The organism is Pseudomonas fluorescens (assembly GCF_000802965.1).
Taxonomy (GTDB): Bacteria; Pseudomonadota; Gammaproteobacteria; order Pseudomonadales; family Pseudomonadaceae; genus Aquipseudomonas; species Aquipseudomonas fluorescens_A.
This window is the reverse complement of sequence record NZ_JSAK01000018.1, coordinates 57,672-173,014: the sequence shown is the minus strand read 5'-3', so window position 1 is coordinate 173,014 and position 115,343 is coordinate 57,672. Positions and strand designations below refer to the sequence as shown.

Sequence of the window (115,343 nt, the reverse complement as noted above, 5' to 3'; positions counted from 1 at the left end):
ATCTGCGGGATGAAGACGATGAGGAATTGCTGACGGCTGTTAAACGCCTAGGCAAGCAGCATCGAGTACTGGTGGCGAGTCTGCGTGAAGACGTGCTCGACAATCTGTACGAAACGCCCGTGCAGACCTTGCCCGAGGCTCTGGCCTATTGCGGTACGGTGAGCTACCTGAATGCACGGGCTGAACTCCATGAACGATTGAGCGCGCATGGCGTGCCGGTGCTGGATGCGCGGCCCGGGGAGCTGGGCACGCAACTGGTGACGCAGTACTTGAGCTGGAAACGTAGTGGTGGTGCGTAGGATCAAAAGATCGCAGCCTGCAGCAGCTCCTACAGATACACCGCGATCTTTTGCGTTTCAGGCCGAAGCCGGCAATGTCTGAAAACTGAAGTATTGCTTCAGCGCCTCCACCAGTTGCCCATACTCCGGAGGCGCCCGTTGCAGGCTGAACCCGGCGTCATAGTGGTGAGGGGTTGCGTCTTCATGGCACCACAGGCAACACGCCCGCAAATCGATGATCTGCTGACACCCGTCACTGGCGGGGATTTTCAGACGCAACTCGAAATCGGCACCGATCATCATCGGCAACTGACTGATAAGCATCAGGCCGTCTTCGGAAACGTTGCCCAGATAGCCGATGGGTTTGTCGGTGATGCTGTTGAACACTTTCAGAAAATACGGCAGTTGATGCCGCTCGATCCGGCGGTCGGTAAACATGCTGAATTCGCTACGCTAGGCCCTTAAGCAGGACCGCACTAATGCTTCGGAACGGGCCTGCCTGTTGCTATTGAAAAGGGCATTGGCGCGCTCTCCCCGATCCTGGTGCGACAGTCCATGAACCGCTGCCGCTTACTTCTGCCGATCACAGGTGTTACCTCGGTTAAAGGCAAGGGCTCTAAAACCGGTTTATTCGACTATAGCTCACCGCCGCCGGTCGGCCAGCTGTCAGATGACGGCTGACATCAGAACTGCGTCGGACGCACGGCCGCCGCGCTGCGCAGCGGGTAGTGGCCCAGGCTCTGCAAGGTTTCGAGGCGGGCGCGGGCGCGGTAGGCGTATTCGCTTTGCGGATACGCGGCGAGGATGAACTGGTAAGTCTGCGCCGCATCGACGAACATTTTCTGACGTTCCAGGCACAGGCCGCGCATCATCGACACTTCCGGCCACACGTAAGGCCGCGCCCGACTTTCGCGCTCGACCTTGGACAGCTCGAGCGATACCTGCTCGCAATTGCCCCGGTCATAGGCTTTGTAGGCGTTATTCAAATGATGGTTCATCGACCAACGGGTGCAGCCCGTGACGCTGAGGAAAAGGGCGGCAATGAGCACGAATCGCATGGGGAATCTCCTGTCTTGATCGCTGTATCGACCCGTCGGCGGAAATCTTCAGGCTGTGTGGCGCAAAGTTGTAAGGTTCAATAAAGAAAGCAATAAGTAGTGCATTCGAACAATGACTACAACTTCGGACCATAGTAGCCTCACTCAGCGCTTGAACTCAGGAGTCTTTGCATGTCCGTCCGTCGTACCAAAATCGTCGCTACCCTAGGCCCGGCCAGTAACTCGCCGGAAGTTCTCGAACAGCTGATTCTGGCTGGCCTGGACGTCGCCCGCCTGAACTTCTCCCACGGCACCCCCGACGAGCACAAGGCTCGCGCGAAGCTGGTGCGTGACCTGGCTGCCAAGCACGGTCGCTTCGTCGCCCTGCTGGGTGACCTGCAAGGCCCGAAAATCCGTATCGCCAAATTCGCCAACAAGAAGATCGAGCTGAAGATCGGTGATCAATTCACCTTCTCCACCAGCCATCCTCTGACTGAAGGCAACCAGCAAGTGGTCGGCATCGACTACCCGGACCTGGTCAAGGACTGCGGCGTGGGCGACGAGCTGCTGCTCGATGACGGCCGCGTGGTGATGCGCGTCGACACCGCCACTGCTACCGAACTGAATTGCACCGTGACCATCGGCGGTCCGCTGTCCGACCACAAAGGCATCAACCGTCGCGGTGGCGGCCTGACCGCTCCGGCCCTGACTGAAAAAGACAAGGCCGACATCAAGCTCGCTGCGGAAATGGAAGTCGACTACCTCGCCGTGTCCTTCCCGCGTGACGCCGCCGACATGGAATACGCCCGTCAACTGCGCGACGAAGCCGGCGGCACTGCTTGGCTGGTAGCGAAGATCGAACGCGCCGAAGCCGTGGCCGATGACGATACACTCGATGGCCTGATCAAGGCGTCCGACGCCGTGATGGTGGCCCGTGGTGACCTGGGTGTGGAAATCGGTGACGCCGAGCTGGTGGGCATTCAGAAGAAAATCATTCTGCACGCACGCCGCCACAACAAGGCTGTGATCGTCGCGACCCAGATGATGGAGTCGATGATCCAGAACCCGATGCCGACCCGTGCCGAAGTGTCCGACGTGGCCAACGCCGTGCTCGACTACACCGACGCCGTGATGCTCTCGGCTGAATCGGCAGCTGGCCTGTACCCGCTGGAAGCAGTGCAAGCAATGGCGCGCATCTGCGTCGGCGCTGAAAAGCACCCGACCAGCAAGACTTCCAGCCACCGCATCGGCAAGGAATTCACCCGCTGCGACGAAAGCATTGCGCTGGCGACCATGTACACCGCCAACCACTTCCCGGGCGTGAAAGCGATCATCGCGTTGACCGAAAGCGGCTACACCCCGCTGATCATGTCACGCATCCGTTCCTCGGTGCCGATCTACGCGTTCACCCCGCACCGCGAAGCCCAGGCCCGCGCGGCGATGTTCCGTGGCGTGTACACCATCCCGTTCGATCCGGCTTCGCTGGCTCCGAACGAAGTCAGCCAGAAAGCGATCGACGAGCTGGTCAAGCGCGGCGTCGTGGAAAAAGGCGACTGGGTCATCCTGACCAAGGGCGACAGCTACCACACCACCGGCGGCACCAACGGCATGAAAATCCTGCACGTTGGCGACCCGATGGTCTGAGTGACCGGTTGCTGAAAAACAAAAGCCCCGCCATGTGAATGGCGGGGCTTTTTGCTTCAATGATTTGATGCAGTGAAAGTAACATCGGGGGATGGTTTCGATTTGTCATCGTCAGTCACATGCACTGCATGGAAGGTATGCTTTTTCGGCACCAGACTTCGAGCTGGCCGCCCTTTCCACAAACCATCACTACCGATTGTGCACTCAGTCAAACTCGACAATCCGTAAATCATCACTTTGGCACCCGGCGTGCATTTGATTTCGATGTCCGGATCTACAGTAGTTGTAGCTCCATCTCGAGGTTTCAAAATTGTTGGAATTTCTAACTCGCTCATTTGATAACACTCCTTGGCACGTAAAAATTAGCGAGTACAAAACTTAAGTCTTTACCCTTGCTGAGAACTAGCTGATAGAAATGACAGTTCCGACTAACGGTAGACTGGGCTCCTACCGTCGAGTTACATCAATGAATGAGTGACAGAGCGTTGAAAAACAAAAGCCCCGCCATGTGAATGACGGGGCTTTTTTGTTTTCAGGACCATGAAGATCAAAAGATCGCAGCCTGCGGCAGCTCCTACATGGACCGCGTGCCTCTGTAGGAGCTGCCGCAGGCTGCGATCTTTTCCGGGCTCAATGCCTGTTGATAAATCCTGCCAACGCCGCCATCGCTTCCGGCGAACGTAGACGCTGGGTGAACAACGCTCCCTCCTCTTCTATTACCTTGCGCAACAATTCGCGATCCGGCGCTTTCATTAATTGCTTGCTGACGCGCACCGCTTCCGGTGGCAGCGATTCGAAGCGCAGCGCCATTTCCTTCGCCCTTGCCAGCGTCTCTTCACCAGAGCCCAACGCTTCGCTCGCAATCCCCCACGCGGCCGCCTGTTCACCGTTGAAACCCTCTCCCAGCAGCAATAACTCCGCCGCTTTGGCCTGCCCGAGCAGGCGCGGCAAAATCAGGCTGGAACCGAACTCTGGGCACAACCCGAGGTTGACGAACGGCATGCGCAAGCGTGCGTCACGGCTGACATAGACCAAATCGCAATGCAGCAACATCGTCGTGCCAATGCCCACCGCTGCGCCTGTCACGGCGGCGATTACCGGTTTGCGGCATTCGAGCAAGTTGAGCATGAAGTGGAACACCGGACTGTCGAGGTTGCTCGGCGGTTGCTGGATGAAGTCGGCGATGTCGTTGCCGGCGGTAAAGCACTCACTGGAGCCCGTGATCAGCACCGCATTGATTTCCGGGTCTGTATCGGCCTGTTTCAGCGCTTCGGCCAGGTGACTGTACATGGCGCGGGTCAGGGCGTTTTTCTTGTCGGGACGATTGAGGCGCAGGGTCAGCAGGCCGCGTTCGCGTTCCAGCAGGATGGCTTCGGTCATGGTGTGTCTCAGCGGAGCGAGGCAGATGATTTCATTGTGGCGAGCGAACTTGCTCGCGCTGGGTTGCGCAGCGGCCCCAAAAAACAGTGAGCGCTACGCACTCAAGCGCGAGCAAGCTCCCTCGCCACAACAGTAGTTTCAGCACTCAACCGCGGGGCAGGAATACGTCGGCCAGCAGTTGATTGCGCGGCAATCCCGCCAGATACAGCCGCCGGGCAAAGGCGTCGACGCTGTCAGGCGCTCCGCAGAGTAAGGCCAGGGTTTGCCGGGAAACAAGCCGCAGTTGCGCCAAAGCCGCTGGCACCTCGGCCGCTGTCCACAGCTCGATGCTCAGGTTCGCACGGGTGGCGGCCATGGCTAGCAGGGGTTTGGCCAGATAATGCTCATCGGCATCATGAGCCAGGTGAATGACGCGGATGGCGCCTTGGTGATCCTGGCGCAACGCTTCACGCAGCACGCCAAACAACGGCCCCAACCCGGTACCGGAGGCCATCAGCCACAGCGGTCGGTTGTGCCAGTCCGGGTCGTAATGCAACGCCCCGCCACGCAGTTCACCGAGGCGGATCGGATCGCCAATCTTCAGTTGTCGCGCGGCGTCGCTGAACTGCCCTGGCTGGCGACAATCGAGATGAAACTCCAGGAAGCGATCGTCTTCCGGCAGGCTGGCGAGGGAATACGGCCGCGCTGTGTTGCCCGCCCACAACACCAGATGCTGGCCGGCGCTGTAGCGCAACGGCCGCTGCGGGGTCAGGCGCAGGCGCAAGACGCTCGCGCTGAGCCAATCAATGGCGGTCACTTCGGCAGGTCGACCGTCCTGTAGCGGATCGAAGGTGTGCACCTGCAAGTCTTCGACCACCTGACACTGACACGCCAGCCGCCAGCCTTGCTGGCGCTGCTCCGCACTCAAGGCATCGGGCCGGCTGTCGCTGGGCAGACCTTGCACACATTGCACCAGACACGCATGGCAACTGCCGGCGCGACAGCTGTAGGGCACCGCCACGCCGTTCTGATTCAGCGCGTCGAGCAAATTGCTGCCCTGCGCCACCGACCATTGGCGGTCGCCGACACGCAACTCAGGCATCGACGTTTTCCCACGCCGCCGCGCAACGGTTACGTCCGTCACGCTTGGCGCGATAGAGCGCCTGGTCGGCTCGTTGCAAGGCATCGTCGAGGTCATCGCCAAGCTCCAGCAAGGTCATGCCGGCGGAGAGGCTGAGGTTGCGCACGTTGAGGCCGATCAACTCGACGTCAGTAAACGCGATACGCAAACGCTCACAGCAGGAAGTCAGGCTCTCGGCATCGCAGTCGGGCAACAGCACCACAAACTCTTCGCCGCCATAGCGGGCCAGAACGTCACCCTCGCGCAGACAGGCCGAGGCGACGCCCGCAAAGGCTTGCAGCACCTGATCACCGGCCGCATGGCCGTGCATGTCGTTGATCCGTTTGAAGTGATCGAGATCGATCAGCGCCAGGCCATGCACGACGCCAGCGTCCATGGCGTTCAGCTCACGGGAGGCCAGGCGCAGGAAATGTCGGCGATTGAATAACCCGGTCAATTCGTCGGTGGCGACCAAATCTTCGAGCTGACGCATCATCCCGCGCAGCGTGTCCTGATGCGCTTGCAAGGCAAAACGCCGCTGACGCATGCGGTGACGCGAGGCCTGGACGTAACCGGCGTAGAGCACCAGCCAGATCAGGAGGATCAACAGCACGCACACTTGCAACGCCGCCAATGCCGGATTGGGCAACTGAAAGTGGTAGCCCTCCCACAGCGTGATCGCACTGAAACTGAAGAACACCAGCAAGGCGCAACGCAGAAATGCCCGTCGGGACAGGTGAAACAGCCCGAACAGCAGAATCAACAGGTAAAAAACCAGGAAAGCCCCGCGAGCATCTTCCAGATGCGCGATCAGCCAGGTTTGCCAGCCCAGCCCCAGCAACACTTGAACTTCGGTCAGGCTGGGGTCGGTGAAGCGCAGGTTATAGCCGGAATAAAAAACCGCGAACAACGCTGCCTGGCTGATGACCACCAGGGCACTGCCGATGGCGACGCCGGGAAGTGAGTCTTGATAATGACCGGTAAAAAACGCCAGCCACAGCAACAGCAACGCCAAGGCATAGGTGCCGGCCGCGAGGGCAAAACGTTTGAGCAACAGTCGCTGGATGGCGTTATGGGTCAATCGTTGACTCACCGAATGAAAGAGACTGACAGAGCGTCCTACTCTACAGGCCGTGCGCCACTTTAGTGGCGTGGCCGATAAATGACCATCCAATTTTCAGAGTAGATACCTCACACCACAACCATGTTCCTGTGTTGCGATAATCCTGTGGCGAGGGAGCTTGCTCCCGCTGGGCCGCGAAGCAGCCTTCCTGCATTCTTTCAGGAGAAACGTGTCGTCTGAATTACGCCTGCTGCGCAGCCGAGCGGGAGCAAGCTCCCCCGCCACAAATGTCATGCGTTTCGACTTGCCGCTTGCCACTGTCCGATATGCGACCAACGTTTGACTAGCGGCGCGTGTGCCCTTCAGCGAGGCGCGGTATACTGCCGCGCCTTTTTAGCGTCGCGCCAGCAGCCCCGGCGTGCCTTGAAAGGTGCTTGCAACCGACCGATGCACCCAAGCTGCAAGCACCTTATTGAATGTTCCCGTCTTTTAGAGGAGCGCGACTCATGACCGTGATCAAGCAAGACGACCTGATTCAGAGCGTTGCCGACGCCCTGCAGTTCATTTCTTATTACCACCCCGTGGATTTCATCCAGGCGATGCACGAGGCCTACCTGCGCGAAGAATCGCCGGCAGCCCGCGACTCCATTGCTCAGATTTTGATCAACTCGCGCATGTGCGCCACCGGCCACCGTCCGATCTGCCAGGACACCGGCATCGTCACCGTGTTTGTCCGCGTGGGCATGGACGTGCGTTGGGATGGCGCCACCATGGGCCTGGACGACATGATCAACGAAGGCGTTCGTCGCGCCTACAACCTGCCGGAAAACGTCCTGCGCGCTTCGATCCTCGCCGACCCGGCGGGCGCTCGCAAGAACACCAAGGACAACACCCCGGCCGTTATCCACTACTCCATCGTTCCGGGTAACACCGTGGAAGTGGACGTGGCGGCCAAGGGCGGCGGTTCCGAGAACAAGTCGAAAATGGCCATGCTCAACCCATCCGACTCGATCGTTGACTGGGTGCTGAAGACCGTTCCGACCATGGGCGCCGGCTGGTGCCCACCGGGCATGCTCGGCATTGGCATCGGCGGCACCGCCGAGAAAGCCGCGGTCATGGCCAAGGAAGTGTTGATGGAATCCATCGACATTCACGAGTTGAAGGCTCGTGGCCCGCAGAACCGCCTCGAAGAAATGCGCCTGGAGCTGTTCGAGAAGGTCAACCAGTTGGGCATCGGCGCCCAGGGCCTCGGTGGCCTGACCACCGTGCTTGACGTGAAGATCATGGATTACCCGACTCACGCCGCTTCGTTGCCGGTGTGCATGATCCCGAACTGCGCCGCCACCCGTCACGCTCACTTCGTGCTCGACGGTTCCGGCCCTGCCTCGCTGGAAGCACCGCCGCTGGACGCCTACCCGGAAATCGTCTGGGAAGCAGGTCCGTCGGCCCGCCGCGTCAACCTCGACACCCTGACTCCGGAAGAAGTGCAGAGCTGGAAGCCGGGCGAAACCGTCCTGCTCAACGGCAAAATGCTCACCGGTCGCGATGCTGCGCACAAGCGCATGGTCGAGATGCTGAACAAGGGTGAAACCCTGCCGGTAGACCTGAAAGGTCGCTTCATCTATTACGTCGGACCGGTTGATCCGGTGCGCGAAGAAGTGGTTGGCCCTGCCGGCCCGACCACCGCGACGCGGATGGACAAGTTCACCCGTCAAATCCTCGAGCAAACCGGCCTGCTGGGCATGATCGGCAAATCCGAGCGCGGTCCGACCGCGATCGAAGCGATCAAGGACCACAAAGCCGTGTACCTGATGGCAGTGGGCGGCGCGGCTTACCTGGTGGCACAAGCCATCAAGAAATCCCGCGTTGTCGCTTTCGCCGAACTGGGGATGGAAGCCATCTACGAGTTCGACGTGAAAGACATGCCTGTGACGGTTGCCGTCGACAGCAATGGCGAGTCGGTACACATCACCGGTCCTGCCATCTGGCAGAAAAAGATCAGTGAAAGCCTGGCGGTGGAAGTGCAGTAAGCGCTTCGACTGACCGAAAAAAGGCGACTGGGGTTTAGCCTCCGTCGCCTTTTTTATTGCCCACTCGTTCCCACTGTAGGAGCTGCCGCAGGCTGCGATCTTTTGACTTTGATTTTAAAAAAGCAAAATCAAAAGATCGCAGCCTGCGGCAGCTCCTACACGCGGACACATTGCTTTTATGGGATGGCACGGGAGCCCATGTTATGGTGCGCCCCCTCCGTACACATGTGTAATGCCCAGCATGTTTGAGTCATCTCGCCCTCTGCGCCTGGCGCTGTATACCGTGTTGATTATCGCCGGCGCCGCCATCGCAGCCACCCTGGCCATGCGCCACACTGTGCGCCAGTCCATGGTCGAGGACGCCGCCCGTGCCAATCAGCAATTGGCCTTGTACGCCACCTCCCTGCATACCCTGATCGAACGCTATCGCGCCCTGCCCTCGGTTCTGGCGCTGGACCCGCAATTGCGCGACGCGCTCAAAGGCCCGGTGAGTCCCGAGCAACAGGAACTGCTGAACCGAAAACTGGAGCAGATCAACGGCGCCGCCGAATCCTCGACCCTTGAACTGCTTGATCGTACCGGCCTGGCCGTGGCGGCGAGCAACTGGCGTTTGCCCAGCAGTTATGTCGGTCACAACTATGGTTTCCGCCCCTACTTCAGCCAGACCCGTACCCAGGGTACCGGGCGCTTTTATGCCGTGGGGGTGACCAGCGGGATTCCGGGTTACTTCCTGTCCAGCGCCGTCACCAATGATGACGGGCAGTTTCTCGGCGCCATGGTGGTGAAGCTGGAGTTTCCAGAGCTGGAGCGCGAATGGAGCCAGGGTAACGACACGCTGCTGGTCAGCGATGCTCGCGGGATCATCTTCATCGCCAACCAGCCGGGCTGGCGCTATCGCCAATTGAAACCGCTGACTGAAAGCGATCACGCCGAACTCAAAGCCACTCGCCAATACGACAAACAACCGCTGACGCTGCTTGATTATCAATCCCTGCGACGCTTCGACGAAAACAGTGAACTGGCGCGGGTCGATGGCCCGGATGGCAAGGCCGACTACCTCTGGGAATCCCTGCCGTTGAGTGCCGAAGGCTGGACATTGCATCTGTTGCGCCGTCCCCACGTCGCCTTCGAAGACAGCCGTAACGCAGCGCTCGCGGCGGCGGGTTTGTGGCTGACGCTGGTGTTTTTGCTGCTCTTTCTCAGCCAGCGCTGGCGGTTGGCCAAACTGCGCCAGCGCAGTCGCGAGGAACTTGAGCAACTGGTGGAAGAACGCACCCGGGATCTGCGCACCGCCCAGGAAGGTCTGGTGCAATCGGCCAAACTCGCCGCCCTTGGGCAAATGTCCGCCGCCCTCGCCCACGAGATCAATCAGCCCTTGACCGCCCAACGCATGCAATTGGCGACCTTGCGCCTGCTGCTCGATCACGGCCGCGTCGACGACGCCTACAAGGCGCTCAAACCGGTGGATGACATGCTGACGCGCATGGCCGCCCTCACCGGCCACCTGAAAACCTTCGCCCGCAAAAGCCCCAGCGGCTTGCGCGAACGCCTGGATCTGGCGGCGGTGGTTGACCAGTCGCTGCACCTGCTCGACACGCGGTTACGCGACGAACAGGTCAGCACGGTGCTGCACCTGACGCGTCCGGCCTGGGTGCGTGGCGATGCAATTCGCCTGGAACAGGTGCTGATCAACCTGCTGCGCAACGCCCTCGATGCCATGCAGGACAAACCCTGCAAACGCCTGGAAGTTCGCCTCGAAGCCGAAGAATTATTGTGGCGCCTGAGCGTCATCGATAACGGCGGCGGCATTGCTGAAGAAAACCTTTCCAAAGTGTTCGATCCATTTTTCACCACCAAACCCGTGGGCGATGGTCTGGGCATCGGACTGGCCGTTTCTTTCGCTATCGTTCACGAATCGGGCGGTCGCCTGACGGCCGATAATCACGACAGCGGCGCGGTGTTCTCCCTGACCCTGCCCATCGATCTGGAGGCCCACGGCTCATGCTGAATTCAGTGATGGTGGTCGACGACGAAAGCAGCATTCGCAGCGCCGTTGAACAATGGTTGAGCCTGTCGGGTTTCGAGGTGCAGTTGTTCAGTCGTGCCGATGAGTGCCTGGCGCAGTTGCCGAATCATTATGCGGGAGTGATTCTCAGCGATGTGCGCATGCCCGGCATGACCGGTCTGGAACTGCTGGCCGAGGTACAGCGCCGCGACGCCGACCTGCCGGTGATCCTGCTGACCGGCCACGGCGACGTGCCCATGGCGGTGGATGCCATGCGCGATGGCGCCTACGACTTTCTGGAAAAACCGTTCAGCCCTGAGACCCTGCTCGGCAGCCTGCGCCGAGCGCTGGACAAACGTCGGCTAGTGCTGGAAAACCGCGCCCTGCACGAACAGGCGGACAACCGCGCCAAACTCGATGCGACGCTGCTGGGCGTATCCCGTGGCTTGCAGACTTTGCGTCGGCAAGTGCTGGATCTGGCCGCGTTGCCGGTCAATGTGCTGATTCGTGGTGAAACCGGCAGCGGCAAGGAACTGGTCGCCCGTTGCCTGCACGACTTCGGCCCTCGGGCCGATAAACCCTTCGTCGCACTGAACTGCGCGGCGATCCCCGAGCAACTGTTTGAAGCCGAGTTGTTCGGCCACGAAAGCGGCGCGTTCACCGGTGCTCAAGGAAAGCGTATCGGCAAGCTCGAATACGCCGATGGCGGCACGCTGTTCCTCGATGAAATCGAAAGCATGCCGCTGGCGCAGCAGGTGAAACTGCTGCGGGTATTGCAGGAGCAAAAGCTTGAGCGCCTGGGTTCGAACCAAAGCATTCGCGTGGACTTGCGGATCATCGCCGCGACCAAACCGGACTTGCTCGACGAAGCGCGAGCCGGGCGTTTTCGCGAGGATCTGGCGTATCGGTTGAACGTCGCCGAGTTGCGTTTGCCACCGTTGCGCGAGCGTCGCGAAGACATTCCGTTGTTGTTCGAGTCATTTGCCCGCAGCGCCGCCGAGCGTCTGGGCCGCGCCTTCCCGCCGTTAAGCGGCCCGCAGCTGAGCCATCTGCTGAGTCACGACTGGCCAGGTAATGTACGTGAATTGGCGAACGTCGCGGAACGTCAGGTACTGGGGCTTGGCGAGCCGGAACCACTGGGCGTCGAGCCGGGCCAATCGCTGGCGGCGCAGCAGGAAGCCTTTGAAGCGCAATGCCTGCGCGCGGCGTTGACGCGGCACAAGGGCGATGTGAAAGCGGTGCTGGAAGAGTTGCAACTGCCGCGCCGGACGTTCAACGAAAAGATGCAGCGGCATGGACTTTCGCGCGAAATGTTTCTCTGACCTGTAGGAGCTGGCTTGCCAGCGATGAACGATAACGCGGTCTACCAGAGACACCGCGCTGCCTGGATCGCTGGCAAGCCAGCTCCTACAGGTTACGGGTCGTGCGCGAAAATCCGCCTGACACACTGCACGCAATAAGCGGATTTCCGCTCATGCTTTCGGCTTGCCCCCTCTAAACCGGCCCTCTACCCGTTGGCACACCTCCTGCTATAGCCCCCGCAGGCTGCGTTTATTCGCGCTCCATAAAAAATAATTAGACGAAGGATCCTTCAATGGATAACTCCAATACCCTGCCCCGTGGGTCGGTTGCCTCGCCGACAAAAGTACGCACCACCTCCAGCCGTATCAAATCGATCTTCAGCGGTTCCGTTGGCAACATGGTCGAGTGGTATGACTGGTACGTCTACGCCGCTTTCTCCCTGTATTTCGCCAAGACCTTTTTCCCCAAAGGCGACACCACTGCACAACTGCTGAACACCGCCGCAATCTTCGCCGTGGGCTTCCTGATGCGTCCGATCGGGGGCTGGCTGATGGGCCTGTACGCCGACAAAGTCGGGCGTAAAAAGGCTCTGATGGCCTCGGTGTACCTGATGTGCTTCGGCTCGCTGCTGATCGCCCTGAGCCCAAGCTACGAAACCATCGGCATCGGCGCACCGATCCTGCTGGTGTTCGCCCGCTTGCTGCAAGGCCTGTCGGTCGGTGGCGAGTACGGCACTTCCGCCACTTACCTCAGCGAGATGGCCACCAAGGAACGCCGTGGCTTCTTCTCCAGCTTCCAGTACGTGACGCTGATCTCCGGTCAGCTCATAGCGTTGGGTGTGCTGATCGTCCTGCAGAACCTGCTGACCACCGAAGAGCTGTACGCCTGGGGCTGGCGCATCCCGTTCGCCATCGGCGCGCTGTGTGCCGTAGTTGCGTTGTACCTGCGTCGCGGCATGGAAGAAACCGAGTCGTTCACCAAGAAGGAAAAGGCCAAGGAAAGCGCGATGCGCACCTTGATGCGTCATCCTAAGGAACTGATGACCGTGGTCGGCCTGACCATGGGCGGTACGCTGGCGTTCTACACCTACACCACCTACATGCAGAAATACCTGGTGAACACCGTCGGCATGAGCATCTCCGACTCCACCACCATTTCTGCCGCCACGCTGTTCCTGTTCATGTGCCTGCAACCGATCATCGGCGGGCTCTCGGATAAAATCGGTCGCCGGCCGATCCTGATTGCCTTCGGTGTTCTGGGGACGCTGTTCACCGTGCCGATCCTCACCACCCTGCACACCATCACCACCTGGTGGGGCGCGTTCTTCCTGATCATGGCGGCACTGATCATCGTCAGCGGCTACACCTCGATCAACGCCGTGGTAAAAGCCGAACTGTTCCCGACCGAAATCCGCGCCCTGGGCGTCGGCCTGCCGTACGCACTGACCGTATCGATCTTCGGCGGCACCGCTGAATACATCGCGCTGTGGTTCAAGAGCATCGGCATGGAAACCGGTTACTACTGGTACGTCACCGCATGCATTGCCGTGTCGTTGCTGGTGTACATCACCATGAAAGACACCCGCAAGCATTCGCGGATCCTCACGGACTAAGTCCAGAGGCGATACAACAAAAGGGGCAGATCGTCGGGATCTGCCCCTTTTTTTCGTTTGGCTCGGCGCCGAATGAAAAATCCTTCACTCCCGCGCAAGGCCGATTAATCACGAGTTAATGCTCGCCTCCCATCCTGAACCTGCCTTATCGATTAACTGTGATGCGCTCACTCAGACCTTGAAAGTGAAAACGTCTGACGGCCTTAATATCAAGTTAATCGATTGTTACTAGCATTTATTTGCGCTTTTTAATCAGTTTAATTGGCGTAGCATGAAACCCATGCCCAAGACACACAACGCCAAAGAACCTGGAGAAATGAAGATGAAAACCAAACTGTTCCTCGCCCTGGCCCTGTCCGTACTGGCTGCCAACTCTTTCGCCGCCGACGGTTTCGACCGCACTGGCTCCGCTGTTGCAGCAGACGGCTATGACCGTACCGGTTCCGCTACCGTCGCGGCTGATGGCTTCGACCGCACCGGTTCCGCCACCGTCGCTGAAGATGGCTACGACCGCACCGGTTCCGCCACTTTCGCTGAAGATGGTTACGACCGCACTGGCGGCGCCACCGTCGCCGAAGATGGCTACGATCGCACCGGCGGCGCTTCCGTCAGCTGATCCACAAATGCGGGACCACAGCCCGGCTTCGGCCGGGCTTAATCATTTCTGGAGCACCACAATTCCCCAAACATTGCACAGACCCTGTGGGAGCGGGCTTGCCCGCGATGGCGATGTAACAGTCGACATTGATGTTGAATTTAATGCCCTCATCGCGGGCAAGCCCGCTCCCACATTCTTCGTGTGCCGGACTGGAAATAAGATGCTGCCCCTAGCACTATGTCCACCTCCCGCGAGTGCCAGGAATTCCCGCCATGCCCGACGACATCCACTATTACGAACCCGCCAACGGCCACGGCCTGCCCCACGATCCGTTCAACGCGATCGTCGGTCCGCGTCCCATCGGCTGGATCTCTTCACAGGATGCCAACGGCCATTTGAACCTGGCGCCTTACAGTTTCTTCAACGCCTTCAACTACATTCCGCCGATCATTGGTTTTTCCAGCATCGGGCGCAAAGACAGCCTGAATAACATCGAGCAGACCGGCGAATTCGCCTGGAACCTCGCCACTCGCCCACTGGCCGAGCAGATGAATCAGAGCTGCGCCATGGTCGCGCCGCAGGTGAACGAATTCGAGTTATCCGGGCTGACCCCGGTTGCCTCGAAAATCATTCAGGTGCCGCGAGTCGCCGAAAGCCCGGTGTCCTTCGAGTGCAAGGTCACGCAGATCATTCAGTTGCAGCGGGCGGACGGGAATGTGGTGCCGAGTTGGCTGATCCTCGGCGAAGTGGTCGCCGTGCATATCGCCAAGTGGCTGTTGAAAGATGGGGTGTACGACACCGCCGCGGCAGAACCGATTCTGCGCGGCGGTGGGCCGGCGGATTATTTTCAGCTGGGGCCTGAAGCATTGTTCAAGATGTACCGCCCAGGGGCGGTGAAGTAATTACCAGATCAGGTCGCCGTCTTCGCTGACACCCTTTAGGTGAGTCAGCTGCAGGGCGGCGGCTTCGTCCGCTTCTTTGGCGGTCTTGAAGATCTGTTCTTCCAGCAGTTTGTTGAAGCGAGGCGCACCCGAGCCGCCGATGGCTTTGGTGGCGATTGCCGCGTAATACCCGCCTTCACGGGGGACTACGGCCGATACCGCTTCGAAGGTTTCAAAGGCTTTGCGTGCCATGTCGCGCATCCTGGCTAGTTGAGAATGCCGCCATTAAACCCTCAACCGGCCAGTTTGTGTACCGCCGCCCCGGACTGGCTGAGCGCCTGCGCTGCCGAGACATCCTTGAAGGTATGGAAATCGAGGCTGTTGACCACCAATTCCTGGACCAGCTCGGCAAAAATTTCCATGGACGGGGTACTGAAGTACGCGGTCATGGCCTGCTGGTTGACCCAGAAACCGGACACCAGCCACAGCTCTGGATCGCATTGCGAATGCTGCAAGGCAAAGTTCAGGCAACCCGGCGCGGCGCGGGACGGCTCGATCAGCGCACTCAGGCGCACACCGAGTTCTTGCGAGCGCCCGGCGCGCGCTCGGACGAAGGCCATATGACTGACGGGGATCTGCTTGGACATGTTCAACCCTCCCGGGGAGTCGCGTGGCAGCCTGGGACGGGCTGCGACAGGATCAAAGGTTAAGGGCCACTGCGCTTGGGCCGTTAGTCGATTCCTGCCGCTGTGTTGCACGATTCTGCGAGAGTGCTTTCGCCACCTGTAACAATGTGTGAAATGTGTGCCCTGTAGGAGCTGCCGCAGGCTGCGATCTTTTGATCTTGAAACAAAATCAAAAGATCGCAGCCTGCGGCAGCTCCTACGGGGTTCGTTGCTGGCCGGGGCACTGAGCATGTGCAGGGATAGAAGCCACCCTGTGCAGAATCAGGCAAGCATGAGGCAGGATGTGTCTACCGCTTCGACTTGCACAAACATATGCTCTGCCCCATCACTCCTGTTTTTCCGAGGATGCCTCGCATGTCGTCATTCGATCACTTTCAAGCTCCGCTGGATGCCGACATGGAAAAGCAGCGCGCGGAATTGGCGGCGATCATTCGTCGCAACACCGCCGAGGATGGCAGTTATGCCACCGCAGTCGGTTCGCTATTCATGTCACGCCACAGCCAGAACCACGAGTTCGCCCCGGTGCTCGCGCAACCGGCGTTGTGCATCATGGCCCAGGGCCGCAAGGAAGTTCGGCTGGCCGACGAGTTCTTCAATTACGACCCGCTTAATTACCTGGTGGTGTCAGTCTCGATGCCGCTCAGTGGGCGGGTGGTGGATGTCTCGCCCGAAGAACCGATCCTGGCCGTGCGGCTGGATATCGACCCGGCGGAAATCACCGCTTTGATCGCCGATGCCGGTCCTCTCGGCGTGCCTACCCGACCAACAGGGCGCGGGCTGTATGTCGAACGCCTCGACAGCGCCATGCTCGATGCGGTGCTGCGCCTGGCGCGATTGCTCGATACACCGAAAGACATCGCCATGCTCGCGCCGCTGATTCGTCGGGAAATTCTCTATCGCCTGCTGCGCAGCAAACAGGGTCATCGGCTGTACGAAATCGCCATCGCCAACAGTCAGAGCCATCGCATCAGCCAGGCGATCAAATGGCTCAACGGTAACTTCGAGCAGCCACTGCGCATCGATGACCTGGCGAAGGAAGTGAACCTGAGCGTGTCGACCTTGCATCACCGTTTCAAGGCGATGACGGCGATGAGTCCATTGCAGTATCAGAAGCAATTGCGCCTGCAAGAGGCGCGGCGCCTGATGCTGGCGGAAGGGTTGGAGGCTTCGGCGGCGGGGTATCGGGTCGGGTATGAAAGTCCTTCGCAATTCAGCCGGGAGTACAGCCGGTTGTTCGGGGCGCCGCCGTTAAGGGATTTGGCGCGGTTGCGGTTGTCGGTGTAATCGAGCACTTGGTGTGTGGCTGATGGCCTCATCGCTGGCAAGCCAGCTCCCACATTGAGTCGGTGTACACCAGCACTTGGTGTGTGGCTGATGGCCTCATCGCTGGCAAGCCAGCTCCCACATTGGGTCGGTGTACACCAGCATTTGGTGTGTGGCTGATGGCCTCATCGCTGGCAAGCCAGCTCCCACATTGGGTCGGTGTACACCAGCATTTGGTGTGTGGCTGATGGCCTCATCGCTGGCAAGCCAGCTCCCACAGGTCTGTGAGCGCCACAGATCACTGTGGGAGCTGGCTTGCCAGCGATGGGGCCAGCAAAGCCAACATCAAATCCGGATCAGGCCCCCAGAACCCGACAAGCCTCCACTGGCAACGTCACCGACACCGGATGCCCAATGCTCAAGCCAATGCCCTGACACGGCGTGCTCAACGCCGTAAACGACACCCCGGAACACTCCACCGTGGTCTCAATCGTCGCGCCGATATCCCGCACGAACGTCACCTTGCCCAACAACCGATTCCCCGCCGACGCCTGTGGTGCCGACAGTTGCAGGTCCTCGGGGCGAATCAGCATCTTCACTTTTTCCCCGACCACAATGCTGCTGCAAATCGGCACTTGCAGCGCATCGCCGCCCGGCAGGCTGACCTTGCCGTTGCCCAGCGCCGTGGCCGGGAAGATGTTGCCCGAGCCGATGAAGTCCGCGACGAATTCATTGGCCGGGTGCCGATAGATTTCAATCGGCGTGCCCACCTGCTGCACCTTGTGCTCACCCAATACGACGACGATATCAGCCATGGTCATGGCTTCACGCTGATCGTGGGTCACCATGATGGTGGTGATGTTCAAGCGCTGTTGCAGCTGACGGATTTCCACCTGCATCGACTCACGCAGCTTGGCGTCCAGCGCCGACAGTGGTTCGTCGAGCAAAAGTATTTTCGGGTGCGAAGCAATCGCCCGGGCAATCGCCACGCGCTGACGCTGGCCGCCCGAGAGCTTGGCCACCGGGCGATCAATCATCGGTTGCAGTTGAATCAGCTCCAGCAATTCCACCACCCGCGCCTGCTGATCAGCCTTGCTCACGCCACGCAATTTCAGCGGATAAGCAATGTTCTCCCCCACCGTCATGTGCGGGAACAGCGCCAGCGACTGAAACACCATGCCGAAATTACGCAGATGCGCCGGGGTGTGGCCGATGTCCTCGCCGTCCAGGCGAATCTCGCCGCCGCTCAGGGTTTCCAGGCCCGCGATCATCCGCAACAACGTGGTTTTGCCGCAGCCCGACGGGCCGAGGAAACACACCAGTTTGCCCTCGGGCAAATGCAGGTTCACATCTTTTACCGCGCAGGCCGAGCCGTAATGTTTCTCGACGTTTTCCAGAATCAGACCAGACATAAGAATCACCTCAAGAAATCAGAACGAAACGCCACCTTCACCGACCAGCTTCTCCAGCGCCCAAATCAGGACGAAGTCGATCAGCACGATCAGCACGGCAAACGAAAATACGGTTGGGTCGAGCGAAGACACGGTGCGGCTGTACATCCAGATCGGCACGGTCATGACGTCGATGGTGTAGAGAAAGTAGGTCACGGTGAATTCGTTGAACGAGACGATGAACGCCAGCAGCATCCCCGCCAGAATCCCCGACTTCATCAACGGCACCACCACATCGACGATCGCCCGTAGCGGTGAAGCGCCGAGCATTTGCGCGGCCTCTTCGACTTCGCTGCCGATGGAGAGCATGGCCGCCGTGCAGTTCTTCACCACGAACGGCAACGCCAGGATCACGTGGGCAATTACCAGTCGCGAGGTGGTCATCTGGAAAGGCAGGCTGTCGAACACCAGCAGCAACGCCAGACCCAATACCACCATCGGAAACACCAATGGCAGCGACATCAATTGCAGCGCTACGGCTTTGCCACGGAACTCGCACCGGGTCAGCGCGTAAGCCGCCGGCACCGCGATCAACGTGGCAAAAACCATGGTCAGGCACGCCACCATCAGGCTGGTGGTCATGGCTTTGCCCAGGCTCAGCACGTCGCTGGAATCCGGCGAAACGAAGGTGTGCCAGGCGGCTTTGTACCATTGCAGGCTGTAGCTGCTCGGCGGGAAGTCCAGATTCGACGCGCCGCTGAAGGACATCACGATCATGGTCAGGATCGGCAGCACCGCCAGCAACAGGATGAAGCCCGAAAGGATGCCGGCGAACTTGCCGGTGTCACCCGGCAACAGCGAGTGGCGCTTCTTGGTCAGGGTACTCATTGCGAAGCCTCCAGCATGCGCCGACGACGGCCGGTTATGTATTCGGACAAGGTCATGATCGCGAGCGTGGTGACGATCAACACCACACCGGCGGCGGACGCAGCCGGCCAGTTCATCAGCGGGGCGATCTGGTCATGCACCATTACCGCCAGCATCGGCACGCGACGGCCGCCAAGCAGCAACGGCACCACGAAGCTGCTGGCGTTGTAGGCGAACACCAACGTCGCGCCAGTGATGATCCCCGGCAGACTCATCGGCAACACCACTTGGCGGAACACCTGCAAGCGACTGGCGCCGAGGGTGGCGGCGGCTTCTTCGTAGGTGCGGGCAACGCCGCGCATGGCGCTGGCAATGGGCAGCACGGCTAGCGGGAACGCGGTTTGCACCAGCCCCATCAACACGCCGTTCTGGTTGTACAGCAGCATGATCGGACGCTTGATCAGACCCAAGCCCATCAGCGCCTGATTGAGCATCCCGCCCGGGCCGAGAATCACCAGCCAGCCGTAGCTTTGCAGCAGCAGGTTGACCAGCAACGGCAACAGCACCGCCGCGAGGAAAATCCGCCGCACAAACGGCGAAGTCAGGCGCGACATGGTGTAGGCCACCGGGATCGCCAGGATCACCGCGATCACCGCGCTGATCAGCGCCAGGCGCAGGGTCAGCAGCAGGGATTTGAGGTAATAGGGTTCCAGTAATTGCGCGTAGCTGGCCAGGCTGAACCCGGTCCATTCCGCGCCTTTGGTGCCGACACTCATGCGCAGGACCAGCAAACTGGCGGCGATCAACACGCCGAGAAACAGCATCGACGGCGTGAGGAAAAACCAGGCACGTGCGGTCGGCGAAACACCCCGAATCGGGCGCGACTCAGCGGCGCTGACCGAATGGGTCAAAGGTTGGTGTTCCATAGCAAAGGGTCTCGTCAATGGAAGATCTAAAGCTGTAAACCCTCCCCCTGTAGGAGCTGCCGAAGGCTGCGATCTTTTGATCTTGATCTTTAAAAACAAGATCAAAAGATCGCAGCCTTCGGCAGCTCCTACAGGGGGTGTGGGTCAGGAAGAAAAGATTTCCGTGTAGCGACGAATCCATTGGTCATGCACGGTGGCCAGGAAGGCGTTGTCGTGCATGATCGCCTTCTCGGCAATCTGTTCCGGCGTGAGAATGTACGGGCTCTTGCGCGCTTCGGCGGAGATGATCGCCTTGGCGTTGACGGGGCCGTTGTAGATGTCTTCAGCCATCTTGCCCTGCACCAGCGGGTCCAGAGAGTGGTTGATGAAGGCGTAGGCCAGGTCGGTGTCGCCCGGACGATTCTTCGGCATCACCGACAGCATCAGGTCGGTGTAGAAACCTTCCTTCATGCCGAAGGTGGCGCCCAGACCGTAGGCCGGATCGCGGATCTGTTTCGGGAAGAAGGCCGGCGCGTACAAACCGCCCATGTCCAGGGAGCCGGTGCGGAACAGCTCGGCGATCTGGTTCGGGTTTTCGCCCAGAGTGACGACGCGATCTTTCAGCTCGGCGAGTTTCTTGAAGCCCGGTTCGATGTTGTGCTCGTCACCACCGGCCAGCTTGGCGGCGATGATGATCAGGTCCATGGCCTCGGTCCAGTTCGGCGGCGGCAGGAAGATGTTCGGCGACAGGTCGGCGTCCCACAGGGCGGCGTAGCTGTTCGGCGCTTCCTTGATGGTGCGGGTGCTGTAGACCAGGCTGTTGCACCAGAGCAGGTAACCGATGCCATGACCGTTGGCGCCGGTACGGTATTTCTCAGGCACATCGACGATGTTGGGAATGCGGTTGAGGTCGGGTTTCTCCAGCAGGTTGGCGGCGGCCAGACCTTCGGCGCCGACGCCTGCCAGGGTGATGATGTCGTATTGCGGACGATCACCGCCGGCCTTGAGTTTGGCGACCATTTCCGAAGTGCTGCCGGTGCGGTCAGCGATGACCTTGCAACCGTACTTGTCTTCGAACGTCGCGGCGATGTTGCGCAGTGCAGCCAGGCCGGTGTCATCGGACCAGGTCAGCAGTCGCAGGGTCTTGCCCTGAAAGCGCGTGTCGCTGGCATTGGCCTTGACGAACGGCAGGCTCATGGCCGCCGCGGCAACCGAGGCTACGCCTACGGTCTTGATGAATTGACGTCTGTTCAGATCATGCTCGCCCATTACGGACTCCCTTTGTTTTTGTAGGTATAAGGCAGGTCGAAACTGTTGCATCCGCGCGGTTGGATCAGCGTTAGCTCTCGTATTTTCGGGGGCTTGGCTGAACCAGTGAGTTCATCCTGAGGTCGTGCAAAACACCTGACTATCGATAAAAACTCATCGAAGCCATGACGCTAACGCATGCCTCATCGCGAGGCATGCGCTCACCTTTTTCGTGCCGTCAGACAGCCCGAATCACGTGTTTGATTTCCTGGAAAGCCTGCAAGCCCCACGGCCCCAATTCGCGGCCGATGCTGCTCTGTTTGTAACCACCCCAGGCGGTTTGCGGGAAGATCACCTGCGGCGCGTTGATCCACACAAGCCCCGCCTGCAAAGCGTTGGCGACGCGATCCGCCGCTTCGGCATTGCGCGTCACCACACTGGCCACCAGACCGAACTGGCTGTCGTTAGCCAGGGCGATCGCCTCCGCTTCAGAGGCAAAACGGCGTACGCAAATCACCGGGCCGAAAATCTCTTCGCACCACAGCGCACTGTCGAGGGGCACGTCGGTGAAAACGGTCGGCTGCAAAAAATATCCGCGGGGCAGATTCGCCGGACGATTACCGCCGCACACCAGTTTGGCGCCGGCACTCAAACCACGGTCGATGTGGCCGAGCACGCGCTGGTATTGCGCCTGATTGACCAGCGCACCCATTTCCACGTTCGGGTCAAACGGGTCGGCCACGCGAATCGCTTCGGCGCGAGCCTTCACGCGACTGAGGAAGTCATCGGCCAGTTCATCGGCAACCAGCACGCGGCTGGTGGCGGAACACATCTGCCCGGCGTTGAAGAAACCGCCGCCGCAAGCCACTTCCACCGCCAGCTCAATATCGGCATCCGCCAGAACCAGCAACGAGGATTTGCCGCCCAGTTCCAGGCTCACGCCTTTGACGGTTTCCGCCGCGCGTTGCATGACCTGCACACCCACCGCGTTGCTGCCGGTGAAGGAAATCTTGGCGATGCGCGGGTCCGCCGAGAGCGGCGCGCCGACTGCCAGGCCGGTGCCGCAGACCAGGTTGAACACGCCGTTGGGCAAACCGGCCTCGGCAATGATCGCCGCCAGTTCCAGCTCCGGTAGAGGCGTCACTTCAGAAGGCTTGAGCACCACGCAGCAACCGGCAGCCAGGGCCGGGGCGAGTTTCCAAGCGGTGGTGACCATCGGGAAATTCCACGGCACGATCAGGCCGACCACACCGCACGGTTCGCGGCGCAGGCGCGCGCTGAAATCATCGGACGGCAACTCGACATGGCTGTCCTGTTTCGCGTCCAGGCCTTCAGCCAGACCGGCGTAATACTCGAACGTGGCGATCACGTCGTCGACGTCGATGGCCGCTTCGAACAGTGGCTTGCCGTTGTTGCTCGACTGCAAATGCATCAGTTGTTCGCGACCGGCCTGCACGCCCGCAGCGATCTTGCGCAGAATTGCGCCGCGCTCGGCACCGCTGGTTTTCGACCAGTCAGTGAAGGCCTTGGTCGCCGCACTGACGGCTTGATCAACCGCTCGCTCATCACCGCCCACTACGGTGGTCAGCAGCGCTTCGGTGGCCGGGTTGATCACGCGCAGGTGTTCGTTGCCCGCCGACCATTGGCCGTTGATGTAGAGGCCATCGAGTGTCGTTGGAAAGCTCATTTCGACACCGCCTGAGTCCACAGGGTCTGATCGATTTCAATCAGGGTCGGGCCTTGGCGATCCGAGGCGACACGCAATGCACCGCGCAGTTGATCGACATCGCTGACCGCTTCGGCGGCGCAGCCCAAGGCTTTGGCCACACCGATGAAGTCCGGGGTGTAGATGTCCACGCCGACCGGCTCTATGGCGCGGTTGACCATGTATTTCTTGATCTCTTCGTAGCCCTGGTTATTCCACAGCAGCACGATCACCGGCGTGCGCGCTTCAACCGCGCTGGCCAGTTCCGGCAGGGTGAATTGCAGACCGCCATCGCCGATCAGGCACACCACCGGAGGACGCGCACCGCTCTCGACGCTGCCACCGAGCCAGGCACCAATCGCGGCTGGCAAGGCGTAGCCGAGGGTGCCGTAACCGGTGGACGAGTTGAACCAGCGACGCGGGCGCTCCGGGTTGAAAGTCAGGTTGCCGGTGTACACCGGTTGGGTCGAATCACCGACGAACACCGCGTTCGGCAATTCGTGCAGCACGGTTTCCAGGAAGCGGGTCTGGGCCAGGGTTGGCACGTCCCAGTTCGCGGCCAGTTCTTCACGCAAACGGGCGGCACGCACCTGGCCCCAATCGTTGCGGCGTTCGGCCAGGGATTTGTGCGAAAGGGCACTGAGCAAGGCTTGCGCAGCGTTTCGCGAATCGGACACCAGCGCCACGTGCGGCGGGTAGTTGCGCACGGTTTGATCCGGGTCGATGTCAACGCGCAGCAGCTTGCCCGGAATCTCGAAACCACCGGCGAAGGTGACGTCGTAATCGGTCTCGGCCAGTTCAGTACCGATGGCCAACACCACATCGGCTTCGGCGACCAGTGCGCGGGTGGCGACCAGGCTTTGGGTCGAACCGATCAGCAGCGGGTGAGCGGATTCGAGCATGCCTTTGGCGTTGATGGTCAGCGCCACCGGAGCATCCAGCAACTCGGCCAGTTCGGTCAGCTCGGCGGCGGCATCGATCGCACCGCCACCGGCGAGAATCAGCGGACGCTTGGCGCCGGCCAGCAACTCAGTCATGCGCGACACGGCAGTCGGCGAAGCACCGGCGCGGTCGATGTTGACCGGGACGCTGCTGAGCAGGTCATCGGCTTCTTCAACCAGCACGTCCAGCGGAATTTCGATGTGTACCGGGCGGGGACGACCGGCCTGGAACAGCGCGAACGCACGGGCCAGCACACCCGGCAATTCCGAGGCCGACATCAGGGTGTGCGAAAACGCCGCCACGCCGCCGACCAGTGCACTCTGGTTCGGCAGCTCATGCAGCTTGCCGCGTCCGCCGCCCAATTGGTTGCGAGTCTGCACGCTGGAGATCACCAGCATCGGGATCGAGTCGGCGTAGGCCTGGCCCATCGCCGTGGTGATGTTGGTCATGCCTGGGCCGGTGATGATGAAGCACACGCCCGGTTTGCCACTGGTGCGAGCGTAGCCGTCGGCCATGAAACCGGCGCCTTGTTCGTGACGCGGCGTGACGTGGTTGATGCTCGAACGGGCCAGCCCGCGATACAGCTCCACGGTGTGAACCCCGGGAATGCCGAACACCTGCTCGACCTCGTAATCTTCGAGTAACTTGACCAATACTTCGCCGCACGTCGCCATGTCTTTGCCCTTCTTGTTCGTTTGAGACGCCGGGCCTGCGCTGTGTTTATGATGAGCTGGCAGGTCCAGGGATGGCCTCATTGGAACGGGCGACACATAGCCTCAACAATGGATAAAAAGTCATACTAGCCATGTCCTCACGTCATACCTTGGATCTCAATGAAACGACTGCCTCCCCTGCCGGCGCTGCACACTTTTCTGATTACCGCGCAGTGCTGCAACTTCACCCGGGCCGCCGAGCAACTGCACATCACTCAGGGCGCCGTGAGCCGGCAGATCGCCGGGCTGGAAGATCATTTGGGTTATGAACTGTTCATTCGCCAGGCCCGTGGCCTGGATCTCACCGCCGAGGGACGCGATTGGCTGCCGCGGGTGCAGCAGATTTTCGGCCTGATCGACGAGGCCGTGGAGCAGATCGGCGAGAAACGCGAAACCCTGCAACTCAAGGCCCCGACGTGCGTCATGCGTTGGCTGTTGCCACGGTTGTTGCAGTGGCAAAAAGAACGCCCGGACGTGCCGGTGGAGCTGACCACCACGGTCAAGCACGGCGTGGATTTTCATCGCGAACAGTTCGATGCGGCGGTGATGTACGGTGCGCCGCCGGACGGGTCATTGGTCTCACAAAAGCTGTTCGATGAGCTGCTGACGCCGGTGTGTTCCAGGCCGATGCTCGAAAGTTCGGTGCCGCTGCAATCGCCGCAAGATCTGGAGCAGCACATGCTGCTGCACCCGACCCGGGACGAGCGGGACTGGAAAGCCTGGCTGGCCACGGCGGATGTTCGCTTGAGCAATGTGAGCAAGGGTCAGCATTTCGAAACGCTGGATCTGGCGATGTCGATGGCGTCCCAGGGGACGGGTGTGGCGATTGGGGATTGGTCGTTGATTGGCGACGATCTGAGTGCCGGGCGGCTGGTCATGCCGTTTGAATTGAAGGTGAAAACCGGGTTGGCGTATTACCTGGTGTTCCCGGAAAAACCCGGGCCTTCGGCGAAGTTGCGTGAGTTGATGAAGTGGTTGGTGGAGCAGGCGCAGAGTCGCTGAAACCTTGAAAAGCATCGCCAGCAAGCCGGCTCCTACAAAGATTTTCATCGTGACGACGATCCTGTGGGAGCTGGCTTGCCAGCGATGATTTGCGTTACGACATCAATATCCGACTGTGAATCGTTGGCGAGAATGCTGTGGTGACTCGACTTCATCGAGCATCGCGAGGGCGTAATCGGCAAACGTAATCCAGCTACGCCCTTCGCTACTCACCAGTAAATCATCTTTGCCGACGCGAAATTTCTCAGTGCGCTCGCCTTCGACAAACTCCGCCGATGGCGACAGAAAAGTCCAGTCCAAGTCCTGCTCCTGACGCAGGTGTTCAAGAAACTCAGCACCGGCACCCGCTTCTGCCTTGTACTCCTCCGGAAAGCCTTTGCTGTCGATCACCCGCGTGCCATCCGGCAACAACAGCGACCCGGCACCGCCCACCACCAGCAAGCGATTGACCCCGGCCTTCTTCACCGGCCCGATGACAGCGCTGGCGGGCAGCGTCGAGAAATGCGCGGCGCTGATCACCACATCATGACCCTCGATTGCTGCTTGCAACGCAACGGCATCGAGGGCATCGACGTTCTGGCTGACCACACCGTTACGCTGGCCGATCTTCGACGTATCACGAGCGATGGCAGTGACGCTGTGTCCGCGACGCAGGGCTTCTTCCAGCAGTTGGCTACCGGCACGACCGGTAGCACCGATGATTGCGATTTTGCTCATGACGTTCTCCAGTTGGATGGGTTGAATCTGTAACGGCAAAGTTGCTTTTGTGGCGAGGGAGCTTGCTCCCGCTGGAGTGCGAAGCGCTCCCCTGCACGGTGTCAGGCAAGCCGCACTTGCAGGTTTTGCGACTGCTTCGCAGCCGAGCGGGAGCAAGCTCCCTCGCCACAGGTAATTCGGTGGTCAGGAAGACTCATTCGCCCCACTTCATCTCGCCCTTGGCGACTTTGGCGCTCAGTTCCAAAGAGCTTTCTTCACCCAGCGTCGGGAAGCGTTTTTTCATTGCGGCGATCAGTGCAGCGGAATCCTTGGCCTGGGCGGTTTCTTCATCGAAGGCCTTGATGTAACCAGCGGTGAATTTCACCGGCGCCAAGGTCCAGGCGCTCTCGCCAAGGTAATGCCCCGGCACGATGGTGTTCGGTTTCAGGGTTTCGATCGAGTGCAGCGTCGCCAACCAATCGGCATGGGATTGCGGGGTCTGGGTGTCGGCCATCCACACGTGAATGTTTTCTGCCACCACCACGCCACCGACCACGGCCTTGATCGATGGTATCCACACGAAGCTGCGATCCGGTTGTTTACCCTCGAGACCGATCACCTGCAATTTCTGCCCTTCGAGCATCAGGCTGTCGCCCTTGAGCACGTCCGGCACGATGGTTTTGGCCGGAATATCCGCACCCATTTTCGGGCCCCAAAACGCCAGTTTGCCGTCGACGGTTTGCTTGATGTGATCGACGGTCGGCTGCGAGGCCAGCACTTTGGCCTTGGGGAACGCAGCGGTCAGGGTGTCGAGGCCGAAGTAGTAATCCGGGTCGCCATGGCTGATGTAGATGGTGGTCAGTTGCTTGCCGCTGGCGCGGATTTTTTCCACCACCTGTACGGCCTGGGATTTGCCGAATTGGGCATCTACCAGAATCGCCTCTTTTTCGCCGCTGACCAGCACCGACGTCACCGGAAATATCGCTTTGTCGCCGGGATTGTAGACATCCAGGGTCAATGTCGACGCGGTGGCGTGGGCGGCGAAACCGAGGGCGGTGGTCGCCAGCAAAACGCGCTTGAGAGTGGTGAAACCGATCATCTATTGCTCCTTGGTTGAAATATGTTTTTCGTAGGAGCCGGCTTGCTGGCGATGGCCTTTAACGAAAACCCATGCCTACCGGGAAAACTCGGTGCCTGCGACACCATCGCCGGCAAGCCGGCTCCTACAGAAGATGGAGCAGAGCTTAGTTGCCTCGATCAGTACAAAAAATGCGATGCTTGAACATAGTTTGTTTCTGAAATCGGGCAGATCATGGATCGTCTACAAGCAATGCGCGTGTTCGTCACAGTGGTGGACCTCGGCAGTCAGTCGGCCGCCGCCGATCATCTGGAACTGTCGCGACCAGTGGTTTCACGGTATCTGGCGGAACTGGAAGACTGGGTCGGCGCGCGACTGATGCACCGCACCACTCGCAAGTTGAGCCTCACCGCCGCGGGCAGCGAAACCCTGCCGCGCTGTCGGCAAATGCTCGATTTATCCACCGATATGCAAGCGGCTGTCAGCGAACCGGATGACGCACCCCGCGGCCAGCTGCGGATCAGCGTCAGCACCTCGTTCGGCCAGGCGCAACTGGCCGATGCCGTGGCGGCGTACGTCAAGCGCTACCCCGGCGTCAGCATCGACCTGCAGATGCTCGACCGCACGGTGAACCTGGTGGATGAACGCATCGACCTGGCGATTCGCACCAGCAATGACCTGGACCCCAATTTGATCGCCCGTCGACTGACGGTCTGCCGTTCGGTGATCTGCGCCTCCCCCGACTACCTGCGCGAGCACCCGACGCCGCAACAGGTCGAGGACTTGAGCCAGCACAATTGCCTGACCCACTCCTACTTCGGCAAAAGCCTGTGGCATTTCCAACAGGACGGCGTACAGGTTTCGGTGCCGGTGCAGGGCAACATCAGCGCCAATGAAGCCAGCACGCTGTTGCGAGCGGCGTTGGCCGGTGCCGGCGTGGCGATGCTGCCGACGTATCAGGCGGGCGTGCACATCCACAGCGGCGAGTTGATCCGCCTGCTGCCGCAAGCCGAACCGCGACAGATGCACGTGTACGCGGTGTACGCCTCGCGCAAGCACATGCCGGCGGCGCTGCGCAGTCTGCTGGATTTTTTGGTGGTGAGATTTCCGCAAGAACCGGAGTGGGATATCGGCCTGTAACACCGCCCCGTGTAGGAGCTGGCTTGCCAGCGATCGCGGATTGTCAGTCAGAATCAATGTTGAATGTGACAACGCCATCGCTAGCAAGCCAGCTCCTACAAGGGTTCATCAGTGTTTTGAATACCGCGTTATCGCTGGCAACTCACCCGCGCTGACCTATGCTCAAGGTAGTACCGCAAGGTATTCGTTCAGAGGTCAACGCCATGAACATCAAAACAAGAAGGTACCTCGCCATTTTCATCACCTGCGCGGTGACGCTCGGGTTGTATGGCGCGGCGGCGTGGCGTGTGGAGCAGTTGCGAAACCTGCCCCGTGAGTACGCCAGCTGCAACTTCGAGCGTTGCATTCCGCACAACGCGACCCTCAACGCCCTCCGCTGACGAAGGGGTCAGGCCTGGCTGTCCTGATCGGCCTTCAGGCGATCGCGAAAGGCTTTGGGCGAGATGCCCACCCGGCGCCGGAACAGGCGCGTGAAGTTGGTCGGATCCGAGAAACCCAACACATCCGACATTTCGTAAATGGTCATGCTGGTATAGGTCAGCAGGCGCTTGGCCTCCAGCAACTGACGCTCGTGCATGATCTGCAACGCCGGTTGCCCCGCCAGCTCGCGGCAGGTGCCGTTGAGGTGGGACACGGAAATCCCCAGTCGATGGGCCAGGTCCTCGACCTTGACGTGCTGGCGATACGTCTCTTCCACCAGTTGAATGAAGCCGTTGAGGTATTCCCGCGCTCGCTGCGGTCGCTGACTGGCGGCGCGACGTTGAATCACCTGGCGACTGACCCACACCATGATCACGCTGACCAACGAATGCATGAGCATTTCCCGCGCGGGTTGGTGGCCGGTGTACTCGGTTTGCAGGGCGGAAAACAGACTATTGAGGTACTCGCTGTCCTTGTCCGCTGGATAGCTTTCGGCCTGGGCCAAGGCGTTCACCGAGTTGCCCAATTGCGCCTGAAGATGGGCGACCAGCGGCGCGGCCAGGGTCACGACAAACCCTTCGACATCCTCTGAAAATCGATAACCATGCACCGATAATGGCGGTAAAACCAGAATGGCGGGTTCAGTCAGTTGCGTGCGTTTGCCTTCGATTTCAAGCTCTGCCTGTCCTTTGAATACGAAGAGCAACTGACATAAATCGGCGTGGCGATGCGGTTTGATTTCCCACTGATGTTCGCGACTGCGTTTGGAAATGGTTTCACAGTGCAGCAAGTCCGGGGTCGGCCAATCCAGGCTTTCACCGTAGAGCTTGAACACCGGAATCGAAGGCAGGTCAGGCTTGTTCATCACTTCAATCCAGGTCTCGGAGTAGATGACGGGCGATAATCGCACCGATTGGCAAAATGTACAGGTATCGGCTCAGTTTTCACCTTCAATTGACAGACCCGCAAGTGAAAAATGCAAGCACTCGATCCATAAAAATCATTCACCGGCCCTGGTCGCGTGAAGCTTGCGAGTCATAAAAACAATGAAAACGCTGAAAACCCAAGTTGCCATTATTGGTGCCGGTCCCTCCGGTCTGCTGCTCGGCCAGCTGCTGCACAACGCCGGTATCGACACCCTCATTCTCGAACGCCAGACTCCGGACTATGTGCTCGGACGCATCCGTGCCGGTGTACTCGAACAAGGCATGGTAGAGCTGTTGCGCCAGGCCGGCGTCGGTCAGCGCATGGACGCCGAAGGGTTGGTCCACGGCGGCTTCGAACTGGCCCTCGACGGACGCCAGGTACACATCGATCTGCAAGCCCTCACCGGCGGCAAAACCGTGATGATCTACGGCCAGACTGAAGTGACCCGCGACCTGATGGCCGCTCGTCAGGTCGCCGGTGCACAGACGATTTACCAGGCCAGTGATGTCGTGCCCCACGGAATGAAAACCGATGAACCGTTTGTCACCTTTGAAAAGGACGGCGAGCTGTATCGCCTCGATTGCGATTACATCGCCGGTTGCGACGGATTCCATGGCGTCGCCCGACAATCGATTCCCGCCGAGAGCCTGAAAATCTTCGAACGGGTCTATCCGTTCGGCTGGCTGGGGATTCTCGCCGACACCCCGCCCGTCCACGAAGAGCTGGTCTACGCCCGCCATGAGCGCGGTTTCGCCCTGTGCAGCATGCGTTCAGAAACACGCACCCGCTATTACGTGCAAGTACCGGCAGACGAAAAGGTCGAGAACTGGTCCGATCAGCGTTTCTGGGACGAACTAAAATCCCGTCTGCCGCAAGCGTTGGCGGACAAACTGGTAACCGGGCCTTCCATCGAAAAAAGCATCGCGCCGCTGCGCAGTTTCGTGGTCGAGCCGATGCAGTACGGACGGATGTTCCTGGTCGGCGACGCCGCGCACATTGTCCCGCCCACTGGCGCCAAGGGGCTGAACCTGGCGGCCAGCGACGTCAGTACGCTGTTCAATATCCTGCTCAAGGTTTACCGCGAAAATCGCGTCGATTTGCTGGAGAAATACTCCGAAATCTGCCTGCGTCGGGTGTGGAAAGCCGAGCGGTTTTCCTGGTGGATGACCTCGATGCTGCACCGTTTCGACGATCACGATGCCTTCAGCCAGCGTATCGCCGAGTCGGAACTGGATTACTTTGTCGACTCCGAGGCCGGCAGAAAAACCATTGCGGAAAATTACGTCGGCCTTCCTTATGAGGCTATCGAATAGCTTCCTACCGACTTACACTGGCGAGCATCCCCGCTCGCCCATGCCGCTTGCGGGTCAATCACTGCCCGCAGGTTTTCCCGTGACCAATCTCAACCAGCCTGAACCGCCCAAACCGGCCATCCGCAGCGTGCTGATCGCCCTGATGCTGGCGATTTTTCTCGGCGCGCTGGACCAGACTATTGTCGCCGTATCGATGCCGGCCATTTCCGCACAATTCAAGGACGTCAGCCTGCTGGCCTGGGTGATTTCCGGCTACATGGTGGCGATGACGGTCGCGGTGCCGATCTACGGCAAGTTGGGTGACCTGTACGGTCGGCGCAAGTTGATGCTGTTCGGCATGGGTCTGTTCACCCTGGCCTCAGTGTTCTGCGGCATGGCCCAGAGCATGGAGCAACTGGTGCTGGCGCGGATTCTCCAGGGCATCGGTGCGGGCGGGATGATCTCGGTGAGCCAGGCAATCATCGGCGACATCGTGCCGCCACGGGAGCGCGGTCGTTATCAAGGTTACTTCAGCAGCATGTACGCAGTGGCCAGCGTGGCCGGCCCGGTGCTCGGCGGTTACATGACCGAATACTTGTCCTGGCGCTGGGTGTTCCTGATCAACCTGCCGCTGGGCCTCGGCGCCTGGCTGGTGGCTAATCGCACCTTGGTCGGCCTGCCGATTCCGCAACGCAAACCGGTCATTGATTACCTTGGCACTGTGCTGATGATTATCGGCTTGACAGCCTTGCTGCTGGGGATCACCCAGGTGGGCCAGGGTCATTCGTGGCGCAGCGCTGAAGTGTTGGGTTTGCTCGGCTGTGCGGTGGTAGTGCTGGGGTTGTTCCTCTTTCACGAGCGGCGGGCGCGGGAGCCGTTGCTGCCGATGCATTTGTTCGCCAATCGCAATGCGATCCTGTGCTGGTGCACGATTTTCTTCACCAGTTTCCAGGCCATCTCGTTGATCGTGCTGATGCCGCTGCGCTTCCAGAGCGTGACCGGCGCCGGTGCTGACAGCGCCGCCCTGCACCTTTTGCCACTGGCCATGGGATTGCCGATTGGTGCGTATTTCGCTGGCCGTCGCACCTCTGTAACGGGTCGCTACAAACCAATGATCCTGACCGGCGCCCTGCTCATGCCGCTCTCGATTCTCGGCATGGCGTTCAGTCCGCCCCAGGCTTTTTTGCTGAGCAGTTTGTTCATGTTGCTGAGCGGCATCGCCGCAGGCATGCAGTTCCCGACGTCACTGGTAGGCACGCAGAACTCCGTGGAACAACGCGACATTGGCGTCGCCACCAGCACCACCAACCTGTTTCGCTCGTTGGGCGGTGCGGTGGGCGTGGCGTTGATGTCGGCGCTGCTGCTGGCGTTGTTGCAGGATTCCAGCTTCGCTCATCTGGCCGGTTCGGCGCTGATTGCCGAGGGGCATTCGGGGAATGTGCTGCTGGACGGTCTCAACGCCGCGCCGGGGGATGCGCAGAACGCCTTGCGTGCTGAATTGCTGGTGACGTTCCAGCATTTGTTGATGGTGAGTGCGGCGGTGTCGCTGTTGGGATTGGCGGCCGCGATTGCCATGCCGAACATGTTGTTGCGCGGGCGCGAAGACAAGGTTCGGTAGAGAGATCGAGTCGTCTGCCATCGCGGGCAAGCCCGTTCCCACAAATACTGATGTCGTTCACAAAATCTGTGGTCAACCTCAAACCTGTGGGAGCGGGCTTGCCCGCGATGGCGTCCTCATTGAAACCGTACACTCATGGGCTGTAATACCCCACAGCCACCAGAAAATGCCCGACTTTCTTCAAGTAGGCATGTTTGTTCTCGACCTTACCGGTCACCGGGTTTTTCCAGCGATATTCATACTCGCCATAATCCTGTTTAGCGATCAATGCCAGCATCGGCTCACCCACCGGTTTGCCTTCCGGGTCGACGATCTTGCTGAAGTCGGTGTTGATCAACCGCAGATTGGTGCCGTGGGCGACGTAACGCTGGGTGTTGAGGTCGACGACAAACACATACAGGTCATCCTGCAAGTAGCCGCCCTTGAGGGAATTGATCGCCGACAGCGTGCCCTTTTCATCCTTGGCCAGGTCCGTCGCCGCTTTGTTCAGCAAAGCCATGGCCTGTTCCGCCGACGCCCGTGGCAGGTAGTAACCGACCGCCAGAATCCGCTGACCGACACGCTGGTAATACACGTGCTTGCGCTCGACCTTGCCGTCGGACCAGTTCTGCCAGCGGTACTCCGCCTGCTGAATGCCATTGCCCTCCGGCACTTTCAGGGCGTCCTTGAAAGTTTTCTGCAAATCCGGCCCGAGTACTTCGGACACATCACGGCCAATCAGCGCCGCGGACGGCCCACCACTGGCGAGCATCACGCCTTTGGTGTCGAGTACAAAAACATAACGGTCCTTGTCGACAAATTCGCCCTGGCGGCTGAACGCTGCAAAGGCTTTGTCGCCATTCTCGTGATAGTAAGCCAGGGCTTTTTCCAGCAAGGCGATGGCGGCCTGACTGTCAGCCTTGTTGGTATCAGCGGCTTGAGCCTGGACAAGGCACAGCAACAGCATGCCGCCCAGAAAGGCCAATTTACGTAGAACCCCCATAGTGCGTCCCTCGTTCTCTTAGATGTTTCAAGAGCGTAGACGGATTGGGGATATGTACGAATATTCAGCAAAGCATAGAGAGATCGCTTTTGTGGCGAAGGAGCTTGCTCCCGCTCGACTGCGCAGCAGTCGCAAATCAGGCACCGCATTTATTTGATAAACCGCGGTGCCTGATTTGGGGCTGGCTTCTCCACCCAGCGGGAGCAAGCTCCTTCGCCACAGAGTGCCTGCGCAGCTACTGACGGGCGCGCAGCTGCTGTTGCAGGTTCTGGATCTGCGCTTGCAGGGAATTGATGGTGCGGGTTACCTGACTACGGAACGCATCGAATTCCGCCGTGTTAGTCGTACCTTGCGCAGGGCGATTGTCCTGCTCGCTTTTGAGTACGACGATCTCCTGCTCCAGACGATCGATGGCAGCACTCGGGTTGCCTTGTTTCTTCAATGCGGTGATGTCGGCGCCGAGGCTTTTCAGCTGTGCGTCGAATTTTTCGGTGTCGGTCGTGGCACTTTTCAGCGCGGCGACGTCACCGATCAAGACTTTGACCTGAGCCTGCAACTGAGTGTTGACGCTTTGGTGCTCGGTGCTTTGGGTAGTTATCTGCGCCAGACGCTTGTCGAGATCGGTGGTTTGCGCGGTCATCTGCGCCAGGCGCTTGTCCAGCTCCGAGGTTTGACCCGCAACGCCTTGCTGCTGCTGGCTCTGATCCTGGAGCTTGCTTTCCAGCTGCTTGATTTGCTGCTTCAGCGCTTCGCTATCCGAAGTGACGTTGGTCTGGCTGGCGACCACCTTGCCGGAAATGTCCTGCAAGCGCCCCGCCGCTTCCTCACTGATCCGCGCGAAACTTTCCTGGGTCGCCACCAGTTGCTGCTCCATCAGCGAAATCTGCTGAAAGCTCCACCAGGCCAGACCGGCGAAGGCAAAGAACAAGGCACCGACCAGCGCCCACAGCGGCCCAGTGCTTGGGCCTTTGACATTCACCACCGGCGCCGGCCGCGAATGCACGGAGGTGCGAGTGGTCGCCGGAAAAACATCGTCGTCGAGGACGTCGGCACGCAGGCTCGGTACATCATCGAAGTCGTCGCGGGCATCGTTACGCATGGACATTGAGTCAACCTTTGTGAATCGCGGTGATGGCTTGATGCGGCGAGTATAACCCCCACTGCCGCACCGATTGACCTTCAACCCCGGACTGGGTTCATTGCGGGGCCTTTCAGCGAATGTCCTGGGCCTTCCACCAGCCGCAGAACTCATCGAGGGCCGTCCACAGGCTGACCTTCGGGTCGTAGTCCAGATAATGCCGGGCGCGGCTGATGTCCAGGGTGAAATTTTTGTTCATGACCTGCATACCCAGGCGCGAGAGGGTCGGCTCCGGGCGGCCCGGCCACAACTTGCACACGCCCTCGTTGAGCGCAGCGACGCTGTAGGCCAAGCCGTAGGAACGGTAGCGCGTAACCTGTGGGACTTCCATTTTGCGCATGACGTAATTGACCACGTCCCACAATGGAATTGGCGTGCCGTTGCTGATGTTGTAGGCCTTGCCCAAGGCTGAACCGCTGGCCAGCAAACTGCTGAGCAAGGCTTCGTTCAGATTTTGCACGCTGGTGAAATCGACTTTGTTCAGGCCGTTGCCAACGATTGCCAAACGCCCCTTGCGCTGCATTTTCAGCAGACGCGGGAAGATGCTCATGTCACCGGCCCCGGTGACGAAACGCGGACGCAAGGCCAGGGTTTCGAGTCCGAACTCCTGGGCACCGAAGACTTTTTGCTCGGCCAGGTATTTGGTGGCGGCGTAGGGGTGCTTGAAGCGTTTGGGCACTTGTTCTTCGGTCAGCCCCAGGTGATCGCGGCCGTCGAAGTAAATCGACGGCGATGACAAATGCACCAAGCGCCGGACACGCTGTTTCAGGCAGGCTTCGACCACGTTTTCGGTGACCTGGACGTTGCCCTGAAGAAAATCCTGATAGCGCCCCCAAACGCCGACCGCACCGGCGCAATGCACCACGGCCTCGACGTCGGAACACAGTTCACGGGCGAGTTCCGGGTCGCTCAAGTCGCCTTGGACGAACTCGGCACCGCGTCGCACCAGATGTTCCACACCCTCGGCCCGGCGACCGTTGACCCGCACATCAAGGCCCTGCTCCAGAGCGAAACGCGCAAAGCGTCCGCCGATGAAGCCGCTTGCGCCGGTGACCAGAATCTTCATGTATTGCTCCGAATATTTCGTTTTGCGTAGTGCGAGAGGTCTTGACGCTGCCCGTCAGTCCAACGGCACCAACCATTGCTTCGACGCGCGTACCAACTGATCAGTGAGTAGCCCCAACAATTGACCGCCATTGCGCCAATGATGCCAGTACAGCGGCACGTCGATCGGTTTATCTGGCAAAAGCTCAAGCAAAACACCGCGTTCCAGTTGTTCGCGAACCTGAAGTTCAGGCACCAGCCCCCAGCCCAGCCCGGCTTCGGTGAGCCGGATAAAACCTTCAGACGACGGGCATAAATGGTGTTCGAATCCGCCATCGACGCCGAGCGACGCCAGGTATCGATGCTGTAGGAAATCATCCGGGCCAAACACCAGCGCCGGGGTGCGGGCCAACTGATCGGCGCGCACACCCTGGGGAAAATGCCGGGCAATGAACGCCGGACTGGCCAACGCGCGGTAACGCATCGCGCCGAGCAACACGCTGCGCGCGCCAGCGACGGGCCGCTCGTTGGCGCACAGGCAAGCCGCCACTTCACCTGCGCGCATGCGTTTGAGGCCGACGGTCTGGTCTTCAACCACCAGATCCATCAGCAGATGTTGTTCGGCGCAAAAATCCCCCACGGCCTGCGCCCACCACGTGGCCAGGCTATCGGCATTCAGGGCGATTCGCAGACGCTCCGGCAGGCCTTCTTCGTCCAGCGCCGGCACCAGTGTCTGCAAGTCACGCTCCAGCAAGCGCACTTGCTGCACGTGGTTGAGCAACCGCCGGCCGATCTCGGTCGGAGACGGCGGCGTGCCCCGCACCAACACCGGTTGGCCGACCCGTGCTTCGAGCAATTTGATGCGCTGGGAAATCGCCGATTGCGACAAACCCAACACCTGCGCAGCCCGTTCGAAGCCGGCCTGCTCGACCACCGCTGCAAGGGCAGAAAGCAATTTATAGTCGAACATCAGTTTTCCTAATGAGCGATCAGCAAGATTGGTTTTTCTTATACAACCTGGCACGGGAGAATGACCAGCAAGAACTCTTGAACAAGGAACATCACATGGCTGGCGAAACTTCATTGGCAACGCTGCTGCGCAGCATGAGCCCGCAACTCAACGCCGGCGAATACGTGTTCTGCACCTTGCGCGACGGACAGTTGCCTGCGGGTCTGGAAATCATCGGCAGCTTTCGCGAGCAGGAAGGTCTGACCGTGATTCTCGAACGCTCCCACGCCGAGCGGGCCGGATTCAGCTTCGACTACGTCGCGGCCTGGATCACCTTGAACGTGCACTCGGCCCTCGAAGCCGTTGGCTTGACTGCCGCGTTCGCCACGGCACTGGGCCAGGCGGGCATCAGTTGCAACGTGATCGCCGGCTATTACCACGACCATTTATTCGTCGGCCAGGCCGATGCCGAACGCGCCATGCAAGTGCTGCGCGATCTGGCAGCCAATGCGGAGTAACGACCATGTGGCAAAGCTATTTGAACGGCCTGTTGGTGGCCTTCGGACTGATCATGGCGATCGGCACCCAGAACGCCTTCGTGCTGGCCCAGAGCCTGCGACGTGAACACCACTTGCCGGTGGCGGCGCTCTGCGTGGCCTGCGATGCATTATTAGTTGCCGCCGGAGTATTCGGCCTGGCGACAGTGCTGGCACAAAACCCGACGTTGCTGGCTATCGCCCGCTGGGGTGGTGCGGCGTTTCTGCTGTGGTATGGCAGCCAGGCGTTGCGCCGGGCCTGCTCGAAACAGAGCCTGCAACAGGGCGAAAACCAGACAGTACGCTCACTGCGAGCGGTGATGCTCAGCGCGTTAGCGGTAACCCTGCTCAATCCGCATGTCTATCTGGACACCGTTTTGCTGATCGGCTCCCTCGGTGCCCAACAGACCGAGCCTGGCGCTTATGTGGTGGGCGCGGCGAGCGCTTCCTTGTTGTGGTTTTTCACCCTTGCGCTCGGGGCGGCGTGGTTGGCGCCATGGTTGGCTCGACCCAGCACCTGGCGAATTCTCGACCTGCTGGTGGCCGTGATGATGTTTGCCGTAGCACTGCAGTTGATCACCGCCGGTTGATTTATTCCAAACAGCTCTGGAACCTCTATTCCACACAGTTGTTGCGTGGTTATGCCGCACCCCCGGTGCTATGATCCGACACCTGCGCCGCAAAGAGTACAAACTCCCCGGCGCTAGTCTGGCCGCCCGTGATCGGCCTTGCGCTCACCGCACCTGACCTGATTAGGAGATCCACCATGGCTTTCGAATTGCCGCCACTGCCTTACGCACACGATGCACTGCAGCCGCACATTTCCAAGGAAACTCTGGAATTTCACCACGACAAGCACCACAACACCTACGTCGTGAACCTGAACAACCTGGTGCCAGGCACCGAGTTCGAAGGCAAGACTCTGGAAGAAATCGTCAAGTCTTCCTCGGGCGGTATCTTCAACAACGCCGCTCAGGTCTGGAACCACACTTTCTACTGGAACTGCCTGGCACCAAACGCCGGCGGTCAACCAACCGGCGCTCTGGCTGACGCGATCAACGCAGCCTTCGGTTCGTTCGACAAGTTCAAGGAAGAGTTCAGCAAGACTTCCATCGGCACCTTCGGTTCCGGCTGGGGCTGGCTGGTGAAAAAGGCTGACGGTTCCCTGGCCCTGGCCAGCACCATCGGCGCCGGCAACCCGCTGACCAACGGCGACACCCCGCTGCTGACCTGCGACGTCTGGGAGCACGCTTACTACATCGACTACCGCAACCTGCGTCCGAAGTACGTCGAAGCGTTCTGGAACCTGGTCAACTGGAAATTCGTCGCTGAGCAGTTCGAAGGCAAAACCTTCACCGCTTAAGCTCGATGCCAGTCAAAAAACCCGGCTTATTAGCCGGGTTTTTTTATGGTCCACCGGAACACACAGATAACGCAAAACCCGTAGGAGCCGGCTTGCTGGCGATGCACTCAAGCACGCGGCGTCTACTCAGACCACACGCGTTATGGTTTACGGCCATCGCCAGCAAGCCGGCTCCTACAGGGGAGCGCGAATAGGCAATTTCCCACGATGAAACCATCCGCCAACCCCTTGCCCCAGCGCCACAGCCGTCTAACATCAACAAAAAGGAAAATTTCTCCACATTCCCGCTCAAGTTGAAGGACTCGACAACCGACACAGTACTAATAGGGAACGGCCCACAACTGCATATCCGCCAAGCTACAGGCGAAATCTCACATGGAAGATTGTCCCTTTGACTGCCATCACGGGATTGCCAATACTCATGGCAACTTGATGCTACCCGCACGGAACAAGGAATAACCCTTTGAAGCTGGAACTCAAGAACAGCTTGTCGGTGAAGTTGCTCCGGGTCGTGCTCCTGTCGGCATTGATCGTTGGCGTGGTCTTGAGCTGCGCGCAGATCGTCTTCGATGCCTATAAAACACGCCAGGCCGTGGCCAACGATGCCGAACGCATCCTCGACATGTTCCGCGACCCCTCGACCCAGGCCGTCTACAGCCTGGACCGGGAGATGGGCATGCAGGTGATCGAAGGCCTGTTTCAGGACGATGCCGTGCGTCAGGCCTCCATTGGTCATCCCAATGAAGCCATGCTTGCGCAAAAATCCCGCGAGTTGCAGCACTCCAGCAGTCGCTGGCTGACCGACCTGATCCTGGGCAAGGAACGCACCTTCACCACCCAATTGGTGGGTCGTGGCCCGTACAGCGAGTATTACGGCGACCTGAGCATCACCCTGGATACCGCTACTTACGGGCAAGGCTTCATCGTCAGTTCGGTGATCATCTTCATTTCCGGTGTCTTGCGTGCGTTGGCCATGGGGTTAGTGCTCTATCTGGTCTACCACTGGCTGCTGACCAAACCGCTGTCGCGGATCATTGAGCACCTGACCGAAATCAACCCGGACCGCCCCAGCGAACACAAGATTCCGCTGTTGAAAGGACACGAGAAAAACGAACTGGGGATCTGGATCAACACCGCCAACCAGTTGCTGGAGTCCATCGAACGCAACACCCACCTGCGCCACGAGGCGGAAAACAGCCTTTTGCGCATGGCCCAATACGATTTCCTCACTGGCCTGCCGAATCGCCAGCAATTGCAAACGCAGCTGGACAAAATCCTCGTCGACGCCGGCAAGCTACAACGGCGGGTCGCGGTGCTGTGTGTCGGCCTCGATGACTTCAAGGGCATCAACGAACAGTTCAGCTACCAGACCGGCGACCAGTTGTTGCTGGCCTTGGCCGATCGACTTCGGGCACACAGTGGACGCCTCGGCGCCCTCGCCCGCCTCGGTGGTGACCAGTTCGCCCTGGTTCAGGCCGATATCGAACAACCCTATGAAGCCGCAGAACTGGCGCAAAGCATTCTCGATGACCTGGAAGCGGCGTTTGCCCTCGACCATCAGGAAATCCGCCTGCGCGCCACCATCGGCATCACCCTGTTTCCCGAGGATGGCGACAGCACTGAAAAGCTGCTGCAAAAAGCCGAGCAGACCATGACCCTGGCCAAGACTCGCTCGCGCAACCGCTATCAGTTCTATATCGCCAGCGTCGACACTGAAATGCGCCGCCGTCGCGAACTGGAAAAAGACCTGCGTGATGCCCTGACCCGCGACCAGTTCTACCTCGTTTATCAACCGCAGATCAGCTACCGCGATCACCGGGTGGTGGGCGTCGAGGCATTGATTCGCTGGCAACATCCGGAGCACGGCCTGGTGCCGCCGGACCTGTTCATACCGCTGGCCGAGCAGAACGGCACCATCATTGCCATTGGCGAGTGGGTGCTGGATCAGGCATGCAAGCAACTGCGGGACTGGCATGACCAGGGCTTCTCCGACCTGCGGATGGCCGTGAACCTGTCCACCGTGCAATTGCACCACGCCGAATTGCCACGGGTGGTCAACAACCTGCTGCAGATGTATCGCCTGCCGCCGCGCAGCCTGGAGCTGGAAGTCACCGAGACCGGCCTGATGGAAGACATCAGCACCGCCGCCCAGCACTTGCTCAGCTTGCGTCGCTCCGGCGCGTTGATCGCGATTGATGACTTCGGTACTGGCTACTCGTCCCTGAGCTATTTGAAAAGCCTGCCGCTGGACAAGATCAAGATCGACAAGAGCTTCGTCCAGGACCTGCTTGATGATGACGACGATGCGACCATCGTCCGCGCCATCATCCAACTCGGCAAGAGCCTGGGCATGCAGGTGATTGCAGAAGGCGTGGAAACGGCCGAGCAGGAGGCTTACATCATCTCTGAGGGCTGTCATGAAGGTCAGGGCTACTTCTACAGCAAACCCCTGCCGACGCGCGAGCTGAGCGCTTACCTGAGGCAGGCCCAGCGCAGTAACGCGGCTATCCTGTAAAAAGATCTGCAACACCTCTTCCCTGAATAAGAAATATTTCCAAGCACAACCCTTTACACATAATGCGAAAGATTTGCATTATGTCGCAGTTTTGCGCGCTGGACGCGTCATACCACCCCCTCTCGAAGCAGGATGTTCGCCATGATTCGTATGCCTCTGGCTACCGCCAGTCTGTTGGCCATCGCAATTTCCCTCGCCGGTTGCGGTGAAGGCAAAGACAAAGAAAAAGCTGCCGCTCCTGCGCCGGCTGCCAGCACCGCTGCTGCCCCGGCTGCTCCAGCCGCTGCACCTGCCGCTGCCGCCAAAGTCGACGAAGCCGCTGCCAAAGCCGTTGTCGCGCACTACGCCGACATCGTATTCGCTGTTTACAGCGATGCCGAATCCACCGCGAAAACCCTGCAAACCGCCGTTGACGCCTTCCTCGCCAAGCCGAACGCCGACACCCTGAAAGCCGCCAAGGCTGCCTGGATTGCCGCTCGCGTTCCTTACCTGCAGAGCGAAGTGTTCCGCTTCGGCAACACCATCATCGACGACTGGGAAGGTCAGGTGAACGCCTGGCCACTGGACGAAGGCCTGATCGATTACGTCGACAAATCCTACGAGCACGCGCTGGGCAACCCGGGCGCCACCGCAAACATCATCGCCAACACTCAGGTTCAGGTCGGCGAAGACAAGGTCGACGTGAAAGACATCACCCCGGAAAAACTCGCCAGCCTGAACGAGCTGGGCGGTTCCGAGGCCAACGTCGCCACTGGCTACCACGCCATCGAATTCCTGCTCTGGGGCCAGGACCTGAACGGCACCGGCCCTGGCGCTGGCAACCGTCCGCCTTCGGACTACCTGGAAGGCAAAGGCGCCACCGGCGGTCACAACGATCGTCGCCGCGCTTACCTGAAATCCGTGACGCAACTGCTGGTCAGCGACCTGGAAGAAATGGTCGGTAACTGGAAGCCGAACGTGGCCGACAACTACCGCGCCACCCTGGAAGCCGAACCGGCTGAAAGCGGCCTGCGCAAAATGCTGTTCGGCATGGGCAGCCTGTCCCTGGGCGAACTGGCGGGCGAGCGCATGAAGGTTTCCCTGGAAGCCAACTCCCCGGAAGACGAACACGACTGCTTCAGCGACAACACCCACAACTCGCAGTTCTACGATGCCAAAGGCGTTCGTAACGTGTACCTGGGCGAATACACCCGCGTCGACGGCACCAAAATGACCGGCGCCAGCCTGTCGTCCCTGGTCGCCAAAGTAGACCCGGCTGCCGACACCGCACTGAAAGCCGACCTGGCTGCTACCGAAGCCAAGATGCAGGTCATCGTTGACCACGCCAACAAGGGTGAGCACTACGACCAACTGATCGCCGCCGGTAACGCCGCTGGCAACCAGATCGTTCGCGACGCCATCGCTTCCCTGGTCAAGCAGACCGGTTCGATCGAGGCTGCCGCTGGCAAACTGGGTATCGCCGACCTGAACCCGGACAACGCTGATCACGAATTCTGATCAACGCTGGCCGAGTGAAAAAAGGCGACCTTCGGGTCGCCTTTTTTCATATCGGTCGTTTGCGATGATGCTCATGGCCTCATCGCTGGCAAGCCAGCTCCCACAGGTTAGGTGGCGCTCGCAAAGTCTGAGCGCTCCAGCAATTCTTGTGGGAGCTGGCTTGCCAGCGATGGCGGCGCCGCGGTCTAAGTGAAAACCCTGTCCCACATCAAGCAAACGATAATTCCTCTTATTCAAAACCCCCTGCCCTGTTAGACTTTGCGCCCTTGTTTTGCTCGTCTTGCAGGATGTCTGATGCCCCCGCTGCCTCTTCGCTTGTCCGCACTGTTTCTGGCCCTGGGCCTGAGTGCCTGCGATGACGCCCCGCGTTTCACCAAGGCCGAACCCGGTGAAGCCCGTTCCGGGGGCAGTGCGACCGTGCGCAAGACCGATCAGAACGCGTTCTCCCTGCCCTCCGCCAACCTGCCGCCATCACGGCGCGTGGACTTCAGCGTCGGCAACAGTTTTTTCCGCAACCCCTGGGTGATCGCCCCGTCGACCACCACCGCCCGCGATGGCCTGGGCCCGCTGTTCAACACCAACGCCTGCCAGAACTGCCACATCAAGGACGGCCGCGGTCATCCGCCCACGCCTGATGCGGCAAACGCCGTGTCGATGCTGGTGCGCCTGTCGATCCCCGATGCGCCGGCCTACGCCAAGGTCATCGAGCAACTGGGTGTGGTGCCGGAGCCGGTCTACGGCGGGCAGTTCCAGGACATGGCCGTCCCCGGCGTGGTCCCGGAAGGCAAAGTGCGGGTCGATTACACGCCAGTACCGGTTCGCTTCAAGGACGGCACCGAAGTCGAGTTGCGCAAACCGACACTGAACATCACCCAACTGGGTTACGGACCGATGCACCCCGACACCCGGTTCTCGGCGCGCATTGCACCGCCGATGATTGGCCTCGGCTTGCTCGAAGCCATTCCCGAAGAAGCGATCCTGGCCAACGCCGACGCTCAGGCCAAAGAAAAAAACGGCATCGCCGGTCGCCCGAACCGGGTCTGGGATGACGCGCAGCAGAAAACCGTCCTCGGGCGATTTGGCTGGAAGGCCGGGCAACCGAACCTCAATCAACAAAATGTGCACGCGTTTTCCGGTGACATGGGGCTCACGACCAGCCTCAGACCCATCGATGACTGCACCGACGCGCAAACGGCCTGCAAAACGGCACCGAACGGCAACGGCCCGGATGGCGAGCCGGAAGTCAGCGACAACATTCTGCGCCTGGTGCTGTTCTACAGCCGTAACCTCGCCGTTCCGGCCCGTCGCGATGTCAACGCACCGCAAGTGCTGGCCGGCAAAAACCTGTTTTATCAGACCGGCTGTCAGTCCTGTCACACACCCAAATACACCACCGCCGCCAACGCCGCCGAACCTGAACTGGCCAATCAAGTGATTCGCCCTTACAGCGATCTGCTGCTGCACGACATGGGCGACGGTCTGGCGGACAACCGCACTGAATTCCAGGCCAGCGGCCGCGACTGGCGCACCCCGCCGTTGTGGGGCATCGGCCTGACGGAAGCGGTCAGTGGCCACACTCAGTTTTTGCATGACGGCCGCGCCCGCAACTTGCTCGAAGCCGTGCTCTGGCATGGCGGCGAGGCAAAAGCGGCGCAGCAACAGGTTTTGTCTTTCAATGCCGAGCAGCGCGCCGCGTTGCTGGCGTTTTTGAATTCCCTTTAATACGCACTCTTCCAGCGGGAGCCCGACATGTTCCGTCCCAAATTGTTGTTTACCAGCCTTGCCGCGCTTGCCCTGGGTGCCTGTTCGCCACAGGACCCGCAAGCAGTCACTTCGGCGGCCATCGCCAAGTCCGTGATTCTACCGACCTATACACGCTGGGTTGAAGCCGACCGCCAGTTGGCTGTCAGCGCCCTCGCCTACTGCGAAGGCAAGGAAAACCTCGAGACCGCCCGCGCCGATTTCCTGCACGCACAAAAAGCCTGGGCCGAGCTGCAACCGCTGCTGATTGGCCCGCTGGCCGAGGGCAACCGTGCCTGGCAGGTTCAATTCTGGCCGGACAAGAAAAACCTGGTCGGGCGTCAGGTCGAGCAACTGGTCACCGCGCAACCGCAGATCGACGCCGCCGCCCTGGCCAAATCCAGCGTTGTGGTGCAAGGCTTGTCCGCCTACGAATACATCCTTTTCGACAGCAAGCCTGATGTGGCCAACGCTGAACAGAAAGCCAAGTACTGCCCGCTGCTGATCGCCATTGGCGAGCGTCAGAAACAACTGGCCGAAGAGATTCTGAAAAGCTGGAACAACACCGACGGCATGCTCGCGCAGATGAGCAAGTTCCCGAACCAGCGCTATGCCGACTCCCACGAAGCCATCGCCGATGTGCTGCGTGTGCAAGTTACCGCCCTCGACAGCCTGAAGAAAAAACTCGGCACGCCAATGGGCCGCCAGAGCAAGGGCGTGCCGCAACCGTTCCAGGCCGATGCATGGCGCAGCCAGTCGTCCCTGACCGGCCTCGAAGCCAGCCTCGCCGCCGCCAAAACCGTGTGGGAAGGGGTCGATAACAAAGGCATTCGTGGCCTGTTGCCGAGCGAGCAGAAACCGTTGGCCGACAAGATCGACGCCGCCTATGCCGCGTCTCTGAAACTGTTCGCCAGCAACCAGCGCTCGCTGACCGAAATGCTCAACGACGATGCCGGTCGCCAACAACTCAACGATCTCTATGACAGCCTCAACGTCGTCCATCGCCTGCACGAAGGCGAACTGGCCAAGGCGCTGGGCATCCAACTGGGCTTCAACGCCAACGACGGTGACTGATGAGGACGAGTGCCATGCTGCGACGTCAGGCTCTGACTTTAGGTAGCTTGCTGCTGGGAGCAGTGACACTGGGCGGCTGGACGCTGTTCAAGCAAAAGGACAGAAGCCCGCTGCTGCTCTCGGCGCGGGACGATACCGATGGCAGGCACTACGCCGTCGGTTATCGGCTGGATGGCACCCAGGTGTTCGCCACCGAGGTCGGCCAGCGCTGCCACGACATCATTAACCACCCGTCGCTGCCGATTGCGCTGTTTGTGGCCCGGCGTCCGGGCACCGAGAGCTACCTGATCGACCTGCGTAACGGTACGTTGCTGCAAACCGTGGCGTCGCAACCGAACCGGCATTTCTACGGTCACGCGGTGATTCACCACAGCGGCGACTGGCTGTACGCCACCGAGAACGACACCTCCGATCCGGGTCGCGGCCTGCTGGGTGTGTATAAGTTCGAAGGCGAGCGGCTGGTGCACAGCGGCGAGATCTCCACCCACGGCATCGGCCCGCACCAGGTGTCGTGGATGCCCGATGGCGAAACCCTGGTGGTGGCCAACGGCGGGATTCGTACCGAGGCCGAAAGCCGGGTCGAGATGAACCTCAACGCCATGGAGCCGAGTCTGGTCTTGATGCAGCGCGACGGCACCCTGCTGAGCAAGGAAACCCTCGCCCAACAGATGAACAGCGTGCGCCACCTGGGGATTGCCAGCGACGGCACCATCGTCGCCGGCCAGCAGTTCATGGGCGCGGCTCACGAGCACTCGGAATTGCTGGCGATCAAGCGTCCGGGGCAACCGTTCGTGGCGTTCCCGGTGCCGGAGCATCAATTGCAGGCCATGGGGCATTACACCGCGAGCGTCGCGGTACACAGTGACTTGCGCCTGGTTGCGTTGACCGCGCCACGGGGCAACCGCTTTTTCATCTGGGACCTGGACAGCGGCGAAGTGCGCCTGGATGCGCCACTTCCCGATTGCGCCGGGGTCGGTGCGGTGGCCGACGGTTTTGTCGTGACTTCGGGCCAGGGTCGCTGCCGCTACTACGATTGCCGCCAGACAAACCTGGTTGCGAAACCGCTGGATCTGCCTGCGGGGCTCTGGGACAACCATCTGCATTTGATGGCGTAAGTTACGCTGAAAAGATCGCAGCCTTCGGCAGCTCCTACAGGTGTACACCCATTCCCTGTAGGAGCTGCCGAAGGCTGCGATCTTTTTCGGTCACCAGTACTCCAAAGCCTGACATGCTGTAATAACTGCCAGTTGGATTCCCCTTCCCACTCGCGGTAATGTGCCCCACTGTCTCACCTGATTTTCTCCAAGGAACTGGAAATATGCTGCGTCGCCGCATGCTGATCATGTTGGGTGTTGTTCTGTTGATCGTGCTGGTCCTGGCCGGTTACAAAGCCTTCTCCATCTACACGATGATTCAAGGCTTCTCTGCGCCCAAACCCCCGATCAGCGTCGCCGTGGCCACAGCCATCGAACGGCCCTGGCAGGCGCGCCTTCCTACCGTCGGCACACTCACGGCCCTGCAAGGCGTGGACTTGAGCCTGGAGACCGACGGCACCGTCATCGATTTGCAGTTCGAGTCAGGACAGAAGGTCAAGGCCGGTCAACCCCTGTTGCGACTCGACAGCGCGGTGGAAACTGCCCTGCTGGAAACGGCGCAGGCCGACCTGGGGCTGGCCCAGCTCGATTACGGCCGCGGCAGCCAACTGGTTGGCAGCCAGGCCATTTCCAAAGGTGAATTCGATCGACTTTCGGCGGTACTGAAAAAGAGCAAGGCATCGGTCAATCAACTCAAGGCTGCACTCGGCAAGAAAAGCATCGTCGCCCCCTTCAGCGGCACCATCGGCATTCGTCAGGTGGACGTTGGCGACTATCTGGCCAGCGGCACCATGATTGCCACCCTGCAAGACCTCAGTAGTCTCTACGTCGATTTCTTCGTACCCGAGCAGTCGGTGCCAAAGATCGCCATCGGCCAGCCGGTTGAAATCGTCGTCGCGGCTTATCCGACGCTGACCTTCCCCGGCACCATCAGCGCGATCAACCCCAAACTCGAGAACAGCACGCGCAACATGCAGGTCCGCGCCACCCTGGCCAATCCCGATGGAAAGCTGCTGCCAGGCATGTTCGCCAGCCTCCAGGTCATGTTGCCCGACCCGCAACCGCGCATCGTCGTGCCGGAAAGCGCGATCACCTACACGCTGTACGGCAACTCGCTGTATGTCGTCGCAGAGAAAAAAGCCGAAGACGGCAGTATCGAAAAAGACGACAAAGACCAACCGATCCTGATTGCCGAACGGCGCTTCATCGAAACCGGCGAACGCCGCGACGGGCTGGTGATGATTACCAAAGGCGTGAAGAGCGGCGAAAAAGTGGTCACGGCCGGCCAGATCAAACTGGATAACGGTGCGCACATCGCCATCAGCGACGACAAGACCCTAGCCGAGAAGAACAGTCAGCCTCGCGCTGACTGATCAAGGAACCCCCATGGCTTTTACTGATCCGTTCATCCGCCGCCCGGTGCTCGCCACCGTGGTCAGCCTGCTGATCGTCCTGCTGGGCTTCCAGGCCTGGAGCAAGCTGCCGCTGCGCCAGTACCCGCAAATGGAAAACGCCCTGATCACGGTGACCACCGCGTACCCCGGAGCCAACGCCGAAACCATTCAGGGTTACATCACCCAACCGATGCAGCAGAGCCTGGCCAGCGCCGAGGGTATCGACTACATGACCTCGGTCAGTCGCCAGAACTTCTCGGTGATCTCGATCTACGCGCGCATCGGCGCCAATAGCGACCGCTTGTTCACCGAACTGCTGGCCAAGGCCAACGAGGTCAAGAACCAGTTGCCCCAGGACGCCGAAGACCCGGTCCTGAGCAAGGAAGCCGCCGATGCTTCGGCTTTGATGTACATCAGCTTCTTCAGCAAGGAACTGAACAACCCACAAATTACCGACTACCTGTCACGGGTCATCCAGCCGAAACTGGCGACGTTGCCGGGCATGGCTGAAGCCGAGATTCTTGGCAACCAGGTGTTTGCCATGCGCCTGTGGCTCGACCCGGTGAAACTGGCGGGTTTCGGTCTCAGCGCCAGCGACGTGACCGATGCTGTGCGCAAGTACAACTTCCTCTCCGCTGCCGGCGAAGTGAAAGGCGAGTACGTGGTCACCAGCATCAACGCCAACACCGAACTCAAATCTGCCGAAGCCTTCGCCGCGATTCCGCTCAAGGTCGAGGGTGACAGTCGGGTGCTGCTGAACGATGTGGCGCGGGTGGAGATGGGCGCGGAGAACTACGACACCATCAGCTCTTTCGGTGGCACACCCTCGGTCTACATCGGCATCAAGGCCACACCCGGCGCCAACCCGCTGGACGTGATCAAGGAAGTGCGCAAGATCATGCCGGACCTTGAAGCCCAGCTGCCGCCGAACCTCAAGGCTGAAATTGCCTACGACGCCACCCTGTTCATCCAGGCTTCGATCGACGAAGTGGTGAAAACCCTGTTCGAAGCCGTGCTGATCGTGATCGTGGTTGTATTCCTGTTCCTGGGCTCCCTGCGTTCGGTGGTGATCCCGGTGGTTACCATTCCGCTGTCGATGATCGGCGTGATGTTCTTCATGCAGATGATGGGTTATTCCCTGAACCTGCTGACCTTGCTGGCGATGGTGTTGGCCATTGGCCTGGTGGTGGACGATGCCATCGTGGTGGTGGAAAACATCCATCGCCATATCGAGGAAGGCAAGACGCCGCTGGACGCCGCCATCGAAGGTGCCCGGGAAATCGCCATGCCGGTGGTTTCGATGACCATCACCCTGGCGGCGGTGTACGCGCCGATCGGTTTCCTGACGGGGCTTACCGGGGCGCTGTTCAAGGAGTTCGCCCTGACCCTGGCCGGGGCGGTGGTGATTTCCGGCATCGTCGCCCTCACCCTCTCGCCGATGATGTGCGCCTTTCTACTGCGACACGACGAAAACCCCAGTGGACTGGCCCATCGCCTCGACCTGATTTTCGAAAGTCTCAAGCGTCGCTATCAAAGCATGCTGCACGGCACCCTCAACACTCGGCCGGTGGTATTGGTGTTCGCGGCGATTGTGCTGTGCCTGATCCCGGTGCTGCTCAACTTCACCAAGTCGGAACTGGCGCCGGATGAGGACCAGGGCATCATTTTCATGATAGCCAGCGCTCCGCAACCGACCAACCTCGACTATCTGAGCACCTACACCGACGAGTTCATCACGATCTTCAAGGCGTTTCCCGAGTACTACTCCTCGTTCCAGATCAATGGTTTCAACGGCGTGCAATCGGGCGTCGGCGGCTTCCTGCTGAAACCGTGGAACGAGCGCAGCCGCACTCAAATGCAGCTCCTGCCCGAGGTGCAATCGAAACTGGCGAGCATTCCGGGGCTGCAGATTTTCGGCTTCAACCTGCCATCCCTGCCCGGCACTGGCGAAGGGCTGCCTTTCCAGTTCGTCATCAACACCGCCAACGACTATGAGTTGCTGCTGCAAGTGGTCGACCGGGTGAAAAAACGGGTGATGGAGTCCGGCAAGTTCGCCTTCGCCGACGTCGACCTGGCGTTCGACAAGCCGGAAGTGGTGGTGGATATCGATCGCGCGAAGGCTGCGCAGATGGGTGTTTCGATGCAGGATCTCGGCGGAACGCTGGCCACTTTGCTCGGCGAAGCAGAGATCAACCGCTTTACCATCGAGGGTCGCAGCTACAAAGTCATTGCACAGGTCGAGCGGCCTTTCCGGGATAACCCGCAATGGCTGAACAATTATTACGTGAAGAACAGTAAAGGCGAACTGCTGGCCCTCTCGACCCTGATTAGCGTGACCGACCGGGCGCGTCCACGGCAACTGAACCAGTTCCAGCAACTCAACTCGGCCATCCTGTCCGGGGTGCCGCTGGTCAGCATGGGCGAAGCGATCGACGCCGTTCTCCAGATCGCTCGGGAAGAAGCACCAGCAGGCTTTGCCTTCGACTATGCGGGTGCTTCGCGGCAATACGTGCAGGAAGGCAGTGCGTTGTGGGTGACCTTTGCCTTGGCACTGGCAATCATTTTCCTGGTATTGGCAGCCCAGTTTGAAAGCTTCCGCGACCCGCTGGTGATTCTGGTGACCGTCCCGCTGTCGATCTGCGGGGCGCTGATTCCTTTGTTCCTCGGCTGGTCGAGCATGAATATCTACACACAGGTCGGATTGGTGACGTTGATTGGACTGATCAGCAAGCACGGGATTTTGATCGTCGAGTTCGCCAATCAGCTGCGCAAAGACAAGGGGCTGAGCGCTCGCGAGGCGGTGGAAGAAGCTGCGGCCATCCGTTTGCGCCCGGTGCTGATGACGACCGCCGCCATGGTGTTCGGTATGGTGCCCTTGATCATCGCCACCGGGGCGGGAGCGGTCAGCCGCTTTGATATCGGTACGGTGATTGCGACGGGGATGTCGATTGGTACGTTGTTCACATTGTTCGTGTTGCCATGCGTGTACACACTGCTGGCCAAATCCGAGAAAACTGTACACACCAACGCCCTGTAGGAGCCGGCTTGCTGGCGATGAACGACGACGCGGTATGTCTGGAGCACCTCGGTGCCTGGATCGCCAGCAAGCCGGCTCCTACGAGATTGTGTGCAAGTCAGTTGTTGACGGGCATAAAAAAGGCCTCGCATCAGCGAGGCCTTTTATTTTGGCTTCAATCTGTTCAACTTTGCGGCCTCAATCCTTGAGAAAGTCCGAACATGAACAGCAATAGATCATGGTCGGGCTGTGTTGCTACGGATGCCTTGGCAACCCGTGGCAACGGACAATGCGCGTCCCCTTGCATTGAACTGAGGACTTGCGTGCGGGGCTGCTCCCAGGCAGCCACCGCGAGTGAAGCAACTGCCAAGGCTCCTATCAGAAACAAACCTCGCGCAACTTCGAGTTTCATTGCTATAAACCTTTGATAGCGCTGCCAAACGCCGTCTTATAAAAATAGACGAGTTTGTCCCAGTCCGTCGTGCTGAACGACGAGTGGCGACGCAGTTGCTTCATGTCATGAGCCGCTGCGCGATAAGCGGTCAGACGCTGTCGGCACTTCTCCAGATCGATCAGGGCGACCTCGACTTTGGCGGTTTCGCCGACACCGGTAACGCGCACAAATACGTGTTTGATATAGATGCAGCTATGCTGCCAACGACCCTTGTGCATACGCGCAAGGTTCTCGGCCAGATCCTTCAACACGCGATCATGCGCGACTTCACCGACACGCTCGCGGCCGCCGCCAGCGTACCAATGTTCGATTTCTTCAAAGCCGTCCAGTGACTTGGTAACCAGCAGTGCGCGCCATTTGTGCACCGGATCGCGTTGTGCGCCGCAGTAAACGATTTCCGGAACGCGGACACCCAGTGCCCGCACGCCAGTCAGCGCATCACGCTCACGCAAAACCGTCGGCCGACCAAACGGGTGCAACCAGCTGCGATGGATATGCCCGGTCTGCCGTTTAACGTAGAGCAGCTGACCATCGCTACCCATGATGCGCTGCACGCCACTTTCTCCACCGCGACGGACATTGGGTTCTTCTACCCATTCACCGCGCTGGTTCCAGAAATAGTCGAAGCGGTCCGGGGAAGCGACTTCCGTTTCCGCTGCACATTGCACTGCCATTCTCTTACCTCTTCCGTAATACGTAGACCCGCCACATGGCATAGAGCGGTATAAAGTCCAGTTGTTCCTGAATTCGGAAACCTGCCTGTTCAAATTCCTTTTCTACCGTAGCAGCCGGTAACACAAATCGATTCTGATAACCAACCTGCCCACGGGTTTTCTCTGCGCGCTTGCGTTTCCAGGCTTTGAAATTGCCATCCACCCACAGCGAAAGAATCACACTGTCTCGGGTGACGCGCTCGAACTCACGCAAAATCGCCAGTCGATGCTCGGCTTCACCGATGTGATGGAGCAAACGCATGCAAAAAATGCTGTCGACGGCGTTATCAGGCAGGGCGATGTCGAATGCAGAAGTGTGCAAGGGTTGTACCCGTTTCACCACATCGGCAGGTTGCGCCTGTGTAGCGATCTTCAGCATGGACTCGGAATTGTCGGCACCGATGATCACACGATTGGGCTTTTCTGCCAGCAACGGCCAGAAACGCCCCGCACCGCAGGGCAAATCGAGGACCAGGCCCGGCTCGCCAACCAGCGCCAATGCCTTTCGTGCCAGTTGCTCGTCCCGCAAATGGGACAGTCGACGGCCAAGACCATCCTTGTGCTTGCGCAGGTAACGCTGGGCGTGTTGATCGTCGTACTTTTCGGAAAAATCTAATTTGATAGGGCCGGCCATCACAAAGGTCTCCTTAGCTTCTGATACCAACGACCACCATATGGAGCGGGTTGTCAGATTCAGGTTATCCCTTTGTGAAAAAAATGTTATGTAAAAGTCGAAAATATTTCGAGGTATTACAAGGCTTGGCTATGGCCCTAATCGCCTTTTGACAGATCGCTCAATTCACTTGAGATGTATGCAACTGCACGTGGAAACGACAACCGTTGGGCTCCATGGTAGTGAGGCTGACGCTCCAGCCCTGGTTTTCACAGATTCGTTGCACCAATGACAGACCTAACCCCAGCCCGTCACCGCGTTTCTCCGTGCCCCGCACAAAGGGCTCGAACATGGCTTCGCGTTTTTCCTCGGGAATACCCACGCCACTGTCCTCGACCAGGAAACCACCGGTCGTCAGCGTCAAGCGAATGAAGCCCCGTTCGGTGTAGTGCAGCGCATTACGCAGCAGGTTGCCCATGACCGCTTGCAAGAGCGTCGCGTTATAGCGAGTGGTCTGTGGATTACCCGGCTCGAAGATCAGCCTCAACCCTTTTTCCTCAATCGGCCCGCGCCACAGACTGAGCAGCCCATCGGCCACTTGGCTCACGGACTGCTGCGGTGACATGTTGGCGTCTTCACGTTGCGCACGGGCCAGCATCAGGAAGGTTTGCACCAGCTCACGCATTTCTTCACAGGCCCGTGCGATTCGTTCGACCTGGGCTCGGCCGCGCTGATCAAGGCCCGAGTTTTCCAGCAACAATTCACAGGAACTGGCCAACACCATCAAGGGCGTGCGCAGTTCGTGGCTGACGTCGCTGGTGAACAAGCGCTCCCGGGTCAATGCCTGGCGCAATCGGCCGAGCGTAGCGTCAAAGGCGACCGCCAGTTCACCCACTTCATCGGCCGCATAATCGGGCGCCAGAGGTGGCGCCAAACCTAACAGCTGATCACGATGACGCACCTGACGTGCCAGGCGCACCACCGGCGCCATCACCTTGCGCGCGAGGACCCATCCGAGGAAAACCGCCAACGCCAGGCTGAGCACGAAACCCACCAGCACCACGGCGAACAACACTCGCTCGCGCTCTTCAAAATCGCTCTGATCCTGCAACAGCACATACCGCCGGCCATCAATGATTTCGACCATCGCGTGGTAGGACAAATTCTCGCGGAATACTTCGTGAAACCCCGTATCGAGGTGGCGCAAATCCTTGGGCAGCTCGAAGTCGCCGCGTCCACCGCTGAAATAGAACAACTGGTCGGGCTCAGGGCGATGGCTCCAGTCGGAGACATTGTCCATCAGCAACAGACGTTGTAAATCGCCGCCCAGACCGGCCGAAATCAGTTTTTCTTCCACCAGGTGCACGGTGAAGACAATGCCCATCGCGAACGCACCCGCCACCAACGCGCTCATCAGCGCAAAGGCAATAATGATCCGCTGGGAAAGGCTTTGCTTAAACTCCATCACGGCCCTCGGCCAAGCGATAACCCACACCGTGCACGGTTTGCAGCAAGGGCTTGGCGAATGGCTTGTCGATCACCTGGCGCAACTGGTGGACATGGCTGCGCAGGCTGTCGCTGTCCGGGCAGTCGTCGCCCCACAGCGCTTCCTCGAGAATTTCCCGGCGCAGCACGTGCGGGCTTTTCTGCATCAGTACGGCCAGCAACTTCAGGCCCACCGGGTTGAGCTTGAGCAGACGACCTTCGCGGGTAACTTCCAGGGTATCGAGGTCGTAGCTCAGATCGCCGACTTGCAGGGTGCGGCGACCGCCACCCTGGGTACGACGCATGACGGCCTCAATGCGCGCCGCCAGTTCCGACAGGGCAAAGGGCTTGATCAGGTAATCATCGGCACCGGACTTGAAGCCCTGTAGCCGGTCATCCAATTGATCGCGAGCCGTCAGCATGATCACCGGCGTATCGCGGCGTGCATCTTCGCGCAGGCGCTTGCACAGGGTGTAGCCGTCGATCCCGGGCAACATGATGTCGAGCACGATCAAGTCGTAATGCTCGGTGGCCGCCAGATGCAGGCCTGACAAACCGTCCTGCGCGCAATCCACGGTATAGCCTTTGAGACCCAGGTAATCGGCGAGATTAGCCAGGATATCGCGGTTGTCTTCAACCAATAGAATTCGCATGGGCACCTTCTTCGTACGCGGAAACGGCCGTCTTGGCCCGCGCAGCTTAAGGCCAAGTGTGGCTCACGGCTAGGACTGCGTGCAGTCATTGATCCAGCGAACGAACGGGTTAACGGCTCAACAACTTTTTCACTATTGGTTCACAGACTGACGACAGGATCAGGCTCAAACTCCGCGCGGCTGCGTACTTCAGATCTCTTCACCGACCAAGGAATTGCCATGGTTTCGACCCTCGTCCGCCCTGCGTCCCGCCCGCTCAACTGGTGGGTATGCCTGGGCGTTCCCGCCGTCGCGGCGATAATTTTGGTATTGCTTGAGCTGACGTCCCTGGACATGGACCTGGCCAGGCTCTTCTACGATCCGGTCGCGGGAGAGTTCATCGGGCGGCACAGTTACTTCCTCGAAGACATCCTGCATGACCGGGCAAAGCAAGTAGTCATCGCGTTCTCGGTGTTTGCCATTCTCGGCTTCATCGGTTCGTTTTTCATGGTCAGGCTCAAACCGTTCAAACGAGAGCTTGGCTGCCTGGTCTTGTCCCTGGGTTTGGCGACATCTTTTGTCACCCCCATGAAAGCGGTGACGGCAGTGCAATGTCCTTGGAGCCTTGAGCAGTTCGGTGGGCACGAAACCTACAGTGAATTGCTGAGCCCTCGCCCGCCTACCGACAAGCCTGGCCGTTGCTGGCCCGGCGGTCATGCCGCCACCGGATTTACGCTGTTTGCGTTGTTTTTCGTGTTGCGCGACCGTCGTCCGCGCATGGCACGTGCGGCGTTTGTTTTCGCCATCGCTTTGGGCTCGGTGTTCTCTATCGGCCGGATGATGCAGGGTGCGCACTTTTTCTCGCACAACGTGTGGACCGCGGTGTTCTGCTGGTTGATTTGTTTGGGGTCGTATTACTGGATTCTGTATCGGCCGACATCAACGGCTGAACCGGTGAGCAAGACTGAACCGGTCAGGGCCTGATAGAAGATCAAAAGATCGCAGCCTTCGGCAGCTCCTACAGGGATCGCATCTTCATGCCGCGATTCCCACAACTGTCGCATTTCCCTGTAGGAACTGCCGAAGGCTGCGATCTTTTAACGTTGATCTTTTATAAGCCCAATAAAAAACCCCGCCTGCTCGTCGCAGGCGGGGTTTTTTAATACAGGGGTAAGGCTGGCTTACATCATGCCGCCCATGCCGCCCATACCGCCCATGTCTGGCATACCGCCGCCAGCACCGCCGTCTTTCTTCGGTGCATCAGCGATTGCTGCTTCGGTAGTCAGGATCAGGCTGCCGATCGAGGCTGCTGCTTGCAGAGCCGAACGGGTGACCTTGGTTGGGTCCAGGATGCCCATTTCGATCATGTCGCCATATTCGCCAGTCGCAGCGTTGTAGCCGAAGCTGCCCGCGCCGTTCTTGACCTTGTCGACCACTACGCTTGGCTCGTCGCCGGAGTTGGCAACGATCTGACGCAGAGGTGCTTCGATGGCACGACGCAGAACAGCGATACCCACGTCCTGATCGGCGTTGTCGCCTTTCAGATCGGACAGTGCTTGCAGAGCACGGATCAGGGCCACGCCACCGCCAGGTACCACGCCTTCTTCAACGGCTGCACGGGTAGCGTGCAGGGCGTCTTCAACGCGGGCTTTCTTCTCTTTCATTTCTACTTCGGAACCAGCGCCAACCTTGATCACTGCAACGCCGCCCGACAGTTTGGCCAGACGCTCTTGCAGTTTTTCACGGTCGTAGTCCGAGGAAGTCTCGGCAACCTGGGCACGGATCTGGTTGATGCGTGCTTCGATGTCGCCTTGTACGCCAGCACCGTCAACGATGATGGTATTTTCCTTGGACAGGGTCACGCGCTTGGCGTTACCCAGGTGCTCCAGGGTGGTGCTTTCCAGGCTCAGGCCGATCTCTTCGGAGATGACGGTACCGCCGGTCAGAACAGCGATGTCCTGCAGCATGGCCTTGCGACGGTCGCCGAAGCCTGGAGCCTTGACGGCTGCGACTTTAACGATGCCACGCATGTTGTTCACAACCAGAGTCGCCAGGGCTTCGCCTTCAACGTCTTCGGCCACGATCAGCAGTGGACGGCCGGCTTTGGCAACGGCTTCCAGTACTGGCAGCATTTCGCGGATGTTCGAGATCTTCTTGTCGACCAGCAGGATCAGCGGGCCGTCCAGCTCAGCGACCATGGTCTCTGGCTTGTTGACGAAGTACGGGGACAGGTAGCCACGGTCGAACTGCATGCCTTCAACAACCGACAGTTCGTTTTCCAGGCCCGAGCCTTCTTCAACGGTGATCACGCCTTCTTTACCGACTTTTTCCATGGCTTCGGCAATGATGTCGCCGATGGAGTTGTCGGAGTTGGCGGAGATGGTGCCTACCTGAGCGATAGCCTTGGTGTCAGCGCATGGCTTGGACAGGGCTTTCAGCTCTTTGACGATAGCGATGGTCGCTTTGTCGATACCGCGCTTGAGGTCCATCGGGTTCATGCCGGCAGCGACGGCTTTCAGGCCTTCGTTGACGATCGATTGAGCCAGAACGGTAGCGGTGGTGGTGCCGTCGCCTGCGTCATCGTTGGCACGGGAGGCAACGTCTTTGACCAACTGCGCGCCCATGTTTTCGAAACGGTCTTCCAGTTCGATTTCTTTGGCTACGGAAACGCCGTCCTTGGTGATGGTCGGAGCGCCGAAGCTCTTCTCGATGATCACGTTACGGCCTTTCGGGCCCAGGGTCGCTTTTACTGCGTCAGCCAGGACGTTGACACCGGTGAGCATTTTCTTGCGGGCGGAATCGCCGAATTTAACTTCTTTAGCAGCCATGATCGATATTCCTTAAATACTTTGTAGTAACGGGAAAATGAGCGGGTAATCAGCCTTCGACAACAGCGAGAATTTCGTTCTCGCTCATTACCAGCAGGTCTTCGCCGTCGACTTTCACAGTGTTGCTGCCGGAGTAAGGACCGAACACAACCTTGTCGCCCACTTTCACGGACAGTGCACGCACTTCACCGTTATCCAGTACGCGGCCGGTGCCGACAGCGAGGATTTCGCCGCTGTTGGCTTTTTCAGCAGCCGAACCTGGCAGGACGATACCGCCAGCGGTTTTCTTTTCTTCTTCGCTGCGACGGATGACGACGCGGTCATGCAGAGGACGAAGCTTCATTGTCGATCTCTCCTAATTGTGGTTTTCATCGGCCGGTGTAGTCCCGGCGGGTTTAACAAAGTCCGGCGGTGCCGGGTGCGGTTCGTCGAGCGAACCGCGGAAGTCTGTCTGGCGTGATCACCAGAAACCTTGCGGTGACCGTTACATAAGGGCGCATAAGCTTATTACAAGGGCGGGGATCGAAAAATTTTCTTCTCTTTGCCCGCAAACGAACACGGCACCCGAAGGTGCCGTGTCGATATGAGGTGTTACTTGCTATCGCGGTGTTCGAACTCGCCTTCGATCACGTTCGGCTCGCGGCCCAGCGGCTCACGCGGCGCAGGGCCGCCACGGGACTGAAGGTCATCGGCGAACGCACGCTGGCGGATCGCTTGCTCCTCGGCACGCTGGCGCATTTTATTGGCCAGCAGACGACGAGAGATCGGCAGCAGCATGATCAGGCCGACCACGTCGCTGATGAAACCCGGCAGGATCAACAGACCACCGGCCAATGCCAGCATCAGGCCTTCGAGCATGGTCTGCGCGGGCAACTCGCCACGGTTCAGGCTTTCACGCGCTCGCAAGGCCGTTGCCAGTCCGGCGACTCGCAACACGAATACACCGAACATCGAGCCGAGAATGATCAGCAGCAGGGCCGGGAAAAACCCGATAGCCCCTGACACCTTGACGAATACGAACAGCTCCAACACCGGGAACAGCAGAAAGAGCAACAAAAAAGGGCGCATCAAATGGTTCCTCAACGCAAGAATGCCTTGCCAGTAATCCTTAGATGACGTCGCCGTTTCGTGAATTCAAGCGTCGGCTACTTCATTTTTTGGCCAATGCTCGGCGTGAGCCAGGAAAACCAAGGCCTGGCGAACTTGTGTCGGCGTATTACACGGAGCCTGGAACGGCAACCAGTAGAGCACTTGCCCGATGCGCAGGTGCATACCTTCGCTGTCGATTCCGACCATCTGCGCCGGCGCGGTTTTCGGCAAACCCGCCAGATCGACGTAATGGGCAATCGCCTTGCCGTGATCGGCGTTCATGTGCTCGACCATGCTCACTTCAGCCTTGCCGGCAAAAGGGTTCGCCAGGATCAGGTCGTTGACCCAATGAATGGCGCCAAAACCGCCGATATAACGGTGACGCACCGGTTGCAGCACCCAGAAATCGAAATCATGGGCCTTGTGGTAGTTCTGCGATTCGGGGAAGTAGCGGTAATAACGCTCGGCCGCCGCATCGATGGCCGACTCGTCCTCGAGCATCTGCGCCTCGGCCAGATAGGTCAGCCGACCAACGGCTTGCACATCTTCAGCCCCACGCTCGCCGACAAAAAGCGAGCATTTTGGATCCTTCTGCAAGTTGTGGGTGTGCTGAGCGATGCGGCTTATAAGGATCAGCGGCCGACCGTGCTCGTCCAGGCAGTACGGAACGACAGATCCAAACGGGAAGCCGGGAATCGCCTTGGAGTGGGTCGACAGCACTCCACGGTATTCCTTGAGAAGCAATTCTCGGGCATTCTTGGCCGCTTCTACGCTCAATTTATGACTCCTTATATAGAATCCGTCGAAAAAACGGGCGGGCACCTGGGGATAAGTTCCCAGCACGCCATCGGGGGCAATTCTCATGTGCAGCCGGGCCACGTCGGGCGCAGATCGAGAGGCTCTCAACAAGGAAACCACTCTAGACCTGCTACCGGGGCATGCGAATGCAACTCACTGACAAAGTAATCATTATCACTGGCGGTTGCCAGGGTTTAGGCCGCTCCATGGCCGAGTATTTCGCCGACAAGGGCGCGAAGCTCGCGCTGGTCGACTTGAACCAGGAAAAACTCGACGACGCCGTTGCCGCTTGCAAGGCCAAAGGTGTCGAGGCCCGCGCCTATCTGTGCAACGTCGCCAATGAAGAACAGGTGACCCACATGGTCGCGCAGGTCGCCGAAGACTTCGGTGCGATCCATGGCCTGATCAACAACGCCGGTATTTTGCGTGACGGTCTGTTGCTCAAGGTCAAGGACGGCGAAATGACCAAGATGAGCCTGGCACAGTGGCAGGCGGTGATCGACGTCAACCTGACCGGCGTGTTCCTGTGCACCCGTGAAGTCGCGGCGAAGATGGTCGAGCTGAACAACAGCGGCGCGATTATCAATATCTCGTCGATTTCCCGCGCCGGCAACGTCGGTCAGACCAACTACTCCGCCGCCAAGGCCGGTGTCGCTGCGGCGACCGTGACCTGGGCCAAGGAACTGGCGCGCTACGGCATTCGCGTGGCCGGCATTGCACCGGGCTTCATCGAAACCGAAATGACCTTGGGCATGAAACCGGAAGCGTTGGAGAAGATGACGTCGGGGATTCCGCTCAAGCGCATGGGCAAGCCTGAAGAAATCGCCCATTCGGCGGCTTACATCTTTGAGAACGACTACTACACCGGTCGGATTCTGGAGATGGATGGCGGGTTGCGAATCTAAAACAAGATCAAAAGATCGCAGCCTGCGGCAGCTCCTACAGGGTGAACATCAATCCCATGTAGGAGCTGCCGCAGGCTGCGATCTTTTAAGAGGTGACCGGAATCAATCGTCGCTGATGCTGATGTTCGGCATCGCCGGCGTCGCAGCTTCCTGCAACACGATCCGCGCGCCAACGTGACGTGCCAGTTCCTGGTAAACCAGGGCGATCGGACTGTCCGGCTCGGCGATCACCGTTGGCTTACCGCCATCGGCCTGTTCACGGATGGCCATCGCCAGCGGCAACGAAGCCAGCAGCTCCACGCCGTACTGATTGGCCAGTTTTACACCGCCGCCTTCACCGAACAGATGCTCGGCATGTCCGCAGTTCGAGCAAATGTGCACAGCCATGTTTTCCACCACGCCCAACACCGGAATGTTGACCTTGCGGAACATTTCCACGCCCTTGCGCGCGTCCAGCAAAGCCAGGTCCTGTGGTGTGGTCACGATGACGGCACCGGCCACCGGGACTTTCTGCGCCAGGGTCAGCTGGATGTCGCCGGTGCCTGGCGGCATGTCGATGACCAGGTAATCCAGGTCGCCCCACGCAGTTTGGGTCACCAGTTGCAACAAGGCGCCGGAGACCATCGGCCCGCGCCAGACCATCGGCGTGTTGTCATCGGTCAGGAATGCCATGGACATCACTTCGACGCCATGGGACTGGATCGGCACGAACCACTTCTGATCCTTGATCTGAGGCCGGGTACCTTCCGCGATGCCGAACATGATGCCCTGGCTCGGCCCGTAGATGTCCGCATCGAGAATCCCAACCTTGGCGCCTTCACGGGCCAGCGCCAGTGCCAGGTTGGCCGCGGTGGTGGACTTGCCCACACCGCCCTTGCCGGACGCCACGGCTACCACGTTCTTGACGTTGGCCAGGCCCGGAATCTGCGCTTGAGCCTTGTGCGCGGCGATCACGCTGGTGATGTCGACGCGGGCACTTGCTACGCCATCCAATCCTTGAATAGCCATTTCCAGCATCTGCGCCCAGCCACTTTTGAACAGACCGGCGGCATAACCCAGTTCGAGCTGCACGCTGACGCGATCGCCCTGGATTTCGATGTTGCTCACGCATCCGGCGCTGACCGGGTCCTGGTTCAGGTAAGGGTCGGTGTATTGGCGAAGGACGGCTTCCACCGCTGCGCGATTGACGGCGCTCATGGGCAACTCCGAAAACAAGACTGGGAATAGATGGCGGGTATCCTACGCCGGCCATCCAATTGTGGCGAGGGAGCTTGCTCCCGCCCGGCTGCGCAGCAGCCGTCATTCGAATGACTCCGTTTGTCTGACAGATTGGCATCGACAGGTTAGGGGGCGGCTTCGCCACCCAGCGGGAGCAAGCTCCCTCGCCACGGTTTTTTGCGATTGCAGCAACAGGAAACAGGTGCACAGGATGAAAAATCCGCGCCAGCGCTTTATAGTGGCCGACCTCCGTTTCATCAAGTAGCCGAGCCCCATGTCCGAGCCACGCAAGATCCTCGTCACCAGCGCCCTGCCCTATGCCAATGGTTCGATCCATCTTGGCCACATGCTGGAATACATCCAGACCGATATGTGGGTGCGCTTCCAGAAGCACCGCGGCAACCAATGCATTTATGTCTGCGCCGACGACGCCCACGGTTCGGCGATCATGCTGCGCGCGGAAAAAGAAGGCATCACCCCGGAACAACTGATCGCCAACGTCCAGGCTGAACACAGCGCCGACTTTGCCGAGTTCCTGGTGGACTTCGACAACTTCCACTCCACTCACGCCGAAGAAAACCGTGAGCTGTCGAGCCAGATCTACCTGAAGCTGCGCGACGCCGGGCACATCGCCCAGCGCTCGATCACTCAGTACTTCGACCCGGAAAAGAAAATGTTCCTGGCCGACCGCTTCATCAAGGGCACTTGCCCGAAATGCGGCACTGAAGACCAGTACGGCGACAACTGCGAAAAATGCGGCGCGACCTACGCCCCGACCGACCTGAAAGATCCAAAGTCTGCGATTTCCGGCGCCACTCCGGTGCTCAAGGATTCCCAGCACTTCTTCTTCAAGTTGCCGGACTTCCAGGAAATGCTGCAAACCTGGACCCGCAGCGGCACTCTGCAAGACGCCGTGGCGAACAAGATTGCCGAATGGCTGGACGCAGGCCTGCAACAGTGGGACATCTCCCGCGATGCACCGTACTTCGGTTTCGAGATTCCCGACGAGCCGGGCAAATATTTCTACGTGTGGCTGGACGCGCCGATCGGCTACATGGCCAGCTTCAAGAACCTCTGCGACCGTACGCCGGAGTTGGACTTCGACGCGTTCTGGGGCAAGGACTCCACCGCCGAGCTGTACCATTTCATCGGCAAGGACATCGTCAACTTCCACGCCCTGTTCTGGCCTGCGATGCTCGAAGGTGCGGGTTATCGCAAGCCGACCGGCATCAACGTACACGGCTACCTGACCGTCAATGGCCAGAAAATGTCCAAGTCCCGTGGCACCTTCATCAAGGCGCGGACCTACCTGGATCACCTGTCGCCGGAATACCTGCGCTACTACTACGCGGCCAAACTGAGCCGTGGCGTCGATGACCTCGACCTGAACCTCGAAGACTTCGTGCAGAAGGTCAACTCCGACCTGGTCGGCAAAGTCGTCAACATCGCCAGCCGTTGTGCCGGTTTCATCAACAAAGGCAATGCCGGTGTGATGGTCGACACCAACGCCGCGCCGGAACTGACCGAAGCCTTCCTGGCCGCCGCGCCTGGCATTGCCGACGCCTATGAAGCCCGCGACTTCGCCCGTGCCATGCGCGAGATCATGGGCCTGGCCGACCGCGCCAACGCCTGGATCGCTGACAAGGCTCCGTGGTCGTTGAACAAACAGGAAGGCAAGCAGGATGAAGTCCAGGCGATCTGCGCCACCGGCGTCAATCTGTTCCGCCAACTGGTGATCTTCCTCAAACCGGTGCTGCCGCTGCTGGCCGCCGATGCCGAGGCGTTCCTCAACGTCGCGCCGCTGACCTGGAACGACCACGCGACCTTGCTCGCCAACCATCAGTTGAACGAGTTCAAGCCGCTGATGACCCGTATCGATCCAGTAAAAGTGCAAGCCATGACCGACGCTTCGAAAGAAGACCTGACCGCCAGCCAGACCGACACCGGCGACGCAGCACCTGCCGGCAACGGCGAGCTGGCCAAGGATCCGCTGTCGCCGGAAATCGAGTTCGATACCTTTGCTGCGGTCGACTTGCGCGTGGCCCTGATCGTCAAGGCCGAACACGTGGAAGGTGCCGACAAGCTGCTGCGCCTGACCCTGGATATCGGTGACGAGCAACGCAACGTGTTCTCCGGCATCAAGAGCGCTTACCCGGATCCGTCCAAGCTCGATGGTCGCCTGACCATGATGATCGCCAACCTCAAGCCACGGAAAATGAAGTTCGGCATTTCCGAGGGCATGGTGATGGCGGCCGGCCCTGGCGGTGAAGAAATCTACCTGCTCAGCCCGGACAGCGGCGCCAAGCCTGGTCAGCGGATCAAGTAAGGGATTGCGGCAAACAGATCCCACAGTCGTGCCTCGCGCGACTGTGGGATTTTCATGTCTGGCCCATACTATCTCTGTAGAAGCTGCCGAAGGCTGCGATCTTTTGATTCCGCTTTCAAGATCAAAAGATCGCAGCCTGCGGCAGCTCCTACAGAGGATATCCAGCATCGGATATGGACGATCATGACCGAACTGCTTCTGACACTCATCAGCACTGCCCTGATCAACAACCTCGTGTTGCATTGGCCGCTGGGCGTCGATCCTTTGTTGGGCAGCGAACGCCGGCAAGTCCATGCGCTGGGCATTGCAACGACGTGCCTGATGTTGATTGTCGGTTTGCTCGGCTACGCGTTTTATCACTGGCTGCTTGTGCCGCTGGATATGACGGCCCTGCGCCTGTTCGTGTTTCTACCGCTGAGCGTGCTGTTGATCGCCCCTCTGCTCAAGCTGCTTGCGCGGTTGCTGCCCAAGCTTTCATTCGACGGCCTGTGGCTGCTGATGGCGGCCAATGCCGGCATCCTGGGCGTGACATTGTTCAACGCTCAGGACGACAACGGCCTCTTCCACGCCACAGCCCTGAGCCTGGGTGTCGGGCTGGGCTTCTGGCTGGTGCTGAGTCTGTTTAACGACCTGCGCCAACGCACACTCGATAATGATGTCCCCCTGCCCTTTCGCGGCCTGCCGATCGACTTGATCGGTGCCGGCCTGATTGCAGTGGCTTTTCTCGGATTCAGTGGACTGATCAAAACATGAGTCTGATTCAACGCATCGACGCCCTCCTTCCGCAGACTCAATGCGGCAAGTGCGGCCATCCCGGATGCAAGCCCTACGCCGAAGGCATCGTCAACGGTGAGCCCATCAACAAGTGTCCGCCGGGCGGTAGCGAAACCATCAAAGCCTTGGCCGAGCTGCTTAAAGTACCGGTGCTGGAACTGGATGCGAGTAGAGGTTCGGCTCCGGCGCAGATCGCCTACATCCGAGAAGCCGAGTGCATCGGCTGCACCAAATGCATTCAGGCCTGCCCGGTTGACGCCATCATCGGTGCGGCCAAATTGATGCATACGGTCATCATCGACGAATGCACCGGTTGCGACCTCTGCGTGGCGCCCTGCCCCGTGGACTGCATCGAAATGCGGCCGCTGCCGATGGCTACGGTGCTGCCGATTGTCGGCGGTCTGGCGTTCAGTGTTGAGGAGCAACGAGCCCGTGCCGCCAAACGCAATCACGCTCGCCGCCGTTTCGAACAGCGCAACGCCCGCCTGCAACGGGAAGAACAACAGAAAGCCGCCGATCGCCAGGCCCGGGCGCAACGCGCAGCCCAGCCACGTGAAGTGTCGGTCGACCCGGTGCAGGCCGCCCTCGAGCGGGTCCACGCGCAGAAAGCCGCCAATGCCGACGCGGCGTTGAAAAAAGCCAAGATCGATTTGGCGATGAGCCGGGCGCAATTGAACAAATCGCTCAAAGCCTTCGGCCATCCGCCGACCTTCGAACAGCAGTCGCAACTGATTGTCCTGCAACAACAGTTCGAGGCCGCCGAAAAAGCCCTGGCGCAGCTCGAAAGCACCGCTCCACCCGTCTCGGCACCCGTTGCGGCTCCGGCAAAGAATGCCGATTTGAATCGGGCGAAGATCCAGTTGGCCATGCGCCGCGCCGAACTGAAGAAAGCTCAAGCCAACGAAGCGCCCGCCGAACAGATCGAAATCCTGGAGCGTGCACTCAGCGATGCTGAACGTCAGGTGGATGCCTATGCCTCCCCTTGAAGCGGTTGACGAGCGCCTCCAGCAGGCCATGAAGCGGGTGTTGCTAGCCACGCTGCCGGGGTTGCTTGTGCTGTTCTGGCTGTATGGCTGGGGGGTTTTATTCAATCTGCTGTTGGCAAGTTTTAGTGCGTTGGCGGTTGAAGCGGCTGTATTGCAGTTGCGCAGACGCCCGCTCAAAACCACTTTGAGCGACGGCAGTGCCTTGGTCAGTGCGACGCTGCTGGCCCTGGCCTTGCCGCCCTACTGCCCATGGTGGCTGACGGTCTGTGCTGCCGCTTGCGCAATGCTGTTCGGCAAGCATCTGTATGGCGGCGTCGGCGGCAACCCGTTCAACCCGGCGATGCTTGGCTTCGCCTTGGTAATGGTGACCTTTCCCCAGCAGATGACGCACTGGCCGGCGCCCCATGGCATGAATCTGCTGGGCGGCTTGCAGCAGGTATTCGGCCTGGAACAGCCCCCGGATGCCTGGGTCCAGGCGACGGCACTGGACAGCCTGCGGATCAACAAAAGCCTGACCATGGATGAATTATTCTCCACAAATTTAGCGTTTGGTCACTTCGGTGGCCGAGGCATGGAATGGGTGAACCTGGCCTTTCTCGCCGGTGGTGCATTTCTTCTGCGACAGCGAGTGTTCAGCTGGCATGCACCGGTCGGCATGCTCGCCAGCCTGTTCATCAGCAGTTTGTTGTGCTGGAACGGCTCGGGCTCCGATTCACATGGCTCACCGCTGTTTCACCTGCTCACTGGCGCGAGCATGCTGGGGGCGTTTTTCATCGTGACGGAACCGGTGTCCGGCGCGAAAAGCCCCGGGGCACGACTGTTGTTCGGCGTTGGCGTCGGCCTGCTCACGTATGTGATTCGCACATGGGGCGGCTACCCGGATGGCGTGGCGTTTGCCGTACTCCTCATGAACCTTTGCGTACCGGCGCTGGAGCGGTTTGCCGCATCAAGACAGGAGCGAACTGCGCCATGAATCGCGCATCGAGCGTTGCGATCCTGATAGTTCTGACCACCGTTGGCATTGGTCTGAGCTATTACGTCCAGTACAGCAGCGCCCCCCGTATTGCAGCTGAACAACGGTTGATTGACAGCCGTAACCTGCTCGACTTGTTGCCACCCGACAGCTATGACAATCAACCGCTGGAACAGCCTCTCACCCTCGAAAACACCGAGTTGACCAACAGCACCTTGATAACAGGCTACCGCGCGACCAAAGCCAGCCAGCCTTGCGCGGTGTTGCTGCGCAGCCAGACCCTGGGCTATGCCGGCACGATTGACTTGCTGATCGCCATTGATGTCAACGGCAGGCTGGTCGGCGTCAAAACCCTCAAGCAATCGGAGACTCCGGGCCTGGGCGCGCGGATCGCCGACTGGCCCAATGCGTGGCTTCAGGTGTTTTCCGGCAAATCACGGTCGGAACCCGGCGACAGTGGCTGGGCGCTGAGAAAAGATCAGGGGCAATTCGACCAGATCGCCGGCGCGACGATTACTTCCAGGGCGGTCATTAACGCCCTCCATGAAGCGTTGCGCTACTTCGATGAACACCGGCAACATCTGCTCGGAAGTTCTTCCCATGAATAAATCATCGACTCTGCAGAACACGCTGATGCTTGCACCCCTGATTGGCGCCACCAGTTCGCTGACGCCTGCTCTCGGTCTGTGGCTGATGTTCATGCTCGTGATCAGTTGTTTTGGCCTTAGCATGGGCGCATTGAGGCCGCAAATGCATCCGACGACGCACTTGCTGACCAGCGTGCTGCTGGCTGCCACATTGACCACTTGCGCGGAGTTGGGTGCGCAAGTCTGGTCGCTGCAATGGCATCAGCACGTGGGGATTTATGCAGGCTTGATCGCCTTGCAGTGCGTCGTCCTGGAACACACTGGTTATTTCCAGAGACCGTGGCGAGATCGTCTGCGGTTGAGTGGCCTCTTCGGCTTGGTGTTGGTCAGCATGGGGCTGCTGCGCGAACTCGTCGGCAGCGGGACGATCGCCACTCATCTACCGTGGCTGGCCGGTATGACACAGGCCGGCTGGCAGGGCTGGGTTTTGACCGCTGACGGTGGTTTACGCCTGGCCACGCTTACCCCTGGCGGTTTCATTCTGTTGGGGTTGCTGATCGCCGCATGGCAAGCGTGGCACCGCCCGACACCTCTTTCACACTGACCGTCCTCAAGGAAAAGCACTGCCGATGAATGCCGCAAAACGTCTGGAAATTTTTCGCCGGCTGCATGAAGACAACCCGGAACCGAAGACCGAACTGGCCTATTCCTCACCGTTCGAGTTGCTGATTGCTGTAATTCTTTCGGCGCAATCGACCGATGTCGGCGTCAACAAGGCCACTGCAAAACTGTTCCCGGTAGCCAATACCCCGGCGGCGATTCACGCACTGGGCGTCGAGGGTTTGTCGGAATACATCAAGACCATCGGCCTGTTCAACAGCAAAGCAAAAAACGTGATCGAGACCTGTCGCTTGCTGGTGGAACGCCACGCAGGCGAAGTACCGCAGACCCGCGAAGAGCTCGAGGCGCTGCCCGGCGTAGGCCGTAAAACCGCCAACGTTGTACTCAATACCGCGTTCCGTCAGCTGACCATGGCCGTAGACACCCATATTTTCCGGGTCAGCAACCGCACCGGCATTGCGCCTGGCAAGAATGTGGTTGAGGTGGAGAAAAAACTGATGAAATTCGTGCCCAAGGAATACCTCCTCGACTCCCATCACTGGTTGATCCTCCACGGGCGCTACGTCTGCCTCGCTCGCAAGCCTCGCTGCGGCAGTTGCCGGATCGAAGACCTGTGCGAATACAAGCACAAGACCTCGGACGATTGAGACACTATTAAGTTTATTGATTTATCGATTGAAAAAATCTTTTTTACCGACTGGAAGAATATCGATATAAGGAGCCCCAAAGGCCGTCTTAGCCTGGAGTAACTAAATGAGCACTGGCAAAGAGCAATTGGACGTAGAGGACGATTTCACCCCCGTGGAGGCTGATGACGCTGAACCGGTGGTTGAAGTAGCGAAAACCAACCTTAGCAAGCGCCGTACCATCGATAACCTTTTGGAGGAGCGCCGACTGCAAAAGCAATTGGCCGATTACGATTTTGACTTATGACACCTGAAAGCCTCCCGAAACGGAGGCTTTTTTTATTATGTTCCGACTTGCGATAAATGCCCGTTCATCGCATATCGCTCTACGCTAACGGATTACACAAGCCCATTGCGTTGAGCCAATTCAATCAGGTCAACCAAAGAGCGCGCATTAAGCTTTAATAAAAGACGCGTCTTGTAAGTACTGACGGTCTTGTTACTAAGGAACATCCCGTCAGCAATCTCTTTATTAGTCTTGCCCTTGGCCAACTGTTGCAAGACCATCATTTCGCGCCCTGAAAGCCGATCTACCATATCCGCTTCGCTGGCATTCCCAAGGCTTGCACGCACTGTATGCAACGCCTGATTGGGAAAGTAACTATAACCGGACAATACCGCCTTGATTGCACTGAGCAACTCAGTCAAGTCATGTTGCTTGCAGACATATCCAGCCGCCCCCGATTGCATGCAACGCATGGAAAAATGCCCGGGCGCCTGCGACGTCAGTATCAATACCTTCACCGGCATTGCTGTCGATGCCAACCGCGCAATAACTTCCAGCCCATCCAGTTTCGGTATTCCAATATCCAGAATGACAATGTCCGGCATACAGTCACGGGCAAGTTGCAATGCATCCACGCCATTATCTGTCTCTGCAATGACTTCGTAGCCATGACGTTCCATCAGCATACGCACCGCAAGACGAATGACGGGGTGATCATCCACGATCAGCACTTTATTCATGGGCAAGTCCAATTTTCGCTGTTCGAATTTTTAGAGCCCGCACAATAGCCTAGTCGTTTCATCCATGGCATGCCGTGCCCCCCGGCCACCCACAGCGAGAGACATTCCCTACAAATATTGCGGATTAGTCTTACAAAAAAACCAATGACACGATGCCTCGAAAACGGAACAAGCGTGAAGACAATTCAATTCTCAATAGTTTTTTGTAACGACTCACGAACGAAAAATCAGTTAGAAATGCGAAACAGCGGCATTCCGACAAGCACCAACCATTAAACAAAGGTCGGAAGTAACTGATATTTTCTGAATCCACATTCATACCAGAAATATCATACACAATGCATCCACTTGCTCTTACAGCAAAAAAACACTCATGATCAATTATTACAGAAGAGCAATTTAAAAACCAAAAACAGAGAAGCAATTACAAATTCAAAAAAACATTACACAGTTAAAATAAAATAACCAAACTACAAACACCACAGATACTATGACAACCAATAACCACAACAACCACAAGCGAACTAAGAAAAGATTAAATCACATGAGAAAAAGATATGACAAAACTCAAAAAAAGAATGACCAACCCCATGACCATTATCGCGATATTCGCAACGCTATCAGAAACATCGGCGGCCATCTCATTGCCTTTTCTGGACAATGAGGATCGTGAAATTTACATCTGGTTCTTGATCAGCTTTCCTTTTTACTTGCTGCTTCTTTTTTTCGCCACGCTCAACTTTAACTATCGGTCGCTTTACGCGCCTTCGGACTTTGAAAAGGAAGAACACTTCATGAAGGCGCTGGACAATGTCGAGCGCCCGGAAAATGACAACTCAATGATGTCGCTCGACAACAGTGGCCGGGATTCGTCGATTGATGATTGGCGATCAGTTCCGCCCTCGCGAACTGCACAGGCCCCGCCGATCGAAACCGACCTATCGGCTACCCTCTCGGTTCAGCATCACGGCCGGATGCCGGAGCTTTTGGAAGACCTCTACATCATTGATGCCCGTTGGGTGAGCGAAAAAATCGAGTTCGGCACTTTACTGGAGAAAATCAAAAAACCACAGGCGAGGAAGGGCCGCGTAATTTTGTTTCTTACCGGTGCAGAATCGGAGAGGTTGGTGAAAGAAAGCGCACGCTCAAAGCAGACAAGAAAACAAGGCAGCGCCGCTTTTTATGTGGCTTATAACTTGAATTCACACGAGATGACGATCATTGATCAAAGCAGCATGATGGCGCACAGCAATCAATCGTGACGCAAGGGAGCACCAGACGATAAAAATGAATGAAGCGCAGTGTCATACAGAAACGATATTTTGCAAATTTGTGGCCTCGTCAATGACGAGGCCACAAACCCATCACAAGCTCAAAAGCTTCAGAAAAGCTTCCGGCCTTTATTCGCTGCAATACGCATACGCAAGGCGTTCAGCTTGATGAAGCCTGCCGCGTCCGCCTGGTTGTAAGCGCCGCCATCTTCCTCGAAGGTCGCAATGTTGGCATCGAACAACGACTCGTCGGACTTACGGCCAGTAACGATCACATTGCCCTTGTACAGCTTCAGGCGCACAACGCCGTTCACGTGAGCCTGGGACGCGTCGATCATCTGTTGCAGCATCAGACGCTCAGGGCTCCACCAGTAACCGGTGTAGATCAGACTGGCGTACTTCGGCATCAGCTCGTCTTTGAGGTGAGCCACTTCACGGTCCAGGGTGATCGATTCGATCGCACGGTGGGCGCGCAGCATGATGGTGCCGCCAGGTGTCTCGTAGCAGCCGCGGGACTTCATGCCCACGTAACGGTTCTCGACGATGTCCAGACGACCGATACCGTGTTCGCCACCGATACGGTTCAGGGTCGCCAGCACGGTAGCCGGGGTCATTTCGACGCCGTCCAGTGCGACGATGTCGCCGTTGCGGTAGGTCAGTTCCAGGTATTGCGGCTTGTCGGGAGCCTTCTCCGGGGAGACGGTCCATTTCCACATGTCTTCTTCGTGCTCGGTCCAGGTGTCTTCCAGCACGCCGCCTTCATAGGAGATGTGCAGCAGGTTGGCATCCATCGAGTACGGGGATTTTTTCTTGCCGTGACGCTCGATCGGGATCGCGTGCTTTTCAGCGTAATCCATCAGCTTTTCACGGGACAGCAAGTCCCATTCGCGCCACGGAGCGATCACTTTCACGCCTGGCTTCAAGGCGTACGCTCCCAGTTCGAAACGAACCTGGTCGTTACCTTTACCGGTGGCGCCGTGGGAAATGGCGTCAGCGCCGGTTTCGTTGGCAATTTCGATCAGGCGTTTGGCGATCAACGGACGAGCGATGGAAGTACCCAGCAGGTACTCGCCTTCATAAACGGTGTTGGCGCGGAACATCGGGAACACGAAATCGCGCACGAATTCTTCGCGCAGGTCGTCGATGTAGATTTCTTTGACGCCCATGGCCTGAGCCTTGGCGCGTGCAGGTTCGACCTCTTCGCCCTGACCCAGGTCAGCGGTGAAGGTCACGACTTCACAGTTATAAGTATCCTGCAGCCACTTGAGGATCACCGAAGTGTCCAGGCCGCCGGAATACGCCAGAACGACCTTGTTTACGTCCGCCATGCCATCACTCCACGGGGTTCTACGGAAAGCCGTGAAGTCTACCGCTCATACAGAATAATTTACAGAGGCGCGACAGCTTATGACGACGAAGCGACAGAATCTGTCGAGAGCGCGACGATGACCGTCAGGTCAGGAAGTCGCCGACGCTGCCGGTTTCGTAGCCTGAGGGGCAACCTGCTCCGCCGGAGCCCCTCGCTCCAGGCGTACGGCTACCCGGCGATTCTTCGAGCGGTTGGCGTTGTTGGTGTTGGGCGCCAACGGATAACGCTCGCCGTGAAAACGGATAGTGATTTGCGATTCCTGAATCCCGTTGGCCTTGAAAAACTCCATGACGGCCAAGGCCCGGCGGCGTGACAGATCACGATTGGTCAATCGGTTGCCGCTATTGTCGGAGTGGCCATCGAGTTCGATGTGATTGACCGTCGGATCAGCCTTCATGTACTCCAGCATGACCTGCAGCTTGGCTTTGGCGGCGGCATCCAGATCGATACCTCCACCAGGGAAGCCAACCTCGGACTGTTTCACTTGCTCGAAGTTTTGCGGCAACAACTTGGCCACGCAGCCCTGATAATCAGCGAAAGCCTTGCTGAATTTGACCGGCAGCAACCGCACTTCCGACACCCGGCCGTCGCCCGAGGAATGCCGAACCACCGGACTGCGCCCATCCATGAGGCCACTGATCAAACGCCCGGCCTGAATCTGTGAGCTGTTGAATAGCACATTGCCGCTGCCAATTCTCACCGTGCCCAGGTTGATATCGCCACGTCCCGGTTGCCAAGGGGCAGCGGCCGCCAACAATGTCGCAGAACCGCCGCCCATCATGGCGTTGTAAGCATTCAGACGAAATGTCGCCTGCTCGCCAGCACGGCGCACAAACTGCCCCGAGCCGAAATCGGTGATCGGCTGAGTCAGGCGGCATTCGAACTTGTCACCTTCGACCGTCCACTCAATGCTCTCCAGACGGGTCTGGAAAGTGAGCGCCATCGCGGGAAGGCTGGCAAACACACTGAGCAAGGCTAAATAACGCTGGCGCACGGGAGGCTCCACTGGTTTCTACAACACAAAGACCGACACACACTTGTTTACGGCATACCTGTTGGATATCGGAAGCTTCCCGCAAAACTTGATAGCGAGTGCCTGCAAGAGTCTTTTCCGGTAGCATTCCCCTCAGTTTGACCCGCCTGGAATCCCCTCATGTCCGACCGCCTGACCCTGCTGCGTCCCGACGACTGGCATATTCATCTTCGCGATGGTGCTGTGTTGACCAATACCGTCGCGGATGTCGCGCGCACCTTTGGTCGCGCCATCATCATGCCCAACCTGGTTCCTCCGGTCCGCAATGCGGCCGAAGCCGACGGCTATCGCCAGCGGATTCTCGCTGCCCGCCCGGCCGGCAGCCCGTTCGAACCGCTAATGGTCCTGTACCTGACCGACCGCACCCAGCCTGAAGAAATTCGCGAGGCCAAGGCCAGCGGTTTCGTGCACGCCGCCAAGTTGTACCCGGCTGGCGCGACCACCAATTCGGACTCTGGCGTCACCAGCATCGACAAGATCTTCCCTGCACTGGAGGCCATGGCCGAAGTGGGAATGCCTTTGTTGATTCACGGTGAAGTCACCCGTGGCGATGTCGACGTGTTCGACCGCGAAAAAATCTTCATTGATGAGCACATGCGCCGTGTGGTCGAGCGTTTCCCGACGCTCAAAGTGGTGTTCGAACACATCACCACCGCGGACGCCGTGCAGTTCGTCAACTCGGCTTCGGCCAACGTTGGCGCGACCATCACCGCGCATCACCTGCTGTACAACCGCAACCACATGTTGGTGGGCGGGATTCGGCCGCACTTCTATTGCCTGCCGATTCTCAAGCGCAATACGCACCAGGAAGCCCTGCTTGACGCCGCCACCAGCGGCAGCGAAAAGTTCTTCCTCGGCACTGACTCGGCGCCCCACGCCCAGCACGCCAAAGAAGCCGCTTGCGGTTGCGCCGGCTGCTACACCGCTTATGCCGCGATCGAGATGTACGCCGAAGCCTTCGAACAGCGCAACGCGCTGGACAAGCTCGAAGCCTTCGCCAGCCTCAACGGCCCGCGTTTCTACGGCCTGCCGGCAAATACCGATCGCATCACCCTGGTTCGCGAAGAATGGACCGCCCCAACCAGCCTGCCATTTGGCGAGCTGACCGTTATCCCGCTGCGCGCCGGTGAAAAACTGCGCTGGCGCCTGCTGGAGGAACACGCGTGAGTGAAGACCATTACGACGACGAACAGGAAGGTAATGGCGGTGGCGGCGGTTCCCGTCACCCAATGGCCGCACGGTTTCGTGGCTACCTGCCGGTTGTCGTCGACGTAGAAACCGGTGGCTTCAATTCGGCCACCGACGCTCTGCTGGAAATCGCCGCGACCACCATCGCCATGGATGAAAAGGGTTTTGTTTACCCGGATCACACCTACTTCTTCCGGGTCGAGCCTTTCGAAGGCGCGAACGTCGAGGCGGCAGCGCTGGAGTTCACCGGGATCAAGCTCGATCACCCACTGCGCATGGCAGTGAGTGAAGAAGCGGCCCTGAACGACATCTTCCGCGGCGTGCGCAAGGCGCTCAAGGCCAACGGCTGCAAGCGGGCAATTCTGGTCGGGCACAACAGCAGCTTCGATTTGGGCTTCCTGAACGCCGCCGTCGCGCGACTGGACATGAAGCGCAACCCGTTCCACCCGTTCTCCAGCTTCGACACGGCCACCCTCGCCGGTCTGGCCTATGGTCAAACCGTGCTGGCCAAGGCCTGTCAGGCCGCCGATATCGACTTCGACGGCCGCGAGGCCCACTCGGCTCGCTATGACACCGAGAAGACGGCCGAGCTGTTCTGCGGCATCGTCAATCGCTGGAAGCAGATGGGTGGCTGGGAAGATTTCGACGATTGATCCAGGTGCAACCTGCGCCTACAGGATGCACGCCTCTGTAGGAGCCGGCTTGCTGGCGATGGCGGCATAACGGCCACCATCGCCAGCAAGCTGGCTCCTACAGGGTTCTGGACATATTCCGCGCATAAAAAACCGGCCCTGAGGCCGGTTTTTTTGTACCTGGAACGGCCTTACAGAGCAGCAGCGTGCTCGGTCAGGTAAGCAGCAACGCCTTCTGGCGAAGCGTTCATGCCTTTGTCGCCTTTTTTCCAGTTGGCAGGGCAAACTTCGCCGTGCTCTTCGTGGAATTGCAGAGCGTCGACCAGACGCAGCAACTCTTCCATGTTACGGCCCAACGGCAGGTCGTTGATGATCTGCGAACGGACCACGCCTTTGTCGTCGATCAGGAATGCGCCACGGAAAGCAACACCGTCAGCGGACTGAACGTCGTAGGCCTTCATGATTTCCTGCTTGATGTCGGCAGCCATGGTGTAACGGACTTCGCCGATACCGCCATTGTTGACCGGGGTGTTGCGCCAGGCGTTGTGGGTGAAGTGCGAGTCGATCGAGACCGCGACCACTTCAACGTTGCGTGCCTTGAACTCAGACATGCGGTTGTCCAGAGCGATCAGCTCCGACGGGCAAACGAAGGTGAAGTCCAGTGGGTAGAAGAACACCAGGCCGTATTTGCCTTTGATGGCCGACGACAGGGTGAAGCTGTCTACGATTTCGCCATTGCCGAGTACAGCCGGTACGGTGAAGTCAGGGGCTTGCTTGCCTACGAGTACGCTCATTGGATATCTCCTGGTGTAGAAACGTATAAAACAAGATTCGTATCAGCCTGCCACCGTCAGGCGACAGCCCTGTGACACGAACCCGTTTCGAAAAGACCGGTCATCATACACTGCGTTTTTGACCTGTCCTTAACGGTTTTTCCCGCTCAGGTAAAAAACGCCGGAGAAGATTTCGTTGTTGGCTACCGTTCGTCAGCGCTGAAAAAAGGGCCCCGAAAGCACTTTGACAATCATTCTCGTTAACATTAAGATCCATCGCATTCGAGCATAAACAAGCGACGGTTTTCACTTATGTATGTTTGCCTCTGCACTGGCGTCACCGACGGCCAAATCCGCGATGCGATCTATGAAGGATGCTGCAGCTACAAGGAAGTCCGCCAGGCCACCGGCGTTGCCAGTCAATGCGGCAAATGTGCCTGCCTGGCCAAGGAAGTGGTCCGCGAAACCTTGACCAAACTGCAAACCGCCCAGGCTGCGATTCCTTTTCCTGTCGAATTTACAGCCGCATAAATACGCTATTTCAAAGAACCGGACTGAAGTCCGGTTTTTTTATGCCTGAAAATCAATTGCTTAGGCTCTAGACGCGGAACACAAACATTCTTATTCCGATTAATTTTCATTTAAGTTTCAATAACTTAGGTTTGACACTATTAAATACGGGGCTCAAACTCTTCCCTATTGACGGCTAATAAAGGGCAGGACCCCATCATGAAAGGCGACGTTACAGTCATCCAGCATCTCAACAAGATCCTTGCCAATGAACTGGTCGCGATCAATCAATACTTCCTGCATGCGCGCATGTACGAAGATTGGGGCCTGAACAAGCTCGGCAAGCACGAGTACCACGAATCCATCGACGAGATGAAGCACGCGGACAAGCTGATCAAGCGCATCCTGTTCCTCGAAGGCCTGCCGAACGTCCAGGACCTGGGCAAGCTGCAGATCGGCGAGCACACCAAGGAAATGATCGAGTGTGACCTGCGTATCGAAAAGACCGGCCACGCCGATCTGAAAGTGGCGATCGCACATTGCGAAACAGTCGGCGACTTCGGTAGCCGTGAACTGCTTGAAGATATCCTTGAGTCCGAAGAAGAACATATCGACTGGCTGGAAACCCAACTTGGCCTGATCGATAAAATCGGTATCGAGAACTACTTGCAATCGCAGATGGGCGACGACGAATAAACGTAGCGCCACTCATCTCGATGCAATAAAAAGCCCCGCACTCTTTTACAGAGGCGGGGCTTTTTTATGCGTGGATTTCAGGCTTGCCTGAAACCTCTGCAGGAGCAAACTTGCTCGCGATGAACGATAACGCGGTGCTCTTGATGAACCGCGTCATCGTTCATCGCCGGCAAGCCAGACTCCTACAGGTACTGAATCAGGCTTCGCTCTTGTTGGCAGCAGCAGCTTCAACAGCAGCCTTGATGGTGGTTTGCAGCGAACCGTCTGCAGCCATCTCGGTCATGATGTCGCTACCGCCAACCAGCTCACCACCGACCCACAGTTGCGGGAAAGTTGGCCAGTTGGCGTATTTTGGCAGGTTGGCGCGGATTTCCGGGTTCTGCAGGATGTCCACGTACGCAAACTTTTCACCACACGCCATCACGGCCTGCGCGGCTTTCGCGGAAAAGCCGCACTGCGGGGCATTTGGCGAGCCTTTCATGTAAAGCAGAATGGTGTTGTTGGCAATCTGCTCTTTAATCGTTTCGATGATATCCATGGAGCACCTCGGCTGAACTTTCCGACTCATGGGTCGGCACGGTGGCGCATTGTAACGGAAAGCCGAGCGCCCTGCTCGGTCTCTCCGTCAGATACGATCAGGCCGCCGCCACGGTCACCGGAACACCATTGAGCGCCGCATTCCCTGACAACTCATCAAGTTGACACTCGTCAGTCAGGTCATTGGCACTGGAACCCGGTTGGCCACTGGCGATCGTCATTTGCACACCAGGCCGGGCATGACCCCAACCGTGAGGGAGGCTGACCACGCCTTTCATCATATCCAGGCTACCGAGCACTTCAACTTCGATCACGCCAACCCGCGAGCTGACCCGCACCTTCTGCCCGTCACTCAGACCGCGACTGGCGAGGTCATCCGGGTTCATCAGCAACTGATGACGCGGCTTGCCTTTCACCAGGCGGTGATAGTTGTGCATCCACGAGTTGTTACTGCGCACATGCCGGCGGCCAATCATCAACAACTCATCGGCAGCCGGTGCCTGCAACGCCGCAAAACGCGCGAGGTCGGCGAGGATCGCGGCCGGGGCGGCCTGGATTCGCTGGTTGGCGGTTTTCAGACGTGGTGCCAGGTTGGATTTAAGCGCCCCCAGATCGACCCCGTGAGGATGATCGAACAGGGTTGCCAAAGACAGTTTGTGTTCCGAGTTATCGCCATACATCCCCATACGCAAGCCACGGTCGATCATCTGCGCCGGAGCAATGGTCGGTTTCAATTCCTTGCCGGTCTTCGCCGCAAACGCCTTGGCCAACCCGATGAAAATCTCCCAGTCATGCAGCGCTCCTTCGGGTTTGGCGAGGATCGCACGGTTGAAACGACTGACGTTGCGCACCGCAAACATGTTGAACGTCGTGTCGTAATGATCGTTTTCCAGTGCCGAGGTGGACGGCAGGATCAGGTCGGCGTAACGCGTGGTTTCATTGATGTACAGATCGACACTGACCATGAATTCCAAGCCGTCCAATGCCTGCTCCAGTTGTCGGCCATTGGGCGTCGACAGCACCGGGTTGCCCGCCACGGTGATCAGTGCGCGGACCTGCCCTTCGCCTTCAGTGAGCATCTCTTCGGCCAGTGCCGACACCGGTAGTTCGCCCGCGTACTCCGGGCGCCCGGACACACGGCTCTGCCACAAATTGAAATGCCCGCCCGACGTGGAAGCCACCAGGTCCACCGCCGGTTCGGTGCACAACGCACCGCCGACACGGTCGAGGTTGCCAGTGACCAGATTGATCAACTGCACAACCCAATGGCACAGCGTGCCGAACGCCTGGGTCGAAACGCCCATGCGGCCGTAGCAAACGGCGGTCGGGGCAGCGGCGAAATCCCGCGCCAACTGGCGGATCTGCTCGGCTGGCACCGCACACAACGGGCTCATGGCCTCGGCGGTAAAATTCGCGACGGCCGCGCGGACCTCCTCCAGTCCGTCAATCGGCAAATGACTGGCGCGGGTCAGCCCTTCAGCGAACAAGGTATTGAGCAGGCCGAACAGTAACGCGGCATCGCCGCCGGGACGCACAAACAAATGCTGATCGGCAATTGCCGCCGTTTCGCTACGGCGCGGGTCAACCACCACCACTTTGCCGCCCCGGGCCTGAATCGCCTTCAAGCGCTTTTCCACATCCGGCACGGTCATGATGCTGCCGTTGGACGCCAGCGGATTGCCGCCGAGGATCAGCATGAAGTCGGTGTGATCGATGTCCGGAATCGGCAGCAGCAAACCGTGGCCGTACATCAAATGACTGGTCAGGTGATGGGGCAACTGATCGACTGAGGTCGCAGAAAACCGGTTGCGGGTTTTCAGCAAGCCTAAAAAATAGTTGCTGTGGGTCATCAGCCCATAGTTATGCACGCTGGGGTTGCCCTGATAGACCGCCACCGAATTCTGCCCATGACGCGCCTGAATCTCCGCCAGGCGATCGGCCACCAGGTTGAAGGCGTCTTCCCACTCGATCGGCTGCCACTCGCTTCCTACCCGCAGCATCGGTTGATGCAGGCGATCCGGATCGTTCTGAATATCTTGCAGGGCGACGGCCTTGGGGCAGATATGCCCGCGGCTGAACGTATCGAGCGGATCGCCCTTGATCGAGGTGATCTGCACGTTGCCGGCTTCGGCCTCGGTGGTTTCGATGGTCAGGCCGCAGATGGCTTCACACAAGTGGCAGGCACGGTGATGGAGAGTCTTGGTCATGGCCAGTCTCTGTCTTGTTCTGGGCGGGCAATATCGGCCGCGGGAACAAAACTATGGCGCCTGCCCCGCCACCGCGCCAGCGACGTTCGTCTTGTGAATTGGTGTCCATCAGGCCAGCCGATGACCTGCGAGCACCGCGGGTGGTGTTGCGAATAACAGGTCAGAAACCGACCGCCAGCGCACCGTCCCCGCCCCGGTTAATTGCCAAGCTCCACAGGGCCGGTGTACAAATGCTCGGCTGCTGTCAGGAAACAGGCTTCAAAAGCGCTACTGCGGTTATCCCGTAGCCCCTCTGAAATCCCCTAAAAACCGTAGCCCTATTGGTAAGACGCGACATTTAATTATAAGATCGCGCCTTCCCCTATTTCGTCGCCCCGTGCGGCTTACGCCGCAGGTCTCGCCCGTTGTTCCGTTAAACAAGGCTTTGAGCATCTGCGGTTTGTAGCAAAAAGGTAGTCAATGATGAGCGCAAGGCACTTTCTCTCCCTGATGGATTGCACGCCCGAAGAGCTGGTCAGCGTGATCCGTCGAGGCGTTGAGCTCAAGGACCTGCGTAACCGCGGCGTACTGTTCGAGCCCCTGAAAAACCGCGTGCTCGGGATGATTTTCGAAAAGTCCTCGACCCGCACCCGTATTTCGTTCGAAGCCGGCATGATCCAGCTTGGCGGCCAGGCGATCTTCCTGTCGCCGCGCGACACGCAACTGGGTCGTGGCGAGCCGATCGGCGACGCCGCCATTGTCATGTCGAGCATGCTCGATGCGGTGATGATCCGTACGTTTTCCCACAGCACCCTGACCGAATTCGCTGCCAATTCCCGCGTCCCGCTGATCAACGGCCTGTCCGATGACCTGCACCCGTGCCAGTTGCTGGCCGACATGCAGACTTTCCTTGAACACCGTGGCTCGATCCAGGGCAAGACAGTGGCCTGGATCGGCGACGGCAACAACATGTGCAACAGCTATATAGAAGCGGCGATCCAGTTCGACTTCCAGTTGCGCATTGCCTGCCCGGAAGGTTACGAGCCCAACCCCGAATTCGTGGCCAAGGCCGGCGACCGCGTGACCATCGTCCGCGATCCGAAAGATGCAGTGCGCGGCGCCCATCTGGTGAGCACCGACGTCTGGACCTCCATGGGACAGGAAGAAGAAACCGCCAAGCGCCTGCAGCTGTTCGCCCCGTATCAGGTCAACCGCGCCCTGCTCGATCTGGCCGCCCCGGACGTGCTGTTCATGCATTGCCTGCCGGCCCACCGTGGCGAAGAGATCAGCGTCGACCTGCTCGACGACTCGCGCTCGGTCGCCTGGGATCAAGCTGAAAACCGTCTTCACGCACAAAAGGCCCTGCTCGAGTTTCTCGTCGAGCCGGCGTACCACCACGCATGAGCCAGCCATTACTGCTCAACCTGCGCAACCTCGCCTGCGGCTATCAAGACCAGCGCGTGGTGCAGAACCTCAACCTGCATTTGAACGCCGGTGACATCGGTTGCCTGCTGGGCTCTTCGGGCTGCGGCAAAACCACGACCCTGCGGGCGATTGCCGGTTTCGAACCGGTGCACGAAGGTGATATCCAGCTGGCTGGGGAGACCATCTCCAGCGCCGGTTTCACCCTCGCGCCGGAGAAACGTCGTATCGGCATGGTGTTCCAGGACTATGCGCTGTTTCCGCACTTGAGCGTGGCCGACAACATCGCCTTCGGCATTCGCAAGCATCCGCAAAAGGATCGCGTCACCGAAGAGTTGCTGGAACTGGTCAACCTGAAGAACCTCGGCAAGCGCTTCCCCCACGAACTCTCCGGTGGCCAGCAGCAACGCGTCGCCCTCGCCCGCGCGCTGGCGCCGGAACCGCAACTGTTGCTGCTCGACGAACCGTTCTCCAACCTCGATGGGGAATTGCGCCGCAAGCTCAGCCACGAAGTGCGCGACATCCTCAAGGCCCGTGGTACCAGCGCGATTCTGGTCACCCATGACCAGGAAGAGGCCTTCGCCGTCAGCGATCACGTCGGTGTATTCAAGGAAGGTCGGCTGGAACAGTGGGACACGCCCTACAACCTGTATCACGAACCGCTGACGCCTTATGTCGCCAGCTTCATCGGTCAGGGTTATTTCATTCGCGGCCAACTGAGCAGCCCGGAATCGGTGCAGACCGAGCTGGGTGAACTGCGCGGCAACCGTGCCTACACCTGGCCGGTCGGTGGTGCGGTGGATGTGTTGCTGCGCCCGGACGACATCGTTTATGCGCCGGACAGTGCGCTGAAGGCGCGGATCGTGGGCAAGACCTTCCTCGGTGCTTCGACCCTGTATCGCTTGCAGCTACCGACTGGTGCGCAACTGGAATCGATATTTCCGAGCCATGTTGATCATCTGGTGGGTGCGCAGGTGGGTATTCGTGTCGCGGCGGAGCATCTGGTGTTGTTCCAGGCCTCAGGCAGTACGGCGGCGCAGATTCCGGCCGTAGAGTCAGGTGTTCGGCGCTACAGCACCGCGCACTGATAAAGATCAAAAGATCGTCCGCGTTCGGACGATCTTTTCGCTTTCAACCCAACATTAGCTTTCCGCTCGTCGCCACCAGCGTCGCATTCCCGCCAATCTTCACCCGATCCCTTTCAGCCGAAAAAGCAACTCCCGCCCCCCGCGCCGGACACTGATACGCCGTCAGGAAACTCAAGCTGCATGAGACTTCTCCTTTATAAGCTCAAGCGCGGCCGATATCGGCGAACTTCGCCTGGGTGTGTTCGGCGAGCACGTCGGGGGCCAATTCGACTTCCAGACCGCGTCGACCGGCACTGACAAAAATACTCGCCAAGGGCTGGGCCGAGCTGTCGATAAAAGTACGCAGGCGCTTCTTCTGCCCCAGTGGACTGATCCCGCCCAACAGATACCCCGTTGAGCGTTGCGCAGCTGCCGGGTCTGCCATTTCGACTTTTTTCACCCCGGCCGCATGGGCCAGCCCCTTCAAATCCAGGCTCCCGCCCACCGGCACCACCGCCACCAGCAACTCGCCTTTTTCACTGGCTGCCAGCAAGGTCTTGAACACTTGCGCCGGGTCCAGTCCGAGTTTCTCCGCGGCCTCCAATCCATAGGACGCGGCCTTCGGGTCATGTTCATAACTGTGCACGCGATGTTCGGCTCGAACCTTTTTCAACAAATCCAATGCGGGGGTCATGTCAGCTCCAGACTGGGCGGCAGTAGAAAAATACTGCGCCCGATTCTAGGACATTGATTCACAAATGGCTCTATGACAGGACTGTTTCGAAAACCCTGGCGCAATTTTACGTCTCCCTCGCTCCCATTTTCCTACTCACAGCCAGGATCATTCATACAACTAATAGTTAATTTGTGACTGACGGTTCACTTTCGACCTTTGACAGTAGCGTTTCTTGTCTATATTTTTTCGAATCTGAATAATGCACCATCGTTTCATTGCAACACCCGACAGTCAGCCGAGAACAGGATGGGGATCCTGCCTCAGTGAAAAACGCGCTTCGACCATGATTTGAAAAAAGCGCCAGAAAATAAAAAATGAGGTTTCAATGACAACCGCTTTACAACAACCATCGCTCTCGAGCCAATGCATGGCCGAATTTCTCGGCACTGCTCTGCTGATCTTTTTTGGTACGGGTTGCGTTGCTGCGCTCAAGGTCGCAGGCGCCAGCTTCGGCCTGTGGGAAATCAGCATCATCTGGGGCGTCGGCGTCAGCATGGCGATCTACCTGACTGCCGGGGTTTCCGGGGCTCATCTCAACCCCGCTGTCAGCATTGCACTGAGCATTTTCGCCGACTTCGAAAAACGCAAACTGCCGTTCTACATTTTGTCTCAGGTCGCCGGGGCCTTTTGCGGCGCCTTGTTGGTGTACACGCTGTACAGCAACCTGTTCTTCGATTTCGAACAAACTCACCACATGGTTCGCGGTACCGAAGCCAGTCTTGAATTGGCCTCGGTGTTCTCCACTTTCCCTAACCCGAGCCTGTCCACCGCGCAGGCGTTCCTGGTTGAAGTGATCATCACCGCCATCCTCATGGGCGTGATCATGTCCCTGACTGACGATAACAATGGTCTGCCGAACGGCCCGCTCGCGCCCATCCTGATCGGCTTGCTGATTGCGGTAATAGGCAGCTCGATGGGGCCGCTGACGGGTTTCGCGATGAACCCTGCCCGTGACTTCGGCCCGAAACTGATGACCTTCTTCGCCGGCTGGGGTGATATTTCCTTCACCGGCGGGCGCGACATCCCGTACTTCCTGGTACCTGTTTTTGCACCGATTGTCGGTGCTTGCCTCGGTGCCGCGGCCTATCGCGGGCTCATCGCCCGCCATCTGCCAGGCACCGCAGCTGCTACAAAGGACACAACACCGGCCATTGACGGCAAACCAAGAATTTCTTGATACCGTTGACGCGTGATACTGCCCACTTAATCGCGCGCCAGACTTCATTCCCTTATTTCGTCCAAGGCAATCGACATGACCGACCTACAGAATAAGAACTACATCATTGCCCTCGATCAGGGTACGACCAGCTCCCGCGCGATCATTTTCGACCGCGACGCGAATGTGGTCTGCACCGCCCAACGGGAATTCGCGCAGCACTACCCGCAAGCCGGCTGGGTCGAACATGACCCGATGGAAATCTTCGCCACCCAAAGCGCCGTGATGGTCGAGGCCCTGGCTCAAGCCGGCCTGCATCACGATCAGGTCGCGGCCATCGGCATTACCAACCAGCGTGAGACCACGGTGGTCTGGGACAAGAACACCGGCCGCCCGATCTATAACGCGATCGTCTGGCAGTGCCGCCGCAGCACCGAAATTTGCCAGCAGCTCAAACGCGATGGCCATGAGCAGTACATCAGCGACACCACCGGCCTGGTCACCGACCCGTACTTTTCCGGCACCAAGTTGAAGTGGATTCTCGATAACGTCGAAGGCAGCCGCGAACGCGCACGCAATGGCGAGCTGCTATTCGGCACCGTCGACAGTTGGCTGATCTGGAAATTTACCGGCGGCAAGGTCCACGTCACCGACTACACCAACGCCTCGCGCACCATGCTCTTCAACATCCACACTCTTGAGTGGGACGCGAAGATGCTGGAGGTGCTGGATATTCCGCGGGAAATGCTGCCGGAAGTGAAATCGTCGTCGGAAATCTACGGCCATACCAAAAGCGGCATTGCCATCGGCGGTATCGCCGGTGACCAGCAGGCCGCACTGTTCGGCCAGATGTGTGTCGAGCCTGGTCAGGCCAAGAACACCTACGGCACCGGTTGCTTCCTGCTGATGAACACCGGTGACAAGGCCGTGAAGTCGAATCACGGCATGCTCACCACCATCGCCTGTGGCCCGCGCGGCGAAGTCGCTTATGCGCTGGAAGGCGCAGTGTTCAACGGCGGCTCCACCGTGCAGTGGTTGCGCGACGAGTTGAAAATCATCAACGACGCCCACGACACCGAATACTTCGCCAACAAGGTCAAGGACAGCAACGGCGTGTACCTCGTGCCTGCCTTCACCGGCCTCGGCGCGCCGTACTGGGACCCGTATGCTCGCGGCGCCCTGTTCGGCCTGACCCGCGGCGTTCGCGTGGATCACATTATCCGTGCCGCGCTGGAGTCGATTGCCTACCAGACTCGCGACGTACTCGATGCCATGCAGCAGGATTCCGGCGAACGCCTCAAAGCCCTGCGTGTGGATGGCGGTGCGGTGGCGAACAACTTCCTCATGCAGTTCCAGGCTGACATTCTCGGCACCCAGGTCGAGCGTCCGCAAATGCGTGAAACCACGGCGCTGGGCGCTGCTTACCTGGCCGGCCTGGCCTGCGGTTTCTGGGGCAGCCTGGAAGAATTGCGCGGCAAAGCGGTGATCGAACGCCAATTCGAACCGACCCTGGACGAACCGGCGAAGGAAAAACTCTACGCTGGCTGGAAAAAAGCCGTCAGCCGCACACGTGATTGGGAACCGCACGAGGGCGCTGAATAAGCCAAGGGCCGGACGCGTTTCCGGTTGTAACTGGCAGGGAGCGGATTCCTGCGGCATCATGGGCAAATTTTGCACGGCAGCCCCAAGGACGCCCCATGAATCTGCCTCCCCGCCAGCAGCAAATCCTCGAACTGGTCCGCGAACGCGGCTACGTCAGCATCGAGGAAATGGCCACGCTGTTCGTCGTTACCCCGCAGACCATCCGCCGCGATATCAATCAGCTGGCGGAAGCCAATTTGCTGCGTCGCTATCATGGCGGCGCGGCTTACGACTCCAGCGTCGAAAACACTGCCTACGCCATGCGCGCCGATCAAATGCGCGATGAGAAGCAGAGAATCGGTGAAGCGATCGCAGCGCAGATCCCCGATCATGCCTCGCTGTTCATCAATATCGGTACGACCACCGAATCCATCGCCCGGGCGCTGCTCAATCACAGTCACCTGAAGATCATCACCAACAACCTGCATGTCGCCTCGATGCTCAGCGCCAAGGACGATTTCGACGTCCTGCTGACCGGCGGCAATGTGCGGCGCGATGGCGGTGTAGTCGGTCAGGCCAGCGTCGATTTCATCAACCAGTTCAAGGTCGACTTCGCCCTTGTCGGCATCAGCGGCATCGATGAAGACGGCAGCCTGCTGGATTTCGATTATCAGGAAGTGCGAGTGTCCCAAGCGATTATAGCCAATGCCCGTCAGGTGATCCTCGCCGCTGACTCCAGCAAGTTCGGGCGCAATGCCATGATTCGCCTGGGGCCGATCAGCCTGGTTGATTGCCTGGTGACCGACCAGCAACCTTCGCCTGCGCTGATGCAGTTGTTGAATCAGCACAAGGTTCGTCTTGAAGTCGTTTAACCCTTTCAACATCAAAAGATCGCAGCCTTCGGCAGCTCCTACAGGGTATTGCATATCCATGTAGGAGCTGCCGAAGGCTGCGATCTTTTTGCTTTTATGTTCGAATATTTTCCTTTCTCCGCCCTTCGATGAGTATTTTCAATCGAAGCTGACTGGCTGCGCGCGTCTTAATGGGCTAGTATTTTCGCAAATGAACATTTATGTTCGAATTCAAATATAGAAAATCAAAAAGCCCCGAGGCCTTGCCGATGCCCACTTCCATTTTGTCTACGCCCCCTCTCGCCGAGGTCTACGATATCGCCGTCATCGGTGGCGGCATCAATGGCGTGGGGATCGCAGCGGATGCTGCCGGGCGCGGTCTCTCGGTGTTCCTTTGTGAAAAGGATGACTTGGCCAGCCATACTTCGTCAGCCAGCAGCAAGCTGATCCACGGCGGCCTGCGCTATCTCGAACATTACGAATTCCGCCTGGTGCGCGAAGCACTGGCCGAACGCGAAGTGCTGCTGACCAAGGCTCCGCACATCGTCAAGCAAATGCGCTTCGTGCTGCCGCACCGCCCGCACCTGCGCCCGGCCTGGATGATCCGCGCCGGCCTGTTCCTGTATGACAACCTCGGCAAACGGGAACAGCTCGCCGGTTCGAAAAGCCTGAAGTTCGGCCCGGACAGCGCGTTGAAAAGCGAAATCACCAAAGGCTTCGAATACTCCGATTGCTGGGTCGACGATGCGCGTCTGGTTGTACTGAACGCCATGGCCGCCCGGGAAAAAAGTGCCCACGTCCACACTCAGACCCGTTGCGTCAGCGCTCGCCGCACCAAAGGTCTGTGGCACCTTCATTTGGAACGCGCCGATGGCAGTCTGTTTTCGATCCGCGCCAAAGCATTGGTGAACGCGGCTGGCCCATGGGTCGCCAAGTTCATTCGTGACGACCTGAAGATGGAGTCGCCTTACGGCATTCGCCTGATCCAGGGCAGCCACCTGATCGTGCCGAAACTGTACGAAGGTGAACACGCACACATTCTCCAAAACGAAGATCAGCGCATCGTCTTCACCATCCCGTACCTGAACCACTTCACCCTGATCGGCACCACCGACCGCGAGTACACCGGCGACCCGGCAAAAGTGGCGATCACTGATGGCGAGACCGACTACCTGTTGAACGTGGTCAATGCTCACTTCAAAAAGCAGATCAGCCGCGACGACATCCTGCACAGTTATTCCGGTGTTCGTCCGCTGTGCAATGACGAATCCGACAACCCGTCGGCCGTCACCCGCGATTACACCCTGGCGTTGTCGGGCAGTGGCGACGAAGCGCCGCTGCTGTCGGTGTTCGGCGGCAAGTTGACTACCTATCGCAAACTGGCGGAATCGGCATTGGCACAACTGGCGCCGTACTTCCAACACATCCAGCCGAGCTGGACCGCTAACGCGACCCTGCCGGGCGGCGAAGACATGACCACCCCGCAGGCGCTGAGCTCGCTGATCCGCGACAAGTACGATTGGGTCCCGACCGAGATTTCGCGGCGCTGGGCCACAACCTACGGCAGCCGTACCTGGCGCATGCTCGAAGGCGTAGAAAACCTGGGCGATATGGGCGAACACATTGGCGGTGGTCTCTACACCCGTGAAGTGGATTACCTGTGCAGCGAAGAATGGGCGACCACCGCACACGACATCCTGTGGCGCCGCAGCAAGCTCGGCTTGTTCACCACGGCTGCCGAACAGGACAAACTCAAGGATTACCTGAACAAGGTCGAGCAGAACCGCAGCAAGATTGAAGCGGCCTAATCGGAAATAGCTGAAAAGCCCCGCCTCTTGAAAGAGAGCGGGGCTTTTTATTGGTTTACCGATAAGCGACCTATAGGAGCCGGCTTGCTGGCGATTCCGGTGTATCAATCAACATTGAAGCGTCAGATATATCGCCGTCGCCAGCAAGCCGGCTCCTACAAAACAGGCTGCGATCAGTTGATCCAGAGCCTCATTCACGCAAATCCGATTCATGGATGGGCTGATCACGATGGGTCGCCCGCTGGTATTGCGCCGGCCAGATAGCCTTGCGCCCGCCCAGGTCATCGTCCGCATGCAGCGGCCAGTACGGATCGCGCAACAACTCACGGGCGAGGAAAATAATGTCCGCCTGACAGGTGCGCAGAATGTGCTCGGCTTGCGCAGGCTCGGTAATCATTCCCACGGTGCCGGTGGCGATTTCTGATTCTTTGCGTACGCGCTCGGCAAAACGAGTCTGGTAACCAGGCCCTGTAGGGATTTCCGCGTTGACCGCCGTACCGCCCGAGGAAACATCGATCAGGTCCACGCCGAGGACTTTGAGGCGCCGTGCCAGTTCAACGGTTTCATCAGGGTTCCAACCGTCTTCCACCCAGTCGGTGGCCGAAACCCGGACGAACAATGGCAATTCTTCCGGCCATACCGCACGCACCGCTTCGGTGACCTGCAACACCAACCGGATGCGGTTTTCGAATGAACCTCCATATTGATCCCGCCGCTGATTACTCAGAGGCGAAAGAAATTGGTGCAGCAGATAACCATGGGCGGCGTGCACTTCCACCACTTTGAAACCGGCCGTCAGCGCTCGTTTGGCCGCGTCGACAAAGGCCTGAATGACATCGGCGATTTCGCCTTCATCGAGCTGTTTGGGTTGCGTGTGTTGTGGATCGAAAGCAATCGCTGACGGGCCGACCGGCAGCCAGCCGCCCTCTTCGGTTTTGACGCTGCCGTGCTTGCCCAGCCAGGGTCGATAGGTACTGGCCTTGCGCCCGGCATGAGCCAACTGGATGCCGGCCACGGCGCCCTGAGCGGCGATGAAGCGGGTGATGCGTTGCAAGGGTTCGATCTGTTCGTCGTTCCACAGGCCAAGGTCTTGAGCGGTGATGCGCCCGTCGGCCGTGACCGCCGTGGCTTCGGTAAATATCAGCCCCGCGCCGCCGATGGCGCGGCTGCCGAGGTGGACCAGGTGCCAGTCATTGGCCAGGCCATCGACACTGGAATACTGGCACATCGGCGATACGGCAATTCGGTTGAGCAGGGTCAGTTGGCGAAGGGTATAGGGTTCAAGCAGCAGACTCATGGGGCACCTCTCGATCAGTGGTCAGGCTCCAGGGTTCTGATTGAATAGTCGACGAGTGACAGGAAAAAGGTGCAGCACCCGCCCCCGCGGGCAAAAAATTCGACAAGACGTCACAAGGCCAATCAAGCAGTGCTTAGAGCCTAGTCGACAACCGGGGATGAGGGAGGGTTCAAGAATTGAAAACGCAGGCAACCCGCAAACAACACCGCCCTTTGTGGCGAGGGAGCTTGCTCCCGCTGGAGGGCGCAGCACTCCCAATGCCGGCTGATGCGGATCGACCTCGGCGCTGGTTTTGGGGCGGCTACGCCACCCAGCGGGAGCAAGCTCCCTCGCCACAAAGGTTAACGCGGTTCGATATGGGCAATCATCAACTGAACGGTCTCGTTACCACGAAACTCGTTAACGTCGAGTTTGTAGGCCAATTCCACCCACTTGATCGTCGGATTCGGCCAGACGTCGCGGTCGATACCAAAGGCGATCCCGTCGAGCTTGACCGAACCGCATTCACTTCTGAGGACCACTTTCAGGTGCCGTTCGCCGACGACACGCTGTTCGACCAGTTGAAATACCCCATGAAACAACGGCTCCGGGAAGTGCTGCCCCCAGGGCCCGGCATGGCGCAGCGCGCGGGCCAGTTCCAGGTGAAATTCCTCAACCGCCAGGGTTCCGTCCGACAGCAAACGCCCGGTAAGGTCTTCTTCGCGCATTTGCCTACGCACTTCAGCGTCAAAAGCTTCGGCAAACAGTGGAAAATTCGCTTCCGGCAGCGTCAGGCCGGCGGCCATGGCATGGCCGCCGTATTTGGTGATCAGGCTTGGATGCTGTGCCGCCACCACGCTCAGGGCATCACGAATATGAAAGCCCTGGACCGAACGCCCCGAGCCCTTGAGCAGGCCGTCTCCTGCATCGGCAAAGGCGATGGTCGGACGGAAATAGCGCTCTTTCATACGCGACGCGAGGATACCGATGACGCCCTGGTGCCATTCGGCATCGAACAGGCACAAGCCAAACGGCATCGATTCCACCGGCAAATCCTTGAGCTGCGCCAGCGCTTCACGCTGCATGCCCTGCTCGATGGATTTGCGGTCCTGGTTCATGCCGTCCAGTTGCGCGGCCATTTCACGGGCCAGGCCTGCGTCTTCGGTGAGCAGGCATTCGATGCCCAGGCTCATGTCATCCAGGCGCCCCGCCGCGTTCAGCCGCGGACCGACAATGAAGCCCAGGTCGGTGGAAGTAATGCGCGCATGGTCACGCTTGGCCACTTCGAGGATCGCCTTGATCCCCGGCCGGGCACGTCCGGCGCGAATCCGCTCCAGGCCTTGGTGCACCAGAATCCGGTTATTGGCATCCAACGGCACCACGTCAGCGACGCTGCCCAGCGCCACCAGGTCGAGCAATTCGCCGATGTTCGGCTGCGGCTTGTTTTCGTACCAGCCCAAGCTGCGCAAGCGCGCACGCAGCGCCATCAACACATAGAAAATCACCCCGACGCCGGCCAAAGCCTTGCTCGGAAATTCGCAACCCGGCTGGTTCGGATTGACGATGGCATCGGCCAGCGGCAGTTCGTCGCCGGGCAAGTGGTGATCGGTAACCAGCACGCTCAGACCGGCCTTTTTCGCCGCCGCCACGCCTTCGACACTGGAAATGCCATTGTCCACCGTGATCAGCAACTGCGGCTGACGCTCCAGCGCCACCGCGACGATTTCCGGCGTGAGACCGTAGCCGTAATCAAAACGGTTGGGCACCAGATAGTCGACGTGAGCCGCGCCCAACAAGCGCAGACCCAGGGTGCCCACGGTACTGGCCGTCGCGCCGTCAGCATCAAAGTCACCGACGATCAGGATCCGCTGCCGCTGCTCGAGCGCGGTCACCAGCAAATCCACGGCCGCCTCGATGCCCTTGAGTTGCTGGAACGGAATCAACCGCGCCAGACTCTTGTCCAGTTCGGCCTCGGACTGCACGCCACGCGCCGCGTACAGACGGGTCAGCAGAGGCGGAATATCACCGAGGAATGGCAGGGTGTCGGGCAGCAGGCGAGGTTCGATGCGCATGGGGTGACAGATGCTTCTCTTCAATACGTAGGATAAAACTGATGAGGCGGCGACTGATCAGCCGCGTTCGCCCTGCAGCCACTGCAACTGGACTTCATGCTGGCCACGGTCGTCGGTAACGAAGATGGTCCCTTCGCTGATCATCACGTCCCACTTGATCACTCGAGGCATGTCTTTGGCCAGGGTTTCCAGGACTTCCTGAGGCACCGCCGCGATGTTGACGTTTTTCAGGTTTTTGATCGCCGGGATCACCTTGCCTTCCCAGACGCGCAGGCTGCCGTAGGCCAACAGGCTGGTGCGCTCAGTGCGGCGCGAGCACCAGGTCAGGCGATCAGCGTCCGGTTGGCCGACTTCGATCCAGTGCAGGACACGGTCATCCAGGCTCTTTTCCCACAAGGCAGGTTCATCCACGTCCGACAGACCACGGCCAAACGACAGTTGCTCGTTGTACCAGAGGGCGTAGGCCAGCAGGCGCACCGTCATACGCTCTTCGGTTTCCGAAGGGTGACGGGCAATCGTCTGCTTGACGGTCTCGTAGACACTGCGGTCGAGGTCGGTGAGGTTCAGTTCAAACTTGTAGGTCGTGGACGGCTGGGCCATGAACGGGCTTCTTGATACGAGGAAAGTCGGCAAGTCTAACCGATGCGACAGGCAATCATCGAATTGAAGGCGATCTACCTTGAGCGCCTGACAGTCGGCTATGTTAAAACTCTGTATTCGCTCAGTCTTTTGTCCTACAGGATCCAGTATGCCGTTCACCGCCAAACCGCTCTCAGGTCTGAAAGTCATTGAATTGGGTACGTTGATTGCCGGTCCGTTTGCTTCGCGCATTTGCGCGGAATTCGGTGCCGATGTGGTCAAGGTCGAATCCCCGGACGGTGGCGATCCGTTGCGCAAGTGGCGCAAGTTGTACGAAGGCACTTCGCTGTGGTGGTTCGTGCAGGCACGCAACAAAAAGTCCCTGACCCTGAACCTGAAACATCCGAACGGTCTGGCGATCCTGAAAAAGCTGCTAAGTGAAGCGGACATCCTGATCGAAAACTTCCGCCCGGGCGTGCTGGAAAAACTTGGCCTGGGCTGGGACGTCCTGCACGCACTGAACCCGAAGCTGGTAATGGTGCGGCTGTCGGGCTTCGGCCAGACCGGACCGATGAAAGATCAGCCAGGCTTTGGCGCAGTCGGTGAATCCATGGGCGGCCTGCGCTATATCACTGGATTCGAAGACCGGCCACCGGTGCGCACCGGGATTTCCATCGGCGATTCGATTGCTGCGCTCTGGGGCGTGATCGGCGCGCTGATGGCCCTGCGTCACCGCGAGGTGAATGGTGGCCAAGGGCAGGTGGTGGATGTAGCGCTGTATGAAGCGATCTTCGCCATGATGGAAAGCATGGTCCCGGAGTTCGACGTGTTCGGTTTTATCCGCGAGCGTACCGGCAACATCATGCCGGGCATTACGCCCTCCTCCATTCATACCAGCGCCGACGGCAAACACGTGCAGATCGGCGCCAATGGCGACGCGATCTTCAAGCGCTTCATGTTGATCATCGGCCGCGAAGACTTGGCCAATGATCCAACGCTGGCCAGTAACGACGGGCGTGACAGCCGTCGCGACGAGCTTTACGGAGTGATTGATCGCTGGGTCAATTCGTTGCCCCTGGACACTGTTATTGAGCGCTTGAATCAGGCCGACGTACCCGCCAGCCGAATATTCAGTGCCGAAGATATGTTCAGCGATCCGCAATACCTGGCCCGGGAAATGTTCCTTCAAGCCAAGCTTCCGGACGGCAAAGACTTCAAGATGCCGGGGATCGTGCCGAAACTCTCTGAGACACCCGGTGATTGTGAATGGGTCGGGCCGCAACTGGGCGAGCACAACGCACAGGTACTCCAGGAGCTTGGCTATGACGCGTCGCAGATTACACAGCTGCGCAAAGACGGGGCCATCTGAGCTGAAGCGCCTGCCTGCGCGGTTCTTCACGCACAGCCTGCTGCGTAACGGGCGGGCGATGTGTGCGTTGGCGGGCGTGATTTTGACCACCCTTGTGGCTCCGCCGGCAATCGCGCAACCCAAGGAAAACCTGCTTTGGCTGAAGCGGGATCTACCGCCGCTGTTCATTTTCGACGGCCCGCAAAAAAGCCAGGGGGTGATCGATCAACTCTTGCGGCAATTGATCGCCGGCATGCCGCAGTACCAACACAGCGTGATGAAGGTCAATCGCGCACGCGGATTGCAGATGCTCCACGAGCCCGCCCTGACGTGCGATGCAGCACTTAACTGGAGCAAGGAACGCGAAGGCTGGATCGCGTTTTCCGTTCCGGTGTTCCGCGCCATGAGCAATGGCCTGGCAGTGCGGCGCATTGATCGGGAGGTGCTGACGCCTTTCATCACGAATGGCGAGGTCGACCTGGCGGCACTGCTGGCCACTGGCAACGTGACCATGGGCATTGTTGCCGAGCGCAACTACGGGGAGTTTCTCGACGTATTGATCAAACAAGCACCGCCCAAGGCGCTGACCTTGCATTACGGTAACGACGCCTTGGGCAGCCTGTTGCAGATGCAACGCCTTGGGCGCTTGCGGCTGCTGTTGGGCTATCGTCCGGAAATCCGCTACCAGGCCCAGCAGCAGGGCATCGGGGAAGATGAATTGCAGTTCTACCCGATTCGCGGCACCGGAAAATACTTGTCCGGTTACATCGGTTGCACCGACACACCCAAAGGCCGACAGGCGATCATCGAGATTAACGAGCTGCTGCGAACGCTATCCCGCGCCCCATTGAGCGAAGCCTATGCCGCTTATCTTGATCCGGAAAGTCGAAGCGAATATCTGAAGGCCGCCAAGGCGTTTTTTGAGGATCAGGCCGGGCAATGACAAATCCCGGGCAAAAAGAAACCCCGAGAAGTGGGGAGACGACTCGAGGTTAAACGTGGTCTGAAAAATAGACCCGTAGCAGCAAGCTACAAGCACCGGAGCACAATGCTTGATCCTGCTGTTAAAGGGTCTGACTGACTTGGGTGCAGGAAGGTTCCCACAAAAAATCCATTCAGTTACGGCTGGCCAGCAATTTGTCCTGGGCAGCGTTGCGCAATGCTGCGATAACGCAGGGCTCCAGGCGTCCTTCCGCGATCAGCACATCGCGATGCAACCCGTCGACCACATCCGTGAGAAGACGCTTATCGGTTAACTGGGCCTGGCTGAATTCGCGCTCGACCATCACGGCACCGGTCGAGTTCTTCAATGTCACCCGGCATTCGCCATGAATGCCTGACGGGGTCAATGTCACCTGGTACGGGCTCAGAGCCTCACCGAGCAAGAGACTGATACTTTCCAAATCGATCACCACTCAATAGTCCGAAAACAAAGTGCCTGGGGCGTGTCTACAGTAAATGACCGCTGGCCCGAGATGAAAGTTCTGAATTCCGGTGCAGATGCACCTTCGTCTCTGGTCGATTGAGCATGCATGGAAAAGATGACAGAGAAAAAACAGTCACGTCACGTCTGTCGGGTGCGCCGGCCAATATCGCTCCACCCCCCCAACAATCCTCGCAATTGGCCGTCGGCGCTGTAGAACGGCACGGTCCATTGGTAGACATCCCTGAGGCCGTTGTTGAACATCAATTGCCGCTCCTTGAAATGCCCCTTGCGATTAGCCAGCTGAGCCATGAACTCGGCGTGCAGCAGTTCCGCGGTCTCTTTGGGAAAGATGTCCAACTCAATCAGCTGCCGTCCCTGAACCTGATCAAAACGGGTCGACAGTCTCTCCTCATAGCTTTTGTTGCACATGATCAAGCGCCCTTGCAGATCACGAACGAACATCGGATCAGGCATCGCGTCCATCAACGCATGCTGGAATGCGAGCTGATCACTGAGGCTTTTTTCAGCCTCTGTCCGTTGTTTGACCAATGCGGTCAATCGACGATTCCAGAGCAAGGACAACAGACCGAACATACCGGTAATACCGACACCCCAGCAGCCCCACTCGGTCAGCCGGTGCCAGACCGTACGCGATGGCGCAGGAGCTATACCGCTGAGCCATTTCTGGCGAATGGCGCGCAGTTCTTCGGGGGGAAACGCCTCAAGCGCCTTGTTGAGGATGCTCAACAGCTGCGGCTGACCTTTGCGTGTAACCAGGTAGTCGGGATCCCACCGGCCCTCCACGATATGCCCCACCTCGAGCTGGCCCGATGGATAAAGCTGAGCGCCAATTTCGTTTTCAATGGTGGCATAGGCCTCACCGCTTTCGACCAACGCACGGGCCTCTGCGTAAGTCTTGACCAATCGCAACTCGATAGCTGGATACTCTCGGCGAATAGTGGTCTCCAGGGCATGACGAGCCGGTAACACCAGCACCCGTTTCGCCAACTGTTGCAGAGACTGCACCTTCGGTGCCTCGGCTCGCCCGACAAATACCCAACCAGCGCCACCAAATGAATGGCTGAAATCCAGATAAGCCTTGCGCTCGTCATTCATCGCCAGCGTCGTGCTCAAGTCCGCCTCGCCGTTCTCCAGGGTGGCGAGCATCTGATCGATAGAAAACGATTCGACATGAACAAACTGCAAACCGGTCATGGCGCTGATGCGGTCCAGCATATCCTTGTTCAACCCACTCCAATGGCCCTGCTCGTCCTTGAACAGGTACAACGGGTACGGCAGTGACGCGACGATGACGCGCGGATGCTCGGATGCTCGGCAATCCATCGCAACTCCCCGGCATCCAGTTCAATCGCTTTACCGAGTTCTCGTACCGCCGAATGCGCCGCCACCAGCCACTGGGAAAAACCCAGGGTACTGAGCAAAACGAGCCAGCAAGCCGCTGACCTTAACCTTTTGAAAAACAGCATTGCCACGTCCTTGATGATCCGCTCGCCCGTCCCTCCTGGGCAACTTCACGATCAGTGTGGCATGCAAAAACAAGAAAGCCCGTCAGGAGACGGGCTTCAATTTGTGACAGGTTTTGCCGGTTACAAAGGCTTACCGCGGTTGCCATGCTGACTGACAAAGGCCTGTACGGCTTTCAGATCGTTCGGTAACACGGTGCAACGCTCATCTCGCTCAAACAAATCAGAAAGATGTACAGGGAGTTCCAGCTCTTTTCCTACACCAGCTTTCTCCACCGCGTCCGGGAATTTGACCGGATGGGCCGTGCCGAGGATCACCATCGGGATATCCAGGCTGCGACGGCATTCGCGCGCGGCCTTGACGCCGATCGCGGTATGCGGGTCCAGCACTTCGCCGGTCTGCTCGTAGACCTCGGCGATGGTTTCGCAGGTTTGCGCATCATCCACGGCCAGCGAGTCGAACAGTTTGCGCGCTTCGGTCCAGCGCTCCTGCTCAACGCTGAAGCCACCGCCCTGCTTGAAGCTGTCCATCAGACCGGCAATCGCCGCGCCGTTGCGACCGTGCAGGTCGAACAGCAGGCGCTCGAAGTTCGACGAGACCATGATGTCCATCGACGGCGACAGCGTGGCGTGCAGGATTTCCTTGACGTACTGGTTGCCGCTCATGAAGCGGTGCAGGATGTCGTTGCGGTTGGTGGCGACGATCAACTGGTTGATCGGCAGGCCCATGTTGCGCGCCAGGTAACCGGCGAAGATGTCGCCGAAGTTGCCCGTCGGCACCGAGAACGACACCGAACGCGCCGGGCCACCCAATTGCAGGGCCGCGTGGAAGTAGTAAACGATCTGGGCCATGATCCGCGCCCAGTTGATCGAGTTTACGGCCACCAGGCGAGTGCCCTTGAGGAAGCCCTGGTCGGCGAAGCTCGCCTTGACCATTTCCTGGCAGTCATCGAAGTTGCCTTCGATGGCGATGTTGTGGATGTTCTCACCGAAAATGGTGGTCATCTGCCGGCGCTGCACTTCGGACACACGGTTGTGCGGGTGCAGGATGAAGATGTCGACGTTTTCGCAGTGCTTGCAGCCTTCGATGGCGGCCGAACCGGTATCACCGGAGGTGGCGCCGACAATCACCACGCGCTCGCCGCGTTTTTCCAGCACGTAGTCGAGCAAGCGACCGAGCAGTTGCAGGGCGAAGTCCTTGAACGCCAGGGTCGGGCCGTGGAACAGCTCGAGCACCCATTCGTTGCCGTTCAGCTGACGCAGCGGCGCGACGGCGCTGTGGGCGAACACGCCGTAGGTTTCTTCAAGAATCTTTTTGAAATCGGCATCCGGAATACTGCCGGTGACAAACGGGCGCATCACGCGGAAGGCCAGTTCGTGATACGGCAGGCCGGCCCAGGAAGCGATTTCTTCCTGGGTAAAACGTGGCAGGTTTTCCGGGACGTACAAACCGCCGTCGGTGGCAAGACCTGCCAGCAGGACGTCTTCGAAATTCAGGGCCGGTGCCTGGCCGCGGGTACTGATGTAGCGCATAGGGGCAAACCTTCGGTTCGGGCTTCAAGCTTCAAGCTTCAAGCTGCAAGTTCAAAGCACTGAGGCTTTTGCTTGCAGCTTGAAGCTGACGGCTTGCAGCTGCTTCTAAATTAGTTCAGATGCTCGACGCGGATCCGTACAACCGGACCGACCACGCCAGCCAAGGCTTCCAGGGCAGCGATCGCATCATTGATATGCTGTTCCAGCACGCGGTGGGTCAGCAGGATCATCGGCACCAGGCCGTCGTGTTCTTCGACTTCCTTCTGCATGATCGACTCGATGTTGATGCCGCGCTCCGACAGGATGCTCGCCACTTGCGCCAACACGCCCGGATGGTCCTTGGCCTGAATACGCAGGTAATAGGCGCTTTCGCAGGCTTCGATCGGCAGGATCGGGTGCGCCGACAGCGAATCCGGCTGGAAGGCCAGGTGCGGTACACGGTTTTCCGGATCGGAAGTCATGGCGCGAACCACGTCCACCAGGTCGGCGATCACCGACGAAGCGGTCGGCTCCATGCCGGCGCCAGCGCCGTAGAACAGGGTCGAACCGGCAGCGTCGCCGTTGACCATCACCGCGTTCATTACGCCGTTGACGTTGGCGATCAGGCGATCGGCCGGAATCAGCGTCGGATGCACACGCAGCTCAATACCGGCCGCGGTGCTGCGCGCCACGCCCAGGTGCTTGATGCGGTAGCCCAGCGCTTCGGCGTAGTTCACGTCAGCGGTGGTCAGCTTGGTGATGCCTTCGGTGTACGCCTTGTCGAATTGCAGCGGAATGCCGAACGCGATGGACGCCAGGATCGTCAGCTTGTGGGCTGCGTCGATGCCTTCAACGTCAAAGGTCGGATCCGCTTCGGCGTAACCCAAGGCTTGGGCCTCGGCCAGCACGTCTTCGAAGGTGCGACCCTTCTCGCGCATCTCGGTAAGGATGAAGTTACCGGTGCCGTTGATGATGCCCGCCACCCAGTTGATGCGGTTGGCGGACAGGCCTTCGCGGATCGCCTTGATCACCGGGATGCCACCGGCCACGGCCGCTTCGAACGCAACGATCACGCCCTTCTCGCGGGCCTTGGCGAAAATTTCGTTACCGTGAACGGCGATAAGCGCCTTGTTCGCGGTGACCACATGCTTGCCATTCTCGATGGCCTTGAGTACCAGCTCACGGGCAACGGTGTAGCCGCCCATCAGCTCTATAACGATGTCGATCTCAGGGTTCGTGGCCACTTCGAAGACATCGTTGGTAATCGCAATACCGGTCGTTTGGAACTGAGGCTTTGGCGTGCGCATGGCAATTTGTGCCACTTCGATTCCACGCCCGGCACGACGAGCAATTTCCTCGGCGTTGCGCTGAAGTACGTTGAAGGTACCGCCACCGACGGTTCCTAACCCACAGATGCCTACTTTGACCGGTTTCACTGTGAACTCCCCATAAAACGGCCGACTCGAGGCCGGCCGTAAAAACAACCGCGTGCTCGCGGTTCTCTATTAATGGCCCGGCAAATGTTGCTGCCGGACCATGATCGTCAAAGGCTGGCCGTGACGATGCGAATTTACTTCGCGCCCAGCGCCAGTTTGGCGACTTGTGGCGCAGGCTGGTAGCCCGGAATGACCTGACCATCAGCCAAAACGATGGCCGGTGTACCGTTCACGCCAATCGACTGGCCGAGGGCGAACTGCTTGGAAACCGGGTTATCGCACTTGGCGGCCTTGATTTCCTTGCCGTCGACCATTTTGTCCATGGCCGCTTTCTTGTCTTTCGAGCACCAGACCGCTTGCAGCTGCTCGTCACCCGGCGAGCCCAGACCCTGGCGCGGGAATGCGACGTAACGCACTTCGATGCCGCGCTTGTTCAGCTCGGGGACTTCGGCGTGCAGTTTGTGGCAGTACGGGCATGTGGTGTCGGTGAACACGGTGATGTGCGACTTGGTTTCGCCGATAGCCGGGTAGACGACGGTTTCTGCGACAGGGATTGCGTTGACCAGTTTGGAAACGCCCAGGCGCTCGGTCTTTTCGGTCAGGTTGACCGGTTTGCCGTCCTTGAGCTGGAACATGTAGCCCTGCACCACGTACTGGCCATCGGCGCTGGCATAGAGCACGCGGCTGCCTTGCAGCTTGACCTCGTAGAGACCTGGCAGAGGACTAGCGGAAATGCTTTCTACTGGCACTTCGAGCTGGAGGTTTTCCAGGCTTTTACGAATGGCTTTGTCGGCCGCGTCATCGGCGACGGCAAAGGTGCTGACCAACGCAATGGCGGCGGCGGCGAAAATCTGGGTCAGACGCATGAGAACTCCTGAAGGCGGACAAATGGAACGATCAGAACGCCCGTGCCGAAACACCGGGTCATAACCGCCCATCGTGCAAACCGGCAAAGCCTACCACATAAGGGCTGTGTGACCGAATGCGCCTGTCGCAAGACATCGCACGATGCAGATCTGGAAATTCTGCTGTGGCGAGGGAGCTTGCTCCCGCTCGGCTGCGAAGCAGCCGCAAACTCACCAAGCCAATGTTCCTGATTGACCGCGTCGAATGGTTTTGGGGCCGCTGCGCGACCCAGCGGGAGCAAGCTCCCTCGCCACAAAAGCCACAGCCCCCAATAGTTATCGACTATCCGCGCGGGTGGTGTTTGGCATGCAGCTCTTGCAAGCGCGCCCGGGCGACGTGGGTATAAATCTGCGTAGTCGACAAATCGCTATGGCCGAGCAGCATCTGCACCACGCGCAAATCCGCGCCATGGTTGAGCAGATGCGTGGCGAACGCATGGCGCAAGGTGTGCGGCGATAGCGATTTGCCGATCCCCGCGACTTTCGCCTGATGCTTGATTCGGTGCCAGAACGTCTGGCGCGTCATCTGCTCGCCGCGCTGACTGGGAAACAACACATCACTGGGACGCCCGCCGAGCAGTTCGCCACGGCCATCGCGCATGTAGCGCTCGACCCAGACAATCGCCTCTTCGCCCATCGGCACCAGACGCTCCTTGCTGCCCTTGCCCATCACACGCAGCACGCCCTGACGCAGATTGACCTGCTCAAGCGTCAGGCTGATCAGCTCCGTCACCCGCAGGCCACAGGCGTACAGGACTTCCAGCATGGCCCGATCGCGCTGACCAATGGCTTCGCTCAGGTCCGGCGCTTTCAACAACGCTTCCACGTCGGCTTCCGACAAGGATTTCGGAAGCGGCCTACCGAGCTGTGGCATGTCGATGCGAAGGGTCGGATCGACAGCGATCAGCTTTTCCCGCAGCAAATAGCGATAGAACCCACGCACACCGGAAAGAAATCGCGCGGTTGAGCGAGGTTTGTAATTTTGCTCCAGGCGCCAGGCGAGGTGATCGAGGATCAGTTCGCGCCCGGCGTTGATCAGCTCCAGCCCCTTTTCCTGCAACCAGCCGTTGAACAAGGCCAGGTCGCTGCGATAGGCATCTCGGGTGTTGTCGGAAAGACCTTTTTCCAACCACAGGGCGTCGAGGAATTGGTCTATCAATGGATGATCAATGGCAGGCATAAAGGCTCAGGCAAGACCGGAAAAACGGTCAACGAAGATAAATCGCAGGCAACAAAAAAGCAGCCCGTAGGCTGCTTTTTTCTGCATCGGAAGCTGGACTTAAGCCAGTTTTTCCTTGATGCGAGCTGCTTTACCGGACAGGTCACGCAAGTAGTACAGCTTGGCTTTACGTACGTCACCGCGACGTTTAACGGCCATGCTGTCGATTTGCGGGCTGTAGGTCTGGAAAGTACGCTCAACGCCAACACCGTTGGAGATTTTACGAACGGTGAAAGCACTGTTTACGCCGCGGTTACGCTTGGCGATAACAACACCTTCGAACGCTTGCAGACGCGAACGGTCGCCTTCCTTCACTTTCACCTGAACGACAATGGTGTCGCCCGGGGCAAAGGTAGGGATCTCTTTGGTCATCTGCTCTGCTTCGAGTGCAAGGATGATTTTGTTAGTCATGCTGTGCTCCTAAGGTAAATCGTCGGATCTACCATCGATACGTTGTTAACTATCGTCCCGCTCGCGGATGTATTCCTCGAGCAGCTTCTTCTCTTCTCCAGAAAGCGAGCGGCTTTCCAGAAGATCGGCGCGTCGTTCATAGGTCCGACCAAGGGACTGCTGTAAACGCCAACGCCGGATGTGCGCGTGATTGCCACTTAGCAATACGTCGGGAACACGCTGATCCGCATACACCTCCGGTCGGGTGTAGTGCGGGCAATCCAGCAAACCATCCGTAAAGGAATCTTCCTCGGCGGAGTCCGCATGCCCTAAAGCTCCAGGCAGCAGTCGTGTAACCGCATCGATCAGGACCATCGCCGGCAGCTCGCCGCCAGACAGTACATAGTCGCCAATCGACCACTCTTCATCGACATGAGCATCAATAAAACGCTCGTCAATGCCTTCATAGCGGCCGGCAATCAGGATCAATGCATCCAGATTCGCCAACTCGCGTACCGCCGACTGAGTCAGTTGACGGCCTTGGGGCGACAGGTAAATCACCTTCGCGCCCTCCCCGGCGGCTGCCTTGGCGTGAACCAGAGCGTCTTCCAGGGGCTTGATCTTCATCACCATGCCCGGACCACCGCCAAACGGGCGATCGTCCACAGTGTGATGTCGATCCGTCGTGTAGTCTCGCGGATTCCAACAGGTGAGCTGCAAGAGCCCCTGTTTCACCGCACGACTGGTGATGCCGTACTCGCTGATGGCGGAGAACATCTCGGGAAACAAACTGATCACTTCTACGCGCAAATTAGCCACGCTTAGAAGTCCGCGTCCCAATCCACCTTCATCTCGCCTGCTGCCAGGTCGATGGCCAACACGCATTGCTCGGTATAGGGCAACAGGCGTTCGCGATCATCCAGGCTGCCAGCGCAAGGCTTGACCACCATTACATCATTCGAGCCGGTCTCCAGCAGGTGATCGATCTTCCCGAACAGTTGTCCGAGGGTGTCGATGACCTTGAGACCTTCCAGCTGGTACCAGTAGTACTCGCCGTCGGTCAGTTCAGGGAACAGGTTGCGCGGCACGCAGATCTCATAACCGGCCAGAAGACGAGCTTCTTCACGATCATCGAGACCCTTGAGCTTTGCGACCAGGAACTTGTCATTCCCGCGTCCGCTGACCAGCTCTACCTGCTTTACATTGCCGTCACGCTTGAGCGTCCAGGTTTTGTAGTCCAGCAGGTTTTTAATCGGATCAGTAAAGGAGTACACCTTCACTTCGCCGCGAACGCCGTGAACAGAATAAATCTTGCCGATAACGATCAAATCATCAGCAACAGCTGGCGTCGCGTTCATATTGCTCAGGCCGCAGCCTTAGCAGATTCCTTCAACAACTGAGCAACGCGCTCAGAAGGTTGTGCACCAACGCTCAGCCAGTAGGCTACGCGCTCTTGGTTCACGGACAGACGAACTTCTTGACCACGAGCAACAGGGTTGAAGAAACCAACCTGTTCCTTGTGCGAACCGTCGCGCGGGTTGCGGCTGTCGGTTACGGTCAAGTGGTAAAACGGGCGCTTTTTGGAGCCGCCAAGGGCAAGACGGATTGTTAGCATGTGAACATCGTTCCTGTAGTCGGTGCTGCAAATCTAAAGGCACAGCGGGCATAGGTGCCCGAAAGGCCGCATATTCTAAGGAATATCCGGACTTTTGCAAATGACTTTTTCCGGCGGCCTATCGGACGCCATGCAGATTTGCTATAGAGCCGTCGTTGAAAACGGCCGGTCAGCTCCCGCCAAGTGCGGGTTTGCTGTAGATCCCGCTTCCTTGCGGGTCTGCGCCGGTGCGATGACCGGCGCGGATTCTTTACATTTTCGGCATGCCGCCGCCGGGCAACATACCGCCCATGCCGCGCATCATTTTGGCCATTCCGCCTTTCGCGGAGAATTTCTTCATCATCTTCTGCATCTGCTTGTGCTGCTTGATCAAGCGGCCGATGTCCTGCACCTGAGTGCCGGAGCCCATGGCGATACGACGTTTGCGCGAACCGCTGATCATCTCAGGGTCGCGGCGCTCGGCCGGGGTCATGGAGTTGATGATGGCTTCCATCTGCTTGAATTGCTTCTCTGCCGCACCCTGGGCGTTGCCCATTTGCGCCAGGTTCACGCCACCCATGTTCGGCAGCTTGTCCATGAGCCCGCCGAGGCCGCCCATGTTCTTCATCTGTTGCAGCTGATCACGGAAGTCTTCGAGGTCGAAGCCCTTGCCCTTTTTCAGCTTCTTGGCCAGTTTGTCGGCTTTGTCCTTGTCGAGCGTCGCTTCCGCCTGCTCGATCAGGCTGAGCACGTCGCCCATGCCGAGGATGCGCGAAGCAATACGCTCAGGGTGGAACGGATCGAGCGCTTCGCTCTTTTCGCCCATACCGATGAACTTGATCGGCTTGCCAGTGATGGCACGCACCGACAGCGCGGCACCGCCACGGGCGTCGCCGTCGACCTTGGTCAGGATCACACCGGTCAGCGGCAGTGCATCGCCGAAAGCCTTGGCCGTGTTGGCCGCGTCCTGGCCGGTCATGGCATCAACCACGAACAGGGTTTCTACCGGGTTGATCGCGGCATGCAGCGCCTTGATCTCGCCCATCATCTCTTCATCGATGTGCAGGCGACCGGCGGTATCAACGATGACCACGTCGATGAATTTGAGTTTTGCTTCCTTAATAGCCGCTTGCGCGATATCGACCGGTTTTTGGCTCAGGTCGGACGGGAAGAAGGTTACGCCAACTTCACCGGCAAGCATTTCCAGCTGCTTGATCGCCGCCGGACGATAAACGTCCGCGGACACGACCATGACCGACTTCTTCTTGCGCTCTTTAAGGAAGCGCGCGAGCTTGCCGGCGGTGGTGGTTTTACCAGCGCCCTGCAAACCGGCCATCAGGATAACGGCAGGAGGAACGGCACTCAGGTTCAGGTCTTCGTTGGCCGCGCCCATCAGGCTTTCGAGTTCGGCCTGAACGATCTTCACAAAGGCCTGGCCCGGCGTCAGGCTGCGCGACACTTCGGTGCCGACAGCGCGCTCCTTGACCGAATTGACGAAGTCCTTCACCACTGGCAGGGCGACGTCGGCTTCGAGCAACGCCATGCGCACTTCGCGCAGGGTGTCTTTGATGTTGTCCTCGGTCAGCTTGGCCTTGCCGGTGACATGGCGCAGCGTCTGCGAGAGACGGTCGGTTAAGTTTTCAAACATTGCGCGATCCTTTCAGGCCCTGTGTAGACCGGGATAATGGCGGCCCGGACCGGACTAAACGTGTGCTCGGCGAGCCTGCGGCGTGGGCAGGTCGCGGATTATAGCGAAGAGTGCGGCCGGCGGACACCTCGCCGTCAGCTTGTCTGGTCTTTCGTGCGGCGTGGGTTCTATGCCAAACTCAGCGCCTTTCGGGCTTGCCTAACAGGACTTATGCTCCCCTTGTCACCCAGTTTGCTTACTACTCTCGCCGCCGCCTGTTTATATGCCGCTGCGACTCTCTATCAGGGCACTCGTCTGGCCACCGGCGCCAAGGCGAACAAACGCCTGCTGGTCACGCTCGGCGTGCTTGCGGTACTGGCCCACAGCGCCAGCCTGTTCACCCACCTGCTGACGCCGATTGGCCTGGGCCTGGACTTCTTCAGCGCCGCCAGCCTGATTGCCGCTGCGGTCATCGCCCTGACGCTCTTGGCCTGTTCGCGCATTCCAGTGGAGAACCTGCTGGTATTGCTGTTTCCCCTCGGAGCGCTGACCGCCCTTCTCGCGCAGTTCGCCCCCGCCGGCACCGTGCAGATCATCGACGAGGCGCCGGGCATCCTTGCCCACATCCTCCTGTCGATCCTCGCCTATGGCATGTTTACCATCGCGGTGTTCCAGTCGCTGTTGCTGCTGGTTCAGGACCATCAGCTCAAGCACAAGCACCCGTCCGGACTGATCAAGAACTTCCCGCCGCTGCAAACCATGGAAAGCCTGTTGTTTGGCTTCCTCTGGGCCGGCTGGACGCTGTTGTCGCTGTCGTTGATCTCGGGCTGGCTGTTCGTCGAAAACCTGTTCGCGCAACATCTGGTGCACAAAACCTTGCTGGCCTGCCTGGCCTGGATTGTCTTCAGCGTGCTGCTCTGGGGCCGTAACCGCCTCGGCTGGCGCGGACACAAGGCCATTCGCTGGACCCTTGCCGGTTTTTGCCTGTTGATGCTGGCGTATTTCGGCAGCAAGCTGGTTCGTGAATACATCCTGCACATCTGACGGGCGGCATTAATGGACGACTTGCCCTTAGGGCCGATGCTTGCAGTAGTAATCGTGTTGCTTCTCTGGTCGGGGCTGTTCACCGCCATTGAAGCCGCTCACCAGCATGTGCTGGCCCAGCGCAACGCCTCACGCTCAAGCGACCAGCCGCTGGCCAGACTTGGCTTCCCGCTCAATAGCCTGATCTTCTGCAATACCCTGTGCCGCACACTGCTGGTGGTCATCTGCACCTTGCTGGCGATTTTCACCTGGGCCGAAAACGGTCCGTGGCTGGCGTGCATGGGTGCCGGCGCCGCGGTACTGGTATTTGCCGACTACCTGCCGCGCGCCCTCGCCGTGCGCCATCCGGACGCAATCCTGGCGCTGGGTAACAACCTGCTGCGCATTCCCCTGAAGATCCTTTACCCGGCTGCCTGGCTTCTGAATGCCATCAGCCAGTTACTGCTGCGCCCGCTCGCGCGCAAGGCCAAGGTGGTGCAACAGAGCGACGACGAGATACCAGTGGAGCGCCGTGACGATCACGAAACCGTTTGCCGTCCACATTCGCTACCGGGCATCCATGCGCTGGATAACATCACGGTCAACGACATTCTGGTACCGCGCAGTGAAGTCGACGGAATCAACCTCGACGACCCGATCGAGGAAATCATCGAACAACTGCGCCACAACAAACGCACGCGCCTTCCGGTGTTCCATAGCGATATCAACCAGGTCGAAGCGGTACTCAACACTCGACAAATAGGCCATTTGCTAGCTGATGGCAGCCTGACGCTGGAAGCACTGCTGGAGGCCAGCCGCGAACCGTACTTCGTGCCGGAAAGCACCCCGCTACAACTGCAACTGCTGAACTTCCATAAACAGCAGCGGCGCCTGGGCATGGTGGTCGACGAGTATGGTGAAGTGCTCGGCATCGTCACCCTGGAAGACATTCTCGAAGAAATCGTCGGCGAATTCGAAAGCCAGCAGAGTCTGAACAACCCGCACATCCATCCGCAGGCCGATGGCCGTTTGGTGATCGATGGCGCGGCCTCAATTCGCGAACTGAATAAAAGCCTCGGTTGGCACCTGCCGAGCGACGGCCCGAAAACCTTGAACGGCTTGGTGACCGAAGCATTGGAAACCATCCCCGAGAGTGCGGTTTGTCTGAAGATTGGTCGGTATCGACTGGAAATTCTCGAGACCGAGGAAAACCGGGTGACACGGGTGTTGATCTGGCAGACCAGTTCGAAACCTGTAGTTATCTGAGAGAGCCGACACTATCAACTGTGGCGAGGGAGCTTGCTCCCGCTGGACTGCGAAGCAGTCCCTGGCTTTTTGCGGCCGCTGCGCGCCCGAGCGGGAGCAAGCTCCCTCGCCACAGGAAACCTCATTCATCCGCCTCTTGTTGAATCATTAGCCACCTTCCTATAATCGAGCGGCTTACCCAAGCCTCGCCGCCCCCGTGCTTACCCCGCACTCCGCAGGTTCCGGCCAGACCATTAGATACGTCCGCATCAAACCGACGACTGTTCCTACCTGGAACAGCGACCGCGCCTCCACCCACATCCCTGGGTATTCGACCATAATAATTCGCTCCACTGGGGCACATGACTGTCAGGGATAACCGCATGACGACCAGCACGACTTACAGCGATTCCACACCCGCGCAACCGACGAACTCCGCCACCCGCGTGGCCACCGCGAGCTTCATCGGTACCGCCATCGAGTTCTACGACTTTTACGTCTATGCCACTGCTGCCGCGCTGGTGATCGGGCCGGTATTCTTTCCGCAAACCTCCGGCACGGCGCAGATGCTGTCGGCCTTCCTCACGTTCGGCATCGCCTTCCTTGCCCGACCGCTGGGCTCGGCGCTGTTCGGCCACTTCGGCGACCGCATCGGCCGAAAATCCACCTTGGTAGCCTCCCTGCTGTTGATGGGTGTGTGCACCACGCTGATCGGCGTACTGCCGGGTTATGACAGCATCGGGGCCTGGGCGCCGATCCTGCTTTGCGTCTTGCGCTTCGGCCAGGGCCTGGGGCTGGGCGGTGAATGGGGCGGCGCAGCCTTGCTTGCCACCGAAAATGCGCCAAAGGGTAAACGCGCGTGGTTCGGCATGTTCCCGCAGCTCGGCCCATCCATCGGTTTTCTGGCGGCGAACGGACTGTTCCTGACCTTGGCCATGACCCTGGACGACGAACAGTTCCGTTCCTGGGGCTGGCGCATCCCGTTCCTGCTCAGCGCTGCGCTGGTGATGGTTGGTTTGTACGTTCGACTCAAGCTTCATGAAACACCGGTCTTCGCGAATGCCGTCGCTCGCCAGGAACGGGTGAAAATCCCGCTGGTCGAGCTATTCAGCCAATACTGGATGCCGGTGCTGTTGGGGGCAGGCTCCATGGTGGTGTGCTATGCGCTGTTCTACATCTCGACCGTGTTCTCGCTGAGTTATGGCGTCGCGACGCTCGGCTACAGCCGCGAAACCTTCCTCGGCCTGTTGTGCTTCGCCGTGCTGTTCATGGCGGCGGCCACGCCACTGTCGGCATGGGCCAGCGACCGTTACGGGCGCAAACCGGTGCTGATCATCGGTGGCGTGCTGGCGATTCTGTCCGGCTTCCTGATGGAACCGCTGCTGACCCAGGGTTCGACCTGGGGCGTGGCGTTGTTCCTGTGCATTGAACTGTTCCTGATGGGCGTGACCTTTGCGCCGATGGGCGCGTTGCTACCGGAGTTGTTTCCAACCCACGTGCGTTATACCGGCGCCTCGGCTGCCTACAACCTGGGCGGGATTGTAGGGGCTTCGGCGGCGCCGTTCTTCGCACAGAAACTGGTGGCCATGGGCGGACTGAGTTATGTCGGCGGGTATGTGTCCGGGGCGGCGGTGCTGAGTTTGATTGCGGTGCTGTGCCTGAAGGAAACGCGGCATAACGATTTGAATCGCATCGCCTGATAGATCGCTATCGCGGGCGAGCCCGCTCCCACAGAGTTAGTGTCGATCACAAAATAGCTGTACGACACATAACCTGTGGGAGCGGGCTTGCCCGCGATGGCGTCTTCACTGACAAAGACTCTCCCCGGAAAACCACAATTTTCCCCCGCCCATTGTCACCTCGCTCTACGCGCATCGGCTCATCCCCGCTATACTTCCCGGCTTTTCCTGAATAAATGCCAATAGGGTCCCGCCGCGCATGGATAAGACCTACCAGCCGCACGCCATTGAAACTTCCTGGTACAACACCTGGGAGTCAGAGAATTACTTCGCCCCGCAAGGCGCGGGCGAGTCCTACACCATCATGATCCCGCCGCCGAACGTCACCGGCAGCTTGCACATGGGTCATGGCTTCAACAACGCGATCATGGACGCCCTGATCCGTTTCCGTCGCATGCAGGGCCGCAACACCCTGTGGCAGCCGGGCACCGACCACGCGGGTATCGCCACGCAAATGCTGGTGGAGCGTCAACTCGAGGCCCAAGGCCAGAACCGCCACGACCTGGGCCGCGACAAATTCCTCGAGAAAGTCTGGGAGTGGAAGGATCAGTCCGGCGGCAACATCAGCCGTCAGATCCGTCGCCTCGGTTCGTCCGTGGACTGGAGCCGCGAGCGCTTCACCATGGACGACGGCCTCTCGGAAGCCGTGAAAGAAGCATTCGTTCGCTTGCACGAAGACGGACTGATCTACCGCGGCAAGCGCCTGGTTAACTGGGACACCAAGTTGCACACGGCGATTTCCGACCTTGAAGTGGAAAACCACGACGAGAAAGGTTTCCTGTGGAACCTCAAGTACCCACTGGCTGACGGCGCCAAGACCGCTGAAGGCAACGGTTTCCTGATCGTCGCGACGACTCGTCCGGAAACCATGCTCGGCGACTCCGCCGTGGCGGTTAACCCGAACGATGAACGCTACAAAGCCCTGATCGGCAAATTTGTCGAGCTGCCGCTGGTCGGCCGCCGCATCCCGATTATCGCCGACGATTACTGCGATCCAGAATTCGGCACCGGCTGCGTGAAAATCACCCCGGCCCACGATTTCAACGACTACGAAGTCGGCAAGCGTCATAACCTGCCGCTGCTGAACATTTTCGACAAGAACGCTAATGTCCTGCCGGCCGTGCAGGCGTTCAACCTCGATGGCAGCCTGAACGAAACGATCGACGGCAAGATCCCGGCCGAATACGCCGGCCTCGACCGCTTCGAAGCGCGCAAGCAGATCGTCGCTGCGTTCGACGCTGCCGGCCTGCTGGTCAGCGTCGACGATCACGCCCTGAAAGTACCGAAAGGCGATCGCTCCGGCACCATCATCGAGCCGTGGCTGACTGACCAGTGGTACGTGTCCACCAAGCCATTGGCCGAGCCTGCGATTGCTGCCGTTGAAGACGGACGCATCCAGTTCGTGCCGAAACAGTACGAAAACATGTACTTCTCGTGGATGCGCGACATCCAGGATTGGTGCATCAGCCGTCAGCTGTGGTGGGGCCACCGGATTCCGGCCTGGTACGACGAGTCGGGCAAAGTCTACGTCGGTCGCGACGAAGCCGAAGTGCGTGCCAAGCACAACCTGGGCCCGGACGTAGCGCTGCAACAGGACAACGACGTTCTCGACACCTGGTTCAGTTCCGGCCTGTGGACGTTCTCGACGCTCGGCTGGCCTGAGCAGACCGAATTCCTGAAGAAATTCCACTCCACCGACGTGCTGGTGACTGGCTTCGACATCATTTTCTTCTGGGTTGCCCGGATGATCATGCTCACCATGCATTTGGTGAAAAACGAAGACGGCACGCCGCAGGTTCCGTTCAAGACCGTGTACGTACATGGTCTGGTGCGAGATGGCCAAGGCCAGAAGATGTCCAAGTCCAAGGGCAACGTCCTTGACCCGCTGGACATCATCGACGGCATCGAATTGGAAGAACTGGTGCAGAAACGCACCTCCGGCATGATGCAGCCGAAACTGGCGAAGAAGATCGAGAAGCAGACCCGCGAAGAGTTCGCCGAAGGCATCGCCAGCTATGGCACCGACGCCCTGCGCTTCACCTTCTGCTCGCTGGCGTCCACCGGTCGCGACATCAAGTTCGACATGGGCCGCGTCGAAGGCTATCGCAACTTCTGCAACAAGATCTGGAACGCGGCGCGCTACGTGCTGGACAAGGGCGAAGACTGCGGCCAGAACGGCGAAGCCTACGAACTGTCGCTGGCTGACCGCTGGATCATTTCGCAGCTGCAACGCACCGAAGCCGAAGTGACCCGTCAGCTTGACCAGTTCCGTTTCGACCTCGCCGCACAAGCCTTGTACGAGTTCATCTGGAACCAGTATTGCGACTGGTACCTGGAACTGTCCAAGCCTGTGTTGTGGGACGAAAACGCGCCGGTTGAACGTCAGCGCGGCACCCGTCGCACCCTGGTTCGCGTACTGGAAGTGGCCCTGCGCCTGGCGCACCCGTTCATGCCGTTCATCACCGAAGAAATCTGGCAGCGCGTCGCGCCGCTGGCCGGAATCGAAGGCAAGACGATCATGCTGCAACCTTGGCCAGTGGCCAATGAAACACGCATCGATCAGGCCGCTGAAGACGATATCGAATGGCTCAAGGGCTTGATGCTCGGCACGCGTAACATTCGTGGCGAAATGAATATCGGCCCGGGCAAACCGCTGCCGCTGTTCCTGAAGAACGTCAGCGCTGAAGATCAGCGTCGTCTGACCGAGAACGAAGCCCTGCTGAAGAAGCTGGCGCGCCTCGAATCGATCACCGTGCTGGCAGCCGGCGAAGAAGCACCGCTGTCCGCCACTGCACTGGTCGGCGAGATGGAAGTGCTGGTGCCGATGGCCGGCCTGATCGACAAAGGTGCTGAGCTTGCGCGTCTGGACAAGGAAATCCAGCGTTTGCAAGGTGAAGTGCAGCGCGTCGGCGGCAAGCTGTCCAACGCCGGTTTCGTTGACAAGGCACCAGCCGAAGTCATCGAGAAAGAACGCGCCAAACTGGCCGAAGCCGAACAGGCTCTGGGCAAACTGGCGGAGCAACATGCGCGGATTGCCAGCCTGTAACGGCAAATCGCAATGAAAAAGGGAGGCCCATGTGGCCTCCCTTTTTCATACCCCGCCACAAATCCCCCTGTAGGAGCTGCCGCAGGCTGCGATCTTTTGATCTTGTTTTTTTAAGAGCAAGATCAAAAGATCGCAGCCTTCGGCAGCTCCTACAGGGATACAGGGGGCACGCCGATTGTGGTGGGATGTGGGACAATGCCCGTCACTTTTAGCCATACCCGAATCGACCACACCCATGACCGCCCCCCGCACACCCAAACCTGCGCGTAAAAAGCCCGAATCCGCGACCCCGGCCAAAGCCGTGGAGCCACGCGAAAAGGCCAGCCTGCACCCGCGCAACCGCCATCAGGGTCGCTACGACTTCCCGGCACTGATCAAGACCACGCCGGAGCTGGCGAAGTTCGTGATCATCAATCCGTATGGCAAGGAAAGCATCGACTTCGCCAGTCCGGATGCGGTGCGCGTATTCAACCGGGCGTTGCTCAAGTCGTTCTATGGCATCGCCCATTGGGACATTCCCGCGGATTACCTGTGCCCACCGGTTCCGGGCCGTGCGGACTACGTGCACTTCCTCGCCGACTTGTTGGCCAGCGGCAATGACGGCGTTATCCCGCGTGGCGCTGCGGTGAAGGTACTGGACGTGGGCATGGGCGCCAACTGCGTGTATCCGTTGATCGGTCATAGCGACTATCGCTGGCAGTTCCTCGGCTCTGAAATCGACGCCACGGCCCTGGCCTCCGCCAAAGCCATCGTGCAATCCAACGGGCTGAACAAGGCCATCCAGTTGCGCCAGCAGAGCAATCCCAAGCACATCTTGCTGGGTCTGCTCGAACCCGGCGAACGTTTTGACCTGACCATGTGCAACCCGCCATTCCACGCCTCGCTGGAGGAAGCAACCAAGGGCAGCACGCGTAAATGGCGCGCGCTGGGCAAGGCCGATCCGAAGCGCAAACTGCCGGTACTGAACTTTGGTGGCCAGGCGGCCGAGCTGTGGTGTGAAGGTGGCGAAGCGCGTTTCGTGACGCAACTGATCGCCGAGAGTGCGCAGGTCAGCCAGCAGGTGTTGTGGTTCAGCACCCTGGTGTCGAAAGCCTCGAACCTGCCGACGATCCAGACTGCGCTGAAAAAAGCCGGTGTGCTGGAAAGCCAGGTCGTGGAAATGTCCCAAGGGCAGAAGCAGAGCCGCTTCGTGGCCTGGACCTTCAAGACCAAGTCCGAACAGCAGATCTGGCGTCGCGAGCGTTGGGCGCAGAAAAGCTGAGCCATCACACAATTCAACTTTAGGAGCGAACCTGCTTTCGATGAGGCCCTGTCAGCCAACATCTATGTTGAATGACCCACCGCTATCGCGAGCAGGCTCGCTCCTGCATTGATTCGATGTGTTTGCGAGCAAATCGCAGACACAAAAAAACCGTGCCCGGATCGCTCCGGCGCACGGTTTCTTTTTAACAAGTCTTACTTGTTAACAGCATCGGTCAGGCCTTTGGCCACAACCAGCTTGATCACTTTCTTGGCAGCGATTTCGATGGCAGCGCCAGTCGAAGGGTTACGGCCAGTACGGGCAGGACGCTCAGTCACTTTCAGTTTGCCGATACCTGGCAGAGTGATTTCGCCGCCGTTTTCCAGCTGATCGGCAACGATTTGGCCCAGTTGGTCCAGAGCGTTACGCGCGGTGGTTTTCGGCGCGTCGATAGCTTCAGCGATGTCGGCGATCAGTTGGTCTTTAGTAAGAGCCATGTAGTGTTCCTTCCCTATCAAATTCATATGGATTGCAGAGTGCAATGTCAGCCATCGAGCCCGATCTTCTGGATCTGGCACCCTCGGCGAAATAACCTCGGGATCGGGGTTATAGATACCGAAATCAGGGTTTGGTTCGACCTGACAAAAGCTGACTGCAGGCTTAACGCAGTGACTTCGCGCAAGACCGGGCAAAACTAGCACAGAGACGGGGAAATATCCGCCTCCAGCTACCCATTTGGTCAGCTTTATTGCTCTAAATCGGGAAAAAAACCTATAAGGGCCACCGGTCACCGTGCAATTGCCCTACATCCCGCCTGCAGGAGCTGCCGAAGGCTGTGATCTTTTGACTTCGTATTTTTTAAAAACAGGATCAAAAGATCGCAGCCTACGGCAGCTCCTACAGAGGGATGCGGTTACACTTAGCGCTTTTTCGGGGAGCTCGCCCTGCTCTCTCCAACCAGCCGCTCCCATTAGCCGAGAAGCCCATGCCGATCCGTCACTGCATCGTCCACCTGATCGACAAAAAACCCGACGGCACACCCGCAGTTCTCCACGCCCGTGACTCTGAACTGGCCGAGTCCGCGGCCATCGAGAACATGCTCGCCGACCTCAATGAAAGCTACAACGCCAAACAAGGCAAGGCCTGGGGCCTGTTTCATCCAGAGTCCGGCGCCTTTCCATTCAGCGGCTGGCTGAAGGAATACCTCGACGGCGGCAAGGATTTCACGGCGTTCAGTCGTGTGGCGGTGGAACACCTGCAAAAGCTGATGGAGGAATCCAACCTCTCGGTTGGTGGCCACGTGTTGTTCGCGCACTACCAGCAAGGCATGACCGATTACCTGGCCATCGCCCTCCTGCACCACAGCGAAGGCGTCGCGGTGACCGATCAGCTCGACGTCACCCCGTCCCGTCACCTGGACCTGGGCCAGCTGCACCTGGCGGCGCGGATCAACGTTTCCGAGTGGCAGAACAACAAGCAGTCCAAGCAGTACATTTCGTTCATCAAAGGCAAGAACGGCAAAAAAGTCTCGGAGTATTTCCGCGACTT

The 115,343-nt window shown here is 59.0% G+C and carries 105 protein-coding genes and 2 pseudogenes (2 of these 107 cut by a window edge); 53 read left to right on the top strand and 54 right to left on the bottom strand.

The window, feature by feature from the left end; genetic code table 11:
• Nucleotides 1-299, top strand: partial view of a DUF58 domain-containing protein gene (locus tag NL64_RS16235; protein ID WP_034149082.1) — the end only. Its footprint begins 1,033 nt before the window's first position; 299 of the gene's 1,332 nt are visible here — the last part of the coding sequence; its start codon lies beyond the left edge, outside the window; its stop codon occupies nt 297-299.
• Between the two features lie 57 nt (nt 300-356).
• Here the strand turns inward: NL64_RS16235 and NL64_RS16230 are convergent, their stop codons facing one another.
• Entirely contained in the window at nt 357-716 is a 360-nt protein-coding gene (locus tag NL64_RS16230; RefSeq protein ID WP_034149081.1) for a PilZ domain-containing protein, read from the bottom strand.
• Nucleotides 717-961: 245 nt separating this feature from the next.
• Complete coding sequence (locus NL64_RS16225) at nt 962-1,336, bottom strand: tetratricopeptide repeat protein (RefSeq protein ID WP_034149080.1); 375 nt, start codon at nt 1,334-1,336, stop codon at nt 962-964.
• A 171-nt stretch (nt 1,337-1,507) separates the two neighbouring features.
• Here NL64_RS16225 and pyk point away from each other — a divergent pair, with 171 nt between their 5' ends.
• Entirely contained in the window at nt 1,508-2,959 is a 1,452-nt protein-coding gene (gene pyk / locus NL64_RS16220) for a pyruvate kinase (protein ID WP_034149079.1), read from the top strand.
• A gap of 56 nt (nt 2,960-3,015) precedes the next feature.
• On the opposite strand, the gene NL64_RS30155 is transcribed toward pyk, so the two are convergent.
• The 4 genes from NL64_RS30155 to NL64_RS16205 all read right to left on the bottom strand — a co-directional run bounded on the left by NL64_RS30155 (nt 3,016) and on the right by NL64_RS16205 (nt 6,519).
• A complete protein-coding gene (locus NL64_RS30155) occupies nt 3,016-3,294 on the bottom strand; it encodes a hypothetical protein (RefSeq protein WP_155292762.1) in 279 nt (92 codons plus the stop codon).
• A gap of 295 nt (nt 3,295-3,589) precedes the next feature.
• Nucleotides 3,590-4,339, bottom strand: a complete 750-nt coding sequence (locus NL64_RS16215) for an enoyl-CoA hydratase (RefSeq protein ID WP_034149078.1) — start codon at nt 4,337-4,339, stop codon at nt 3,590-3,592.
• A 145-nt stretch (nt 4,340-4,484) separates the two neighbouring features.
• Nucleotides 4,485-5,420: an iron-sulfur-binding ferredoxin reductase gene (locus NL64_RS16210; protein ID WP_034149077.1), complete on the bottom strand. Its 936-nt coding sequence runs from the start codon at nt 5,418-5,420 to the stop codon at nt 4,485-4,487.
• Nucleotides 5,413-6,519, bottom strand: coding sequence for a GGDEF domain-containing protein (locus NL64_RS16205; RefSeq protein WP_034149076.1), 1,107 nt, complete (start codon nt 6,517-6,519; stop codon nt 5,413-5,415). Before NL64_RS16205 ends, NL64_RS16210 begins: the two co-directional genes overlap by 8 nt.
• Before the next feature lie 488 nt (nt 6,520-7,007).
• Between NL64_RS16205 and NL64_RS16200 the strand changes: the two genes are divergently transcribed.
• The 6 genes from NL64_RS16200 (at nt 7,008) to NL64_RS16175 (ending at nt 14,950) form a co-directional block, all read left to right on the top strand.
• The gene (locus NL64_RS16200) at nt 7,008-8,531 is read left to right on the top strand and encodes a fumarate hydratase (protein WP_034149075.1); all 1,524 of its coding nucleotides are present in this window, start codon (nt 7,008-7,010) and stop codon (nt 8,529-8,531) included.
• Between the two features lie 241 nt (nt 8,532-8,772).
• A complete protein-coding gene (locus tag NL64_RS16195) occupies nt 8,773-10,539 on the top strand; it encodes an ATP-binding protein (RefSeq protein ID WP_034149074.1) in 1,767 nt (588 codons plus the stop codon).
• Nucleotides 10,533-11,858 (top strand): sigma-54-dependent transcriptional regulator, encoded by a 1,326-nt coding sequence (locus NL64_RS16190; protein ID WP_034149073.1) that lies wholly within the window; start codon nt 10,533-10,535, stop codon nt 11,856-11,858. Before NL64_RS16195 ends, NL64_RS16190 begins: the two co-directional genes overlap by 7 nt.
• 272 nt (nt 11,859-12,130) lie before the next feature.
• Nucleotides 12,131-13,450 (top strand): MFS transporter, encoded by a 1,320-nt coding sequence (locus NL64_RS16185; RefSeq protein ID WP_034149072.1) that lies wholly within the window; start codon nt 12,131-12,133, stop codon nt 13,448-13,450.
• A gap of 322 nt (nt 13,451-13,772) precedes the next feature.
• Nucleotides 13,773-14,066 carry a hypothetical protein gene (locus NL64_RS16180; protein WP_034149071.1) on the top strand — a complete coding sequence of 98 codons (294 nt, stop codon included), beginning with the start codon at nt 13,773-13,775 and terminating at the stop codon, nt 14,064-14,066.
• A 254-nt stretch (nt 14,067-14,320) separates the two neighbouring features.
• Entirely contained in the window at nt 14,321-14,950 is a 630-nt protein-coding gene (locus tag NL64_RS16175; protein ID WP_034149070.1) for a flavin reductase family protein, read from the top strand.
• Here the strand turns inward: NL64_RS16175 and NL64_RS16170 are convergent, their stop codons facing one another.
• Together NL64_RS16170 and NL64_RS16165 are read right to left on the bottom strand one after the other, a co-directional pair.
• Entirely contained in the window at nt 14,951-15,181 is a 231-nt protein-coding gene (locus tag NL64_RS16170) for a hypothetical protein (RefSeq protein ID WP_034149069.1), read from the bottom strand.
• A 41-nt stretch (nt 15,182-15,222) separates the two neighbouring features.
• On the bottom strand, nt 15,223-15,576 hold the full coding sequence (locus NL64_RS16165) for a putative quinol monooxygenase (protein WP_034149068.1): 354 nt from the start codon (nt 15,574-15,576) through the stop codon (nt 15,223-15,225).
• Nucleotides 15,577-15,969: 393 nt separating this feature from the next.
• Here NL64_RS16165 and NL64_RS16160 point away from each other — a divergent pair, with 393 nt between their 5' ends.
• Complete coding sequence (locus tag NL64_RS16160) at nt 15,970-16,899, top strand: AraC family transcriptional regulator (RefSeq protein WP_034149067.1); 930 nt, start codon at nt 15,970-15,972, stop codon at nt 16,897-16,899.
• Nucleotides 16,900-17,234: 335 nt separating this feature from the next.
• On the opposite strand, the gene NL64_RS16155 is transcribed toward NL64_RS16160, so the two are convergent.
• The 6 genes from NL64_RS16155 to NL64_RS16130 form a co-directional block, all read right to left on the bottom strand.
• Nucleotides 17,235-18,290, bottom strand: a complete 1,056-nt coding sequence (locus NL64_RS16155; RefSeq protein WP_034149066.1) for an ABC transporter ATP-binding protein — start codon at nt 18,288-18,290, stop codon at nt 17,235-17,237.
• A gap of 18 nt (nt 18,291-18,308) precedes the next feature.
• Nucleotides 18,309-19,157 carry an ABC transporter permease gene (locus tag NL64_RS16150; protein WP_034149065.1) on the bottom strand — a complete coding sequence of 283 codons (849 nt, stop codon included), beginning with the start codon at nt 19,155-19,157 and terminating at the stop codon, nt 18,309-18,311.
• Nucleotides 19,154-20,062, bottom strand: coding sequence for an ABC transporter permease (locus NL64_RS16145; protein ID WP_034149064.1), 909 nt, complete (start codon nt 20,060-20,062; stop codon nt 19,154-19,156). The genes NL64_RS16150 and NL64_RS16145 overlap by 4 nt, the downstream gene beginning before the upstream one ends.
• A 144-nt stretch (nt 20,063-20,206) precedes the next feature.
• A complete protein-coding gene (locus NL64_RS16140) occupies nt 20,207-21,310 on the bottom strand; it encodes an extracellular solute-binding protein (RefSeq protein WP_034149063.1) in 1,104 nt (367 codons plus the stop codon).
• Nucleotides 21,311-21,527: 217 nt separating this feature from the next.
• Nucleotides 21,528-22,976: an aldehyde dehydrogenase family protein gene (locus NL64_RS16135; protein ID WP_034149062.1), complete on the bottom strand. Its 1,449-nt coding sequence runs from the start codon at nt 22,974-22,976 to the stop codon at nt 21,528-21,530.
• Nucleotides 22,973-24,610: a 5-guanidino-2-oxopentanoate decarboxylase gene (locus tag NL64_RS16130; protein ID WP_034149061.1), complete on the bottom strand. Its 1,638-nt coding sequence runs from the start codon at nt 24,608-24,610 to the stop codon at nt 22,973-22,975. The genes NL64_RS16135 and NL64_RS16130 overlap by 4 nt, the downstream gene beginning before the upstream one ends.
• Before the next feature lie 159 nt (nt 24,611-24,769).
• On the opposite strand from NL64_RS16130, the gene NL64_RS16125 reads away from it, so the two are divergent.
• Entirely contained in the window at nt 24,770-25,651 is an 882-nt protein-coding gene (locus tag NL64_RS16125; protein ID WP_034149060.1) for a LysR substrate-binding domain-containing protein, read from the top strand.
• A 102-nt stretch (nt 25,652-25,753) separates the two neighbouring features.
• On the opposite strand, the gene NL64_RS16120 is transcribed toward NL64_RS16125, so the two are convergent.
• The gene (locus NL64_RS16120; protein ID WP_034149059.1) at nt 25,754-26,368 is read right to left on the bottom strand and encodes an NAD(P)-dependent oxidoreductase; all 615 of its coding nucleotides are present in this window, start codon (nt 26,366-26,368) and stop codon (nt 25,754-25,756) included.
• 193 nt (nt 26,369-26,561) lie between these two features.
• Nucleotides 26,562-27,446 carry an MBL fold metallo-hydrolase gene (locus NL64_RS16115; RefSeq protein WP_034149058.1) on the bottom strand — a complete coding sequence of 295 codons (885 nt, stop codon included), beginning with the start codon at nt 27,444-27,446 and terminating at the stop codon, nt 26,562-26,564.
• Between the two features lie 213 nt (nt 27,447-27,659).
• On the opposite strand from NL64_RS16115, the gene NL64_RS16110 reads away from it, so the two are divergent.
• Nucleotides 27,660-28,565 carry a LysR family transcriptional regulator gene (locus tag NL64_RS16110; RefSeq protein WP_216594574.1) on the top strand — a complete coding sequence of 302 codons (906 nt, stop codon included), beginning with the start codon at nt 27,660-27,662 and terminating at the stop codon, nt 28,563-28,565.
• A 203-nt stretch (nt 28,566-28,768) separates the two neighbouring features.
• The gene (locus NL64_RS30370; RefSeq protein WP_162837843.1) at nt 28,769-28,945 is read left to right on the top strand and encodes a hypothetical protein; all 177 of its coding nucleotides are present in this window, start codon (nt 28,769-28,771) and stop codon (nt 28,943-28,945) included.
• An 8-nt stretch (nt 28,946-28,953) separates the two neighbouring features.
• Here the strand turns inward: NL64_RS30370 and NL64_RS16100 are convergent, their stop codons facing one another.
• On the bottom strand, nt 28,954-29,850 hold the full coding sequence (locus NL64_RS16100; RefSeq protein ID WP_034149055.1) for a helix-turn-helix domain-containing protein: 897 nt from the start codon (nt 29,848-29,850) through the stop codon (nt 28,954-28,956).
• Nucleotides 29,851-30,040: 190 nt separating this feature from the next.
• Here NL64_RS16100 and pobA point away from each other — a divergent pair, with 190 nt between their 5' ends.
• Both pobA and NL64_RS16090 read left to right on the top strand, forming a co-directional pair.
• Complete coding sequence (gene pobA, locus NL64_RS16095; protein ID WP_172668680.1) at nt 30,041-31,225, top strand: 4-hydroxybenzoate 3-monooxygenase; 1,185 nt, start codon at nt 30,041-30,043, stop codon at nt 31,223-31,225.
• A gap of 79 nt (nt 31,226-31,304) precedes the next feature.
• On the top strand, nt 31,305-32,822 hold the full coding sequence (locus NL64_RS16090; protein WP_034149233.1) for an MDR family MFS transporter: 1,518 nt from the start codon (nt 31,305-31,307) through the stop codon (nt 32,820-32,822).
• Between the two features lie 133 nt (nt 32,823-32,955).
• On the opposite strand, the gene NL64_RS16085 is transcribed toward NL64_RS16090, so the two are convergent.
• The 4 genes from NL64_RS16085 to NL64_RS16070 all read right to left on the bottom strand — a co-directional run bounded on the left by NL64_RS16085 (nt 32,956) and on the right by NL64_RS16070 (nt 36,956).
• The gene (locus NL64_RS16085; protein ID WP_034149053.1) at nt 32,956-33,804 is read right to left on the bottom strand and encodes a cache domain-containing protein; all 849 of its coding nucleotides are present in this window, start codon (nt 33,802-33,804) and stop codon (nt 32,956-32,958) included.
• Nucleotides 33,805-34,039: 235 nt separating this feature from the next.
• Complete coding sequence (locus NL64_RS16080) at nt 34,040-34,909, bottom strand: ATPase (protein WP_034149052.1); 870 nt, start codon at nt 34,907-34,909, stop codon at nt 34,040-34,042.
• Between the two features lie 106 nt (nt 34,910-35,015).
• Nucleotides 35,016-36,008: an NAD-dependent epimerase/dehydratase family protein gene (locus NL64_RS16075; RefSeq protein WP_034149051.1), complete on the bottom strand. Its 993-nt coding sequence runs from the start codon at nt 36,006-36,008 to the stop codon at nt 35,016-35,018.
• Nucleotides 36,009-36,062: 54 nt separating this feature from the next.
• Nucleotides 36,063-36,956 (bottom strand): LysR family transcriptional regulator ArgP, encoded by an 894-nt coding sequence (locus NL64_RS16070; protein WP_034149050.1) that lies wholly within the window; start codon nt 36,954-36,956, stop codon nt 36,063-36,065.
• 95 nt (nt 36,957-37,051) lie between these two features.
• Between NL64_RS16070 and NL64_RS16065 the strand changes: the two genes are divergently transcribed.
• The 10 genes from NL64_RS16065 to NL64_RS16020 all read left to right on the top strand — a co-directional run bounded on the left by NL64_RS16065 (nt 37,052) and on the right by NL64_RS16020 (nt 51,185).
• Complete coding sequence (locus NL64_RS16065; protein WP_034149232.1) at nt 37,052-37,453, top strand: ACT domain-containing protein; 402 nt, start codon at nt 37,052-37,054, stop codon at nt 37,451-37,453.
• Between the two features lie 5 nt (nt 37,454-37,458).
• Complete coding sequence (locus NL64_RS16060; RefSeq protein WP_034149049.1) at nt 37,459-38,061, top strand: LysE/ArgO family amino acid transporter; 603 nt, start codon at nt 37,459-37,461, stop codon at nt 38,059-38,061.
• Nucleotides 38,062-38,237: 176 nt separating this feature from the next.
• Nucleotides 38,238-38,834: a superoxide dismutase gene (locus tag NL64_RS16055; protein WP_034149048.1), complete on the top strand. Its 597-nt coding sequence runs from the start codon at nt 38,238-38,240 to the stop codon at nt 38,832-38,834.
• A gap of 463 nt (nt 38,835-39,297) precedes the next feature.
• Nucleotides 39,298-41,349 carry a putative bifunctional diguanylate cyclase/phosphodiesterase gene (locus NL64_RS16050; RefSeq protein WP_034149047.1) on the top strand — a complete coding sequence of 684 codons (2,052 nt, stop codon included), beginning with the start codon at nt 39,298-39,300 and terminating at the stop codon, nt 41,347-41,349.
• A 141-nt stretch (nt 41,350-41,490) separates the two neighbouring features.
• Nucleotides 41,491-42,846 (top strand): imelysin family protein, encoded by a 1,356-nt coding sequence (locus tag NL64_RS16045; RefSeq protein WP_034149231.1) that lies wholly within the window; start codon nt 41,491-41,493, stop codon nt 42,844-42,846.
• 294 nt (nt 42,847-43,140) lie between these two features.
• The gene (locus NL64_RS16040) at nt 43,141-44,568 is read left to right on the top strand and encodes a di-heme oxidoreductase family protein (protein WP_034149046.1); all 1,428 of its coding nucleotides are present in this window, start codon (nt 43,141-43,143) and stop codon (nt 44,566-44,568) included.
• Between the two features lie 27 nt (nt 44,569-44,595).
• Nucleotides 44,596-45,660: an imelysin family protein gene (locus tag NL64_RS16035; protein WP_034149045.1), complete on the top strand. Its 1,065-nt coding sequence runs from the start codon at nt 44,596-44,598 to the stop codon at nt 45,658-45,660.
• A 14-nt stretch (nt 45,661-45,674) separates the two neighbouring features.
• Nucleotides 45,675-46,775 carry a DUF1513 domain-containing protein gene (locus tag NL64_RS16030; protein WP_034149044.1) on the top strand — a complete coding sequence of 367 codons (1,101 nt, stop codon included), beginning with the start codon at nt 45,675-45,677 and terminating at the stop codon, nt 46,773-46,775.
• A gap of 203 nt (nt 46,776-46,978) precedes the next feature.
• Complete coding sequence (locus NL64_RS16025) at nt 46,979-48,127, top strand: efflux RND transporter periplasmic adaptor subunit (protein ID WP_034149043.1); 1,149 nt, start codon at nt 46,979-46,981, stop codon at nt 48,125-48,127.
• Between the two features lie 13 nt (nt 48,128-48,140).
• The gene (locus NL64_RS16020; RefSeq protein ID WP_034149042.1) at nt 48,141-51,185 is read left to right on the top strand and encodes a multidrug efflux RND transporter permease subunit; all 3,045 of its coding nucleotides are present in this window, start codon (nt 48,141-48,143) and stop codon (nt 51,183-51,185) included.
• A 163-nt stretch (nt 51,186-51,348) separates the two neighbouring features.
• On the opposite strand, the gene NL64_RS29650 is transcribed toward NL64_RS16020, so the two are convergent.
• From NL64_RS29650 to colR, 5 genes are all read right to left on the bottom strand, one after another.
• Nucleotides 51,349-51,576 carry a hypothetical protein gene (locus tag NL64_RS29650; RefSeq protein ID WP_080757993.1) on the bottom strand — a complete coding sequence of 76 codons (228 nt, stop codon included), beginning with the start codon at nt 51,574-51,576 and terminating at the stop codon, nt 51,349-51,351.
• 2 nt (nt 51,577-51,578) lie between these two features.
• On the bottom strand, nt 51,579-52,292 hold the full coding sequence (locus NL64_RS16015; protein ID WP_034149041.1) for a lipopolysaccharide kinase InaA family protein: 714 nt from the start codon (nt 52,290-52,292) through the stop codon (nt 51,579-51,581).
• Between the two features lie 4 nt (nt 52,293-52,296).
• A complete protein-coding gene (locus tag NL64_RS16010) occupies nt 52,297-52,965 on the bottom strand; it encodes a class I SAM-dependent methyltransferase (RefSeq protein WP_034149040.1) in 669 nt (222 codons plus the stop codon).
• Nucleotides 52,966-53,125: 160 nt separating this feature from the next.
• Nucleotides 53,126-54,409 (bottom strand): sensor histidine kinase, encoded by a 1,284-nt coding sequence (locus NL64_RS16005; protein WP_034149039.1) that lies wholly within the window; start codon nt 54,407-54,409, stop codon nt 53,126-53,128.
• Nucleotides 54,399-55,082 carry a two-component system response regulator ColR gene (colR, locus tag NL64_RS16000; RefSeq protein ID WP_020799911.1) on the bottom strand — a complete coding sequence of 228 codons (684 nt, stop codon included), beginning with the start codon at nt 55,080-55,082 and terminating at the stop codon, nt 54,399-54,401. Before colR ends, NL64_RS16005 begins: the two co-directional genes overlap by 11 nt.
• 219 nt (nt 55,083-55,301) lie before the next feature.
• Here colR and NL64_RS15995 point away from each other — a divergent pair, with 219 nt between their 5' ends.
• The gene (locus NL64_RS15995; protein ID WP_034149038.1) at nt 55,302-56,045 is read left to right on the top strand and encodes a phosphatase PAP2 family protein; all 744 of its coding nucleotides are present in this window, start codon (nt 55,302-55,304) and stop codon (nt 56,043-56,045) included.
• A gap of 197 nt (nt 56,046-56,242) precedes the next feature.
• Here the strand turns inward: NL64_RS15995 and groL are convergent, their stop codons facing one another.
• The 4 genes from groL to NL64_RS15975 all read right to left on the bottom strand — a co-directional run bounded on the left by groL (nt 56,243) and on the right by NL64_RS15975 (nt 59,755).
• Nucleotides 56,243-57,889 (bottom strand): chaperonin GroEL, encoded by a 1,647-nt coding sequence (gene groL, locus NL64_RS15990; RefSeq protein WP_034149037.1) that lies wholly within the window; start codon nt 57,887-57,889, stop codon nt 56,243-56,245.
• Nucleotides 57,890-57,938: 49 nt separating this feature from the next.
• Complete coding sequence (locus NL64_RS15985) at nt 57,939-58,232, bottom strand: co-chaperone GroES (protein ID WP_034149036.1); 294 nt, start codon at nt 58,230-58,232, stop codon at nt 57,939-57,941.
• Between the two features lie 248 nt (nt 58,233-58,480).
• Entirely contained in the window at nt 58,481-58,957 is a 477-nt protein-coding gene (locus tag NL64_RS15980) for an FxsA family protein (protein WP_034149035.1), read from the bottom strand.
• 66 nt (nt 58,958-59,023) lie between these two features.
• The gene (locus tag NL64_RS15975; RefSeq protein ID WP_034149034.1) at nt 59,024-59,755 is read right to left on the bottom strand and encodes a HugZ family protein; all 732 of its coding nucleotides are present in this window, start codon (nt 59,753-59,755) and stop codon (nt 59,024-59,026) included.
• 167 nt (nt 59,756-59,922) lie between these two features.
• Between NL64_RS15975 and NL64_RS15970 the strand changes: the two genes are divergently transcribed.
• Nucleotides 59,923-60,681, top strand: coding sequence for an SDR family oxidoreductase (locus tag NL64_RS15970; RefSeq protein ID WP_034149033.1), 759 nt, complete (start codon nt 59,923-59,925; stop codon nt 60,679-60,681).
• Nucleotides 60,682-60,783: 102 nt separating this feature from the next.
• Here NL64_RS15970 and apbC read toward each other — a convergent pair whose 3' ends face one another.
• The gene (gene apbC, locus NL64_RS15965) at nt 60,784-61,878 is read right to left on the bottom strand and encodes an iron-sulfur cluster carrier protein ApbC (protein WP_034149032.1); all 1,095 of its coding nucleotides are present in this window, start codon (nt 61,876-61,878) and stop codon (nt 60,784-60,786) included.
• Nucleotides 61,879-62,173: 295 nt separating this feature from the next.
• Between apbC and metG the strand changes: the two genes are divergently transcribed.
• From metG to NL64_RS15925, 8 genes are all read left to right on the top strand, one after another.
• Nucleotides 62,174-64,225 carry a methionine--tRNA ligase gene (gene metG, locus NL64_RS15960; RefSeq protein ID WP_034149031.1) on the top strand — a complete coding sequence of 684 codons (2,052 nt, stop codon included), beginning with the start codon at nt 62,174-62,176 and terminating at the stop codon, nt 64,223-64,225.
• A 183-nt stretch (nt 64,226-64,408) separates the two neighbouring features.
• A complete protein-coding gene (locus NL64_RS15955; RefSeq protein WP_034149030.1) occupies nt 64,409-64,978 on the top strand; it encodes an Rnf-Nqr domain containing protein in 570 nt (189 codons plus the stop codon).
• Nucleotides 64,975-65,985, top strand: a complete 1,011-nt coding sequence (gene rsxB, locus NL64_RS15950) for an electron transport complex subunit RsxB (protein ID WP_034149029.1) — start codon at nt 64,975-64,977, stop codon at nt 65,983-65,985. The genes NL64_RS15955 and rsxB overlap by 4 nt, the downstream gene beginning before the upstream one ends.
• Nucleotides 65,972-66,958: an RnfABCDGE type electron transport complex subunit D gene (locus NL64_RS15945; protein ID WP_034149028.1), complete on the top strand. Its 987-nt coding sequence runs from the start codon at nt 65,972-65,974 to the stop codon at nt 66,956-66,958. Before rsxB ends, NL64_RS15945 begins: the two co-directional genes overlap by 14 nt.
• Entirely contained in the window at nt 66,955-67,566 is a 612-nt protein-coding gene (locus tag NL64_RS15940) for an RnfABCDGE type electron transport complex subunit G (RefSeq protein WP_034149027.1), read from the top strand. Before NL64_RS15945 ends, NL64_RS15940 begins: the two co-directional genes overlap by 4 nt.
• A complete protein-coding gene (locus NL64_RS15935; RefSeq protein WP_034149026.1) occupies nt 67,559-68,149 on the top strand; it encodes an Rnf-Nqr domain containing protein in 591 nt (196 codons plus the stop codon). The genes NL64_RS15940 and NL64_RS15935 overlap by 8 nt, the downstream gene beginning before the upstream one ends.
• Nucleotides 68,150-68,174: 25 nt before the next feature.
• Nucleotides 68,175-68,813: an endonuclease III gene (gene nth / locus NL64_RS15930; RefSeq protein WP_034149025.1), complete on the top strand. Its 639-nt coding sequence runs from the start codon at nt 68,175-68,177 to the stop codon at nt 68,811-68,813.
• Between the two features lie 106 nt (nt 68,814-68,919).
• Nucleotides 68,920-69,099, top strand: coding sequence for a PA3496 family putative envelope integrity protein (locus tag NL64_RS15925; RefSeq protein ID WP_007898493.1), 180 nt, complete (start codon nt 68,920-68,922; stop codon nt 69,097-69,099).
• Between the two features lie 92 nt (nt 69,100-69,191).
• Here NL64_RS15925 and NL64_RS15920 read toward each other — a convergent pair whose 3' ends face one another.
• Entirely contained in the window at nt 69,192-69,818 is a 627-nt protein-coding gene (locus NL64_RS15920) for a response regulator transcription factor (protein WP_034149024.1), read from the bottom strand.
• Between the two features lie 557 nt (nt 69,819-70,375).
• Between NL64_RS15920 and NL64_RS15915 the strand changes: the two genes are divergently transcribed.
• The gene (locus tag NL64_RS15915; RefSeq protein ID WP_034149023.1) at nt 70,376-71,080 is read left to right on the top strand and encodes a hypothetical protein; all 705 of its coding nucleotides are present in this window, start codon (nt 70,376-70,378) and stop codon (nt 71,078-71,080) included.
• A 119-nt stretch (nt 71,081-71,199) separates the two neighbouring features.
• On the opposite strand, the gene NL64_RS15910 is transcribed toward NL64_RS15915, so the two are convergent.
• Together NL64_RS15910 and NL64_RS15905 are read right to left on the bottom strand one after the other, a co-directional pair.
• A complete protein-coding gene (locus tag NL64_RS15910; protein WP_034149022.1) occupies nt 71,200-72,417 on the bottom strand; it encodes an argininosuccinate synthase in 1,218 nt (405 codons plus the stop codon).
• Nucleotides 72,418-72,546: 129 nt separating this feature from the next.
• The gene (locus NL64_RS15905; RefSeq protein ID WP_034149021.1) at nt 72,547-73,452 is read right to left on the bottom strand and encodes a flagellar protein MotY; all 906 of its coding nucleotides are present in this window, start codon (nt 73,450-73,452) and stop codon (nt 72,547-72,549) included.
• Between the two features lie 159 nt (nt 73,453-73,611).
• Between NL64_RS15905 and pyrC the strand changes: the two genes are divergently transcribed.
• Together pyrC and rnt are read left to right on the top strand one after the other, a co-directional pair.
• Nucleotides 73,612-74,658 (top strand): dihydroorotase, encoded by a 1,047-nt coding sequence (pyrC, locus tag NL64_RS15900; RefSeq protein ID WP_020799892.1) that lies wholly within the window; start codon nt 73,612-73,614, stop codon nt 74,656-74,658.
• A complete protein-coding gene (rnt, locus tag NL64_RS15895) occupies nt 74,655-75,332 on the top strand; it encodes a ribonuclease T (RefSeq protein WP_034149020.1) in 678 nt (225 codons plus the stop codon). The genes pyrC and rnt overlap by 4 nt, the downstream gene beginning before the upstream one ends.
• Before the next feature lie 170 nt (nt 75,333-75,502).
• Here the strand turns inward: rnt and NL64_RS15890 are convergent, their stop codons facing one another.
• Nucleotides 75,503-76,105, bottom strand: a complete 603-nt coding sequence (locus NL64_RS15890) for a peroxiredoxin (RefSeq protein ID WP_007971324.1) — start codon at nt 76,103-76,105, stop codon at nt 75,503-75,505.
• Nucleotides 76,106-76,396: 291 nt separating this feature from the next.
• Here NL64_RS15890 and NL64_RS15885 point away from each other — a divergent pair, with 291 nt between their 5' ends.
• On the top strand, nt 76,397-76,615 hold the full coding sequence (locus NL64_RS15885) for a bacterioferritin-associated ferredoxin (protein WP_008057530.1): 219 nt from the start codon (nt 76,397-76,399) through the stop codon (nt 76,613-76,615).
• A gap of 198 nt (nt 76,616-76,813) precedes the next feature.
• Nucleotides 76,814-77,290, top strand: a complete 477-nt coding sequence (bfr, locus tag NL64_RS15880) for a bacterioferritin (RefSeq protein ID WP_034149019.1) — start codon at nt 76,814-76,816, stop codon at nt 77,288-77,290.
• Between the two features lie 196 nt (nt 77,291-77,486).
• Here bfr and grxD read toward each other — a convergent pair whose 3' ends face one another.
• Both grxD and NL64_RS15870 read right to left on the bottom strand, forming a co-directional pair.
• Nucleotides 77,487-77,828, bottom strand: a complete 342-nt coding sequence (grxD, locus tag NL64_RS15875; RefSeq protein ID WP_034149018.1) for a Grx4 family monothiol glutaredoxin — start codon at nt 77,826-77,828, stop codon at nt 77,487-77,489.
• A 97-nt stretch (nt 77,829-77,925) separates the two neighbouring features.
• The gene (locus tag NL64_RS15870; RefSeq protein ID WP_034149017.1) at nt 77,926-80,034 is read right to left on the bottom strand and encodes a molybdopterin oxidoreductase family protein; all 2,109 of its coding nucleotides are present in this window, start codon (nt 80,032-80,034) and stop codon (nt 77,926-77,928) included.
• A gap of 462 nt (nt 80,035-80,496) precedes the next feature.
• On the opposite strand from NL64_RS15870, the gene argF reads away from it, so the two are divergent.
• Nucleotides 80,497-81,417 (top strand): ornithine carbamoyltransferase, encoded by a 921-nt coding sequence (gene argF / locus NL64_RS15865; RefSeq protein WP_034149016.1) that lies wholly within the window; start codon nt 80,497-80,499, stop codon nt 81,415-81,417.
• Nucleotides 81,414-82,523 carry an ABC transporter ATP-binding protein gene (locus NL64_RS15860; RefSeq protein WP_034149015.1) on the top strand — a complete coding sequence of 370 codons (1,110 nt, stop codon included), beginning with the start codon at nt 81,414-81,416 and terminating at the stop codon, nt 82,521-82,523. Before argF ends, NL64_RS15860 begins: the two co-directional genes overlap by 4 nt.
• 43 nt (nt 82,524-82,566) lie before the next feature.
• Here the strand turns inward: NL64_RS15860 and NL64_RS31125 are convergent.
• Nucleotides 82,567-82,716: pseudogene (locus tag NL64_RS31125) on the bottom strand (isomerase); the annotation flags it as partial.
• Nucleotides 82,717-82,725: 9 nt separating this feature from the next.
• Nucleotides 82,726-83,196: a Cys-tRNA(Pro) deacylase gene (gene ybaK, locus NL64_RS15855; protein WP_034149014.1), complete on the bottom strand. Its 471-nt coding sequence runs from the start codon at nt 83,194-83,196 to the stop codon at nt 82,726-82,728.
• Between the two features lie 367 nt (nt 83,197-83,563).
• Between ybaK and NL64_RS15850 the strand changes: the two genes are divergently transcribed.
• The 4 genes from NL64_RS15850 to glpD all read left to right on the top strand — a co-directional run bounded on the left by NL64_RS15850 (nt 83,564) and on the right by glpD (nt 88,634).
• Nucleotides 83,564-84,415, top strand: coding sequence for an MIP/aquaporin family protein (locus NL64_RS15850; protein WP_034149013.1), 852 nt, complete (start codon nt 83,564-83,566; stop codon nt 84,413-84,415).
• 75 nt (nt 84,416-84,490) lie between these two features.
• Nucleotides 84,491-85,996, top strand: coding sequence for a glycerol kinase GlpK (glpK, locus tag NL64_RS15845; RefSeq protein ID WP_034149012.1), 1,506 nt, complete (start codon nt 84,491-84,493; stop codon nt 85,994-85,996).
• 95 nt (nt 85,997-86,091) lie between these two features.
• Complete coding sequence (locus NL64_RS15840; protein ID WP_034149011.1) at nt 86,092-86,847, top strand: DeoR/GlpR family transcriptional regulator; 756 nt, start codon at nt 86,092-86,094, stop codon at nt 86,845-86,847.
• A 248-nt stretch (nt 86,848-87,095) separates the two neighbouring features.
• Entirely contained in the window at nt 87,096-88,634 is a 1,539-nt protein-coding gene (gene glpD / locus NL64_RS15835; protein WP_034149230.1) for a glycerol-3-phosphate dehydrogenase, read from the top strand.
• A 190-nt stretch (nt 88,635-88,824) separates the two neighbouring features.
• Here the strand turns inward: glpD and NL64_RS15830 are convergent, their stop codons facing one another.
• The 3 genes from NL64_RS15830 to NL64_RS15820 all read right to left on the bottom strand — a co-directional run bounded on the left by NL64_RS15830 (nt 88,825) and on the right by NL64_RS15820 (nt 92,582).
• Complete coding sequence (locus tag NL64_RS15830) at nt 88,825-89,931, bottom strand: NADH:flavin oxidoreductase/NADH oxidase (protein WP_034149010.1); 1,107 nt, start codon at nt 89,929-89,931, stop codon at nt 88,825-88,827.
• Between the two features lie 341 nt (nt 89,932-90,272).
• Nucleotides 90,273-91,982 carry a single-stranded-DNA-specific exonuclease RecJ gene (gene recJ, locus NL64_RS15825; protein WP_034149009.1) on the bottom strand — a complete coding sequence of 570 codons (1,710 nt, stop codon included), beginning with the start codon at nt 91,980-91,982 and terminating at the stop codon, nt 90,273-90,275.
• A 57-nt stretch (nt 91,983-92,039) separates the two neighbouring features.
• Entirely contained in the window at nt 92,040-92,582 is a 543-nt protein-coding gene (locus tag NL64_RS15820; RefSeq protein ID WP_034149008.1) for a YaeQ family protein, read from the bottom strand.
• A gap of 148 nt (nt 92,583-92,730) precedes the next feature.
• Between NL64_RS15820 and NL64_RS15815 the strand changes: the two genes are divergently transcribed.
• Both NL64_RS15815 and NL64_RS15810 read left to right on the top strand, forming a co-directional pair.
• Complete coding sequence (locus tag NL64_RS15815) at nt 92,731-93,930, top strand: CaiB/BaiF CoA transferase family protein (RefSeq protein WP_034149007.1); 1,200 nt, start codon at nt 92,731-92,733, stop codon at nt 93,928-93,930.
• On the top strand, nt 93,884-94,852 hold the full coding sequence (locus NL64_RS15810; protein ID WP_034149006.1) for a TIGR02285 family protein: 969 nt from the start codon (nt 93,884-93,886) through the stop codon (nt 94,850-94,852). Before NL64_RS15815 ends, NL64_RS15810 begins: the two co-directional genes overlap by 47 nt.
• Nucleotides 94,853-95,024: 172 nt before the next feature.
• On the opposite strand, the gene NL64_RS15805 is transcribed toward NL64_RS15810, so the two are convergent.
• The 11 genes and pseudogenes from NL64_RS15805 to ffh form a co-directional block, all read right to left on the bottom strand.
• On the bottom strand, nt 95,025-95,312 hold the full coding sequence (locus NL64_RS15805; protein WP_034149229.1) for a DUF3509 domain-containing protein: 288 nt from the start codon (nt 95,310-95,312) through the stop codon (nt 95,025-95,027).
• Nucleotides 95,313-95,473: 161 nt separating this feature from the next.
• A pseudogene (locus NL64_RS15800) lies at nt 95,474-96,822 on the bottom strand (transporter substrate-binding domain-containing protein).
• A gap of 120 nt (nt 96,823-96,942) precedes the next feature.
• Nucleotides 96,943-98,352 carry a threonine synthase gene (gene thrC, locus NL64_RS15795; RefSeq protein WP_034149005.1) on the bottom strand — a complete coding sequence of 470 codons (1,410 nt, stop codon included), beginning with the start codon at nt 98,350-98,352 and terminating at the stop codon, nt 96,943-96,945.
• A gap of 110 nt (nt 98,353-98,462) precedes the next feature.
• A complete protein-coding gene (locus NL64_RS15790) occupies nt 98,463-99,767 on the bottom strand; it encodes a homoserine dehydrogenase (protein WP_018926703.1) in 1,305 nt (434 codons plus the stop codon).
• 134 nt (nt 99,768-99,901) lie between these two features.
• Nucleotides 99,902-100,633 (bottom strand): bifunctional protein-disulfide isomerase/oxidoreductase DsbC, encoded by a 732-nt coding sequence (gene dsbC, locus NL64_RS15785; protein ID WP_034149004.1) that lies wholly within the window; start codon nt 100,631-100,633, stop codon nt 99,902-99,904.
• Nucleotides 100,634-100,955: 322 nt separating this feature from the next.
• On the bottom strand, nt 100,956-101,852 hold the full coding sequence (gene xerD, locus NL64_RS15780; protein WP_034149003.1) for a site-specific tyrosine recombinase XerD: 897 nt from the start codon (nt 101,850-101,852) through the stop codon (nt 100,956-100,958).
• A 99-nt stretch (nt 101,853-101,951) separates the two neighbouring features.
• Entirely contained in the window at nt 101,952-102,302 is a 351-nt protein-coding gene (gene rplS, locus NL64_RS15775; protein WP_003175895.1) for a 50S ribosomal protein L19, read from the bottom strand.
• Nucleotides 102,303-102,347: 45 nt separating this feature from the next.
• Complete coding sequence (trmD, locus tag NL64_RS15770) at nt 102,348-103,100, bottom strand: tRNA (guanosine(37)-N1)-methyltransferase TrmD (RefSeq protein ID WP_034149002.1); 753 nt, start codon at nt 103,098-103,100, stop codon at nt 102,348-102,350.
• A gap of 2 nt (nt 103,101-103,102) precedes the next feature.
• Nucleotides 103,103-103,639, bottom strand: coding sequence for a ribosome maturation factor RimM (rimM, locus tag NL64_RS15765; protein WP_034149001.1), 537 nt, complete (start codon nt 103,637-103,639; stop codon nt 103,103-103,105).
• A 5-nt stretch (nt 103,640-103,644) separates the two neighbouring features.
• Nucleotides 103,645-103,896 carry a 30S ribosomal protein S16 gene (gene rpsP, locus NL64_RS15760; RefSeq protein WP_003198088.1) on the bottom strand — a complete coding sequence of 84 codons (252 nt, stop codon included), beginning with the start codon at nt 103,894-103,896 and terminating at the stop codon, nt 103,645-103,647.
• 250 nt (nt 103,897-104,146) lie between these two features.
• Nucleotides 104,147-105,523, bottom strand: coding sequence for a signal recognition particle protein (gene ffh, locus NL64_RS15755; RefSeq protein WP_034149000.1), 1,377 nt, complete (start codon nt 105,521-105,523; stop codon nt 104,147-104,149).
• 210 nt (nt 105,524-105,733) lie between these two features.
• Between ffh and NL64_RS15750 the strand changes: the two genes are divergently transcribed.
• The 5 genes from NL64_RS15750 (at nt 105,734) to rlmF (ending at nt 113,816) form a co-directional block, all read left to right on the top strand.
• Complete coding sequence (locus NL64_RS15750; protein WP_034148999.1) at nt 105,734-106,546, top strand: cytochrome C assembly family protein; 813 nt, start codon at nt 105,734-105,736, stop codon at nt 106,544-106,546.
• 12 nt (nt 106,547-106,558) lie between these two features.
• The gene (locus tag NL64_RS15745; RefSeq protein WP_034148998.1) at nt 106,559-107,791 is read left to right on the top strand and encodes a transporter associated domain-containing protein; all 1,233 of its coding nucleotides are present in this window, start codon (nt 106,559-106,561) and stop codon (nt 107,789-107,791) included.
• A 362-nt stretch (nt 107,792-108,153) separates the two neighbouring features.
• Nucleotides 108,154-109,470: an MFS transporter gene (locus NL64_RS15740; protein WP_034148997.1), complete on the top strand. Its 1,317-nt coding sequence runs from the start codon at nt 108,154-108,156 to the stop codon at nt 109,468-109,470.
• Between the two features lie 238 nt (nt 109,471-109,708).
• Nucleotides 109,709-112,555, top strand: a complete 2,847-nt coding sequence (locus NL64_RS15735; protein WP_034148996.1) for a valine--tRNA ligase — start codon at nt 109,709-109,711, stop codon at nt 112,553-112,555.
• Nucleotides 112,556-112,790: 235 nt separating this feature from the next.
• The gene (gene rlmF, locus NL64_RS15730; RefSeq protein ID WP_034148995.1) at nt 112,791-113,816 is read left to right on the top strand and encodes a 23S rRNA (adenine(1618)-N(6))-methyltransferase RlmF; all 1,026 of its coding nucleotides are present in this window, start codon (nt 112,791-112,793) and stop codon (nt 113,814-113,816) included.
• Between the two features lie 194 nt (nt 113,817-114,010).
• On the opposite strand, the gene NL64_RS15725 is transcribed toward rlmF, so the two are convergent.
• On the bottom strand, nt 114,011-114,292 hold the full coding sequence (locus tag NL64_RS15725; protein ID WP_007905514.1) for an HU family DNA-binding protein: 282 nt from the start codon (nt 114,290-114,292) through the stop codon (nt 114,011-114,013).
• Nucleotides 114,293-114,780: 488 nt separating this feature from the next.
• Here NL64_RS15725 and yejK point away from each other — a divergent pair, with 488 nt between their 5' ends.
• On the top strand, nt 114,781-115,343 hold the 5' portion of the coding sequence (yejK, locus tag NL64_RS15720) for a nucleoid-associated protein YejK (protein WP_034148994.1). It continues 442 nt past the right edge of the window; the window shows 563 of its 1,005 coding nt (coding positions 1-563); the start codon lies at nt 114,781-114,783; the stop codon falls past the right edge of the window.

Bases quoted from the DNA above. Each gene is read 5' to 3' on its own strand.
- NL64_RS16230 (WP_034149081.1), bottom strand. From the start codon at position 716: ATGTTTACCGACCGCCGGATCGAGCGGCATCAACTGCCGTATTTTCTG.
- NL64_RS16225 (WP_034149080.1), bottom strand. From the start codon at position 1,336: ATGCGATTCGTGCTCATTGCCGCCCTTTTCCTCAGCGTCACGGGCTGC.
- pyk (WP_034149079.1), top strand. From the start codon at position 1,508: ATGTCCGTCCGTCGTACCAAAATCGTCGCTACCCTAGGCCCGGCCAGT.
- NL64_RS30155 (WP_155292762.1), bottom strand. From the start codon at position 3,294: ATGAGCGAGTTAGAAATTCCAACAATTTTGAAACCTCGAGATGGAGCT.
- NL64_RS16215 (WP_034149078.1), bottom strand. From the start codon at position 4,339: ATGACCGAAGCCATCCTGCTGGAACGCGAACGCGGCCTGCTGACCCTG.
- NL64_RS16210 (WP_034149077.1), bottom strand. From the start codon at position 5,420: ATGCCTGAGTTGCGTGTCGGCGACCGCCAATGGTCGGTGGCGCAGGGC.
- NL64_RS16200 (WP_034149075.1), top strand. From the start codon at position 7,008: ATGACCGTGATCAAGCAAGACGACCTGATTCAGAGCGTTGCCGACGCC.
- NL64_RS16195 (WP_034149074.1), top strand. From the start codon at position 8,773: ATGTTTGAGTCATCTCGCCCTCTGCGCCTGGCGCTGTATACCGTGTTG.
- NL64_RS16190 (WP_034149073.1), top strand. From the start codon at position 10,533: ATGCTGAATTCAGTGATGGTGGTCGACGACGAAAGCAGCATTCGCAGC.
- NL64_RS16185 (WP_034149072.1), top strand. From the start codon at position 12,131: ATGGATAACTCCAATACCCTGCCCCGTGGGTCGGTTGCCTCGCCGACA.
- NL64_RS16180 (WP_034149071.1), top strand. From the start codon at position 13,773: ATGAAAACCAAACTGTTCCTCGCCCTGGCCCTGTCCGTACTGGCTGCC.
- NL64_RS16175 (WP_034149070.1), top strand. From the start codon at position 14,321: ATGCCCGACGACATCCACTATTACGAACCCGCCAACGGCCACGGCCTG.
- NL64_RS16170 (WP_034149069.1), bottom strand. From the start codon at position 15,181: ATGGCACGCAAAGCCTTTGAAACCTTCGAAGCGGTATCGGCCGTAGTC.
- NL64_RS16165 (WP_034149068.1), bottom strand. From the start codon at position 15,576: ATGTCCAAGCAGATCCCCGTCAGTCATATGGCCTTCGTCCGAGCGCGC.
- NL64_RS16160 (WP_034149067.1), top strand. From the start codon at position 15,970: ATGTCGTCATTCGATCACTTTCAAGCTCCGCTGGATGCCGACATGGAA.
- NL64_RS16155 (WP_034149066.1), bottom strand. From the start codon at position 18,290: ATGTCTGGTCTGATTCTGGAAAACGTCGAGAAACATTACGGCTCGGCC.
- NL64_RS16150 (WP_034149065.1), bottom strand. From the start codon at position 19,157: ATGAGTACCCTGACCAAGAAGCGCCACTCGCTGTTGCCGGGTGACACC.
- NL64_RS16145 (WP_034149064.1), bottom strand. From the start codon at position 20,062: ATGGAACACCAACCTTTGACCCATTCGGTCAGCGCCGCTGAGTCGCGC.
- NL64_RS16140 (WP_034149063.1), bottom strand. From the start codon at position 21,310: ATGGGCGAGCATGATCTGAACAGACGTCAATTCATCAAGACCGTAGGC.
- NL64_RS16135 (WP_034149062.1), bottom strand. From the start codon at position 22,976: ATGAGCTTTCCAACGACACTCGATGGCCTCTACATCAACGGCCAATGG.
- NL64_RS16130 (WP_034149061.1), bottom strand. From the start codon at position 24,610: ATGGCGACGTGCGGCGAAGTATTGGTCAAGTTACTCGAAGATTACGAG.
- NL64_RS16125 (WP_034149060.1), top strand. From the start codon at position 24,770: ATGAAACGACTGCCTCCCCTGCCGGCGCTGCACACTTTTCTGATTACC.
- NL64_RS16120 (WP_034149059.1), bottom strand. From the start codon at position 26,368: ATGAGCAAAATCGCAATCATCGGTGCTACCGGTCGTGCCGGTAGCCAA.
- NL64_RS16115 (WP_034149058.1), bottom strand. From the start codon at position 27,446: ATGATCGGTTTCACCACTCTCAAGCGCGTTTTGCTGGCGACCACCGCC.
- NL64_RS16110 (WP_216594574.1), top strand. From the start codon at position 27,660: ATGGATCGTCTACAAGCAATGCGCGTGTTCGTCACAGTGGTGGACCTC.
- NL64_RS30370 (WP_162837843.1), top strand. From the start codon at position 28,769: ATGAACATCAAAACAAGAAGGTACCTCGCCATTTTCATCACCTGCGCG.
- NL64_RS16100 (WP_034149055.1), bottom strand. From the start codon at position 29,850: ATGAACAAGCCTGACCTGCCTTCGATTCCGGTGTTCAAGCTCTACGGT.
- NL64_RS16085 (WP_034149053.1), bottom strand. From the start codon at position 33,804: ATGGGGGTTCTACGTAAATTGGCCTTTCTGGGCGGCATGCTGTTGCTG.
- NL64_RS16080 (WP_034149052.1), bottom strand. From the start codon at position 34,909: ATGTCCATGCGTAACGATGCCCGCGACGACTTCGATGATGTACCGAGC.
- NL64_RS16075 (WP_034149051.1), bottom strand. From the start codon at position 36,008: ATGAAGATTCTGGTCACCGGCGCAAGCGGCTTCATCGGCGGACGCTTT.
- NL64_RS16070 (WP_034149050.1), bottom strand. From the start codon at position 36,956: ATGTTCGACTATAAATTGCTTTCTGCCCTTGCAGCGGTGGTCGAGCAG.
- NL64_RS16065 (WP_034149232.1), top strand. From the start codon at position 37,052: ATGGCTGGCGAAACTTCATTGGCAACGCTGCTGCGCAGCATGAGCCCG.
- NL64_RS16060 (WP_034149049.1), top strand. From the start codon at position 37,459: ATGTGGCAAAGCTATTTGAACGGCCTGTTGGTGGCCTTCGGACTGATC.
- NL64_RS16055 (WP_034149048.1), top strand. From the start codon at position 38,238: ATGGCTTTCGAATTGCCGCCACTGCCTTACGCACACGATGCACTGCAG.
- NL64_RS16045 (WP_034149231.1), top strand. From the start codon at position 41,491: ATGATTCGTATGCCTCTGGCTACCGCCAGTCTGTTGGCCATCGCAATT.
- NL64_RS16040 (WP_034149046.1), top strand. From the start codon at position 43,141: ATGCCCCCGCTGCCTCTTCGCTTGTCCGCACTGTTTCTGGCCCTGGGC.
- NL64_RS16035 (WP_034149045.1), top strand. From the start codon at position 44,596: ATGTTCCGTCCCAAATTGTTGTTTACCAGCCTTGCCGCGCTTGCCCTG.
- NL64_RS16030 (WP_034149044.1), top strand. From the start codon at position 45,675: ATGCTGCGACGTCAGGCTCTGACTTTAGGTAGCTTGCTGCTGGGAGCA.
- NL64_RS16025 (WP_034149043.1), top strand. From the start codon at position 46,979: ATGCTGCGTCGCCGCATGCTGATCATGTTGGGTGTTGTTCTGTTGATC.
- NL64_RS16020 (WP_034149042.1), top strand. From the start codon at position 48,141: ATGGCTTTTACTGATCCGTTCATCCGCCGCCCGGTGCTCGCCACCGTG.
- NL64_RS29650 (WP_080757993.1), bottom strand. From the start codon at position 51,576: ATGAAACTCGAAGTTGCGCGAGGTTTGTTTCTGATAGGAGCCTTGGCA.
- NL64_RS16015 (WP_034149041.1), bottom strand. From the start codon at position 52,292: ATGGCAGTGCAATGTGCAGCGGAAACGGAAGTCGCTTCCCCGGACCGC.
- NL64_RS16010 (WP_034149040.1), bottom strand. From the start codon at position 52,965: ATGGCCGGCCCTATCAAATTAGATTTTTCCGAAAAGTACGACGATCAA.
- NL64_RS16005 (WP_034149039.1), bottom strand. From the start codon at position 54,409: ATGGAGTTTAAGCAAAGCCTTTCCCAGCGGATCATTATTGCCTTTGCG.
- colR (WP_020799911.1), bottom strand. From the start codon at position 55,082: ATGCGAATTCTATTGGTTGAAGACAACCGCGATATCCTGGCTAATCTC.
- NL64_RS15995 (WP_034149038.1), top strand. From the start codon at position 55,302: ATGGTTTCGACCCTCGTCCGCCCTGCGTCCCGCCCGCTCAACTGGTGG.
- groL (WP_034149037.1), bottom strand. From the start codon at position 57,889: ATGGCTGCTAAAGAAGTTAAATTCGGCGATTCCGCCCGCAAGAAAATG.
- NL64_RS15985 (WP_034149036.1), bottom strand. From the start codon at position 58,232: ATGAAGCTTCGTCCTCTGCATGACCGCGTCGTCATCCGTCGCAGCGAA.
- NL64_RS15980 (WP_034149035.1), bottom strand. From the start codon at position 58,957: ATGCGCCCTTTTTTGTTGCTCTTTCTGCTGTTCCCGGTGTTGGAGCTG.
- NL64_RS15970 (WP_034149033.1), top strand. From the start codon at position 59,923: ATGCAACTCACTGACAAAGTAATCATTATCACTGGCGGTTGCCAGGGT.
- apbC (WP_034149032.1), bottom strand. From the start codon at position 61,878: ATGAGCGCCGTCAATCGCGCAGCGGTGGAAGCCGTCCTTCGCCAATAC.
- metG (WP_034149031.1), top strand. From the start codon at position 62,174: ATGTCCGAGCCACGCAAGATCCTCGTCACCAGCGCCCTGCCCTATGCC.
- NL64_RS15955 (WP_034149030.1), top strand. From the start codon at position 64,409: ATGACCGAACTGCTTCTGACACTCATCAGCACTGCCCTGATCAACAAC.
- rsxB (WP_034149029.1), top strand. From the start codon at position 64,975: ATGAGTCTGATTCAACGCATCGACGCCCTCCTTCCGCAGACTCAATGC.
- NL64_RS15945 (WP_034149028.1), top strand. From the start codon at position 65,972: ATGCCTCCCCTTGAAGCGGTTGACGAGCGCCTCCAGCAGGCCATGAAG.
- NL64_RS15940 (WP_034149027.1), top strand. From the start codon at position 66,955: ATGAATCGCGCATCGAGCGTTGCGATCCTGATAGTTCTGACCACCGTT.
- NL64_RS15935 (WP_034149026.1), top strand. From the start codon at position 67,559: ATGAATAAATCATCGACTCTGCAGAACACGCTGATGCTTGCACCCCTG.
- nth (WP_034149025.1), top strand. From the start codon at position 68,175: ATGAATGCCGCAAAACGTCTGGAAATTTTTCGCCGGCTGCATGAAGAC.
- NL64_RS15925 (WP_007898493.1), top strand. From the start codon at position 68,920: ATGAGCACTGGCAAAGAGCAATTGGACGTAGAGGACGATTTCACCCCC.
- NL64_RS15920 (WP_034149024.1), bottom strand. From the start codon at position 69,818: ATGAATAAAGTGCTGATCGTGGATGATCACCCCGTCATTCGTCTTGCG.
- NL64_RS15915 (WP_034149023.1), top strand. From the start codon at position 70,376: ATGACAAAACTCAAAAAAAGAATGACCAACCCCATGACCATTATCGCG.
- NL64_RS15910 (WP_034149022.1), bottom strand. From the start codon at position 72,417: ATGGCGGACGTAAACAAGGTCGTTCTGGCGTATTCCGGCGGCCTGGAC.
- pyrC (WP_020799892.1), top strand. From the start codon at position 73,612: ATGTCCGACCGCCTGACCCTGCTGCGTCCCGACGACTGGCATATTCAT.
- NL64_RS15890 (WP_007971324.1), bottom strand. From the start codon at position 76,105: ATGAGCGTACTCGTAGGCAAGCAAGCCCCTGACTTCACCGTACCGGCT.
- NL64_RS15885 (WP_008057530.1), top strand. From the start codon at position 76,397: ATGTATGTTTGCCTCTGCACTGGCGTCACCGACGGCCAAATCCGCGAT.
- bfr (WP_034149019.1), top strand. From the start codon at position 76,814: ATGAAAGGCGACGTTACAGTCATCCAGCATCTCAACAAGATCCTTGCC.
- grxD (WP_034149018.1), bottom strand. From the start codon at position 77,828: ATGGATATCATCGAAACGATTAAAGAGCAGATTGCCAACAACACCATT.
- NL64_RS15870 (WP_034149017.1), bottom strand. From the start codon at position 80,034: ATGACCAAGACTCTCCATCACCGTGCCTGCCACTTGTGTGAAGCCATC.
- argF (WP_034149016.1), top strand. From the start codon at position 80,497: ATGAGCGCAAGGCACTTTCTCTCCCTGATGGATTGCACGCCCGAAGAG.
- NL64_RS15860 (WP_034149015.1), top strand. From the start codon at position 81,414: ATGAGCCAGCCATTACTGCTCAACCTGCGCAACCTCGCCTGCGGCTAT.
- ybaK (WP_034149014.1), bottom strand. From the start codon at position 83,196: ATGACCCCCGCATTGGATTTGTTGAAAAAGGTTCGAGCCGAACATCGC.
- NL64_RS15850 (WP_034149013.1), top strand. From the start codon at position 83,564: ATGACAACCGCTTTACAACAACCATCGCTCTCGAGCCAATGCATGGCC.
- glpK (WP_034149012.1), top strand. From the start codon at position 84,491: ATGACCGACCTACAGAATAAGAACTACATCATTGCCCTCGATCAGGGT.
- NL64_RS15840 (WP_034149011.1), top strand. From the start codon at position 86,092: ATGAATCTGCCTCCCCGCCAGCAGCAAATCCTCGAACTGGTCCGCGAA.
- glpD (WP_034149230.1), top strand. From the start codon at position 87,096: ATGCCCACTTCCATTTTGTCTACGCCCCCTCTCGCCGAGGTCTACGAT.
- NL64_RS15830 (WP_034149010.1), bottom strand. From the start codon at position 89,931: ATGAGTCTGCTGCTTGAACCCTATACCCTTCGCCAACTGACCCTGCTC.
- recJ (WP_034149009.1), bottom strand. From the start codon at position 91,982: ATGCGCATCGAACCTCGCCTGCTGCCCGACACCCTGCCATTCCTCGGT.
- NL64_RS15820 (WP_034149008.1), bottom strand. From the start codon at position 92,582: ATGGCCCAGCCGTCCACGACCTACAAGTTTGAACTGAACCTCACCGAC.
- NL64_RS15815 (WP_034149007.1), top strand. From the start codon at position 92,731: ATGCCGTTCACCGCCAAACCGCTCTCAGGTCTGAAAGTCATTGAATTG.
- NL64_RS15810 (WP_034149006.1), top strand. From the start codon at position 93,884: ATGACGCGTCGCAGATTACACAGCTGCGCAAAGACGGGGCCATCTGAG.
- thrC (WP_034149005.1), bottom strand. From the start codon at position 98,352: ATGCGCTACATCAGTACCCGCGGCCAGGCACCGGCCCTGAATTTCGAA.
- dsbC (WP_034149004.1), bottom strand. From the start codon at position 100,633: ATGCGTCTGACCCAGATTTTCGCCGCCGCCGCCATTGCGTTGGTCAGC.
- xerD (WP_034149003.1), bottom strand. From the start codon at position 101,852: ATGCCTGCCATTGATCATCCATTGATAGACCAATTCCTCGACGCCCTG.
- rplS (WP_003175895.1), bottom strand. From the start codon at position 102,302: ATGACTAACAAAATCATCCTTGCACTCGAAGCAGAGCAGATGACCAAA.
- rimM (WP_034149001.1), bottom strand. From the start codon at position 103,639: ATGAACGCGACGCCAGCTGTTGCTGATGATTTGATCGTTATCGGCAAG.
- rpsP (WP_003198088.1), bottom strand. From the start codon at position 103,896: ATGCTAACAATCCGTCTTGCCCTTGGCGGCTCCAAAAAGCGCCCGTTT.
- ffh (WP_034149000.1), bottom strand. From the start codon at position 105,523: ATGTTTGAAAACTTAACCGACCGTCTCTCGCAGACGCTGCGCCATGTC.
- NL64_RS15750 (WP_034148999.1), top strand. From the start codon at position 105,734: ATGCTCCCCTTGTCACCCAGTTTGCTTACTACTCTCGCCGCCGCCTGT.
- NL64_RS15745 (WP_034148998.1), top strand. From the start codon at position 106,559: ATGGACGACTTGCCCTTAGGGCCGATGCTTGCAGTAGTAATCGTGTTG.
- NL64_RS15740 (WP_034148997.1), top strand. From the start codon at position 108,154: ATGACGACCAGCACGACTTACAGCGATTCCACACCCGCGCAACCGACG.
- NL64_RS15735 (WP_034148996.1), top strand. From the start codon at position 109,709: ATGGATAAGACCTACCAGCCGCACGCCATTGAAACTTCCTGGTACAAC.
- rlmF (WP_034148995.1), top strand. From the start codon at position 112,791: ATGACCGCCCCCCGCACACCCAAACCTGCGCGTAAAAAGCCCGAATCC.
- NL64_RS15725 (WP_007905514.1), bottom strand. From the start codon at position 114,292: ATGGCTCTTACTAAAGACCAACTGATCGCCGACATCGCTGAAGCTATC.